The organism is Plantactinospora sp. B6F1 (genome assembly GCF_040120695.1).
Lineage (GTDB): Bacteria > Actinomycetota > Actinomycetes > Mycobacteriales > Micromonosporaceae > Plantactinospora.
On sequence record NZ_JBEEAC010000005.1, the window covers coordinates 111,098 to 225,303 of the forward strand.

Sequence of the window (114,206 nt, forward strand, 5' to 3'; positions counted from 1 at the left end):
AGGGCCGGACCTGGCAAGCGCTCACCGTCTACAAGGCCGCAGACGGGTGGCGGGTCACGCCGCCCTCGGGAGGGCGGTCAGGTGACTACGTGTCGCTGAGGGTCAGCGCCACCGATACGGACGGCAACGCGGTGGACCAGACCACCATCCGCGCCTACCGGCTCAGATAGCACGAACGGATACCATCGAAAAGCCGTTTCTGCACGGCAACCTCGACTCCGCCGGGACTCGGGCAGGGCTGACCTGCCCGAGCGAGGAGATCACTCGGCATTTGAGGCTGAGCGGGCAGCGGCTCCAGCTACCGGGCTTCGGTGTGCAGCTCCAGGTGCGCGGCGAGGGCGCGAAGGAAGTCCGGGGCGTCGAAGACCGCGCCCGCGGAGGCGACGCCGGTGGTCCTGGTCCGGCCGGTGAGAATGCGGTCGACGGCCTCCACCGCGAGCGGTGCGCTGATCGCGTAGATGTCCTGGCCGGCGGCGACCATCCGGCGTTCCGTGCCGGCGGAGCGGACGAGGACGTCGACGACGAAGGTCTGCGCGGAGCGGCCGCGCTCGTCGACGGCGGTCGGTGTCGGGGCGTCCGGGGCGGACAGGTCGGCGGCCGCCTTGGCGGTCAGGTAGCTGCGCACCTCCGGGATGGCCAGGTGGCTGGGCACGGTGACGATATCGGCCATCGAGAACTCTCCGATGACCTCCTGGGCACCGAGCGGAGCCGGGAAGGGCCACTCCAGCGTCGGCAGCGCGTCGTCGTGGTACTCCAGCCGCCCGCCGGTGTAGCGGACGCGCCGGCCGCCCCGGCGCTGCCCGGAGACCGTGCCCGAGGCGAGCGTTCCGGCGGTGGGGTGCCAACCGCTCAGGCCGTACGCGACGTGCGCCTCGTCCGCCGCCGTCCAGTCGCCCATCGCGGTGGTGACCAGCAGGTCGCCGAGGCCGCCGTAGAAGGCCATCGCCGGGACCACCACGATGTTCGCGGCACGGGCCCGCTCGGCGAAGTGCGCGAACGTGTCGACGTTCGCCTCGATCTCGGCCGCGACGTCGACGTACGGGATGCCGGCGCGCAGCGCCGCCTCGACCAGCGGGGCGGCGGTGGTGGCGAAGGGTCCGGCGCAGTTGATCACGGCGGCCGCGCCGTCCAGCGCGCGGTCGAGCGAGATCGGATCGTCGACCGACGCCTGCCGCCCGTCCAGCCCCGGTCGGGTCTGCGCCAGTGCCAGCAGCCGGTCCCGGTCGCGCCCGAGGAGCAGCGGGGCGTACCCGCGCTCGCGCAACTCGGCGACCACGAACCGCCCGGTGTGCCCGTACGCGCCGAACACCGCCACCTGCCGACCCGATCCCATTACCGCTCCCACCAGCTCGTAGTGATCCGCTACGAAGATCCTGTCCCCGTCAGCTCACCGGTGCCAGCGTCCGGAACGACGCGACCCGTACAATTTCCGACATGAGTTCTCGCCCGCGCTCCGTCGTGATCGCCGCCACCGACGGGATGCTGCACTTCGAGCTGGCCCTCGCCTACGAGGTGTTCGGTTCCGCCCCGGACGCCCTGCCCGGCCCCTGGTACGACGTCCGGGTATGCGGCACGCACGCCGTCCGGGTCGGCCGGTTCCTGCTGGAGCCGGACTGCGGGCTGGACCGGATGCCGCAGGCCGACACCGTGATCGTCCCGGCCCTGGCGGACGTCGACGAGGAGCCGCCGGCCGACCTGGTCGAGGCGGTACGGGCGGCACACGAGTCGGGCGCCCGGGTGGTCTCGCTCTGCACCGGCGCCTTCGTGCTCGCCGCAGCCGGCCTGCTGGACGGGCTGCGCGCGACCACGCACTGGGCGCACACCGCGCAACTGGCCGCGCGCCACCCCCGGGTCGAGGTCGACCCGGACGTGCTCTACGTCGACAACGGCAGCGTGCTCACCTCCGCCGGCAAGGCCGCCGCGATGGACCTCTGCCTGCACCTGGTCCGCCGCGACCACGGCTCGGCGGTCGCCAACGTGGTCGCCCGGCGCCTGGTCGTGCCGCCGCACCGGGCCGGTGGCCAGGCGCAGTTCGTCACCACCCCGGTGCCCGCCCAGGACGACCATCCGCTGGCCGAACTGCTGCCCTGGGCGATGCGGCGGCTGGATCAGCCACTCACCGTGGAGGACCTGGCCCGCCAGGCGAAGATGAGTTCACGCCACCTGGCCCGGCACTTCCACGCGGTGACCGGCACCACCCCGCTGCGATGGCTGCTGACCCAGCGGATCCGCCGCGCGCAGGAGCTGCTGGAGACCACCGACGACAGCGTCGACACGATCGCCTCGGCGGCGGGCATGGGCACGGCGACGACCCTGCGCCGCCACTTCCAGCGCACCATCGGCGTACCGCCGGACACCTACCGGCGTACCTTCCGGACCTGAGGAGCGGCACGCCGCAGAACCGTCGACCCCGGCCGGCGGCGATCAGCGGTCGCGGGGGTCCTCGGAGTACCGCTCACCGCTGGACGGCATCCCCACCGCGTCGCGGGGCGGCGTCCGGCGCGGGTCGTCCAGCGACCTCGCCTTGGCCGCCTCGTCCGCCCATTCGCTCCGGTCGGGATTCTGCTGCTGCCCCGCCTCGTCGGCGCGGGCCGAGCCGGACTTCGCCTTGCCGGATTTCTGGCGGGCCATGACGTTCCTCACGTTCCTCTGCCGGTCGGCGCGAACGCCGTTCCGGTACCTGGTCGGACGATCCGGCCTTCCCCGACTGGGTACCGGCAAACCCGACCACCGCAGCGGCTACCGGCGCGCGGTTGAGCCCGACGCCGCCGGGTAAGGCGACAAGGGCCGCCCGGTAAGGCGACAAGGGGCGGCGTGGCGGAGAGGGCGGCGTGGCGGCACGACCGACCCGGACCGGAAGGTCGCGCCGGGAAGAGGCATGGGAGGCAGCCGGATGGAGCTCCGGGCCAGCGATACCACGATTCCGGCCGGAGACGTACGACTCAGCGGCGATCTGGTCGTCCCGGCCGAGGCGCGCGGGGTCATCCTGTTCGCACACGGCAGCGGCAGTTCCCGGCACAGCCCGCGCAACCGGATGGTGGCCGAGGCGCTCAACCGGTACGGCCTGGCGACCGTGCTGGTCGACCTGCTGACCCGGGACGAGGAGTCGGTCGACGACCGTACCGCGGCGCTGCGCTTCGACATCGGCCTGCTCACCGGCCGGCTCGTCAGCATCGTCGACTGGCTGTCCACCGGCGAGCCGGCGGGGCGGCTTCCGATCGGGCTCTTCGGGGCGAGTACCGGAGCCGCGGCCGCGCTCTCCACCGCCGCACAACGCCCGGAGCAGGTGTACGCGGTCGTCTCCCGGGGCGGCCGCCCGGACCTGGCCGGCGCCGACCTGCCCCGGGTACGTGCCGACACGTTGCTGCTGGTCGGCGGCCTCGACGACGAGGTGTTGCGGCTCAACGAGCAGGCGTTGGCCGAGCTCGACGCCAGCGCGGAACTGCGGGTGGTGCCCGGCGCCAGCCACCTCTTCTCGGAGCCCGGCACCCTCGACCAGGTGGCCCGGCAGGCGGCGGAGTGGTTCGTCGGCCACCTGCCGGCGTGACAGTACCGTCTAGCGCGCCCCGACCGGGCGGCCGGGACAGTACCGGTCCAGCCGCGCCCCGACCGGGCGGCCCGAGACAGACGTGCATGCGTTCTCCATACTCGAAGGATGACGGCGGCGCCCGGCGACCTGAGCACGACGGACCTCGGCTATCTCAATGGCGGTTCCTGGGGCGCCGTCCGGGCCGCACTGGTGATGCTGCACGGCCGGGGCAGTGTGTCAGCCGCCCGGCCCGGCGCGCTCAGCCGGACCGGCAGCATGCCGGCGTACGCGGAGCCGCTGGAACGGGCCCTCTTCGCCGCGCTGTACGGCTCGATGTCACCGTGCGAGGTGGCCAGCCAGCGCCGGGTCCGGCAGGCCCTGGCCGAGCAGCGGGAGGGGCTGATCGGGCTGGGGCTGCTCCGCCCGGCCTGGCGTCGGCTGCTGGTGCCGGCCACGCTGGTGCTCGTCCTGCCGCTGGTGGTTGCCCGGCTGGTCACGGCCGACCTGCTCGGCGTCGGAGCCGGCCTGCTGGTGGTGCTGGCGTTGGTCGGGATGGCCGGCTGGTTCCTGCCCCGCCTTACCCTTTCCGGCGGGCGTACGCTCCGGGACGCCCGCCGGGAGCATCCGCTGCCGGTCGGCCCGGACGGCGTTGCGGCCGGACGGCACGGCGGACTCGATCCCGGGCTGGCGGTGGCGCTGTACGGTACCGCCGGGCTGCCGCCGGAGATGCGGCAGTTCGCCCGGGACGTCGGACTGCTCGACGGCGGGACGTGGTCCCGGTTCGTCGGCGACTCCACACTGAACCTTTTTCAACCTGAACCGCGCGGCGCTCATGCACCGCCTCCGACCTTGCAGTCCGTCGGACCGCAAGGGGAGGTTGAAAAAGGTTCACTGGACACCTCGTCGATAGCGGCTGGTGGAACCGAGCACGCCTGAGGGTGGGCGGTCAGCCGAGCCGGCCGGTCAGCCCAGCCGGGGCGCCGGTTGGCCGGGCAGGTCGGAGCGGATGGTGCTGGGCCGCCGTGCCGGCTCGGTGGGGAGCACCGGAAAGCCGTCCGTGCGGTAGCACAGCTCGTCGGAGGTGACGATGCCGACCTCGTGGTCCGGCAGGTCGGCCAGCCAGCGCAGCCCGGCCTGACCCATCGCCACCCCCGCCGTCGCGTACGCGTCGGTGCGGCCGAGGTCCGTACCGACCACGGTGACCGAGGTCAGTTCGGTGGCCGGGGCGCCCCGGTACGGGTCGATCACGTGGAAGCCCCGCTCGTACGTCCCCGAGGTGGCGACCGCGAAGTCGTTGCCGCCGAGCACCCAGCAGATCTTGTCCGCCTGCCAGGGGTGCCGGATGCCGATCCGCCACGGCTCGCCGGGCCGGGGACCGCCCCGGGCCCGGATGTCTCCGCCCGCGTTGATCCAGTGTGCGCGGCAGCCGGCGGCCAGCAGCCGATCCGAGGCCACCTGCACCGACCACCCCTTGACGTAACCGGACGGGTCGAACCGGCCGGTCGCGTACGCGTCGAAGTAGCCGTCGGTCTCCCGCCACAGGTCGGCGCAGGCCTCCACCACCAGCCGCAGGTCGGCGGAGCAGTCCTGGAGGGACAGCTCGCCCCGGTCGAACCGGTTGACCTCGCTGTGCTCCTTGTAGGTGCTGAACCGCTCATCCACCTCGCGGAACCAGTCGAACGTCTGCTCGGCCAGCACCTCCAGGCGCCGGGCCGGCAGCGGATCGGTGAGCTGCACGCTGATCGGCGTACCCATGATCTGTTCGACCCGGCGCAGCCCCGCGGTACCCATCGGACTCAGGCCTTCGCCTTGTCGAGCGCCGACTGGAGCGACGCCTTGTACGCCGCACTGGTCAGGCTCGCCCCGGAGACCGTGTTCACCTTGTTGGCGCTGGTGACGGCGAGCGTCTGCTTGCGTAGCTTCGGGATCGCGCCCTCGTTGATGGTGGCGCTGGTCGGGTCCTCTTCGGGATAGGTCGCGTTGGCGGCGGTGACCTTGCCACCGGCAACCGTGATGGTCACCTTGACGGCGCCGTAGTCGTAGTTCGCCGCCGCCCCGACGAAGGTGCCGTCCTTCAGACCGCCCGCCGGTGCCTTGGCGGCCGGCTTCTTGGCCGGCGGCGCGGTGGTCTTCTTCCCGGCCGGAGCCTTGCCGCTCGGCGCCGGGCTGGCGGTGGCGTCGCCGGTCTCCTCCTCCAGCGCCACCTGGGTGCCGGGGTCGTCGGTCGGGGTGCCGAGCTTGGCTCCGATCAGCAGACTGGCGCCGATGGCGGTGCCGAGGACGGCGAAGGCGGCGCGACGCACGGGATGTACCTCCGTTGGGGTGGTGTGCGGGGGATCAGAATTCGAACGGATCGAGGTGGATCTGCCGGCGCGGCACCCTTAGCTTGCGCATCGTCCGCATCGAGACGTCGACCAGCCCGGGCGGTCCGCACAGGTAGATGTCCCGGCGGCGTACGTCCGGCACCAGCTCGCGCATGCCCTTGGCGGTGAAGAGGTGCCGGGGCGCCGGGTCGTCGCGCGAACCGATGACGTACCAGACCTGGGCGTTGCGGGACCGGGCCAGGAAGTCCAGCTCGTCGCGGAAGAGTAGCTCCTCCTCGCTGCGGGAGCGATAGATCACCACCGTCTGCTCGGGCAGGTCCTCCAGCAGCGCCCGGATCGGCGCGATGCCGCTGCCGCCGGCGATGAGCAGCGCGCGGGGCCGGATAGCCCGGTCGGCGGTGAAGACCCCGGACGGCCCCTCGGCGAAGATCCGGGTACCCGGCTCCAGGTACTGCAACGACTCGGTGTGGTCGCCGACCACCTTGACGGTCAGCCGCAGCCACTGCTCGTTCGGCGCGGCCGAGAGCGAGAACGGGTGTGCCTGCCACCAGCAGCCCTTGGTCAGGAACCGCCACCGGAAGTACTGGCCGGCCCGGGCGTCCAGCTCGTCGAGGCGGTTGCCGGAAATGTAGATCGAGACCATCTCGAACGCCTCCGGCACCACGTCCTCGACCCGCAGCCGGTGTCGAAGGTTGAACGCGATCGGGGAGATGATCCGTCCCCAGAGGACACAGGCGATGACGAAGAGGTAGAGCCCGGCCCAGAAGTACTGCCCGAAGCCGGGTTTGGAGAGCTCCTGCCCGGCGGCGAACTGGTGGCCGTAGCTGAACAGCAGCACCAGGTAGGTGCTCAGGTGCAGGTAGTACCAGAGTTCGTAGTTCATCATCCGGCGGATCGCCCGGATGGCCAGCAGCGCGATGCCGACCAGGATGCCGGTGGCGACCGTCGCGCTGATCATGTCCTCGTACGTGCTCAGCAGCGACCAGGTGCCCTCGACGATCGGGGTGTTGGTGAGCTTGCTGTAGCCGACCGCGATCAGCCCGGCGTGCGCCAGGATGGCGAGCAGCAGGAAGGCGCCGAGCTCCCGGTGCCAGATCAGCAGTGAGCGCGCCCCGATCCAGCGCTCCAGCCAGCGCACCCGGCTCATCAGCAGCACCTGGGCGAGCAGCAGGAACCCGCCGACCATGCCGGTGAGCCGACCAGCGGCGATCAGGATGTCGGCGGTGGTCCGGATCGACCCGGCCGGGGTGTTCAGCCACCACAGCTCGACGCTGGTGGCCAGCGCCGACCAGAAGACGATGTGGAAGAAGAGCCGGCCACTGCGGTCGTAGGGCTCGACCTCGGCGGTCTCCCGGTGCCGGGCCGCCTCCGCAGCCCCGCTGATCGGGTTGGGCCGGTGCGCCGGCGCCTCCTCGGCGTACGACCAGGGCTCGCGGTCACGTGTCCGGGTCGACCAGCCACCCTGTGACCGTGCCGGCTCGGCCGTGGCGTAGCGCTCGAACTCGTCGTACGGTTCGCGCTCCCGCCCCCGGGGTGGCCGGTCGTAGGGGTCCTCGGACGGCACCCGGGGAAGCAGGCCGGTCACCCATTCGGTGAGCGGCTCGGCCGTTTCGACATCCCGACGACGAGTCACGAAGAATATGTACCGGTCGGCCTACCAGAAGCCAAGCCCGAGCGGCCCGCTTAGTTCAGTCTTAAGAATCGCTTGGTTGGCGGCTAAGGAAGCGACCGTGCGGGGGGCCCGGCCCCCCCCCCCCCCCGCCCCCCCCCCCCCCCCCCCCCCCCCCCACCCCCCGATGTCGGGGCGACGCACAGGATGAATCAGCTCGCCGGGGCGACGCACAGGATGAAGTCGTTGAGCGTGCCGATCGTGCCGTCCTGGTAGAGGTACTGCGTGTAGTCGGTGGACTCGCACGCGGCCTCCTTGATGGTGCCGTTCTTGCGCAGCAGCACCTTGAGCGCGCCCTTGTCGCCGCAGCTCGCCTCCTCGACCTCGGAGGTCACCTTGTCGATGGTGAGGCAGTCGCCCTTCTTGAACTGGTCGAGGTTGCCCTCGATCGAGTCCTCGTCCGGGGACGGCGAGGGCTTGCCCTTCGGCGGGGTCGTCTTGCCGCTCGTCTTCGGGCCCGGGGTCTCGTCGCTGGCGGCCACGTTCGACGGATCGTCGTCACCGGCCCAGAGGTACGCGGCGGTGCTCCCGCCGCAGCAGAGCAGCAGTACGCCGAGGACGACGCCGACGATCAGCGGTGCCTTGCTCTTCTTCGGCGGAACCGGCGTGCCGAACTGTGCCTGCGGTCCGGCCGGCGACGAGGGCGCCGACGGGTACGCGCCCGATGCCGGGTAGTCGGGTGACTGCGGGTAGCCCGCACCACCGCCCGCCGGACTGCCGTACCCGCCGGGCTGGCCGGAGTGGCGAGGGTCGTGGGACGGCTCACCGGGGCCGTAGCCCGGTGGTGGATATGTGGACATCATTGCCTTTCACGGTAGAACTGCATCATGGGGGAGCCGTCCGGACCTGGATGGCCGGGATCGGTTACCGGGGTCGGTGAGTCGGGGTCGGCTACGGTCGGGGCGTCGTCGGTGCACCGGTCGGCGCAACGGCAGGAGGGGCCCGATCCGCCCGCCGGACCTGGCCAGTCTGCCCGACCCGGCCGGAATTCCAGCCGGAATTTCGGCCGGACGGCACGGTACACACCGGATGCAAGGGGTGCCCGGCGCTCGGGCAGGGGTCGGGGACACCTCCCCCGGTACCCGAGCCCCCGACCGCCGGCCCCCGTGACCGACCCGCCCCCCGCGGGCCTCTAGCAGCTTGGGGATGCCCGCCACACAACCGCCACACGATTGCCACACGCCATGCGACGGCGGCGCCGGTACACCGCCACATCCTGGGCAGACACCGTAGTACGGTTTGATGTCCGTGATTTGCCGGCGGTACTCAGGAGACGGCGCGTGAAGTTCGGGGTGCTCGGGCCGCTGCGGGTCTGCACCGATTCCGGCACCGAGGTGGTGCTGCGCAGCCGGCACCAGCGCACCGTGCTGAGCGCGCTGCTGGTCGGTGCCGGCCAGCTCGTCACCGTCGACCGGCTGGTGGAGACGCTCTGGGGTGACCGTCCACCGGCCTCGTACGCCTCCAACCTGCAGACCTACGTCTCCCGGCTCCGCGAGCGCCTGCCCGGGCTGAGCATCGAGCACCGCAGCGACGGCTACCTGCTGCGGGTGCGGACCGACGACGTCGACGTGCTGGTCTTCCGCCGTGAGGTCGCCGACGGCCGGGCGGCGCTGGCGGTCGGCGACCCGGCGCTGGCCGCCGACCGGTTCCGGCGCGGGCTGCGGCAGTGGCGGGGGCGCCCGCTGGCCGACCTGACGGTGCCGACGCTGGAGCCCGAACTCGCGCAGTGGGAACTCGAACGGGTCGGCGCGCAGGAGGACTGCGTCGACGCCGACCTCAGCGCCGACGGCGACCTCGCCACCGTCCTCGCCGAACTGCATCAACTGGTGACCGAGCACCCGATGCGGGAGCGGCCGTACGGCCAGCTGATGGTGGCGCTGAACCGCGCCGGTCGCCGGGCCGACGCGCTGGCCGCGTACCAGCGGGCCCGGGAGATCCTCGTCACCGAGCTGGGTGTCGAGCCGGGGCCCGAACTGCGCCGGTTGCACCAGGCGATCCTGCGCGGCGAGGAGCCGTCGATCGCCCGATCCGGCAACCGGCCGGAGACCGCGCCCCGGTCGCCGTTCCCGGTCTGCCAGTTGCCGCCGGCCCTGGCGGGCTTCGTCGGCCGGGGCGGCAGCATCGAGCGGATCGAGCGGATGCTGACCTCGGCGGCCGGCGGGGTGCCGGTGGTGGCCGTCTCCGGCCAGCCGGGCGTGGGCAAGAGCGCGCTGGCGGTGACGGTGGCGCACCGGATCCGGGAGCGGTTCCCGGACGGGCAGCTCTTCGTACACCTGGCCGGCGCCTCGGCCGCGCCCCGGGACCCGGCCGCGGTCCTGGCCGACCTGCTCCGGATGCTCGGTGTGTCCGGCTCGGCGTTGCCGCAGAACCTCTCCGCGCTGGCCGCCGCCTACCGGGCCCGGCTCGCCGACCGGCGGGTCCTGGTCGTCCTCGACGACGCCGCCACCGCCGCCCAGGTCCGGCCACTGCTTCCGGGTACCCCCGGCAGCGCCGTGCTGACCACCAGCCGGCGTCGGCTCAGCGGTCTGATCGACGCCCGGCACCTGCCGGTGGGCCCGCTCAGCGACGACGAGGCCCGGGAACTGCTGGCCGACGTGGTGGGCCCGGAACGGGTGACGGAGGAGCCCGGCCAGGCGGCCAGGATCGCCGCCGCCTGCGGCAACCTGCCGCTCGCGGTCCGGATCGCGGGTACCCGGCTCGCCACCCGATCGTGGCCGCTGGCGATCCTCGCCGACCGGCTCGACGACGAGCGGCAGCGCCTCGACGAACTGGCCGCCGGAGACCTCCAGGTCCGGGCCAGCCTGGCGCTGAGCGTGCAGGCGCTCTCCGCGCCGACCCGGGAGGCGTTCGGCCTGCTCGGCTCGCTCGGTCCGGTCAGCTTCGCGGTCTGGGCGGTCGCCGCACTGCTGGAGCGCGCCGACGCCGACCAGGTGCTGGACGAACTGGTCGAGGCGAGCCTGCTGGAGGTGGCCCGGCCGGCCGGCGGTGGCGAACCCCGCTACCGCCTGCACGACCTGCTTCGGGTCTACGCCGAGGAACTCGCCGTGACCGACGACCCTCCACCCGCGACAGCGGGGTGCGCCGCCGGGGTGGTGGAAGCCCCGGCCAGTCCCGTCGCCGTGGCGGCCGGGCAGCCGGGGCGGCGGGCCGAGGCGCTGCGCCGGCTGGTGGCCACGGCCGCCGCGCTCGCCGGCAGCGCCGCCCGCCGGCTGCCCCGGACCCTGACCTGGGCCCGTCTGGCAGAGCCGGCCGAGCGGGTACCCCCGCCGCGCGCCGCCGAGCGGGTCGCCGCCGACCCGCTCGGCTGGTTCACCGCCGAACTCGACTTCCTCACCGGCCTGCTCCGGCTCGCCGTGCGGTGCGGTGCCGAGCGGGCCGGGATCGACCTCGCCGAGCGGCTCGCCCCGTACTGCTGGGTGCACGGGCACTGGACGGAGCTCCAGGCCGTGCAGCGGCTGGCCCGGGAGGCAGCCGAGCGGATCGGCGACGACCGGACCATCGCCCGGGCCGACTTCGTCATCGGGCTGCTCCAACTGGCCCGGGGCGACCTGGCGGGCGCGGCGCAGCGGCTGCGCGACGGCCGGGACCGGTACGAGCGACTCGCCGACCGGCACGGCCTGGCCTGCCTGCTCAGCGACGAGGCGGTGCTCTACGACTACCAGAACCGCGCCGAGGACGCCGCGTCGACCGCCGAGCGGGCGGTGGCGCTGTTTCGGGCCGAGGGGGACCCGCTGGGCGCCCTGCTCGCCGCGCCGGTGCTCTCCGCCGCGTACCGAGGGCTGGGGCGGCTGGACGAGGCGCTGGCGGTGGACGAGGCGGCGGTGGACGAGGCCGGCGAGCTGGGCGCCGCCGAGATCGTCACCGCCCGCTGCCTGAACGCGCTCGCGGTCACCCGGCTGCTCCGCGACGAGCCGGCGCTGGCGTACGCCGCCGCGGAGCGGGCCGTGGCGCTGCTGCGTACGGTCAACGACCGGTACGTGCTGCTGGCCGCCCTGCGCCACCTCGCCTCGGCGGCGATCTGCCTGGGCCGGCGGGCCGAGGCGGTGCACCGGCTCCAGCAGAGTCACGACCTGGCGGTGCAGTTGGGGGACCGCCCCTGGGCCACCGGCCTGGCCCGGGATCTGGCGGTGAGCTGGATCGGCGAGGGGCGGGCCGCGGCGGCGGTCGGCGTGCTGCGTCGCTGCGTACGGACGTTCGAGGAGATGAGCATGCCGTCGGCCCAGGCGGCCACGCTGAACATGCTGGCTCGGGCGTACGACGAGATCGGTGACCGGGACGCGGCCCGGGACGCCCGGTTCTGGGCCGGGATCCTCAGCGATCCCCGAGACACCCGGACCCCGGTGCTGGCCGGCATCGTGCTGCGGCTGGCCGACGCGCCGGGGTTGGTGTCCAGCGGCTCCTGACCCCCCGGCCCCGGGCGCACCCTTCCTACACCTGGAAACGTCGTACCCGATCGGTAGTTTTGGCAGGTGAACCGTACCGATCGGCTTTATGCCCTGGTGGAGGAGTTGCGCGCGGTCGCACCCCGGCCGCGCAGTGCACGCTGGCTCGCCGACCGATTCGAGGTCGACGCGCGCACGATCAGGCGGGACATCGGCGCCCTACAGGAGTCCGGCGTGCCCATCTATCCCGAGCTGGGCCGGGGCGGCGGCTATGCCCTGGACCGGGCCTACACGCTCCCGCCGGTGAACATCACCCCGCGCGAGGCGATCGCCGTCGCCGTCGCGCTGGGCACGATGGCCGACACCCCGTTCCTCGACGCGGCGCGGTCGGTGCTGCACAAGATCCTCGCGGTGATGCCACCGTCCGGTGTGGAGACGGCAGCCGAGCTCGCCGGCCGGGTCCGGCTGGCGGCGCTGGAACCGGAGCCGGCGGCGCTGCCCGCCCGGCAGGTGCTCCGGACCGCCGGCGACGCGCTGCTCAGCCGCACCGTGCTGGCGATCGAGTACGTCGACCGTAACGGTGCCGCCTCACAGCGGCTGATCGAGCCGGTGGAGCTGCTCGGCGCCGGCCGGCTGTGGTATCTGGTCGGTTGGTGCCGGCTCCGCCAGGAGGTACGCGGCTTCCGGCTGGACCGGATGCGCCGGGCGGCGCCGACCAACGAGACCGCGCCGCCCCGGTCGATCGAGCCCGCCTGGCGGGGTGGGCTCGACGTGCCGGCGACCCCGCTGCGCCTGCCCGGGCGGGCGGATCCGGTGGGAAAAGCGGACAGGATGCTGTCCTGACCAGGGTCGAGAATGGTGGGTGACGAGGCCGGCCCGGCACGCCGACGCGCTCGGCAACCGGGCCGGATCACCGCCCACGGGAGGACTCTCGCGATGACCATCAACACCAACCACAGCTCGGTCCTGGTCCCCGTCGACTCCCGACCGATGCTCTGGCAGAACTGGATGGCGCTGCGTAACGGCGACCGGTCGCTCGTCGAGGAGATCCTCGCACCCACGGTTCTCGCCCACCTGCCGGTGCCCGGCGGGTCGCCGGAGCAGGTCCAGGGCCGTCAGGCGCTGGTCGCCTGGGTCTCCGGCCGGCACGCCGGCTGCCCGGACGCGCGGCTGGCCGTCGAGGTCGGCCCGATCATCGGACCCGACCTGATCGCCGGTCGGTGGAAGCTCACCCGGGACGGCGACGACCCGGACAGCCTCTGTCCACACCGGATCGTCGTGGCCTGCTCCGGGGTCGACATCCTGCGGGTCGACGGCGACCGGATCGTCGAGTACTGGAGCCACGACGACAGCGTCCGGTTGGACCGCTGCCTGACCTACAGCGCCGCGTAGCAACGGCCCGGGAGCGGGGTGGGACGGTTCACCGGTCCTGCACCGCTCCCGGCCCTCCCCACCGGGTCAGGAGGGGTGACAGCTGTTGGCATATCGGTCGTCAGTAGCGTTCAACAGCGAAGCTATGGTCGGGATCGTGAACCTGAAGGAATGGGCAGCCGCCACCGGCGTCTCGTACGCGACCGCGCGTCGGCGATACGAGTCCGGGACGTTGCCTGTTTCCACGTACCGGCTCGGCCGTCTGATCAGTGCCGGCGCGGGACGCCGCCCGACCAACTCCGACCTCGGCTCGGTCCGCACCCTGTCACCTCCCTTCCGGGACGTGGCCAGCCTATGCCCGCGCTTCGCCGCCCCGCCCGTCAGCGTGCGGCGGCAGGTCGGGGCGGTGGTGTCGGCGGGCGGAGGACGTCATGCGGAGGCAGGACGGGGCGGGGGCCCGGGGCGTAGAGGCGGGCGTTTGCCGGCCGACCCGCCGGGTAGCCCCGGCCAAGGCGGTGGAAAGGGGAGGACCGTGCGGATCGGCATCGTCGGCACCGGGCACGTCGGTGAGACCCTGGCCCGATTGTTCAACAAGGCGGGCCACGAGCTTGCGGTGTCCAACTCCCGGGGCCCGGACACGCTCAGTGAACTCGCGGACGAACTGGGCGAGCGGGTGCATCCGGCAACCGTGGCGGAAGCGGCCCGGTTCGGTGACCTGGTGGTGGTCTCGGTACCCGTCGGCCGGTACGCCGACCTGCCCGCCGAGCCGATGGCGGGCAAGACGGTGATCGACACCGGGAACTACTACCCGGAGCGCGACGGCCACAATCCGCAGCTCGACCAGAACCGGACCACCTCCAGCGAGCTGCTCCAGCGGTACCTGTCGAAGGCGCACGTGGTGAAGGCGTTCAACACGATGCGCTGGGACCACCTGCGCGAGTACGGCCGGCAGTCCTCGGCGCAGCGCCGTTACGGCATTCCGGTCTCCGGGGACGACGTCGGCGCGAAACGGCAGGTCGCCGACCTGATCGAGCAGATCGGGTACGAGCCGGTGGACGCCGGCCGGCTGGCCGAGGGGCGCCGGCACCAGCCCGGTACCCCGATCTATCTCGCCGACCTGGACGGCGCCGAACTGCACAGCCGGCTCGGCGCACCGTAGCCGCCGGCTCAGCTCTCCGGGCTGCTCCGGCCGGTGTCGCCGGGCGCCGGGCTCGCCTCACCCGCTGGCTCGCCCGCCGGTCCGGCTGCCCCCGCGCCGTCCTTGCCAGCCCGGTCGCCGTCGTCGTTGTCGGTCCGGTCGTCGTTGTCGGTCCGGTCGTCGTTGTCGGTCCGGTCGTCGTTGTCGGTCCGGTTGTCGTCGTTGGTCCGGGCGTGCCGGTCCGCCGCCACCGAGTTGACCACGCTGTAGAGCACCGCGGCGATCGGCACCGCGACGAAGGCGCCCACGATGCCGCCGAGCAGCGTACCGGCCGCGACCACCAGCAGCACCACCACCGGGTGCAGCCGGACCTGCCGCTTCATGATCAGCGGTTCGAGCAGGTTCCCCTCGGTCTGCTGCACGGCGATCACCGCCGCCAGCACCAGCAGCGCGGTGGTCGGTCCCTTCGCGGCCAGCGCGACGAGTACCGCGACCCCGCCGGCCACGGTCGCGCCGATGATCGGCACGAAGCCGCCGAGGAACGTGATCACCGCCAGCGGCAGCGCCAGCGGAACGCGGAGGACGACCAGCGCGATCCCGATGCCGATCGCGTCGATCGCGGCGATCATCATCGTGCCCCGGGTGTACGCGCCCAGCGTGTGCCAGCCGGCCCGACCGGCCGCCGCCGTCCGGGCCCGGGACCCCAGCGCGACCCGGTCCAGCACCCACCGCCACATCGAGCGGCCGTCCTTCAACAGGAAGAACAACAGCACCAGGACCAACAGCAGGCCGCCGATCGCCTCCGCCACGGTGGCCACACCGCTGACCGGGTCCGGTGCCGACCTCTGCACCCCGGAGACCGCCTGCTGGGTCCACTTGTCGACCTGCTGCTCGCTGATCGGCAACGCGCCGGTGAGGAAGTCCCGGGTCCGCTCCAGCCCCTGGTCGAGCTGCTTGATCAGATCGGAGAACTGGTCGGCGGTCAACCGCCAGATCAGCAGTACGGCGCCGCCGAGCAGCCCCAACAACAGCAGTACCGAGGTCAGCGCGGCGAGCGCGGACGGGAAGCGGTGCCGACGCAGTCGGCTGGCCACCGGATCGAGCAGCGCGGCCAGGAACAGGGTGGCCGCGAGTGCGATGCTCAGCGGTGCCAGCCGGGTGGCGATCCGTGCCAGGACGTACGCCCCGGCGGTGATGACGAGCAGGCAGGCGCTGGCCAGCACCGTCCAGCGCACCAACCAGGGGAGACGGTCCAGGAGTTGGCCGGGGCGCCCACCGTACCCGTTCGACCGACCGGCCGCGTTGCCCATGTCCGCCTCCCAGTCGACCCTCGGCGTCCCGGATACCCGCCGGATGCCCGGGCGACACCTACCGCTGTGGGGCGAACTGTTCGGTTCCGACAGCGCTGGACACCCGCCTCGCCTCCCCTGGAGAGACGGCCGGGCCGGGTCGAGGCGGCGGGTGCCGGGGGTCGAGGCGGCTCGGGTGCCGAGGCGAGGCGGCCTGGGCGGTGAGCGGCGCCGCCCGGCCTGCCGAAGCGGCGCGGTTCGGCGGTCGGAGTAGTCGGAGGCGGCGCGGTCAGGAGGCGGAGCCCGGCTGCCGCTCCGGCCAGCGGCCAGGTGAGACAACCGGCATCCGGCCCGACGGGTTCCGGGCCGACGGCGGCAGGTTCCGGCCGGGTGTCGGCGAGCCCGCGCCCGGGGTCGACGAGTTGCCGGTCGGCGCGGCGGAACTCCGACTGGCGGTCGGCGCGTTGCGGCGGCGCAGCGAGCGACGGTAGTAGTCGTCCCGGTGCGCGAACTCGACCGGGAGCGATCCGGGCAGGTCGACGCCGCGCCGGGGATCGGCCAGGGCGTCGGCGTGCAGTGCCAGCCCGGCGCGGGTGAGCAGCGCGTCCCACTCCGGCGGGGCCAGCTCCACCATGGCCGGATTGGCGAGCCGGAACCCGGCCACCGCTCGCCGGATCACGGTGGCCAGCCGGCGTACGCTCTGCGGCGAGTCGAGCGGGCCGCCGGAGAGGGCGAGCGCCGGCCGCCCGGTGGCGCGTACCGCGTCGCAGACCACGAGCAGGCGCTCCTCGGTGGCCGCCGATCCGGCGGTGGCCGAACCCGACGTACCCGGACCGATGTCCGGGCCGGTGCCGGGGGAGAGGATGCGCAACCCGGCCGGCCACTGCCAGCGGATCTGCCCGGTCACCACCCGGCTGCCGACCGGCCCGATCCGGCGCCGGTGCCGTGGATCCGCCGGAATCCCCGGCGCCGGTCCGATGTGGCAGTCCACGCAGACGTACGCGAGCCGCCGGTCGGTGACCAGGACCTCGGCGGGCCGGGGCAGCGACCAGGCCAGCTCGTCCGGGCCGGCGCTGGGCGCGAGCAGGTATCCGGCGACGTCGACCCGGTCACGCCACAACACCCGCTCGTCGGTGTCCAGCACCAGCCGACGGTGCCAGTCGAGCCGGGGGAAGTAGGTGTCGTCCTGGTTCGGATCGTCGAAACGATGTGGCCGGATGAAGAACGGGGACGCGTTCTCGGTCATTGGGGAGGGCCTCCCGGGTACGGGACGTCGTACCTCTAAGGCTGGCGGACTTCCGATCCGCTGTCACGACGGTTGTTGGGGGGTCGGACGCTCGGCTGACCCGGGCACGGCCGTTGGGTGACGCACGCTGGATCTACGGCCGTGCGGCGCCGGCAAGTCATGGGACAGGGGCCGGCGGGGCGACCGTGCGGGAGCGGGCGCGCGGCGAGGGGTGACCCGGTCGACTAGTTGCCGATCTCGTCGGCCCGGACGAGGCCGTCCTCGATGGCCCGGGCCAGCAGTGCGGCCTTGGTCGCGGCGGGCCGGCCAGCCCGGGCGTACTTGATCCGGGCCCGGTCCACGTACTGCTTGACCGTGTGCTCGCTGATCTTCATCCGACGCGCCACCGATGCCTTCGACATCGACTGGAACCAGAGCAGCACCGCCTCGCGTTCCTTGTCCGACAGCACGGGCCGCCCGGTGCGCCGGTCGCCGACGATCGCACCGGCCAGCGCCGGTGGCACGTACGGGCGGTCACTCGCCGCCGCCAGGACGGTCTCGACGCAGTGCTCGCGTCCCTCCTGTTTGGCCAGGAAGGCGACGGCCCCGGCGTCCAGGACGGCCAGGATGGTGTCGGGGTCGCTGTGTTCGGAGTAGACCACCACCCGCCGGCCGGCGCCGCTCAGCTCGGCCACCTTGTCGATCACCATCCGGCCGCGCAGCCGCAGGTCGAGCAGGATCACGTCGGCCGGCGGCTGCTCCGGGGCGAGTACCCGGTCCGGGTCCTCGCCGGTCGCCACCACCACCAGCCGTGGCTCGGTGGCCAGCCACGAGCGGATCCCCTCGATGACCACCGGGTGGTCGTCGACGATCGCGACCGGGATCCGCGATCCCTTCGGGGTCACGCCGCCCGCCACCGGGTCTGCACCCATACCAGTTCCTCGTTCTCCTCGTGGATGTACTCGACCTTGCCGTCCGCGCCGGAGAGGTCGTCGCCGGAACCTCCGATGGTGTCACCGGCGCCGACCGGCTCGGACGTGATCACCGACGTGCCGGGTGTGGTCAGGCTCACCACGACCTCGTCGGGCTGGCCGACCACGGTCAGCCGGGCCCACCGGGTCGCGGCGGCCAACGTCGTGGTCAGCGGTTCGGCGAGCCGCCGGCGGATCTCCACCGGCAGCGGTGGCAACGCGCCGACGGCCACGAAGTCGACCGGCAGGCCGTTGCGCTCCACCACGTCGACGCAGGCGCGCAGTTCGTGCAGCAGCGGATCCGGCACGTCGTCCGACTCGGCGATCAGCCGGCGCAGCCGGGACGCCTCCAGGGCGCAGCGGCGCTGTACCGCCGGATCGGCCGGATCGGCCCGTCCCTGCGCGAGTTCGGTCAGGATGGCCCCGGCGGTCCGGTCCAGCGCGGCGAGCCGGTCCCGGCGGGTCTGGTGCGTCCGGCCGGCGGTGGCCCGCTCGGTCTCGATCGCCGTCCGGGCCGCCGCCGCCTGGGCGGTGGTCCCGGCGAGCGTGCCGAGCAGGTTGATCGCGATCATCATCGCGATGGGCAGTGTCGCGTTGCCGTAGACAGCCATCGCGTACCGGCTCAGGTCCGCCGCTTCGGTACCGCGCAGTGTGAGTACCCCGACCAGGGCTATCGCCGCGCCGACCGCCAGCACCGCGACCAGGGCCGGAATCCGACGTCCCCAGAGCAGGAGCACGACGAACCAGCCGAGGGTCGACCAGCCGAAGTTGACGGCGCCGAAGACCAGCGAGGGTGGTACGCAGGCGAAGACCACCACGTCGACCAGGAGCAGCACCCCGACCAGTGGCCAGGTCGGCGAGGGCGCGCCGCGCAGCAGGTTGACCGCGGCGACCGCGCCGACCGCCCCGAAGACCAGCCAGCCGGCACCGACGACCCAGGGCAGCCGCAGCTGCTGCCAGGCGCCGAGTATCGCCGGCAGGTTGATGGCGAGGTGCCAGCCGAAGGCGATCAGCACGGCCGCGATCCGGGGACCTCGTTCGACGGTGGCGGTGACCGCGCCTGCGGCGCCGCCGGCCAGGTCAGTGGGCATCCGACCACTCCAGCCGGATCCGGGTGCCCCGACCGGGCGCGGACGAGACCTCGGCCCGGCCGCCGACCGTCGCCATCCGGCCGTGCACGGATTCCCGCAGGCCGTACCGGTGTCGGGGGACCGCCTCCGGGTCGAAGCCGGGCCCGTCGTCGACCACCTCGACCGCGACGGTGCCGCCGCTGTGGCACAGCCGCACCGAGGCGCTGGCCCCGGGGGCGTGTCGGAGCACATTGGACAGTGCTTCGCCGGTGCTGTGGGTGACCGCCTCGGCGACCGGAGCCGGCACCTCGCACGGCTCCAGCGCAGCGCTGGCCCGTAGCTCGGGCAGCCGGCCGAGCAGCGCACGCAGCCGCTCGTCGAGGGCGATCAGTCGGACTTCCGCCGCCGGCTCGGGGGCGACCACCGGCTGGTTGCCGGCCAGGCCGGCCAGGGTGCGCAGGTCGGCGGCGGCCCGCTCGCGCAACATCGGCGACCGTGCGGGAACCGCGCCGAGGCCGACCACGGTGAGGGTGGAGAGCACGGTGTCGTGCAGGTCGCGGTTCTGCTGCCGCTCGGCGGCGCGGGCGGCCCGCGCGGTCAGGGCGGCCAGGGCGGTCTGCTGGTACGCGGCGAAGGCGGCGTCGGCGAGCCGGCTGCTGCGCCGGGCCACCCCGGCCAGGGCGGCCGCGCAGCCGGTCTGCACGGTAAGGGTGATCGCGTGCCCGACCGCCTCGGTGTCGTTGCCGGCCAGGTGCACGCCGATCCCGTACGCGACGGCCACCAGCAGCCCGGCCGGGACGGAGCGGGCGGTCGGCAGGATGAACTGGGCGACGATCACCGAGGTGCTGGACTGGATCGCCACCCAGCTCACCTCGCCGGGCAGTACCTCGGCGGCGACCACGTCCCGGACCAGCAGGCAGGTGCCGACGGTGAGCAGGATGTCGACGGCCATCGCGGGCGCCGGCCGGCGCCACCGGACCACCATTGCCGCGAAGAGCACCGACCAGGCGGTCAGCAGACCCACCACGCCGACGAGCAGCGGGGTGGAGACCGGCGGGGTGCGCACCGCGAGCGCTGGCACCGCGCAGGCGATCCCGCAGGTGAGCCGGAGCAGGGCCGGAAAGATCGTGTAGACCCAGCCGAGCGCACTGGCGGCCGGCATCTCGGCGCCGGTCGGTGCCGGATCGACCGGTCCGGGGGAGCCGACCGGGACGGAGGCGCTCGCGGCGGAGACAGACATGGGTGCCCGGCCCTCCCGTCGCTCCGCCGCCGCGCGGCAGCACGTCCACACCGGACCGCGCCCCTACGCATCGAAGCCGAAGAATAGCAGAGGCATAACCGCTAGTTTGTCCCAGATTGCTCTTGGTGACCGGCCGTCTCCCACCTGCGGGCAGCCGGACCGGCCGTCACGTGACCTGACCATCGAACGGAGGCCACGTGACGGCCGGTCGGGGGTCAGTGTGACAGCCGTACGGGGGTCAGCGCGACCCGTTCCGGGGGTCAACACACGCCCGGCCGGGAGTCTGCGCGCCCCCTTCCGGGGCCACCTCCAGCCCGACCGGGGATCAGGGCTGGCCCGCCCTACCGGCCAGTCAGGGCCCGTCGTATCGCCGCCCACCCGGGCCGGGCCCGCCGTGTCTCGGGGTCGGTGTCAGGCGTGATCGTTGGCGGGTGGCACCGCGTTGACCGGCATCCGGTAGATCCACACCGGGTAGTCGACGTCGGAGGCGCCGCCGGCCAGCCCAGGAGTGCGGTTGAGCTGGGCCGCCGGGATCCAGAGCTGGCCGGTGCCGTCGAGCCAGAGCGCGTCACCCCAGACCAGCCGGGGGTCCGCGACCAGGGTCTCGATCCGGCGGTCGAGCCCGATGGCCAGGATGCGCCGCCGATCCACGTCACTCAGGTAGATCACGCCGGCCGCGTCGATCGCGGTACCGCCGGTGGTCGGGGTGTCCACCCACGGCTCGACCTGCCGGGCGACGATCTCCGGTGGAATCTCCGGATCGTCGAGGCAGCGTGTCTCGATCCGGTGCAGGGGCCCGGAGGCCGGCTGGTAGTAGAGGTACCGGCCATCCGGCGAGACCTCCAACTGGTCGGCGTGGATCCGCAGCTCCCGGCCGTGTACGTCGCGCAGCATCGCCCCGTCGGCCCGCAGCGGCCGGTGGGCGACGGTGCTGGCATGCCCGTCGAGCACCCGGCGGCACCCTCCGGTCGCCAGGTCCAGCACGATCAGCCCGGGCGCGCCGGCGTCGGTCAGGTAACCCATCCGACCGTTGAACCGGACGTCGTCGACGTAGCTGTTCGGCCGCAGCGCCGGGCCGAGGTCGTAGCTGCGGACCACCGTGCCGGAGTCCGGCTCCACGACGATCAGCCGGGGACCTCCGGGTACGACCGGCAGGCCAATCCCGGGGCTGCCCGAGTCGACGATCCAGAGGTTGCCGTCCGGCCCGATCCGCACCCCGTTCACGTGCACGAAGGTGCCCTCCGGATCGAGGACGTCGCGCACCTCGTTCCAGGCCGCGTCGGGATAGGGCACGACCCGGCCGTCCGAGACCACCTCCCCGACCTGGATCCCGGGGCCGTCCGCCGACGGGAAGCTGACGAAGACCCGTCCGTCGCCGGTGGTGGTCACGCCGGTCCAGACCCGGTCGGCGGCGGCCACCGGCCGCAGCCGGGGATCCTCCTGGATGGTGGGGCGCACGCCGCCGAGCCTATCGCCGGGAAAGCCCCGGAAAGTCCGTTTCGTCGCAGGTCCGCGCTCCCGGTCGCCGTCAGGCCGTCCAACCCGGGCAATGGGGGCGGCTGACACGCCGCTCCGCCTACCGTGGCGTACATGCCGATCCCGCCGCACGTCGCCCGGCTGCGTGCCGCCGTCGGGCCCGCCGAACTGCTACTCCTGCCCAGCGCCTCGGTGCTGCCCGTCGACCCGGTCGGCCGCCTGTTGCTGGTACGCCACCGGGGGCACACCGACGGGTGGGGCCTGGTGGGCGGTGCCGTCGAGCCCGGCGAGTCCCCGGCCGAGGCCGCCGTACGGGAGGCCCGGGAGGAGATCGGTGTCGAGGTGCGGCTGACCCGGCTGCTCGACGTACTGGGCGGGCCGGAGTTCGAGGTGACCTATCCGCACGGTGACCGGGCCGCGTACGTCACCGCGGTCTACCGGGCCGAGATCGTCGCCGGCATCCCGCGTCCAGACGGCGACGAGGTCGGCGAGGTCGGCTGGTTCGACCCCGCGGAACTCGCCGCACTACAGGTCAGCCGGTTCGCCCGCGCGGTGCTCCGGGCCACCGGACACCGGGACGGGGCGGCCGGCCAGTCCCGGCACCAGTAACGGCATTTCTGGCGTTTCGGTTCATCCGCTCGGGCACGATGGCCGGGTGGGGTTCGCCTCGGCCGGAACGCCCGCTCGCCGGCCCGGTGGTGCGGTGCGGTGCGGCGTCCTCGGCTGTCTGCCGGGCAGCCACCCGGGTGGCTCCGCCGCCCGGTCGGCTGCCGGTGCCGGTTGACAGGCGGCCCGGGTGGACCGCGTCATCGACATCCTCACCGCACTCTCCGGCTGGGCTGCGCTGCTGGTGGTCGGCGCGCTCGCCTTCGGCGAGTCCGCCGCCTTCGTCGGGCTGTTCCTGCCCGGGGAAACCGCGCTGCTGCTGGGTGGAGCGCTCGCCGCCACCGGCCGGGTGAGCCTGTCGGCGATGGTCGTGGTCTCCACCGTCGCCGCCATCGCCGGGGACAGCGTCGGATACGAGATCGGTCGCTGGAGCGGACCGCCGCTGCGGCGCAGCCGTCCCGGACGCTGGGTCGGCGAGGAACGCTGGAACCGGGCCGAGGGGTTCGTCGCCCGGCACGGACCGTTGGCGGTGCTGCTGGGGCGGTGGGTCGGGGTACTCCGTACCCTGGTGCCGGCGCTGGCCGGGATGAACCGGATGCCGTACCGCCGGTTCCTGCTCTACAACGCCCTCGGTGGCGCGGCCTGGGCGACCACCGTGGTGATGGTCGGCTATCTGGCCGGCGCCTCCTGGCGGCGGCTCGAGAACCACCTGGGCGAGGCCGGCGCCGGCCTCGCCGCGCTGGTGGTGCTCTGCCTGGCGGCCGGGTGGCTGGTCCGGCGGCGCCGCCGCGCGCGGCGCGGCGCGCGGAGTTGAATCGGGGGCGGGGTGGATCCCCGTCAGTCGGCGTGCGGCCAGGGTGAGACGGCCACCACGACGCCGTACAGCAGGTGGTCGGCGAGGAGCGCCACCCGTTCCCGGGCATCGTGCTGCGGGCGCTCGGCGATGCCGAGCAGCGGCGCGATGCCCGCCTCGAAGACCGCCCAGAAGGCGAAGCCGTACGCCGGGCCGGTCCAGCCCCGCCGGCGCAGCGACCGGGGCAGCAGACCGAAGAGCATCCCGCCGCCGGCACCGTACGCCCAGTGGACCAGCTCGATCACGGCCTGCCTGCGGTCCATCGGTACCCGGCGGAACAGGCCGGGTGCGGTCTGCCGCAGCACATCCTCCGGCGGGGTACGCCGGACCAGCCCGAGGCCGTTGGTCACCTGTCGGAAGCCGGACATCGCCATCGCGGCGAGCACGCCCCGGGTGGCGCCCCGGGTCGCCGCCGCCGAGGTTCCGTGCCGCCGGTGTGGATGGATCACCCTGGCTCCCTTCCCTGCCGGCGAGACGCCGCCGAGGTGTACGCAGCATCGCTGCTACCCCGGGGGAGAGCCGGGAAACCCGAAGCCACCGGAGCAGATGCTGGAGAATCATCTTCACCCGGTGGTCAGCCCGCTGTAGGCCGGTGCTCCCGTCCGGCAGCCGAGCTTCACCACTCGACGCCGAGGTTCACCGCTCGACAGCGAGGCGCACCCCGAGGCCGATGAAGATGCCACCGGTCGCCGCGTCGATCCGGCGCCGTGCGGCGGCCCGTCGGCGTAGCCAGCCGCCGATCCGCCCGGCGAACACTCCGACGGCACCGTCGACCAGGAACTCCAGCCCGATCAGGATGGCGCCGAGGATGGCGAACTGAAGCCAGACCTGCCCGAGCCCCGGGTTGATGAACTGTGGCAGGAACGCGATCGTGAAGGTGACCATCTTCGGGTTGAGCAGGTTCGTCAGCAGCCCGCTCAGGTACGCCTTCCGGCCCGACATCCCACCGGCCTCGGTCGACAGCTCGGCCCGGTTGTCCCGGCGGCGCCGGATCAGCTGCACACCGAGATAGACCAGGTAGACGGCGCCGACGATCCGGACCACCGCGAACGCGGTCGGCGCCGCCGCGAAGAGGGCGGCCAGTCCCGCCGCCGCCACGGCCACGTGGACGGCTTCGCTCGTCGCCACCCCGGCCGTGGCGAGCAGGCCGGCGCGGGAGCCGCCGCGCATCCCGCAGCCGAGCACGAACAGCATGTCCGGCCCGGGCGTGACCATGGCGACGATCGTGGTGAGGGTGAACGCCAGCAGAAGGTGTTGGTCGATCGGCATCCTGCGATCATTTCACCCGGTCCCCGGCTCGGCGGGTCACGGTCGTCCGGATGCCGGCCGGCGGAGCCCCGGACGCACCTCGTCGGCACCTCGGAGCAGACCGTGCCTCCCGCGGAGCCGGAAAGAGCTGGGCCGGTCATCCGGCGGCGCCTATCCTGCGAGTGGCGACGGCCACCGTCAGTCGTCGCCGGTGCCGAAGGAGATCCGATTGTCCACAGTCGAGTCCTGGCCCGGCCACGTGCGCACCGACGAGGCTCTCGTCCGACGCCTGCTCGCGGCCCAGTTTCCGCGGTGGGCGGAACTGCCCATCCGTCGGACCCGGATCTGGGGGACCGACAACGCGATGTACCGGCTCGGCGACGACAAGGTGGTCCGCCTGCCCCGCTTCGCCAGGTGGGCTCCGCAGGTCGACCGGGAGCAGCGCTGGCTGCCCCGACTGGCCCCGCATCTGCCGTTGACCGTCCCCGTTCCGCTCGCGCTTGGGCAGCCGGCCGAGGGCTATCCGTTCCGCTGGTCGGTCTATCCCTGGCTGGACGGCGAGAACCCGCCCCGCGGGGGCGGCGCCGATCCGGACCGGTTGGCACGGGACGTGGCGGAGTTCATCATCGCGCTACGTCGGATCGACCCGACCGACGGTCCGGCGCCGGAGGCCAGCAACGCGTATCGGGGCGTACCCCTCGGGGACAGCCGGCCGTCGGTAGCGGCGGACGACGTGGTCCGGTCCCGGGTCGCGGCCCTGACCGGTCTGGTCGACACCGACGCCCTGACAGCGGTCTGGGAGGCGGCCCTGGCGGCGGTACCGGCCTGGGACGGTCGGGGCGTCTGGATCCACGGAGATCTCGCGTCCGGAAACCTGCTGGCCGTCGACGGCCGGCTCCGTGCCGTCATCGACTTCGGTTGCCTGGGTGTGGGTGATCCGGCCTGTGACCTGATGGTCGCCTGGACGCTGCTGCCGGAGCGCAGCCGTGCCGTGTTCCGGGCCGCGCTATCGGTCGACGACGCCACCTGGGCGCGAGGCCGGGGCTGGGGGATGGCCATGCGGGTGCCCGCACCGAAGGACTTCTCGGCCGCCGACCCGGACCGGTCGGCCTACGCCCAGCGGATCGTGGCCGAGTTCGTCGCCGACCACCGTCGGGAGGTGGCGGCGACCCCACCGCGTCGACTCTGACCGGTGGTGGGGCTGGGCTCGGCGGTGGGCTGGCGGAGACGACGGTGCGGAGGACCACAGTGGTGGTCCTCCGCACCGGTGGTGTGCTGGTGGGTGGGTCAGCTGGCGCTACAGGTGGGTGCCATCCCCGCGCCGCTGCCGGTCCCCTGGAAGCCGAATTCGGTCGACTGGCCGGCGGCTATCCGGCCGTTGTAACTCACGTTGGTGAATGTGACCGCGCCGCTGTTGCCACTGCGGTTCGCATTCCAGGCGTTGGTGACGGTGGCGCCGGATGGCAGGGTCATCCCCACTGACCAGCCGTTGGTACCCGAGGAGCCGGCGGTCACCCGTACCGTTGCCACGAAGCCACCGTTCCAGGAGTTCAGCGACACCGTCGCGGAACAGCCGCCCGGCCCCTGCGTCGGCGGGGTCGTGGGCGGGGTCGTGGGCGGGTTCGTCGGGTTGCTGGTCGGCGGGGTCGTCGGCGGGTTGGTCGGGGTAACGCCGTTGTTCAGCGCGCTGAGCGTCGCGTCGTACGCCGGCTTCTTGTTGCCGTTGCAGTCGAACAGCAGCGGGGTGCCACCGCTACGCCACGAGTCGCAGTCCCGTACGCCCCAGACGGTGATGCCGTTGCAGCGGGAGACGGCGAGGCAGTCGTTGACCACGTTGCGGTAGGTGTTGGCCTGGGTGGTGCCGGAGCCCTCGATGTCCAGCTCGGTGATCTGGACGTCGACGCCGAGCGCGGCGAAGCTGGAGAGCGTGGTGCGGTAGTTGCTGTTGTACGGCGAGCCGCTGTTGAAGTGCGACTGGAAGCCGACGCAGTCGATCGGTACGCCGCGCTGCTTGAAGTCCTGCACCATCCGGTACACCGCCTGGGTCTTGGCCCAGGTCCAGTTGTCGGTGTTGTAGTCGTTGTAGCAGAGCTTCGCGTTCGGGTCCGCCGCGTCGGCGGCCCGGAACGCGGCCTCGATCCAGTCGTTGCCGGTGCGCTGCAGGTTCGAGTCGCGGCGGGCACCGCTGTTACCGTCGTCGAACGCCTCGTTCACCACGTCCCAGGAGTCGATCTTGCCGGCGTAGTAGCTGGCCACCCGGGTGACGTGGTTGAGCATGGCCTGCCGCAGGGAGCTGCCGGACATGTTCCGCATCCACTCCGGCTGCTGTGAGTGCCAGGCCAGGGTGTGGCCCCGGACCTTCCAGCCCCGGCTCAGGGCGTGGTTGACGATCCGGTCGGCGTTGCCGAAGGTGAAGTTGTTCTGCTGCGGCTCGGTCGCGTCGATCTTCATCTCGTTCTCGGCGGTGACGCTGTTGAACTCGCGGTTCAGCACCGTTGTGTAGGTGCTGTCGCTGAGCTTGTTCGCCGCCACGGCCGCGCCGAAGTAGCGGCCGCCCCGCTCTGCCGCCGACGCGCCGAGCGTCGTCGCGGCGCTGGCGGAGCCGGCGAAGGTGAGGGCCGCACCGGCGGCGAGGACGCCGACGGCGAGCGAGACCAGGGCGGCGCGCGGGCCGGGTCTCGCCATCAGACGTCTGGGGTCGGGGACGGTCTTGTCGCTCATGGTCTGTTGCCTCTCGGGTCCGCGAAGGGATGGTGTGGGTGTGTCGTCGATGCGTCCGTCCGCTGCGGTGCCGGCTCGACGGACGGTGTCGCGCGGGATGGGTGGCCGGTGGCCCGGGCCCGGACGACCTCGGCGAGCCCGGCGCGGAGGTCGGCGTGCTGACTCGTGCCGTGGTCCGAGCGATGGCCACGGCACTCGGCGCCAGCAGGGCGGTTGCCCGTCTCGTGGGCGTGGGACTCCGTTCAGGGCGCACTCAACCTTACGCTGTATCGACAGAACTCGATCTTAGGAGACTAACGAAAAGATTCCGAAACTTCAATCGCCCCATGCGTTATCGTATCGATGGGGGTAAGGATATGGATAGTTTGCGGCCATCTCCCGAGATCCGCCCGATCCCGGTCTAACTACTGGTCAAGAGCATCCGCCCGAACAGGGTCGTGCGGAGTCGACCGAAGTGCCGAGCGCCGAAACTTATCGGGACCGCCCCGGCTGCCGGTTCTGCTCCCGGCGAAGCGCCCCGGCGCATCGCCGCCGGGATGCCTCCGGTCATCCTCCGAGGTCGCCGGCGGCCTCCGGACCGCGGTCCCCGGGAGCCTCGGCGGCGACCTCCGCGAGCCGCCGGACCAGGCTGGCGAGCAGCCGGCCGTGCTCCTCCCGGAACACCCGTTCCACGGTGTCAACGGTCGGCTGCCCGCCGCCGGTCATGGCTATGCTCCCCTGCTCACGGCTGTTGCTCCCCGCTCACGGCTGCTCGAACTCCATGATCGGTCGGATCTCGACCTTGCCACGCAGCGCGGCGGGGCAGCGGGCGGCCCAGCCGATCGCGGCGTCCAGGTCCGGCAGGTCGACCAGGTAGTAGCCGCCGAGGATCTCGCGGGTCTCCGCGAACGGCCCGTCGGTGACGGTGTGCCCGTCGTCCCCGCCGGCCTGCACCGTCGTGGCGGTCTCGGTGCCCTGCAACGCCTGCCCGTCGAGCAGGGCTCCCGCGTCGGCGAGCAGCTTGTCGTACGCCCAGTACGCGTCGATCTCCGCCTGGATCGCCTCCGGGTCGGTCGGGTCCCGGGTCGGGTCGCCGTAGAGCAGGAACAGGTACTTCACGCCAATCTCCTCCGTGTTCGTTCGCCCGGGGGTGCGGGTCTCGCCGGCTCCCTCCGGAGCGTCGCACAGCGGGCTGCTGCACAGCATGACGACGAACGGGGGCGGCCCGGAACGACAGCCCGCTGCCAAGATTCTCCGGACCGGCTCCTCCGCCCGCCTACCGACAGCTCAGCTTTCCTTGACAAGAAGACTTGTCGGTGACAGGCTTGTCCCATGTTCGACATCGCAGTGATCGAGGATCCGGCGGCGGCCGAGGCCTCGCTCGATCCGATCCGGGCCCGGCTGCTGGCCGAGCTGGCTGAGCCGGCGTCCGCCACCATGCTCGCCGGCCGGGTCGGCCTGGCCCGGCAGAAGGTCAACTACCATCTCCGGGCACTCGAACAGCACGGGTTGATCGAGCTGGTCGAGGAGCGCCGCAAGGGCAACGTCACCGAGCGGGTGATGCGGGCCACCGCGGCGTCGTACGTGATCTCCCCGGTGGCGCTCTCCGCCGTGCGACCCAACCCCGGCCAGTCCCCGGACCGGCTCTCGGCCCGGTGGCTGCTGGCGGTCGCGGCCCGGCTCGTCCAGGACGTGGGTGCGCTGATCACCGGCGCGGACCGGGCCAACAAGCGGGTCGCGACGTTCGCGATCGACGCGCAGGTGCGGTTCGCCTCGGCGACCGACCGGGCCGCGTTCGCCGAGGAGCTGGCGGGGACGGTCAGCGCCCTGGTCGGCCGGTACCACGACGAGTCCACGTCCGGCGGCCGTCCGCATCGCGTCGTGGTCGCGCTGCACCCGCACGTCCCGGAGCAGGAGAGCACGGGCGCGACCGGCTAGCCGCGGCGCTCGCCGCACAGACACCCCGCACCGCCGCAACACCATGCACAGGGCCGGCGGGACCGGCCTGTTCCGTACGTCAGCGAAATGGAGAGTTCTACCGTGGGACACGCATTCGAACTGCGCAAGGAAATCGAGCTGGTGGGAACGCCGGAGCAGGTCTGGGCGGCGATCGCCACCGGCCCCGGCATCGACTCCTGGTTCATGGGGCACACCGAGGTGGACCCGCGCGAGGGCGGACGGAACACGTTCACCATGGGCGGGCAGACCGAGGAGTCGACGGTGACCGCCTGGGAGCCCGGAAAGCGATTCGCGTACGGCACCGCACCCGGGCCGGACGGCACATTCATGGCGCTCGAATACCTGATCGAGGGGCGTGACCAGGGCAGCACCGTACTGCACCTGGTGCAGAGCGGCGTGCTCGGCGACAACTGGGAGGCGGAGTACGAGGCGATGCAGGTCGGCTGGGACATGTACCTGGGCACCCTGGCCGCGTACGTGCGGCACTTCCCCGGCCGGCACGGCACCCCCGTCGCCGCGTTCCGACCCGGCGCCGGCGAGCCGGACCAGGTCTGGGCGGGCGTGGCCCGGGCGTTCGGCATCTCCGGCCCGATCACCGAGGGCGCGCCGGCCCGGCTCGCCCTCGACGGCCTGCCGCCGGTCGAGGGCGTCGTCGACCTCGCAGGCCTGCCCACCTACCTCGGGGTACGCACCGACGACGCGCTCTACCGGTTCCTGCACTCCGGCACCGACCGGGGCAGCGTGCTGGTCCTCGGCCACCACCTCTTCGACGCGGACGTGGACCAGGCTCCGGCGGAGCGGGCCTGGCAGACCTGGGTCGACCAGCTTCCCACCGGCTGACCCGGTGCGGCAGGGCCCCCAGCACCCGGGGGCCCTGCCGCACCCCGGCCCCCGGGTGCTGGGTCGGGGTCGTACACCCGGTGGAGTACGGGATTCGACTCCGATCGGCAGACGTGCGAGAGCAGCTCCGCTACCTAGCGTCAGGGGCATGGCTGAACGTCGTCTGCGCTGGGTCGGGCTGGTCGTGGCACTGGTCGGGCTCGCCTTCAACCTCGGCTGGTTCTTCGTCCCGCCGCACGTCTGGCTCGACGATCCCGGTCTGGTACCGATGCCCGAGGCGCTGCTCGGTTGGTGGGTGATCGTCATCGGCGTCGCACTCGTCGCCTGGAGCCTGCGGCCGCGGCGCCGGCGGTGAGCACCCGGCGCAAGGTGCTCGGCTGGCTCGGCGCGGGCACCGGCCTGCTCGTCGTCCCGGCCGCCGGATTCGGCGGCTACCTCTGGGCGCAGTCCGGACGGAGCAATGTCGGCACGCTGTCGTTCCGCAACCGGCTGCCGATCCCGCCGCTGCTGCCGCCGACCGTCGACGCCGACGGACGCAAACGGTTCCGGCTCACCCTCGCCGAGGGCCACACCGAACTGCTCCCCGGCACCAGCACCGCCACCTGGGGTGCCAACGGACCGATCCTCGGGCCGACGCTACGGGCCCGGCGCGGTGACCGGGTGGCGGTCGACGTCACCAACAACCTGCCCGAGACCACCTCGGTGCACTGGCACGGCATGCAGCTGCCGGCGGTGATGGACGGCGGTCCGCACCAGCCGATCGGTCCCGGCCGGACCTGGCAGCCGTACTGGACCATCGAGCAGCGGGCCGCGACCCTCTGGTACCACCCGCACCTGCACCAGCGCACCGCGGCGCACGTCTACCGGGGTGTCGCCGGCCTGTTCCTGGTCGACGACGACGAAACCGACGCGCTGCCGCTGCCCCGCCGGTACGGCGTCGACGACATCCCGCTGATCCTTCAGGACCGGAAACTGCACGACGACGGCACGCTCGACGAGTCCGGCCTGAAGTTCGGCGGGTTCTCCATCACCGGCCTGCTCGGCGACCGGATCCTGGTCAACGGCGGCTACGACCCGTACCTGGAGGTCGACGCCGAGCTGGTCCGGTTCCGGCTGGTCAACGGCGCCAACGCCCGGATCTTCGCCGTCGGGTTCGCCGACGACCGGGAATTTTCGCTGGTGGCCACCGACACGGGAATGCGGGATGCGCCGCTGCCGCTGCGCCGGCTGATGCTCTCGCCGGGCGAACGCGCCGAGATCGTCGTCCGGTTCCGGCCCGGTGAGCAGGTGCTGCTGCGCGGATTCCCGGCGCCGATGGGCGGGAATTGGCTGATCCGGCGAATGGTCGGCGGTGCCGACACCTTCGACCTGCTGAAGATCGTCGCGGTGCCGGCGCTGCGGCCGTCGCCCGCGCTGCCGCCCCGGCTGACCGCCGCGCCGCCGTCGCCCGCGCCGACCCGGGCCGAGCCGTACCGGATGACGATGGGGGACTTCCGGTTCGACGGGCGGGTGATGGACCTGACCCGGATCGACCGGGTCGTCCGGGCCGGCTCGGTGGAAACCTGGGAGATCGCCAACACCGGTGGGATCCCGCACAACTTCCACGTGCACGGCGCGGCGTTCCACCTGCTCGATGTCGACGGCCGGCCGCCGGCACCGTACCTGGTGGGGGAGAAGGACACCGTGTACGTACCGCCGGGCGGCCGGGTCCGGCTCGCCGTACGGTTCCTGGCGCACTCGGACGTACGGGCGCCGTACATGTTCCACTGCCACCTGCTCGCCCACGAGGACGCCGGCATGATGGGACAATTCCTTACCGTCTCGGCCCGGGACGAACCCCGGGTGCCGGCCGACCTCGCCGGCGCACATCCGGGGCACGGGAAGTGAGGTCCGATGCGCCGGCTCGACGTGCTGCTCGCGTTGGCCAGCGCCACCGCCATGACGGTGGCGACCGAGGTGGCCGCCGAGCCGTCGGGGCGGCACTCCACGATCGCCGCGGCCGTGCTCGGGGTCGTGACCGGGGCCCTGCTGCTGTTCCGGCGCCGCTACCCGGTACTGATACTGGTGCTGTCGCTGGTCGCCATCATGGGCTACAACCTGACCGGCTTTCCCGGCATCTCGCCGATCTGGCCGTTGCTGGTCCCGCTCTACACGGTCGCCCGGGCGGGCCAGTCGCTGATCGGGGCGGCGGTCGGCGTCTCCACCCTGCTGGTCTCCACCGGTTGGGTATTGAACGCCGGGATCGAACCGCTCCGGATCCTCGACGGGGCGCTCCGAGAGGCCGCGATGCTGGCCCTGGCCCTGGTGGCCGGCACCGCGTTCCGCACCGCCGAGCTGTACGCCCGGGAGGCCGACGCCCGGCTCGCCGCCGAGCAGGCGGAGCAGGCCCGGGAGGGGGCCCGGCTGGTCCTCGCCGAACGGATCAGGATCGCCCGCGAGCTGCACGACGTCACCGCGCACACCGTCGCGGTGGTCGGAATCCAGCTCAACCTGGCGCGGGAACTCGTCGCGCGGGACCCCGACGCCGCACAGGAACTGCTGGACAGCGCCCGAGGAGTCAACCTGGAGGCAATCGACGAGCTGCGTCGAGCGATACACCTGCTGCGCGAGCCAGATGCCGCAACCACGCCGGAACCACGGTCCCCGCCGGACGAGACGCACCTCGGCACGCTGCTCGACCGGGCGGCCGAGGCCGGCCTGACGACGGCGTTCGACCGCGAGGGCGAGCCCCGGCCGCTGCCGCCCACCGTCGGCTTGACCCTGTACCGGATCGCCCAGGAGTCGATCACCAATGTGATTCGGCACGCCAACGCCCGATCGGTCACGCTGATGCTCCGGTACGCCGCCGACGGCGTCGTCCTCGACGTTCGCGACGACGGCGCGGGTGGTGGTTCCGGGGCAGGTGGTGGTTCCGGGGCGGCCGCCGACGGGCACGGGCTGACCGGGATGCGGGAACGGGCGACCGGGCTGGGCGGGACGTTGCACGCCGGCCCGCTGCCCGGGGGCGGGTACGCCGTCCGAGCCTGGCTACCTCGGGCGATCACTGCCGTGGGCGGGACCGTGCGATGACGATCCGGGTGCTGCTCGCCGACGACCAGCCGCTCGTCCGGGCCGGGCTACGTGGCCTGCTCGGGCTGGACGGCGACATCGAGGTGGTGGCGGAGGCGGCCGACGGCACGGACGCGCTGCGACAGGTCCGGCGGGTCCGACCCGACGTCGCACTGCTGGACATCCGCATGCCAGGGCTGGACGGCCTGGCGACCACCGAGCGGATCACCACGGATCCGGCCACCGCCGGGGTACGGGTCATCGTGCTCACGACGTACGAGATCGACGAGTACATCTTCACGGCCTTGCGGGCCGGGGCGTCCGGTTTCCTGGCCAAGACCGCCAGCCGGGAGGACCTGTGTCACGCGGTCCGGGTCGTCGCGGCCGGCGATGCCCTGCTCAGCCCGGGCGTGACCCGGCGGGTGATCGAGGAGTTCGGCCGGCGACCGGTGCCGCCGCGGGGCTCGACGGAACGGCTGGCCGGGCTGACCGACCGGGAGCGCGAGGTGCTGGCACTGGTGGCCGGCGGGCGCAGCAATGCCGACATCGGCCGCCTGCTGCGAATGAGCCCGCTGACCGCGAAGACCCACGTCAGCCGGATCATCACCAAACTCGGCGTCCGGGACCGCGCCCAGTTGGTGATGCTGGCGTACGAGACGGGGCTGGTCACCCCCGGCGGAGCCGCCGGCTGAGTCCCGTTGCCGGAGTCGGCCGGTCGCGCCGGGTCGGCCCGGTCATCGACGTCCACCGGTGCCGGGTCCGGTCGACGGGGTGCCCCAGAGCCGGTCGGCGGTGCCCTGCCGGACCGCCGCCTCGTACGCCGTGACCTTGTTGTCGATCAGGTCGAGGCAGTCCTGGAGCTCGGCGATCCGGTCCTGTACCCGCTGCCGGTGTGCCCGGAGTAGTTCGAGGCGTTCGGCTTCGTTGCCCCGACCCTCGCCGACAAGTTCGGCGAGCCGGCGGATCGTGGCCAGCGGCATTCCGGAGGCCCGGAACTTCGTACAGTTGTGGAGCCACTGCACGTCCCACTCGGTGTAGACGCGTCGCCCGGCGCTGTCGCGGCGTAGCCGGCCGGTCAGCAGCCCTTCCCGCTCGTACAGCCGGAGGGTGTGCACGCTCAGGCCGGTGCGTTCGGCCACCTGCCCGATGCTGAAATCCACTGGAGTGTCGAGCATGGCCGGAGCATACGCGTGTTGACCTAGAGCACGGTCTAGCACATAGCTTCGCCCGTATGGCACTGACAGCAGACAGTTCTGATACCGGATCCGACGCCCGGGGAACCGACCGGATCGGGGTCGGGGCCGGGGAGACGGTCGAGTTCGGCGCGCGGAGCACCGCCGACGAGGTGTTGCGGGGGATCGACCTCGCCGGCAGGCTCGCGCTCGTCACCGGCGGCTCCTCCGGACTCGGCCGGGAGGCGACGGCGGCGCTCGCCCGGGCCGGTGCCCGGGTGGTGGTACCCGCCCGGCGGCCGGCGGCGGCCCGCGCCGCGCTGACCGGGATCGACGGGGTGGAGGTGGACGAACTCGACCTGGCCGACCTGGACAGCGTACGGGCCTTCGCCGACCGGTTCCTGGCCTCGGGCAGGAACATCGACATCATGATGACCAACGCCGGCATCATGGCCTGCCCGCAGACCCGGGTCGGCCCGGGCTGGGAGGCGCAGTTCGGCGTCAACCACCTCGGGCACTACGCGCTGGTCAATCTGCTGTGGCCGGCGATCGGGCAGAGCGGGGGAGCCCGGGTCGTGGTGCTCACCTCCCGCGCCCAGCACCCGTCGGCAATTCGTTGGTCCGATCCGCACTTCACCTCCGGGTACGACAAGTGGCAGGCGTACGCCCAGTCGAAGCGGGCGAACGTGCTGTTCGCCGACCGGCTCGACACCCTCGGCCGGGAGGTGGGGGTACGGGCGTTCTCGGTGCACCCCGGTCACATCCTCACCCCGCTACAGCGGCACCTCAGCCGGGCGGAGATGGTCGACGCCGGATGGGTGGACGCGGACGGCAACTTGATCGACAGCGAGTTCAAGACGCCGGAGCAGGGGGCGGCGACCCAGGTGTGGGCGGCCACCTCTCCCGGGCTCGCCGGCACCGGCGGCCGGTACTGCGAGGACTGTGCGGTGGTCGACCACGAGACGGACCCGGACGGGGCAGCGCGGCTCTGGGCGCTGTCGGCCGAGCTGACCGGCGTCGACGCGTTCAGGACGGAGGACTGATCGTGGCGCTTGCGGGGCTTGCCCCCCGCGGCACCGCACCCTCACCTGGCCGCGGCCGTACGCAGGTCGGCGATGAGCCGGTCGAGCAGGCGTTCCTCCATCACCGCCCGGCCGGTCCGCCGCATGGATTCGCCCAGCGACTCGTCCCACGGGGTCGCTACCGGCGTCCCGAGCAGGGCCGTGCCGGTGCCGGCCGCCGGCAGGTAGTCGGCGGCGGTCATCCGCCACGGGACCGCGTTCGGATACCGCTGGAGAGCCGCCGCCGTCAGTCGTACGCCGGTCCAGTCGAAGTCGTTGCGCCACCGGATCACCGCCCCCCGGGCGGCGCGCAGCAGTGTGTGGAGGGCGACCGACGGCACCCCTTCGGTGCAGATCAGCGGTGGTGCCTGTGCCCCGAGCGCGGCGGTGGCCGCGCGGAGCACCGCGGGGTTCTCACAGACGTGGATCTCGTCGCAGGCCACCCTCAGCGGTGCCAGACGCAGTTGGTGCAGGGTGACCCGGATCGGCACACCCGCCCGGGCGGCCTCGGTCAGCCAGCGCCCGACCGGGCCGCCGGTGGCCGGCACGTTGAGCACCAGCACCTGGCTGGCGAGGTCGTCCGGGACCAGCCCGACCGACTCCCACAATGCCCGCTCCCGTTCGCCGTCGACCGGTAGCGTCGTCTGCTGCCAGGCGGCGAGGGCACGGAGAACGAGCCCACGCAGAGGTCCTTCGGCGAGGGCCTTCGTGTCGTCCAGCATCCGATCGGCGAAGACGGGCATCGGTTCGTCGGCAGCGGGCAGCGCGTCCAGTACCCGGATGACGTTCTCGAACGGCAGTCCGGTTCGGACGACGCGGGTGAGGGTGCCGTCGCGGCGCAGGCCGTCGAGCCATTCCGCGTACCAGGCGGTGCCGGCGTGTCGGCCGTCCTGGGCGATCGCGAGGACGGCGTCCCGGCCCACGGCCTCGCGTTTCAGTTCGGCTGGCCGGTTGCGCATCGGGGCCGCCGCGGTGAGTACGTCGGCCAGGCCGACGCCGTGTGCCGCCCGCAGGTGCCCGTCCACCTCGGCCAGTCGGACGCTGAGGCGGGCCGCCGCGGCGGAGCGGTGGGTGCCGGTGATGCCGATGACCACGAAACGCTCGTCGTCGGTGGGGGCGGTCAGCGTCACGGCGCCGTCGAGCCGGCCGCCGGTGCGTTCCAGGCTGCGCCGGGCGGCCCTCAGCAACCGCCGCCAGCCGGGATGCTCGATCAGGTCCGTCGATCTACGGAGATCGCCCGGCTGGTCCGGCCGCGCGGGCGACATCTCGCGGCCGGGCCGGTCCGGCGCTTGCCCGCCGGTCATTCGTCCACGAGGTCGAGCAGGACGCCGGCCCGGTCGGGTGCACCGCGACTGCCCGGGGCGCGGCGGGTCTCCGGCGAGCCGAGCGCGCGGGCCAGCGTTCCGTCGAAGTCGGCGACGTTGGTCGAGCCGTCCCAGACCAGCAGCACGGTGGAGACCGCGTGGTCCACGGCGGAGTGGGACAGGTCGTAGTGTGCGGCGCCGCTGACCGCCGGGTGGGTGGCCCAGAGGTCGTAGCCGGTCATGAACAGGTCCAGGTCGAACTGCTTCGCCAGCGCCATCAACTCACCTCGGCCGGTGTCGTCCACGCCGGCGAACGCCTCGTCGAGGCCGAGCAGTCGGGGCGCGTCCGGCCGGGCCGAGCCGAACAGCGCGTTGGCGGCGGCGAAGAGCGGCAGGTGTAGGGAGACCGACTGCTCACCGCCGGAGAGTTGGCTGTGCCGGGCCCGGGTCAACGCCTCGGTGCCGCCACCGGGCCGGTGCAGGGTGAACGCGAACGTTCGCCATTGCCGGTAGTCGAGCACGTCGCCGAGCAACTCCCGGTACGGCCGCTCGGGCGCAGCCGCCCGCGCCGTCTTGATCCGGGCGGCGAAGTGCCGGCGCATGGTGGTGAGCTGGGCTGGCCCGAGCCGGGCCGGATCGCGTTCGAGCAGTTTGCAGACGTCGCGTTGGTCGGCGTCGAGGTCGTCGGCGAGCCGCCAGCCGACGCCGACGGTGAGCCCGGAGGACATCCGGCGGGCCCGCATCTGGCTGTCCATCGCCGCCACCAGGTCGCGGGCCTCGATGGTGCGGTGGTGGATCTGCCGGGCGAGCTGACCGAGCAGGGCGTCCTCCAACACCCGCTGCTCGGAATCGGTGAGCAGTTGCTCCTGGTCGCGGCGTTCCCGAGCGATCCGGTCCGCGAAGTGGGCGACCGGGGTCAGCCCCTGTTCGTCGGCCACCCGGACCACGATCACCCCGTCGTCGGTGTCCCACTCCGGTCGGTGGTCGAGACCGGCGGCCGGCAGCTGCGCCTGCAACTCGGTCAACGCGGTGGTCAGCCGGGTGGCGCTCTGCTTGAGCGACGTCTCGGTGGGGCTCAACTCCCGGGTGGCGGCGAGGATCGCCTCGTGCAGCGCGGCCACCTGCGGATCCAGCTCGTCGTCCGGGGCCCGCGCCGGCCAGCGCAGGTCGGTGGGGCAGCGCAGCAGGCCCAGCAGGTCCGGCTGGGCGTACGGGCGTAGTCGCTGGGCGTCGTGCTGCGCCTCGGTGACGGCTGCGGTCACGGCCTGCTCGCCCAGCTCCACCCGGGTCAGCGCGGCGACCCGGCGCTCCCGTGCGGCAGCGAGCTGGGCGCGGGCCCGCTCGACGGACTGCTCCGCCTCGGTGATCGCGTCGGCGGTCCGGGCCACGTCGGCCAGCACGCGTTCCGCGTCGGCACCGACGCTGTCGCGCAGCGTCCGGTACGCCTCCGCCTTCTCCCGGTGCCGGGAACGGGCGGCGCGGGCGGCGGCCTGTGCGGCGGTGAACCGGTCGACCGCCTCGTCGTGTCGCTGCCCCGCCTGGTCCTCCTGCTCGGCGGCGCGCGCGGCGGCCGGCCGGGCGCTCTCCAGGCGTACGCCGCGCTTCTCGAAGCGGTCCACCGCCTCGGCGGTGTCGTCGACGCGGTCGACCGGCAGCGACCGTTCCGCCGCCGTCCCTCGGAGGGCGGTCGCCGCGGCGGCCAGCTCGGCGAGGGTCTGGTCGAGCCGGGCGGCGGCGGCCGCGCTGGTCTCCTGCCGGGCGCGCAGCGTCGCGGCCGCCCGGTCCAGCTCGCGCAGCGCAGTGTGCACCGGCGCGGGCGCGGGCAGTTGCGTGGCGGCCGTGTCCACGGCCGCCAGCAGCGCCTCGACGGACTCACGTTCGCGGTCCACCGTGCCGAGGTCGGCGTCGATGCTGGCCAGTTGCCGGTCGCACTCGGCGACCCGGGCGGCGCGGCGGGCTGCCCGCGCGGTCGCGCCGATGTACTCGCAGGAGGCCTTGGCGAACCGGCCGACGTTGACGCCCTGGGCATACCGGCCGTCGACCCCGATGGTCACCATCTCGGCGTTCGACGCGGCGGCCACCTCCACCAGCGCCACCGAGGCGAGCACCTCGGTGATCCGCCCGGCGGGCACGTCGTCCTGTTCCTCGGCGATCAGCATGTCGGCGAGGGTGACGCCGGTCGGCCGCCGGTGCGGCGGGAGCGGCAGCAGGTAGCCGTCCAGGTCGTCGCCGGCCAGCGCGGTCGCCGCGGTCTCGGGGTCCGGGTGCAGCCAGGCGTCCAGCAGCCCGGCGGCGTGCAGCGCCGCCTCGATGGCCGCCGCGTCCGCGCCGGTCACCCCGTCGGTGAAGCGGACCAGCCGCCACAGTGGCGCGCCGGGTCGGCCGGTGCGCGGTGCCGGTCGAGTCATCGGGACCGGTGGCGCGTCGTCGCGTTCGGCGGCGATCCGGTCCCGTTCGGCGGTCACCTCGGCCCGTCGGTCGGCCAGCGCGGAGCGGTTCGCCGCGAGCGCCGCGAGCCGGTCCCGTCGCTGGGTCACGGCGGCGGCGGTCGCTTCCGCGTACACCTCCCGGGGGGTCTGCGCGCCCGGCTCGCCGGCCGCGTCGACGGCGGCGGCCAGCGGGGTCGCCAGGTCGGGACGCCCGACGTCGGTCAGCAGACCGGCGTTGGCCCGCGCCCACTGCCCGATCTGCTCCCGCAGCCGCGTGCGGGCCTGCGCCACGGCGTCCTCGGCGTGCCGCTCGGCCTGCTCGGCGTCCGCGGCGGCGTCCGCCGCGGCGGTGGCCTCGGTGGCGGCCCGGGAGTGGTCCCGCTCGGCCTGGCCGTGCCGCGCCACCTGCGCGCGGAGGGCGCGCACGTCGTCGCGGCGCCCGGCGGCGCGGGCGGTGATCCGGGCCGCCAGGTCGTCCGGCGCGGCGTCGTCGGCGCTCCAGGTGATCCCGGCTGCCTCGGCGTCGAGCGCAAGTTCGGCGGCGAGCCGGTCGGCCGCGGCCCGTGCGTCCCGGGCCGCGACCGTCGCCCGTTCCCATTCGGTACGCCGGCGGGCCACCGTGGTCTCCTCGGCGGCGACGGCGTCGTCGGCCCGCTCGGCCGTCTCGGCCAGGTCGTGCACGTGCCGTTCCAGGTCGGCGAGCTGCTCGTGGGACTGGTATGCCGCCGAGGCTTTCAAACTGTCCAGGTGGGCGCGGAGCCGGCCGGGTTCACCCTCGACGGCCCGCAGCCGGGTGTCCGCCTCGAACTCCGACTCGGCCGCCGCGTCGGCCGTGCGGCGCGCGTCGCCCAGCGCCGCGGACCGGCCGGCGACCGCGTCGCGGCGGGCGGTCAGGGCGTCGGCGGCCGCCCGGGCGTGGGTGCGCAGGTAGGTCGAGTAGACCGCCAGGAATGCGACCGTCGCGGCGTCCGCCGCCACCAGCCCTTCGAGGGTACGTGCGACCGCCTCCATGTCGTCGAACGAGCGGGCGGCCTCCACCAGCAGGTGGTCCTCGACCGGCCGCAGCCCGCGCTGCAGGGTGCGGGACAGCTCGACCGGGTTGAGATCCTTGGCCAACTGCGGCTTGCGCAGGGTCAGCACCAGGTCCAGCAGCTGTTCGTAGCGGGCCGGACCGAGGCCGAACAGCCGGGCATCGACGAGGTGCCGGTACTCCTCCGCCGAGTCGCGCACCGCGTCGGCACCCAACCGGTCGATCAGGTCACGGCGGTTCAGCGGCCGGTCGTCGGCGTCCAGCAGGGAGAAGTCCACCCCGATCCGGCCGTCGACCACGAAGTGCCAGCGGGTCACCCGGTCGACGTGGCGGTGCGCCCGCAACCCGATGCCGACGGTCACGTAGGACTCGCCGTCGCCGAACTCCATCCACACGTACGCATGCGTCACCTCCTGCCCCCGGTAGAGCAGGTTCGACTTCATCGTCCGGTCCTCGCTGGCGAACGGGTTCAGCCGGCGAGGCTCGATCCGCCCGTCGAGCACGAACGGGAACAGCACCTCCAGCGCCTTGGTCTTGCCGGAGCCGTTCGGGCCGCGCAGCACCAACCATCCGTCAACGAACAGGAACTCCTCGTCCCGGTAGTCCCACAGGTTGATGATCCCGGCCCGGGTGGGGGCGAACCGGCGGGCGGCAGTTTGCTCGATCACGAATCAATGTCCTCAGAACAGGGTCTCGGTCGTCGCGCGGGGCTTGACCGCGGCGACGGTGTGGCGGTAGCGGCCCACCAGCGGCCGGACGAGCACCCCGCCCGGCACGGTGGTAACCGCGCCGAACCGTTCCAACAGCGCCACCGCCTCGGCACGTAGTCGATCCGGGTCGGCGTGCCACTGGGCCCCGAACGCGGTCCCGTACCGCGCAAGGATCTCGCCGACGGCGGTACGCAGGAAACTGTCGGTGACGAACGGCAACCGGCCGGCGGCATCTCTCTCGTCACGATCGCCCCCGTCCTCGATGGTGCACGGCTCGGCCGGGCCGGTGTCGTCGAGGCGTACCAGGGTGGCGCTGGGCACGCCGGCGTCGATCTGACCCACCAGTGCCTGCTGCCGGTCGTTTCCGTCCGGCGGGTCGAGCCGCTTGACCCGGCGACCGTCCGGGTCCACCACACGGTCGGCCATCTCCACCGCGAGCAGCACCGCGGCCTGGGCCACCGAGCCGGTGCCCGGGAACCGTTCCCCGGTGAACCCGGCGGTGTCCACCAGCAGCACCCCTTCGGCCTGCCGCTCCACCCGCAGACCGGTCAACCGGGCCACGTCGGTGGCGAGCGCCGAGCCGCGCAGATGGTTGGCGACCACCGGGTCCACGTCGGCGTGGTAGACGACCGGCAACTCCACCACCGCCCGTCGGGCCGCCTGGGCCGCCTGCCGGCGTTCGGCGTTGCCGCTGCTGGTCATCGCCCGGCCGAGCAGCGCCGACACCGACTCGACGTGCTGCACCACCCGGGGCGGCCGGAACAGTGCGAACACCACGTCCCGGGCGACGTCGTACAACGCCTCACCGGCCCCGGGGTCACTGGCCCAGGCGGCGCTGGAGCCGTCGGCCAGTCGGAGCACGCCCCGCTCCTCCAGCCAGCCGACGGCGTCCACGAACGCCCGCCGGTCCGGGCCGTGGTCCGGGTCCAGCCCCAGGCCGGTGATCCGGTTCGCGTCGCCGGCCACGGAGTCGGCCAGCTCGCTGAGGGTGATCTGGATGCCGGCGCGACCCAGCACCGCCAGACACAACGCCAGGTACGCGTACCGCTGCCGGTCGAATGGCCGCCCGGTCCGGGACACCGCCGGCTGGGTGCCGTCAAGCTGGTCCTTCACCCGCACCAGCCGGGCCGTCCCACCGTGCAGCTCCAGCCGGTACCCGAACGCCTCGGCGAGATCCCGGCGCAGGTTGGCCGCGAACCGCCGTACCCGGGGCAGCGCCCGCTCGTCGGGCCAGGTCGCCGTGATCAGCGGGTGGCGCAGCACCAGCCGGACCGCCCGCTGGTAGTCCGCCAACTCCAGGTCCGGGACATCGACGGCGAACCGGTGCGCCGCCGGCCGCAGGGTGCCCGATTCCGCGGTCACGCCGGCACCAACTCGGGACGGCGGACCGCGGTGTGCTGGGCGGCGGTGACCGTCAGCGCGTACCCGTCCAGATGCAGCCGGCCCTCGGCGGTGCGCACCGTGGTGAACCGTCCCGGTGTCGGGGTCAGGGTCAGCCGCACGCCGTGCGCGGCGGCCGCCAGCGGTGCCCTGGTCGCGCCACCGACCCGGGCGGCCAGCGCGATGTCGAGCAGGCGCAGCAGGACCTGGGTCTGCGCCCCGCTCAACCGGTGATCGTCGACCCCGTCGGCGGCCAGCGTGGTCGCCGCGTCGGCCAACCGGCGCTCCCGGGCGAGCTGGTCGCCGCGCAGCCGGTGCCGGCGGTCGTCGACCCGGTCCAGCCGGGCCGGCCGCCCCCGACCCTGCCCGGGTGCCCGACCGGTGGCTACCAGGGTGCGGGACAGCTCCACCGCGGGCGCCTCCCACCATGACAGCCGGCTCGCGATCGCCTCCGGATCCGCGTGCGCCACCCCGACGTGGCGGGGAGAGCCGAGGCCGAACACGACGTCGAAGAGGGCGTGCGCGGCCTCCTGGGTGCCGGTGCGGGTGAACCATGCGGCCAGGTGTCGCAGTTGCGACTCCCGGCTCACCCCGCCACGGCGGGCCTCGGTGACCCGGCGCAACAGGGCGAGGACATCACCGATCGCGGCGATGGTGGCGTCCGACAACCGGTCCGCCTCGCTGAGCTGCTCCGGACCCGGCGGCGCCAGCCAGGACCGTAGCCCCGTCCAGCGTCGCCGCCAGTCGTCCAGCCGCTGCACCGGGGTGTGGAACAGCCGCTCGTCGGCCTCGGCGGCCGCCTCGATCAGCCGCTCCAGACCGGTCGCCTCCACCTCGTGCACCGCCGCGCGCAGCCGCGGCGTGTAGCGCTGCAACTCGTCGTGGAAGTCCCGCAGGTGAGCCAGGAGCGCGTCCTTGTGGGCGAGGAATGCCTCCGGCCGTACGTCGTTGGTCCGGCCCAGGTCACCCAGCATGTGGTAGAAGCGGGCGGCGCGTTCGGCGATGTCGGCCAACGCCCGGTCCAGCCGGTTGAACTTGCGGTACACCTCCTCCGCGTCCCCGGCCTCGTTGGCCGACGCGAGTGCGTTCAGGTCCGCCAGGAGGTCGGCGAAGACCAGCCGGGACAGCGTCGAGTCGTCCATGCTCGCGGACAACACCGACTCCACCGCCCGGTGAGCCCGGTACCCGGCCTCGGTGAACTGGTACACCGAGTGCCGGTTGCGGTACTCCGCCAACGTCGTGGCCCGCGAACCGTCCTGCCCCCGGTCGAGCACCCCCCAGTCCACCAGGGCATCGAGCAGCCGCGGCAGCTCCAACCGGGCCGGATCGGGGCAGTCGGCGTTCGCCTCGTGCAGCGCCGCCAGCGCCGCGGCCACGTCGGAGGTGTGCAGCAGGACGTGGTAGCTGGACCGCGCCGAATCGAAGGCCCGCAGCACCCACAGGTAGGCGAACCGGTTCTCCGCCGTGACGTAACCGAACAGTCGCATCCGGTCGTCCAGCCCGAAGTCGTCCAGGCCGAACGTGGGCCGGGATGGCTGCGCGGTCATCGTCTTTCCTTCCGCCGGACGCGAACAGCCACCCACCCTACTCAGCCGGTATCGAAGGGCGGCGAGGCGCGCGCGGGGCGCGCACAGGCCCAGTACGGGCCGGACAGCCTCACCCGTGGTCTCCGCACGGTAATCGCATTGCACGTGATCTTCCACTGGGACAGACTCGGCCTGCTCGCCAACCACCCAGGCCGCCCTCGCCCAAGCGGCCCAGCACGCCGTCTTCGGGCTGTTCGCACCGGCCAGGTCGAGGTCAGACGCACCAGGGACGAGTGGAGGAAGGCACCATGCCCGAGAAGGTGGTGACGACCAAGGTTCTCTGCTATGTGGTGCGGGAGGGACAGGTACTCGTTTTCCGACACACCGACTTCAGCTGGGAGGAGGTGGGCATCCAGGTGCCGGGTGGCAGCGTCCGCCCGGGTGAGGATCCGGCGGACGCGGCGCTACGTGAGGCCCGCGAGGAGACCGGACTGACAGGGTTCACCGTCGTGCGCAAGCTGGGGGAGATCGAGTACGACATCAGCCCGCTGCGTTTCGAGATCCAGCGTCGTCACGTCTTCGAGTTGGCGCTGCAGGGGACGACGCCCGAGCGGTGGGCGAGCCGGGAAGACCACGACGGCGAGCGGGAGCCCACCCGGTTCGAGTGCTTCTGGATACCGTTACGGGCCGCGCACGTCCTGCAGTCCGGCCAGGGTGCCCTCGTGGGTCGGTTGTTCGACTGACCAGGAATCCCAACAGCGGCAACCAGGGGAACCGATGCGGGAAGACGAACTGGGGGACCTGGTCCGGCGCAGCCGGTGGCTGGTCCGGGCGCTGGGCGTCGTTCGGGACTCCGGCCTGCCGGACGCCTGGATCGGCGCGGGCGCCATCCGCGACGTGGTCTGGAGCGAGCGGTACGGCGACCGCTTCGACCCGTCATCGGTGCGGGACGTCGACGTCGTCTTCCTCGACCCGGCGGACCTGAGCCGCGACAACGACGACCGGGCCACCGAGCGGCTGGTGGCGGCCTGGCCGGAACCGCCGTGGGAGGCGAAGAACCAGGCCGCCGTGCACACCTGGTACCCGGCGAAGTTCGGCGGCGGCCCGATGCCCCCGTTGCGGACCATCGCCGATGCCGTTGCCACCTGGCCGGAGTACGCCACCGCCGTGGCCATCCGCCTCGACGCGGACGGCCAGATCGAGGTGTGTGCGCCGTACGGTCTCGACGATCTGCTCGACGGGGTGTGGCGGCGCAACCCGAGCAGGGTCAGCCCGGAGATCTCCCGGCAGCGACTCGCCCGCCACCGCCCGACCGAACGCTGGCCCGGCGTCCGCGTCGTGACCTGAGCCGGCGTGCGAAGCCCGTGGAGGGTTGCCGCCCTGACCTGCGACCTTGGGTCTGGAGAGTTATGCCGCGTTGCCGCGGGTTGCGGCGAGTTCGGGGAAGGCTTCCTCCCAGCGCTGACGAAGTTTGGGTGGCAGCCAGAGGGTGGGCCAGAGCCGCCGGAGCAGGTCGGCATCGAGCCAGGAGTGCAGATCCTCGACCGTGGCGGCTTCGGTGAGGACCACCTTGTACATGCTGGCCAGGCGTGCGGCCCGGTTCAGGTCGTACTCGGCGTGCCCGGACCAGTCGAGATGACGCGGAAGCGTCACCGTGCCTCCGGTCGGGCCGTGCAGTGCGGCAAGGGTATCGGCGATCAGTAGGGCTTCCGGTCACCGTAGGGCCGGTAGTCCGCCGGCGGCTGGGGCGATGTCCGGCGCCGTCTGAGGTTGGTCGCCCGCCGGACTTCCGGTCGTAGCGCCTGACGGATCGTCTCCCGGCTGTATCCGGTGACCCGTTGCAGATCCACCGGCCGCCAGCCTGCCGCGTGAAACGCCCGCAGCTGCTCGTCCCGCTCGGTCAACGCGGCCGCGCGCGTCGCCTCGTACCTCGAGACAATCGCGTGCAGCTCATCCTCGGAGAACCGGCTCATGGCCGCTAGCCTACCATGCTAGGCCCAGCACGCTTGGCTTTTGTCATTATCTGTTAACCAGGTCGGCCATGCTGTGATCACGTGCGGTCGGTGTGCGATCCGCTGGTGGCGGTGCCAGCGCTGATCACCCCCGTGGCTCCCTGCGGTACGCTGACAGCCGCCGCCAGCTAGCCTGGATCATGACGCCCTCGTAGCTCAGGGGATAGAGCAACGGTTTCCTAAACCGTGTGTCGCAGGTTCGAATCCTGCCGGGGGCACCAGAGTGATCTTGTGCAAAGCAAGCCGTACGGCACCGCCGTACGGCTTGTCCGTTCCTGATGGACATGCGAAAGCTTCTTGTGAATACAGCGGAGGCCCGACAGCGGCCCTCGGCTGTTTCATGCCCGGCCGGAGCAGCCGTAACCACCTGTTGGTTGTTGGTACGCTCCTCCGGCCAAATCGGTAAGCGGGTTGCGATCCAGCACCATGGCAAAGGGTTCCGTCATCTCGAACCGCTCCACCCAACAGTCGTCCCCTATACGAGTAGTTCCGATGTCAGGGGGTCGATGTCTGGGCATGAAGGGAGGGCGTCCAAGATCGTGTTGTGACGCAAGACCTGGACACCCTCTTGACCGCACTGTACGTAAGATCGACGACAGCTCCGGGCGCCCCCCCGGCGGCGAGGCAGACCACCGGTGCGCTGATCCCCGGCTTCCTCACCCAGACCGGACTCAGGCTGAGTTGCGGAAGCCTGGCAGCGAAAGTCACCGATGACCGCGTTCCGCCGACCGTCGCGAGACTGCTGCCCAGACATGCCCCGGGCGACCCGCCCAGGCCCCTTATGCCCGAGCCCAGCGGGACCGCAGCTCGCAGCGCCAGCAGTACGCCAGCACGCTGCCCGCTATATATTTGCCGATATGGCAACAACCATCGACTCCGTGACTACCGAGGTCACTGATACCGCACCGGCGGAGGCCTTCCATACCAGGGCCTTCGATGTGGCTGACCGGGTGTTGGTGGGCGCGTCGCAGGCGCCGTCGACCGACTTCCGGGGGTTCACTTCGTCGCTGGTGGTGTCCCCCGCTCGTCAGGACCGCCGGCGTCCCGGCAGACAGTACCGGATCGCACCGACTCCTGATCCGCGGAAACGTTGAAGCGTTCACCGACCCGGACGGATTCGTCTGGAAGCACCGGAGGACTGAGCCATGACAGACCGTAAGAAGAAGGCCGACGTCGAGCCCAAGCTGCTCTCGGGCGGCAACCCGCAAATCCCCAAGGGCGAGGGGAACGGCCCGGTGCGCGACTACATCGCCGCCATGCCCGACTGGAAACAGGACATCGGGCAGCGCCTGGATGACCTGATCGTCGGCACCGTGCCCGACGTCCACAAGGCCGTGAAGTGGAACCAGCCCTACTACGGCCACAAAGACAAGGGCTGGTTCCTGTCGTTTCGCTGCTACACGCAGTACGTGCAGGTGGCGTTCCTCAAAGGGACCTCGCTCGACCCGATGCCCCCGAAGCCGTCCAAGCACGCCGAGGTGCGTTACGTCGATATCCGCCATGGCGACGTTCTGGACGAGGACCAGTTCCGGTCCTGGATCGAGCAGGCCAGCAACCTTCCCGGCGAGAAAATGTGAGGTAGCGGCCGGGTTATGCCGATGTTGGCTCGCCGCCATGGCCGGCAGCGTCCACCACGGCGAGCAGCGCGGCAGACTGTTCGGTGCGTTGGTACAACACGCGATGCCCGGACCGTCGTCCGGTGACCAGCCCGGCTCGGCGGAGCCGGGCGAGGTGGTAGGAGACGGTTGCCGCGCTGAGGTGGTGACGGGCAGCCAGTTCGCTCGTTGAGCGAGGTGTGTCCAGGTCGTCGAGCAGGGCGGCCCGGCGGATTCCGAGCAGTGCCGATTCAACCGCCGGTGCGTCCGGGGCGGCCCAGACCCGACCTCGCCCCCGCGCCGGATAGCCGAACATTGCCTGGCCGGCTGTTCCGAGCCACAGCGCCGGTCCGGGGAGGAACACCGACGGGACCAGGACCACGGCGGTCGCCGCATCGAGGTTGATGTTGAGCGGACGTCGCATGGTGAACCGCGTACCGTCCCAGTCCAGGAGAGCATGAAGATCGTTGAAGACCGCGCCGAACCCTACCCGACTGGCCACCTCCGCTCGGTGCCGAACGTCCACGTCGAGGATCTGGTGAAGCCCAGGCCAGGAACCGGCCATGATCCGCCGCCAACAGCGCGCCAGCTGCTCGGCGACGCACTCGGCCAGCGTGGATTCTCCGGCCGCGAGCACGTCGGCGACCGCAGGCGACAGCGGAGCGCGGGGGTCATGGCCGGGCCGAGCACCGGTACGGCGCAACACCTCCGGGGAGGGTGCGCCGATCCGAAACGCCATCTGCAGCTGCTGCCGCACCAATTCCGGCGACGTGGTGGAAACCGCCTCGAGTTCCTGCGCCAGCGTGGGGGCGTACTCAGGTGAGACCGGCACCAGGAAATCGGGCACGTACCACGACGAGTGGTTTATCAGTCCGACCAGCACCGCGAGATCGGCGACGTCGGTCAGCGGCCGGGTCGCCGTTACCCACCACTGGGCGTACGGCGTTCGCTCAGGATGGCTCAGCACCTCCAGCCCGTTCGTCAGCTCGGCAAGCCGGGACAGCACGAATCTTGACCTGCCGAGGCCAGCGGCGTCCACCCTCACGCTGATCACAGGCCCAAACACCCCCCGTACTTTCGAAAATCCTCGAATCGTTGGCGCTGTACCATCGCGGGCTGCTCGACTTGCCCGCACCCGATCGACTACCGCTGGTCGGAGCCGAACCCGCCGGCCGAACCGGAACCGTTCGGCGGTCAATTACCCGAGGGAGAGCAGTGAGCAACAGCCGTCACCCGATCGCACGCCGAACATTCCTGCTGGCAGCCACCGCCCTTGGCGTCGGCGCGTCCCAGTTTGGCAGCCAGACCGCCGCGTCGGCGACCAGCACCGTCGCTGGCCTCGGCCACACCACAGCTGGTACCAGGCACGGCCACACCGCGACCGCCATCCGGTCGGTCGGTGGCTTCGACGTCATGGCACTGTACGACGCGGCCGGCTCGTTCTTTACGACCCGGCAGACCGCTTTCCCCACCGCGACACCTGCCGACTGGAAGGCAGCCGCGGACCTGGATCCCGCCGCGTTCGGCCCGAACGACGAGTGGAACCTGGATTTCCGGTGCTACGCGATCCGGCGGCCGGGCGGTCGGGTGATCCTGGTCGACACCGGTGTGGGCCCGGTCGGCAGCCCGGCGTCGAGCTGGGCGCCGGTACCGGGCCACCTGCCAGAGCGGCTTGCTGAGGCAGGTATCGAAGTCAACGACGTCGACATGGTGGTGCTGACGCACGTACATAGCGATCATATCGGTTGGTCGGTTTTGCCGGATGGTACGCCAGTCTTTCCCAATGCCCGGTATGTGCTCCAGCGCAACGAGGTGATGGCTCTGGAAGCCGGCGACCCGGCGCTGCTGAGCTACGTTGTCGAGCCGCTTCGCCGGACCGGGCAACTATGGGAGGTGCGGGGAGCGGCCTCGCTGGTCGGGCGCTCGAACGGACCCGCCGGCCGCGCTGGTACCAGGGTTCGCGTGGTGCCGACCCCGGGACACACACCGGGGCACCAGTCCGTGCTCGTCGAGCACAGCCGACGACAGATTGCGATCACCGGTGACGTTCTGGTGCACGCCGTGCAGTTGGTCAACCCCGACGTCGGCTACCTGTACGAAGACGACCAGGATTCTGCCCGCCGAAGCCGAAAGGCGCTGCTGGCCGAGGCCGGCTCCCGCCGTGCCCTGCTCGCCACCGCGCACCTCAAGCAGCCGTTCGTGCGGGCTGCGCCCCACCGCCACCGGTCGGACAGTGTGGCCCGAGGCACTCGCCGGACCGGCGGCGGCCCGGACTGAGTCATTCCCCGCCGGGGTGCGGCGCATCCTCGGATCGGTGCTGCGGGTCGTCCCGGCCCCACGAGCCGAGCAGCCTGTCGGCCCGCTTCTCAAGGATCCGGAACCCGGTCCGGCGGGCCTCGGTGAGCGCGCGCTGCCCGTACTCGCGGGCCTCGGCCGCCCGGCCGAGGCCGTGCCACGCGGCGGAAAGGCCGAGGAACGCCTCGATCCGCGGAAAGGGGTCGTGGCTGGCGCGGGTCTGTTCGAGAGCCAGCTCGTGGTGCTGCACGGCGTCCCGCTCCTGGCCGAGGTGGTGGTAGACGGTGCCGAGCGTGTTCAAGGCGTCAGCCTCGATCCGGACGTCACCGAGCAGACGGGCCTGAGCAACCGCGGTACGTGCCAGATCCAGCGCCTGCCGGGACTGTCCGTGGTCGCGGTACACCTCGGCGAGGTCGCGCAGGGTGTACGCCTCCGCGCCGCGGTCGCCGGCCTGCCGGTTCAGCGTCAGGGCAAGGCTGAGGTGGTCCAGGGCCTCGTCGAGCCGGCCGGTGGCGTGACAGATCTCGCCGAGGGTGCTGAGAGCCGCGGCCTCGGCCTGGCGTGATTCGGTCTGGCGTGAGCCTGCCTGCTCGGTCTGGCGTGATCCGGCCTGCTCGGCCTGGCGTGATCCGGCCTGCTCGGCCTGTGATCCGGCCTGCTCGGCCTGTGATCCGGCCTGCTCGGCCTGGCGTGATCCGGCCTGCCGCCGCAGTGCCAGTGCTCGGGTGGCCGACTCGAGAGCCTCGGGAAACCGGGCCAGATACCAGTACGTTCGGGCGAGGTGGTTGAGGGTGAGTGCCTCGCCGTCGAGTGAACCCACCCGGCGGTACAGCGTCAACGCGCGACCGTAGACCTCGGCGGCCTGCTCCAGCTTGCCGGCGTCCCGGTGCACGGTCGCGAGTACGCCGAGGGCGGTGGCCTGCCCCTGCTCCCACCCGCTGCGTTCGGCGAGGGCGAGGGCGGCGGTGCAGTGCGCGATCGCCTCGACGTACCGCCGCTGACGGTGCTCGATGTTGCTCAGGCTGAGCAGCGTGCTGGCCCGGGCCCGCGGGTCGCCGTCGGCCTCGGCGGCGCGCAGCGCGTCCCGGGTGGCGCGGGTCAGGTCGACGGTGTGCATGCGCAGCCAGAAGTAACTGCGCAGCGTGTCGGCCAGCAACCATGCGGTCGACCGGGGTCCGTGTGCGGCGGCGTACGCGATGGCGGCGACCAGGTTGCCCCGCTCGGCGTCGAGCCAGGCCATCGCGGTCGCGGCGTCGTCGAAGGCGGGTGCCGGAACCGCCGCCACCGGTACCGGAAGGCGTAGCCGGTCCGGGTAGAGCAGCCTCGCCGCCGCGTCGGCCCGCTGTAGGTACCGGTCGAACAACCGGCGCAGCGCAGCCTGTCGTACGTCTGCGGTGTCCTCCGTTCGTGAACTCTCCGCGGCGTACTGGAGCAGCAGGTCATGGCTGGTGTATCGGCCCGTCGAATGTTCCGTGAGCAGGTGCGCCGCCGCCAACCGCTCCAGCAGCCGGCCGGCGACGGTCGTCGTCGTCTCGACCAGCGCGGCGGCGGACTCGGGGGTGAGGTCGGGGCCGGGTACCAGTCCGGAGAGCCGGAACAGTCGCCGCAGGTCAGGGGCCAGTGCCCGGTACGACAGATCGAAGGTGGCCCGCACCCCGGACTGCTCGTCGTCGATCTCCAGTCCCGCCAGGGTGTCGCGGCGCAACTCGGCGACGTGGTCGGCGATCCGGCGCCCTGGCCGGTCGATCACCGCGGCCGCGGCGAGGCGCAGCGCCAGCGGCAGGAACGAACATGCCCGGGCCAACTCGCCGGTGGCGTCGGGCTCGGCGGCCACCCGGTCGGCGCCCAGGATCCGGGCCAGCAACAGGTGTGCCTCGTCGGCACCGAGCACGTCCAGGCTCAACCGGCGGGCACCCTCGCGCGCCACCAGGCCGGAGAGCCGGTCCCGGCTGGTGACCAGCACCAGCGAACCCGCGCCGGCCGGAAGCAGCGGCCGGACCTGCGCGGCGTCCGCCGCGTTGTCCAGCACCACCAGTACCCGGCGGTCGGCCAGCAGCGAACGGTACCGCGCGGCCGCCGACTCCTGCTCCGTCGGTATCTCGTCGGCCGGCACGCCGAGGCTGCGGAGGAACTGGGCGAGAGCCTCGACCGGCAGTACCGGATCGCTTCGCGCGTATCCGCGCAGGTTCGCATACAGTTGGCCGTCCGGGAACCGCTCGGAGACCTGGTGCGCCCAGTGCACGGCGAGGGCCGTCTTGCCCACTCCCGCCGTACCGGCGATCACCGCGACCACCACCGGCGTCCCGTCGCCAGCCACCAGCTCAGCCAGCCATTTGAGCTGGTCCCGACGGCCCGTGAAGCCGAATGCCTCCGCGGGCAGCTCCCTCGGCACGGCGGCGGGGGGCGGGGGTGCGCCGGGAGCGACCACCGCCAGGTCCGCCTCGCGGGCCTGCACCTCCCGGGCATGCCGCCACAGCCGGCCGAACTCGTCGACGTCACCCCCGAGCCGGGTCACGATCTCCTCCACCACCGCCCACCTGGCGAGGCGGGGCAGGCTGAACGCGTCGTGGATGGTGGTCGGGTTGATCCCCCGGGGCCGGCGCTCGCTGCGGCTGGCCCGCTGCAACTCGCGCATGCTCGGCCAGCCTGCCGACGCGTGCAGGTCATGCAGCCGCTGGTAGTAGAGCCGGATCGGCCCGTCCGGCACCAGGGGCATCCTAAGCCGTCCTATCGGTGCCACCCCCACGCACAACCGGAAAGGCGTCCATCGATGTGAGTATCGCAGCTGCCCGACGGGGTGTCAGTCGCGTGGGGACGCGGTCGGCTGACTGTCAGCGACAGTCCTGACGGCCGCGAGCCCTGCCGCCGGCGCCGCAACGCCGCCATCCTCGGAGCACAGCCATCGGGATTCACCGATGGGCGCTAGGAGGAGACAGCGAATGGAACCCAGAACCCCTCTGACCGGTGGTCGCCCGCGTGGGTTGATGATCGCCGGCGCGGCCATGCTCCTCGCCGCACTGCTGGCGGGACCCGCGAGCGCGGCCGCTGCCCCGGACGCGGTGTCGGACGCGGCGTTGACCGGACCCGCCGTCGACCAGGGCCTGCCCGGCGGAGCCGTGGAGACCATCGCCCGGGCCTATCGTGCGGCGCACCCCGAGATGTCGCCGGCGGCGGCACGCAGCGCCGCCGCGCAGCAGACCAGGCGCAGGCAACTGCACAGCAAGGTCATCCAGGACCCGGCGACGTTCGGCGGTGCCTGGTTCGACCCGCCGTCCGGCGTACTGCACGTCGCGACGACGACCAAGGCTGCCGAGGCGGCCACGGCGGCACTCGGCCGTGACCTCGGTGTCCGCGTACAGACCCACCTCGTGAGCCGCAGCTTCGCCGAACTCGAGCGCTCGGCGGAGGCGCTGCGCGCCGGTACCGACGCCCTCGGTCTTGCCGCCGAGGACAACGTGGGCATCGACGTCAAGGCCAACCAGGTGGTGGTCGCCGTACCGGCGCGACAGCTGTCCGCGCTGGGTTCCCTGGCAGCGGGGGACGGAGTGGCACTGGTGGCGCGAAGCACCGTGCGGGACGTGCCGGACGTCTGCACCTCGCGCAGCAACTGCAACGACAGCCTCCGGGCCGGCCTCATTGTCGCGCCGTCGGGGTGCTCGCTGGGCTGGATGGCGCACGACACCCGCACCCCCAACGTGCGGTGGCTGATGAGCGCCGGCCACTGCTCCACCGGCGTCGGGGTCACCTGGTCGACCGGCGGCACGAACATCGGCCCGCTGCGCGGCGCCACGAACAGCGGGCGGGTCGACGTGTCCTTCATCGAGGTGACCAACTCCACCTACGCCAACGACAGCATCGGCCGGATCTACTCCCACAACTCGGCCAACCGTTTCATTCGGATCAACGGCGCCGCGACCTCGATGGCACAGTTCGTGGTGGGCGAGACGGCGTGCCTGGCCGCGAACGCCACCGACCTGACCGGGACGAACCGCTGCGGCGTGATCGGCTCGGTCAGCGACCCCGACCGGCGGGGCATGGTGCGCGTCGACAACGAGGATGCCTGCGGCGGTGACAGCGGTGGCGGATGGTACGAGCTCAACGCCGACGGCACCCGGATCGCGCTCGGCATGCACAGCAGCAGTTCCCAGTCCTGTCACGACGAGTCCGGGCACTCCAACTTCACCCCGCTGCCCGCGATCGGCAGCATCTCGGTGGACGTCTGAACGAGGGCTCGGTCGTAGGGGGTCCGCCGGGGCAGCCCGGCGGACCCCGCCGTCCGTCCGCCGGCCCGGCGGTTACGGCGTACCGGGCTGCGGCCGTACGAGGGCGGCGTGCAACCGGTCGTAGGTGGGGGCGAGTTCGCGGAGTGCGGCTGCCGCCGCCGGGAAGTCCCGGACCACCATCGGATGCTGCATCGAGCCCACCAGCCGGGCCTGGGCCGCGGCGATCTCCGCCGCCTCGACGTATCCGGCCAGCAGCAGGCAGTCCGCGGTGTCGCTGAGCCGTCGCGCGCCGACCCGGATCGCGAAGTAGATCAGGTGTTCCCGCAGCCCGTCGCCGGCACCTGCCTCCACCATCTGGGCGACCCGTTCCGCCGCCTCGCCGTTGCCGAGGCTGCCCGGTGGCATCGTCGACTCGGCCCGCATGCTGAGCCGCCGGATCGCGGTCGGCACGATCGACCGGATCGCGTCGGCGTCGGCGACCTCCGCGACCATCCGAAAGTCGGTACGCATCGTGTACGGGTCGCCGTAGTCGACGGTCTCCGCCCGCCAGGCGGCCAGAAAGTCGTCGACCGGTACCTGAACGTAGGGGTATCCGTGCGGATCGTGCACGAGTACCCGCTGCTCGGTGACGTCGAGGACCACCACGAAGTGGTCGGCGCCGATCGGTCCGGTCAGCTCGGGATGGTGGCGCAGGTGGCCCATCTCCAGCGGACCGACCCAGACCGGGCCCTGCGCGGCCGCGTCGGCGAGCCGGGCGAGGGCCTGGGCCGCGTCGCCGCCCGCACTGACCGTCGAGGTCCAGCCGATCGCCGCCAGTGCCTGGTCGAATCCCAGTTCGGGATTCCAGCCGTACGCGTCGAAGAACACCGTCTTACCGCCGACGAGTTGCATGCCGAACGGTCCACCGGTGGCGACCTCGATGACCGCCGTCGACGGGGCGTGCTCGCCGAGCAACATCGCGAAGGAGTTGGCGTAGCAGTACGGGCCGCTGCCGACATAGGGGGTATGACGCATGGCAGGACCTTCCGTTGGACCGCGACCGGGTATCCGACGTCGAAGAGCACGCCCGTGCCGGGGCGGACCTCGTACGGGTGGCCGACGCGGGTGACACCCGGCCGCCGTCGGTCCACGCCTCCACCCCGTCGTAGCGCAGAACCCGGCGCGGTGCCGGTATACCGTACCGGAATTGCGGCGGACCAGCCGACCGGTGCGGGGCGGGGCGGGCTGGTCCAGGGCCGCTCCGTCGACGGAGGGATCTGTGATGCGGCTGGCCGTGGGGTGTGCGATGTGGACGCACAAGTCCTGGCAGGGGCGGTTCCTGGCGCATCCGCTGCCGGCCGCCGAGCGGCTGCGCTGCTATGCCGGTTGGTGTGACGCGGTGGAGGGGAACACCACGTTCTACGCGACTCCGACCCGGGAGACCGTGGCGTCTTGGGCACGGCAGACCGACCCCGACTTCCGTTTCGTGATCAAGGTTCCGAAGGCCATCACCCACGAACACCGGCTCACCGGCGTCGACGAGCCGCTGCGGGTCTTCCTGGACGCGGTCGAGCCGCTCGGTCCCCGGGCGCACGCGCTCTGGATCCAGTTGCCGGGATCGTTCGCCCCCGACGACGTCGCCGTGCTCGCTCGCTTCCTGCGCCGGTTGCCGGGCGCGCACCGCTACGCGGTGGAGGTCCGCGACCCTGCCTTCTTCGTCGACCCGCGCGCGACGCGGCTGCTCGAAGGGGTACTCGCCGACGCGGCCGCCGAGTGGATCCCCTTCGACACCACCGCGTTCTTCCAGAATCCTCCGACCAGCGACGCGGAACGGGACGCCTGGACCAAGAAACCCCGGATGCCGCTCCGGACGGTGGCGCTGACCGACCGGCCGATCGTCCGGTACCTCGGTCGCGACGACCCCGCCCGGACCGTCGAGGGCTGGCGGCACTGGGTCGACGTCACCGTCGGCTGGCTGCGCGAGGGTCGCTCGCCGACCGTCTTCGTGCACACTCCGGACAACGCCGACGCGCCGATGCTCGCCCGCCGGTTCCACGACGAGGTGCGGGCCCGGGTACCCGAACTCGACGCGTTGCCGGAGCCGATCCCGGCCGAGCCGCTGACCCTCTTCTGACCCCGGACCCCTGACCCCTGACCCGGGCCCCGGCGCCGCGGCCTGCCGGCCGAGGTGGCGCGGTCAGCGGACCCGGGCCCATTCGCTGGGACCGGCACCGAAAAGTCGCATCGTGTCGCCGGTGCAGACGTACTCGGTCGGCGTCAGCAGCAGCGACAGCGGCACGCTGGCGTTACGGCTGCTGCCCCGGTAGAGCACGATGGTTCCCTTGGCCCGTACGCCGCTGACGTACTCGATGCCGTTGCGGTGGTAGACGTTGGCCGAGGCGGTGCCCCGGGTCCGCTCCCGCCACCGGACTCCTCGGTAGGTCGCGATCTCGTCGGTGGACTTGTTGAAGTTCAGTGTGACCTTGCCGTCCGCCGTGTAGGTCTGGATGATTCCGGCACCACCGCTGAACGGCACGGACTGGTTGTCGATCTTCTTCTCCGACTGCATGCCGAGGCTCCGCCAGGTGCCGATCATGCAGCTGTCCACCCCGGCGGCGGACACCGTCGGCGTGCCGGACGGGTGGGGCGACGCGCTGGCGCTGGGCGTCACCGACCCGCCGGCGCTGACCGGGGCGGCACCGGCCGACTCCGTACCCCTGTTCTGGTCGTGGGTCCCGGCGACGGCGACGGCGACCGCCCCCAGGATGCCGGCGACCGCCAGGGCCGCACCCGCGACCTGGACCCGCCGGGACCGGGACAGCGCCACCCACCGGCCGAACCGCCCGCCCGCCCCGCCACCCGCCCCGGCGGTCGCGGGGTCGGCACCCGTCCCGGCCGTCGCGGGCTCGGCCGGCGGCAGCGGTGCCGTCGCCCCGACCGTGGCGGGACCGCCGGAGTCGACCGGAACCCGCAGGCTGCCCTCGGCGACCACCAGTTCCGGCTGTTCCACGACGCTGGGGGCGATGTCCAGCGCCTGGTGCAGCGCGGTCGCGACCGCCGGCATCCGGCTGGACCCGCCGGAGAGGAAGACCGCCGCGACCGCCGACGCGCCGTCGTCGAGGCGGCCGAGCAGGGCGCGGGTGGTAGCGACGGTACGCGCGACGACCGGGGCGGCCAGTTCCGCCAACTCCTCCCGGCCCAGCGGCATGTCCACGTCGAAGAGCGGCACGTGCACCAGGGTCGTGGTGCTGCGGGTGAGCATCTCCTTGCCGGCCCGCGCGTTGGTCCAGAGCTGCTGGCTGGCCCGGCGGTCGGAGGTGGTTTCCGGACTGGTCAGCCGGGCCCACAGCGCCTCGTCCCGGCGACCGATCACGGCACCGATCCGCTCCACGATCGCGGCGTCGACGTCGAGCCCGCCGCAGTCGGCGAGCCCCTCGGTCGCCAGCACCTCGAAGCCGTCGGCGTTGCGGCGCGCCACGGTCACGTCGAAGGTGCCGGCGCCGAAGTCGTAGACCACGGCGTACCGCCCGACCGGCAGGTCCCGGCCGGCGACATCGACGAAGAAGTTGGCGGCGGCGACCGGCTCGGCGACCAGCCGTACCGTCGGCAACACCTGGTTGGCGGCGGCCAGCAGGGTCGCCCGGCGGTGCGTACCCCAGGCGGCCGGGTAGGTCAGCACCGCCTCGGTGACCGGTTCGCTGGTGATCAGGCGTACCTCGCTGGCCACCCGGCGCAGTGGTGCGGCGAACAGCTCCTCGACCGACATCTCCCGACCGCCGAGCAGGACGGTGCCCTCGTCGACGCAGCGCTTCGGATAGGGCTCGTAGGACTGTGGCAGCGAGAGCGCGGTGTGCAGCGCGTCCCGGCCGACCAGCAGCCGCTCACCGGTGTCGGCGCAGACCGCCGAGCGCAGCAGCGGCGAACCGTCGAAGAGCAGGGGCCTGGGTTCCCGCCCCGGCAGGGCCAGCACCGCGACGGTGTTGTAGGTGCCGAAGTCGATGCCGAGTCTCGCGCCCACGCCACGCACAGCCATCACGGTACGGGAGCGACGTCCTACTGTGGGCACCCGTCCGGCGCTTCCCGATCGGGACATGGGGCGGGCCCGACCGGGAGTCGGCCGGGCCCGCGAGTGCGAGGGTTGGAAACGGTGGTGCGGGTGTCGGGAACGGTCAGGTCAGGTGGTCGGCTGCCCGTCGCCCGAGCCGAGGGCCGGGGTGGTCGGGCTGCCGGAGGTGACGGCGATCCGCCGGGCTCCGCCGGTGTCGTCGGCGTACGCGCCGGTGACCCGGATCTGGAGTACGCCCGCCTCGTACGAGGCGGTGACCGCGTCCGCGGTCAGGTGCGCGGGGAGCCGGAACGCGCGCCGGAACGAGCCGTACCGGACCTCGCGCAGGGTCCGTCCGTCCCGCTCCTCGGCCCGCTCGTCGCGCCGCTCGCCCCGGACGACCAGCCGGCCGGACTCGACCTCCACGGTCACGTCCCGCTCGACGTCGAGCCCGGGCAGTTCGACCCGGACCACCGCGTCGTCACCGTCCCGGACGATCTCGGCCGACGGGGTGAAGGTCGACGGGGTGGAGCCGGTCGACCGGTCGGCCGGCCAGCCGGTGGTGGTGCCGAAGGAGTGGCGGACCAGGGCGTCGAACTCCGCGAACGGGTCCCGCCGGGTCCACAGCGACAGGGTGCTCATGGCTGCTCTCCTCAGGTGCAATCTGGCCGGTCGTCCCGACCGGCACCTAGGACAACTTGAGTCGACCCGACTCAATTCCCGTTCGGGATCATGGTGCTCCCGCCGAGGGGCCACGTCGTGTCGTTCCGACGGCTCACAGCCAGCCGTTGTCGACGGCGATCCGGTACGCCTCCGCCCGGCTGCCGGCCCCGAGTTTGCCGACCACGGCGGCGAGGTGGTTGCGTACCGTGCCCTGCGACAGGGAGGCACGCCGGGCGACCGCCGAGACCGGCGCGTCGGTACCGGCCAGCCGGAGCACCTCCAGTTCGCGCGGTGTCAGCGGGCACTCGGGTGCGGTCAGCGCCTCCGCCGCCAACGTCGGATCGACGTACCGCGCCCCGCCGTGCACCCGCCGGACGACGTCGGCCAGCGCCCCGCCCGGGGCGCCCTTGGCCAGGAAGCCCCGGGCGCCGGTGGCGAGGGCCCGGCGCAGGTGCGCGGGGCGGCCACGACCGGTCAGGATGACCACCGCGCAGGACGGCAGCGCCCTGGCCAGTTCGGCGGCGACGCCCAGCCCGTCCAGCGCCGGCATCTCCAGGTCCACCACCGCGACGTCCGGGCGGTGCGCCAGCGCGGCCTGCACCGCGGCCCGGCCGTCACCGGCCTGCGCCACCACCTCGACGTCGGGCTCCAGGTCGAGCAGGGCGGCGACGGCGACCCGGATCAACTCCTCGTCGTCGGCGAGCAGTACCCGGATCATGCTCGGCCGGCCCGCGCCGGTGCGCCCCCGCTCACCCGTCCCGCCCACCGCCGTCGTCTCCACCGCCGCCTCCCCTCCGTGATCTCGGAACCCGCGGCCCCGACTCGCCCGCCCGACCTGCCGTCTCCTCGGCTGTCCGTCCCGCGGTCCTCTCGGCCGCCCGTCCCGCGGTCGCCTCGTCCGCCCCGCCGGTGGCCGGCACGACGGCCTCGACCGTGAAGACGCCGTCGCGGTGCTCGGTCCGGAGCGTCCCGTCGGCGTCGGCCAGCCGGTCGGCGAGGCCGCGCAGTCCCGAGCTGTGCCGGTCCGGCGCGGCCGGCCCCGCCCCGTCGTTGGCGACGGTCAGCCGGAACCGGTCGGCGTCCCGACCGACCTCGATGGTGCACCAGGTGGCCCGGCTGTGCCGCAGCAGGTTGGTACTCGCCTCGCGCAGTACCGGGGCCAGTTGGGCGGCGACCCCGGCCGGTACGTCGCCGGCCGGCTGCTCGACCGTGCACCGTACGCCGGACGAGCGCAGTACCTCGGCGGTTGCCGTCAGCTGTTCCCGCAGGTCGATCGTGCGGTAGCCGTGTACCGCCTCCCGCACCTCGGCCAGGGCGGAGACGGCCAGCCGCTGCACCTCGGCGGCCTCCCGGCCGGCCCGGTCCGGGTCGATCGGCGTGAGCCGGGCCACGAGTTCGGCCTTGAGCGCGATCACCGAGAGATGGTGTCCGAGCAGGTCGTGCACGTCCCGGGCGAACCGGAGCCGCTCCTGGGTGGCGGCCAGCCGGGCCTGGGCCGCCCGGCCCTGCTCTGCGGCCACCAGCAGATCCCAGAACCAGACCTGGAACCAGCCGATCGCCGCCACGGAGAGTCCGATGCCGCCGGTGATCAGGAGGTGGTCCGACACCTCGCCACCGGTCGACCTGGCCACCGCGACCGTGACCGTGACGGTCGCCGCCACCACCAGGGCCGCGGTCCGGCGGCCGAGCAGCAGCGGCGCGGTACCGACGATGGAGGCACCCAGCCAGGCCCAGGTCGGCCAGCCGCCGCCGGCGACCGGACCGACCAGCGGTACGGAGGCGACGGCCGTACCGGCGTACCCGACCAGCGCCCGGCGCCGGGCCGACGTGGTCAGCCAGGGCGTGAGCAGGACGTACAGCGCCACGATCTGGGCGGTGGCGACGGCGATGATGCCGACCGCGCCGAGCACGGTCCACACCGGGTCCGCCTCGCGGGCCAGTCCGATCCCCGGCATCATCAGCGCGGTCAGCAGCGTGCCGACCAGCGCGACCAGGGTGGCGATCCGGGGGCGGCGCAGCCGCGGATCACGTCTGGGCGGGTCGGGAGCGCTCGTCATCCGCCGATGCTATGCGCCGGCCGCCCAGGCTCGGTGCCCGTGGCTCCGCGACCGCGGCGGACGATTCCCGTTTCCTCGGGGTTCACTTGTAGAGAAACGGGTCACGAGGGTTGCGCCGCCGACGGCGCCGCATCAGGCGTCGTACGACGGATAGGACCGAGCCCAAGGCTCGCGGCCAAACCATTTTCCCCCCAGGGTGTGCGGCGGGACCGGGCGCGGGATAGCTAACATCCCCGCGCAAAATATCGCCTCGGATCGTGCCCGGCAACAACCTGGACCGGTTGGCCTCCGGCCGGCTACCCCGACGCGGGCCGCAACGCTCCGGGCTCGGAAGGTACGCCGTGGGAGCGCGTCCATTTGATCATGCTGGACCTCTTGACGATTGTCGCGCCATCGTATTGAGTCAATATCGATCCGAACGGGCAATGCACCCGACGACGGGAAAGGCAGGGGGTGGCATGTCCGTGTCCCGGTTCGCTTTGGCGTGCCCCGGAGGATTTCTCCGGACCAATGGCGATCAAATAGTTGACGGCGACGGACAGTCGGTTATCTGGCGGGGGATTGGCCTCGCCGGTTGGCTCAACTTCGAGAACTGGATGACCGGTTTCCCGGCGTACGAGCAGGGCATGCGGGGCGCCGTGCGGGACGTACTCGGGCCGGAGCGGTCGGCGTTCTTCTTCGACCGCTTCCTGGAGCACTTCTTCACCGCCGACGACGCCCGGTTCATCGCCGGGCTCGGCTGCAACGTGGTCCGGATCCCGGTCAACTACCGACACCTGGAGGACGACCGCCGACCGTTCGAGATCGTGGAGTCCGGATTCCGTCACCTGGACCGGGCGATCGAGCTGCTCGCCGCGTGCGGCGTACGCACCATCATCGACCTGCACGCGCTGCCCGGCTGGCAGAACCAGGACTGGCACAGCGACAACCCCAGCCACGTGGCCCAGTTCTGGCAGCACCCGCACTTCCAGGACCGGGTCGTACACCTCTGGCGGGCGATCGCCGGCCGCTACCGGGACGAGCCGTGGGTGGCCGCGTACAACCCGGTCAACGAACCGGCCGACCCGACCGGGGAGGTGATCGGGCCGTACTCGCGGCGGCTGGTCGAGGCGATCCGCGAGGTCGACCCGGAGCACATCGTGATCCTGGAGGGCAACCGCTACTCCAACGACTTCGACGTGTACGGCGAACCGCTGCCCAACGTGATCTACTCGCACCACGACTACGCGCCGCCCGGTTACGTCCCGGACGGTCGCTACCCGGGTGTGGCGCACCTGACGCACGTCTGGGAGTCGCCGGACGGCATCGGCTACGAACACGGCATCCTGCTGCCGGACCAGTCCCGCGACCAGTACTTCGACGCGAGCGTGCTGGAGCGGACCTACCTCAAGCGCAGCGAGTACATGCTCCGCACCGGCACCCCGGTCTACGTCGGCGAGTTCAACGTCGTCTTCACCGGCGAACCCGAGCGCGACCGGATGCGGCTCGACCTGCTCGCCGACCAGTTCGAGATCTACACCCGGCACCGGGCCAACTGGGCGTTCTGGCCCTACAAGGACATCGGGGTGGCGGCACCGCTGACCGTCGACCCGGAGAGCCCGTGGATGCGCCGGATTCGGCCGGTACTGGAGAAGAAGGCCCGGCTCGGCGTCGACCTGTGGGGCGGCCGGCACGACCAGATCCAGCAGGTGATGCGCCCGCTCAAGGAGCTCTTCGCCCGGGAGTTCCCGGACTACCGGCCGTTTCCGTTCGGCAGCGAGTTCCTGATCGGCCGGCTGGTGCCGCAGATCCTCTTCGCCGAGGCCCTGCTGCCGGAGTTCGGTGAGCTGTTCCGGGGCATGGACGAGGTGGCGATCGACGAGATGATGTCCTCGTTCCGGTTCGACCGGTGCCGGCCGCGCGGGCCGTTGGTCGAGCTGCTGCGCCGGGCCTGCGCCCAGCAAGCGCCGGTGTGAGGCGATGTCGTCGACCACCCCGGTTCCGGCCCTGGCCCGACCCCGCGACCTGTCCGGGCCGACGGCGACTCCGCCGGGTCCCAAGGACGCGCTGCGGGCCGAGCTGATCGACACCTTCGAGCTGCGGATGCGGCGGGGACTGTGGCGGCCCGGCGACACCACGCTGCTGCGGGCACTCGGCGGCGCGCGCCGGATCCTCGCCGTCTGCGACCGGCCCGAGCGGGGCCGCCGGCTGGACGCCTATCTCGGATACTGGCGGGAGCGCGGTGCGCTGGACCGGTACCGGACGGTCGACGCCGGTGACCTCGCCACGCCGGAGAACCCCGATCCGGTACGCGCGGTGGTGCGGGCCGCCCTCGCGGCCGGGCTCGGCCGGCGGGACGCCTTCGTCTCCCTCGCCGGGCCGCCGGCAACCGCCGCCACCGTGCTGGCCGCCGCGATGTACCGCCGGTACGCCCACGCGGTCCGGGTGCACGACGGGCTGTCCTCGTTGCTGGCCTCCCTGCACTGGAGCGCCCGGGTGGTGGCCGGCGAACCGGCGCTCGCCGCCGAAGCGCGGGATCCGGTGTTGCTGGTCGACGTGGACACCCTGCTGGCCGATCCCACTCCGGTGCGTCCCGACGAGGAGTCGGCGATCCGCCACCTCGCCGGCCACGACGACGTACTCGCCGACCAGCTGGACCGGGCGCGCGAGCCGGCCCTGGTCCGGCAGGCGGCGCTGGCCGCGGTGGCCCGGCTGCTGCACCGGCACGGCCCCGGCGACCGCCGGATCTGGCCGGCACCCCCACCGGCACCCCCACCGGCAGCCGACGCGCCGCCGATGCCCCCGCCGTCCACCGCCGGGCTGGCCTCCACCGCCGGGCTGGCCTGCATCGCCGGGCTGCCGTCCACCGCCGGGCCGGCGTCCCCGGTGTGGGTGGCACCCATGACGGACGGTGCGCGGACGTCGGGCGGAGCGGGGTGGCCGGGGTCGGTGCCGGCGCCGGTACGGGCACACCGGATCCGGAAGCTCGGCTACCGGGTCACCTTCACCGCCCGGGTTCTCGCCCCGGACAATCCGGTGCTCTCCGGATACCTGCCGGCCCATTCCCGGGTGCTGGCGGTGGTCGACGACTACTCGCCGGCGGTCACCGCCGCAGTCCGGGACATGCTCGCCCGGCGCCGCCGGCAGGGGCGGCTCGCCGGCTGCACGGTACTGCCGCTGCGCAGCTCCTCCCGGGGCAAGACCTTCGATGCGGCCGGGCGGCTGCTGCGCCGGGTACGCCGGCTCGGCCTCGGGCCCGCCGACCGGATCCTGGCGGTCGGCGGCGGGACCGTGCTCGATCTGGTCGGCTACGTCGCCGCCTGCCACTCCGGCGGTACGCCGTACCTGCGCGTGCCGACCACCCTGGTCGGGCTGGTCGACGCGGGGATCGGGCTGAAGGTCGGCGTCGACCTGGACGGCCGGAAGAACCTGCTCGGCGCGTACCATCCGCCGCTGGCCTGCCTCTGCGACGCCGGTTTCCTGCAGACCCTGCCGGAGGTCGAGTTCCGCTGCGGACTGGCCGAGATCGTCAAGATCGCACTGGTCCGGGACGCCCGTCTCTACCACCTGGTCGAGGAGCACCACGCCGTGCTGCGCGACCCCGGTGCCGCGGCGGTGCTCGACGAGGTGCTCCGGCGCGCGGTCGCCGCGATGCTGGTCGAGCTGGAGGAGAACCCCTGGGAGCGGCGGCTGCGCCGGCTCGCCGACTTCGGCCACGAGTTCGGGCACGTGTTGGAGGAGCGGTCCGGCTACCGGCTGCGGCACGGCGAGGCGGTGGCGGTCGGGATGGCGCTCTCCTGCCGGCTGGGCGTTGCCGCGGGGCGGCTGCCGTACGCCGTCGCCGACCGCGCCGAGAGGCTGCTGCGCCGGATCGGGCTGCCGACGTACGACGACTGCTGCGACGCCGACGAGCTGTGGCGGGCACTGCGCACCCACGTACTGCCGCACAAGGGTGGCGAACTGCACCTGGCGGTACCGGTCGGGATCGGGGCCGGCGGGTTCGTCGACTCGATCGACGACATCGGTCCGGCGGACCTGCACCGGGCCTGGTCGGCGCTGCGCCGCCGGAGGACCCTCGGCGACCCTCCTGCCGCTGGCGCGCCGGTCCCGCCCGGCGGCGCGCCGGTCCCGCCCGCTGGCGCGCCGGTCACGTCCGGCGGCGCGCCGATCCCATCCGCTGGCGCGCCGATCCCGCCCGGCGGAGATGGGCCGGTGGTGTCGGCCCCGGCGTGGAGCGGGCCGTGACCGGACGGACGGAACCGGAGGGGTGGACCCGGGTGCCGGCGCCGCAGGGCGTGGTGGTCGATGTCGGCGGCACCTGGACCCGGCTGGCGCTGGCCGAGGCGGGTCGGCCGGTCGGCGAGGTGGTCCGGTTCGCCACCCCGAACCGGCGGGACCGTCCGGGCGTTCCGCTGGCCGCCGTCCGCGACCTCCTGATGGACCGGATCGCCGAGGAGGCCGACCGGCTGCACCGGACCGCCGGACCCGCCGGACGGCGGGAGGTAGGGGTCGCGTTCGGTGCGGTGATCACCGTCGAGGGCGTGGTGCGGGACGCGAGCGTGCTCTGGCAGGCGCGGTCGGCCGGCTACGACGTACGGGCGGCGCTGGGCGCGCGGCTGCCGTGGGCCAGGGTCACGGTGGTCAACGACGTCGCCGCGGCCGCCTGGCACTACCGGCGGCTCGGCCGGTTCGCCCTGGTCACCGTCAGCACCGGGGTGGCGGTCAAGGTCTTCGACGACCGACTGCCCGGCACCGCCAAGGTGCTCGCCGACCCGGCCGGGCTCGGCGGGGAGATCGGGCACGTGCCGGTCGAGCCGAGCCGGCTCGACGCGGTGCCCGGCGGGCCGGCCGGAGCCGCCCGGCTCGGTCGGGCCGCCGCAGCCGGGGACCGGTCCGCCCGTGAGCGACTGGCCACACTGGACCTTCCGTGGTGCGACTGCGGTGCGGTGGCCGACCTCTGCGCGTACAGCTCCGGGCCGGCCGTGCTGCGGGCGGCGATCCGGCGGGCCCGGCGGCACCCGGCCGACTTCGCCGCGTCGCTACTGCACCGGCTCGTCGACGGCGACCCGGACCGGATCGACGGGCCGGCGCTCGCCACCGCGGCCCGGACCGGCGACGCGTTCGTCACCGAGCTGCTGCGCGCGGCGACCCGGCACCTCGCGGTGGCGCTCCTGCAGGTCTGCGCCCAGCTCGGGCTCTGCCGCGCGGTGGTGGTCGGCGGCTTCGCGCACGGCGTCGGCGCGCCCTGGTTCGCCGCGCTACGCGAGTGGCTGGCGAAGCTCTGCGTCGACGCCGGCTGGTTCTCCGGCTGGACGGCCGCCGAGCGGGACGGGCTGCTGCACGTCCCCGACGACGCGGACCGGGCCACCCTGGCCGGGATGGCCGGCTACCTCGCCGCGCGCCAGGCCGAGATCCGCGAGGTGGTCAAGCCGGTCGGCGAGTCGCGGCTGGTCCTGACCACCGGCACCCGACCGCGCTGCGGCCGCGAGCAGTTGCTGCTCCGCCCCAGGTACGCCGGCCTCTGCGGCACCGACCTGCAGATCCTGCGCGGCGAGCGGGGTCTGGAGCCGGGGGTGCTCGGGCACGAGTGCGTGGCCGAGGTGGTCGAGGTGGGTACGTCGGTCTCCGGGCTCCGCCCCGGTGACCTGGTGACGCTCAACCCGAACCACCCCACCGACGACTACCTCAAGCTCGGCCACAACCTGCCCGGGGTGTTCCGGGACGTCCTCGTCACCGATCTGGGTGCGCTGGCCCAGGGGCAGCTCGTCGGGCTTCCGCCCGGCTGCGGCCCGGAGTGGGTCCTGCTGGAGCCGCTGGCGGCGGTACTGCGGGCGCACCGGGGACTCGCCGGCGACTGGGCCGGCCGGGACGTCCTCGTCGTCGGTGCCGGCGTACTCGGCCTGCTGCACGTGGCGGTCGCCCGCGCCCGTGGCGCCCGTACCGTGACCGTGGCCGCCCGGACCGACCGGCGGCTACGGGCGGCGGTCCAGCGTGGACTGCCGGCCCCGGACGCGGTGCTGCCGCTCGGTCCCGGGCTCGCCGCCGGGGTCCGGTCGGTGACCGCCGGTCGCGGTGCCGAGCTGGCCGTGCTGGCGGTGGCCGGTGACGGCGGGCCGGCGGCGGCCGAACTCACCTGGCCGGCGCTGGCCGACGGGGCCGGCCTGCACCTGTTCGGGGGTTTCCGGCCCGGCCGGCTGCTCCGGGCCGGCGGCGGCACGGCGCTGGACCCGGCGGCGGTACGGGCCGGCGGCGGGCGTCGGGTGGTGGAGAACCCGGCCGGTGGCCGGTGCACCGTGGTCGGCTCCCGGGGCGGTCGGGCCGGCGACTTCACCGCCGCCCGGGACCTGCTCGCCGGAGCGTCACCCGCCGATCCCGCCGATCCCGCCGGGACCGGCGGCGACACCTCCTCGGCCACCCTCGCGGTCGACCTGGCGCCGCTGGTCAGCCACCTCGTCTCGCTGCCCGCGCTGCCGGGTGTGGCAACCGAACTGCTCGACCACGGAACGGTCGCCGGCGGCTGCGCACTGCGGGTCGTGGTCGACCTGCGGCTCGACGGCACCGTGGTGGCTCCGGCGCCGCCGATACCGGCCCGACGGGGTACGCCGTGACCGGGCCGCACCGGGGGGCCGAGCCGAGCGGAGCCGAACTCTGGGCGTACGTGCGGGCCGCTGCCGCCGGCGAGCGGTACGGGCCGGCCGGTACGGTCGCCGCGCTCGCCAGCCTCGCCGGAGTGCCCCGACTCGGCTGGGTACGCCCACCGGCCTGGCCGCGGGTCTCCCGGCTCACCGCCGACCGGGGCGGCGGACGGCTGCTGCGCGGCTGCCGCCGGGCCGTCTTCGCCGGCACCGGCGGCTGGGCCTTCGGGCTGCGGGCGATCTGCGAGGCGGTGCCGGGACAGAGCGCGGTCCGGGTGCTGGACTCCCTGGACCCGGCGACGGTGCAGCGGACCCTGGGCGAGTGGGACGGGCCGGGGGCCGCCGCCGGGTTCGCGGTCAGCGCCTCCGGGCGTACCCGGGAGACCCGGCTGCTGGCCGCCACCCTGGCGCTGGTCCGGCAGCGTACCGGCGGAGCGGCCCCGGCCTGGCTCCGCGAGCGCGACGGGACGCTCTCGGTGAGCGGCGGCCGCGACCAGGTGGCCCTCTACCACGCCCCGCTCTCGGTGCCGGCGCTGCTCACCGCCCGGATGCTGAGCGGGCCGCACTTCGACGCCGCCTACCGGGCGTTCGCCGGGGCGGCACGGACGATCGGCGAGTGGGCCGGCGAGGAGTCGGGCCGGTTCCCGGCGACCGGCCGGCCCCGGGTGCTGTTCCGGCTGCCGCCCGGCGCCGGTCCGGGGCTGCGGCTCTGGACCCTCCAGGCGGCCCGGCAGGGGTGGGGCGGCAAGTCCGAGCGGTTCCGGCCGTGGCCGGACGTGACGGCCGAGCCGTCCTCGGGTGCGCTGGTCGTCGACGTGGCGGCGGGCATCTCCGCGCTGTGCCGGCCCGGCGGACCGGCCGGCGCGGTCGCCGCCGCGATGGCCGCCTGCTACGCGGTCGCCGCCCTGGTGGTGTGTGTCGCGGTACGGCACGGGCTGCGCTTCGCCACCCACGACGCGGTGCAGCGGTACAAGCGGCTGTTGCCGGTGACACCGACCGCGGCCGACCGGCCCGTCGGGAGCCGGGCGGTGGCCGGCGGCGACGAACTCGCCACCGTACTCGCCGGATGGCTGGCCCGGCGGCCCGAACTCACCGCCGTGCACGTCGTCGGCTACGGCGCCGGCCCGGCCGGTGCGGTCCGGGCGGAACGGCTGGCGCAGCGGCTCGGCCGCACCGTCGAGGTGCACGAGGGCAGCGGCTGGAACCACCACTCGTACCAACTGGTCTGGCACACCCGCTCGGTCGGGGTGGCGGTACTGCTCGACCCGGAGCTGCCGGTCGGCACCGGCGATCCGGCCCTGGACGGTGCGCTGGCGGCCCAACGGCACACCCTGGACGCGATCGCCGTGGCCACCCACCGTTCGCTCGCCCCACGCAGCCTGCTGCTGCACTGGTCCGGCCCGCCGGGGCGGATCCGATGACGTTCCGGATCGGCATCGTGGGCGCCGGGTTCCTGACCCGCCGGGCGCTGCTGCCGGCGATCGCCGCCGCCGACGACCTGCGGCTGGTCGCCGTACTCGACCCCGACGAGGCGGCGCTGCGGGCGGTGGCCGCCGAGGTGCCGGAGATCTGGGCCGGGACGGACGTCCGGGACTTCCTGCGTACGCCGCTGGACGGGGTGCACGTGGCGACGCCGAACCGACGGCACGCCGAGTACGCCTGCCGGGCGCTGGCCCGGGGCATCCCGACGCTGGTGGAGAAGCCGCTCGCCGACACCGTGGCGGGCGGGCAGTGGATCCTGCGCGCCGCGACCGCCTCCGGCGCACCGGCGATGGTCGGCTACATGTCCCGGTACAACGCGTTCAACCGGGCGGTGGTCGAACTGGTCCGCTCCGGGCGGCTCGGCGCGCCCCGGTCGATCGCCGCCTGCCACCTCGGGCACCGGCTGGGGGACTGGCGTAACCGGCGGGCCGACAGTGGCCTCGGCTGCCTCGGCGACCTGGCGATCTATCCGTTGCTGACCGCGGCCGACGTCTTCGACGCGGCGCCGACCGCCTGCCGGGCCACCGGCTACCCGGCCGGTGACCGGGAGCAGACCGAGATCTTCGTCGAGGCCACGGTGTGGTTCGGCGAGGAGCGGCGGCTCCAGGTCGAGTCGTCCTTCACCGAACCACCGGAGACCGGCGTCTCGCGCTACACCGTCGTCTGCGAGCGGGGCCTGCTGGTGGTCCGGAACTCGTGGGCGATGGACTCCGGCGGCTCGGTGCTGGTCTGCGACGAGCGGGGACGGCGCTGGCTGTGCCCCGAGCCGGTGGATCCGTACCTCGCCCAGTACCGGGCGTTCGCCGCCAGCGCGGCCGGACAGCCGGTACCGGTCGAGGTGGGGGTCGCCCGCGCGCTGCGGGACCTGCGGGTGCTGCACGCACTCGAACGAAGCGTCGCCAACGGCGGAGTGCGGTTGGCATTGACCGGAGGGCAGAACCCATGAAGCTCGTCCTGCACAGCTACACCTTCCGCCGCTACCCCCTGCGGCACGTCTTCGCGGTCGCCGCGCGGTACGGCTGGGACGGCATCGAGCTGGTCCACTTCCACTTCGACCCGGCCCGGGTCGAGACCGAGGTCGCGGACGCGGTGGCGCTCGGCCGGCACTACGGGGTGGGTGTGCACTGTGTCGGCTACACCGGAGATTTCGTCGGCGACGACCCGGCGACCCGGGCCGCCTCGCTGGCCCTGGCCGAGCGCGCCGTCGCCGCCGCCGCCCGGCAGGGGATCGAACTGGTCAACGGCTGGTCCGGGACCCTGGAACGGGATCCGGACGACTGGCGGGTCAACGGCAGTGCCCTGGCCCGGGAGGTGCACTACGAGCGGGCCGCCGAGGGTTACCGCCGGCTCGGCGACTACGCGGCCCGGCACGGCGTACGGGTGGGGGTGGAGGTCTATCCCGGCTCGGTGCACGACACGGTGGCCGGTACCGCGAAGCTGCTGGCGATGGTGGACCATCCGGCCGTGGTCGCCACGGCCGACCCCGGCAACGCCTACGTGGTCAGCCTGGCCGACCGGGATCCCGCCGTGCTCGACCAGCTCGCCGGCCGGCTCGGCTACTTCCACCTGAAGAACCTGCACCCGCGTGGCGGGCGGGCGGACTTCAACGTGGACACCGCCGACGGCGTGCTGGACAACTACGCCTGGATCACCAAGGCGGACTCGCTCGGCGTACCGGCGATCTGTGTCGAGTACTGCGGGGACGGTGATCCGCATCCGCCGATCGCCCGGGCCGGCGACTACGTACGCGACTGCCTGGCGCTCCGCGACGACCTCGCCTGCCGGCACGCGGCGGCGGAGGCGGCCGGGGAACTCGTGACCGGCGCGGCGCTGGCCGGTGCGGCGGGGTCCGGTCGGTGAGCGCCGGCTCGCCGACGACCGCCGCCTGGAACGCCCCGGAGGCGACCGCCCGGCCGGTCCGGTGGGGTGTGCTCGGCACCGGCTGGATGGCCGGCCGGTTCGTCGAGGACCTGCGGCGGCTGCCGGACGCCGAGGTGGTCGCGGTCGGTTCGCGTACCGGGGAGGCGGCCGAGCGGTTCGCCACCCGGTACGCGGTCCCGCGCGGGTACGGCAGTTGGGCCGGGCTCGCCGCCGACGACCGGGTCGACGTCGTCTACGTGGCGACGCCGCACGCCAGCCACCACGCGGCCAGCGCGCTCTGCCTGGACGCGGGCCGGGCGGTGCTCTGCGAGAAGCCGTTCACGCTCAACGCCGGGCAGGCCGTCGACCTGGTCACCCGGGCCCGATCCGCCGGCCTCTTCCTGATGGAGGCGATGTGGATGCGCTGCGTACCGGCGATCCGCCGGCTGGTCACCCTGGTCCGGGACGGTGCGGTCGGGGTACCCCGGCTGGTCCAGGCGGACTTCGGCCTGGTGGGGCCGGTCGACCCCGGGCACCGGCTGCGGGACCCGACGCTCGGCGGTGGCGCCCTGCTGGACCTCGGCGTCTATCCGGTGACCCTGGCCCACCTGCTGCTCGGGGCGCCGGACTCGGTCACCGGGCTCGCCACGCTGAGCCGACACGGCGTCGACGAGACCACCGCGCTGGTGCTGGGCTACCCGGACGGGGCGCTGGCCAGCCTCTCCTGTTCGATCGTCGCCGACACGCCGTGGACGGCCACGGTCTGCGGCAGCGGCGGCCGGATCGAGGTGGACCGGGGCTTCTTCCGGCCCGCCCGGCTGACCCTGCGGCAGGGGGACGGCGAGCCGCGGGCCGTCGAGGTGCCGTACCAGGGGGAGGGGTTCGTGCACGAGGCGGTCGAGGTGATGCGCTGCCTGCGGGCCGGGTTGACCGAGAGCCCGCTCGCCACCCTGGCCGACACCGTGGCGGTGCTGCGGATCCTGGACGCCGTACGGGCCCGGACCGGGGTGCGCTATCCGGCCGACGACGACTGGCCGGCGGTGTCGGACGGCCGGTCGACCGGTGCGGACGGCGGTCCGGCCCGGGACGACGCCGGGCCGGCCGGGCTAAGGGAAGACGACCCGGTGGCGCAGGCTGCCGACGATCCGGCCGCAGCGCATCGCGCACCGGGTCACCCAGACGGCCCGGGCCCGCCGGGACCGGAGCAGGTCGGGCAGGTGGCGCAGCAGCCAGCGCCACTCCCGGGCGGCCGGCCGGACCGAGCGGGGTAGCCCGGCGGCGGCGAAGTCCCGGTACAGCCGGGGGTGGCTGAGGCCGTACGAGTAGTACTGCCGGGCCATCTCCCGGAGCCGGCGACGCAGCCGGTAGTGCACCACCGCTTCCGGCAGCGCCCCGACCGGGTACCCGGCGAGCTGCGCCCGCCAGAAGAAGCTCACCTCGTCCGAGCCGTACCGGTAGGCGGGGTCGAAGCCGCCGAGTTCCTCGAAGACGGTCCGGCGCACCCCGCAGTTGGCGCCGAGCGCGTAGGGGAGGAAGTCGAATCCCTCCTGGAGCGAGCCGGCCGGCTTCTCGGGCCGGGCGGCGAGGGACACCTCGTCGTTGAGCAGCCGGCGTTCGACGTGTCCGCCGACGGCGGGAAACTCGGCGAGTCCGCGTACCATCTCGGCCACCCAGCCGGGCGCGACCACGTCGTCCTGGTCGCAGAAGAGCAGCAGTTCTCCCCGGCTCACCCGGCAGCCCTCGTTGCGGGCGTAGCTGGTGCCGGCCCGGTCGACCGCCTTGTGCAGCCGGAGCCCGGGCAGCCGGCTGGCGAAGGCGGCGACCAGTTCCGGCGTACCGTCGGTGGAGCCGTTGTCGACCACGACGAGTTCCCAGCGTCCGGGGTAGGTCTGCCGGGCCAGCGCCGCCAGTTGCGCGCCGATCGTCGCGGCGCCGTTGCGGGTCGGCATGATCACCGACACCAGCCCGGGTACGGTCATCGCCCGGCCCGTCCGGTCGCCGGGAAGCGCAACCGTTCGTCCCCGCCGAGCCAGCGCGACATCGCGGCGGCGAACCGCTGGTGTCCCTCCCGGAGCGGATGGTCCCAGTCGCCGAACGGCACCCGGCCGAAGACCATCTCCCGGAAGGTCTGCTCGGGGCGGGGTGGCAGTGTTCCGAAGACCAGGTCGGCGCGGAGGGCGCGCATCACCGGTACCGCCTCGGCCGGGATCGGGTCGGGCAGGATCTCCCAGGCGAACGCGTACCGGCTCGGCACGCCGAGACCGGTGAGGTGGTGCTCCAGCAGCAGCCAGTCGACGAAGAAGTTGACGGTCTCGCCGGTGGTGTTGAACAGGTGCCGGAGGTACGCCTTCGACGGCCGGTCCCCCTCGGCGGCCTTCCAGTCGGCCACCCGCTGCCAGTGCAGTTCGCCGGGGAGCGCCGGTCGTACCCCGAGGTCGGGTCGGACCGGACCGTCCTCGATCCCGCTGTCGTAGTACTCGTTGCGGCTCAGCGCGGTCCACATGTTGACGAAGAGGATCTGGTCGTACCCGACGCCGTGCGCCGCCCGGATCGACTCCAGGTGCTGCACGGTGGTGCGGACGGCTCGCCGGTTGGAGCCGCCGTCGCAGGCCAGGTTGACCACGCCGATGCCGAGTTCCCGGCCGAGCAGGGCAGGCCAGGCCTCCCGCTCCGGCTCGGCCAGTTCGGCGCCCCGGGCGAAGCTGCAGCCGTTGGCCACGAGCAGCCGGATCGTGCTCATGTGCGCCGACCTCACCCCGTCTGTGCTCCGGGTACAGGGCAGTGTGGGAACGCTCCCATGTGATGACGAAGGTAAATATATCCAGTACCGGCTAGGTGGGCAACGGCGTGCCTGCGACCCGGCAGGGGTTTCGGTCGACCCCTGCGCGCCCCTACCGGGCGGTCCGGGCCCGGACGAACGCCTCGATCCCGTCCAGCACCCGTTGCAGCCCGAACTCGAACGAACGGGCCGGGTCGGCCGGGGCGTTGTGCTCGGCGCCGGCCGCCGCGCCGACCCGGGCCGCCATCGGGTAGCGCTCGGGATCGAAGACCTGCTCCAGCAGGGGTGCGAAGCGCTCCCACCACTCCTGGACGGTCATTCCGGTGCGCTGCCGCACCTGGGCGGCCTCCACGGCGCCGCGTACCGCGCCGTGCACGTAGTCGGCGAGCATGCCGACCAGGAGGTCCATCTCGATGTCGGTCAGGCCGAGTCCGGCGACGGCGCTGAGTTCGCGGTCGTACTTGGCCACCGAGTTGGGGCCGAGCACCGGAAGGCTGGTCGCGACCTGGAGCAGCCAGGGGTGCCGGCGGTAGCGGTCCCAGTTCTCCCGGGCCAGCCGTTCGAGCCGGCTCCGCCAGTCGCCCCGGTCGTCGTCCGGGTCGGCGGCCCGGGCATGGACGGTGTCGAGCATCACGTCGAGCAGCTCGGCCTTGCCCGGCACGTAGGTGTAGAGGGACATCGCGGTGACCCCGAGTTCGTCGGCGACCCGCCGCATGGAGAGGCCGGCCAGGCCCTCGCGGTCGGCGATCCCGATGGCCGCCCGGACTATCCGGTCCACCGTGAGCTTGGGTTTCGGTCCCCGCCGGGGTCGGTCCGGTACGCCCCAGAGCAGCTCCATGCTTCGCTTCGGGTCGCCGCTGCCGCTGTACTCCGTCGTCACCTCGTCATTCTCCCGGACTTGAATTCTTTACGGCGTACGCTATAGTTGCCGCCTGACTCTGTACGGTGTACATGATTTGGGGTGGTCATGCACGACAACACACCGGCGATCCGGGCCGAGGGGCTGCGCAAGCGGTACGGCGAGCGGTTCGCCCTGGACGGGCTCGACCTGCACGTCCCGGCCGGCACCGTGCACGGCCTGCTCGGGCCGAACGGCGCCGGCAAGACCACGCTGGTACGCATCCTGACCACCCTGCTCCGGTTCGACGCCGGTCGGGCCGAGGTGGCCGGCCAGGACGTGGCCCGCCGGCCCGACCTGGTCCGCTACCGGATCGGGCTGGTCGGGCAGCACGCGGCCGTGGACGAGGTGCTCTCCGGCCGGCAGAACCTGGCGATGTTCGGGCGGCTCTACCACCTACCCGGTGCGGTCGCCGACCGCCGGGCGGACGAACTGCTGGACCGGTTCGGCCTGGCCGACAGCGGGGACAGGCCCGTCGGCCGGTACTCGGGCGGGATGCGACGCCGGCTCGACCTGGCCGCCGGGCTGATCCTGGCCCCGGAGGTGCTCTTCCTCGACGAACCGACCACCGGGCTCGACCCGCGCGGGCGCAACGAGATGTGGGCGGCGGTACGCGACCTGGCCGGCGCCGGCACGACGGTGCTGCTCACCACCCAGTACCTCGACGAGGCCGACCAACTCGCCGACCGGATCTCGGTGGTCGACGCCGGCCGGATCGTCGCCGACGGTACGCCGGACGAACTGAAGAGCCGGCTCGGCGGCGACCGGATCGACATCGTGCTGCACCGCCTCGCCGACCTGCCGGAGGCGGCGGAACTGCTCGGCCGGATCGCCGACGGGCCGGTCAACCGGGACGACGACGACCGGCGGATCAGCGCCCCGGTGCGGGACCGGATCGGCGCACTCGGCGCGCTGGTGCGCGGGCTCGACGAGCGGGACATCGCGGCCGAGGACATCGCGCTGCGCCGACCGACCCTGGACGAGGTGTTCCTGCACCTCACCGGTGGCACCGGCGGCGAAGCCCGCGCCGGTGGTCGGGGCGGGCCGGCCGGCCCGACCGGCGACCTGGCCGACGAGGAGAACCGGGAGGTGGCACGGTGACCACGACGACGACCATGACATTTCCGTCCCCGCCGCGACACGCCGCGCAGCGGCTGCGCTGGGTACTCGCGGACAGTTGGACGATCACCCGCCGGGACCTGGCGCACTGGGTCCGTCAACCGGTGCAGGTCGTCCTCGGGCTGCTGTTTCCGATCATGGTGGTACTGATGTTCGGCTACCTGTTCGGCGGCGGGATGGCGGTGCCCGGCGGTGGCGGCTACCGGGAGTTCCTGATGCCCGGGATGTACGCGATGACCATGCTCTTCGGCATCGAGGCCACCTACGCCGCGGTCGCCACCGACGCCGCCCGGGGAATCACCGACCGGTTTCGGGCGATGCCGATGGCCGGCTCGGCGGTGGTGGTCGGCCGCAGCGTCGCCGACCTGCTGCACGCCGCGCTCGGCCTGGCGGTGATGGTCGGCTGCGGACTGGCGGTCGGCTGGCGGTGGCACGGCGGCGTCGGTGCCGCGCTGGCCGCGTTCGGGCTGCTCCTGCTGCTGCGGTTCGCGGTGCTCTGGGTGGGTATCTACCTCGGCCTGCTGCTGCGTAACCCGGAGGCGCTGGTCGCGTTGCAGGTGCTGGTCTGGCCGGTACTCTTCCTCTCCAACGCTCTGGTCGCCCCCGACACCATGCCGGGCTGGCTGGGCGTCGTGGCCGAGTTGAACCCGCTCTCCGCGACGGTCTCCGCCACCCGGGAGCTCTTCGAGAACCCCGGCTGGGGGGAGAGCTCCCGGCTCGACCGCTACGCCGTGCCACTGGCGCTGGGCTGGCCGATCCTGCTGACCGCGATCTTCCTACCGCTCTCGGTGCGGCTGTACCGGCGACTCGACCGGTAGCCGGCGGCCCGACGGCCGTACGCCCCGCTCGGCCGGGGCGTACGGCCGGGGTTGCGGCGGCCGGTGAGGGGTATCCCAGGACGCCAGCGCGGCGAGAGCGAGCCTGGAAGAGGACATCATGCCCCTGCTACCCGATGAACCCAGCCGACCCGACGCCATCGTGTTGATCCACGGCCTCTGGATGACCTCCCGGAGTTGGGAGCACTGGGCCGACCGGTACCGGGATGCCGGGTTCCAGGTGCTGACGCCAGCCTGGCCCGGCATGGACTCCGACGTCGAGGCATTGCGCCGCGACCCGGCCGCGATCGCCGGGCTGACCTCGGACCAGATCGTCGACCACCACGAGCGGATCATCCGTGAACTGCCCAGCCCGCCGATCATCATGGGACACTCGTTCGGCGGCGCGTTCGCCCAGATGCTGCTGGACCGCGGGCTGGGCGCGGCCGGAGTCGCGATCGACTCGGCGGCGGTCAAGGGAGTCGTCCGGATGCCGCTCTCCTCGCTCAAGGCCAGCCTGCCGGTACTGCGGAACCCGGCGAACCGGCACCGGGCCGTACCGCTGAGTCTGGACGAGTTCCACTACGCCTTCGCCAACACCATGTCCCGGGACGAGGCGGAGCAGGCGTACCAGCGCCACCACGTACCGGCCGCCGGGCACGTGCTCTTCGAGTCGGCGCTGGCGAACCTGAACCCCCGGACCGCGCTGCGGGTGGACTTCGGCAACGAGCGGCGGGCGCCACTGCTGCTGATCGCCGGCGGCGCCGACCACGTGGCGCCACCCTCGGTGACGAAGGCGACCGCCGGACAGTACCGGAAGTCGACCGCGGTCACCGGCTACAAGGAGTTCCCGGGTCGATCGCACTACATCCTGGGGCAGCCCGGCTGGGAGGAGGTCGCCGACTACGCGCTCAACTGGGCCGTGCAGGCGGCGCTGTCCCGCCGACCGCAACCCCACCGGTAGCGGACCCGCGCTCCGGTTCCGCTCGGGCCACCGACCTCGGCGTCGGACGGCGCGGTCGGGTCACGGCGCCAGGTCGCCGACCGCCGGTGCCCAGTGCCGCAACGTGACCACCTCGACCCCGGGCGTCCGGTAGTAGGGGTCGGCGTCGAGAGTCTGCCGCACCGCCGCTTCGTCCGCGTCGAAGAGCAGCAGCGCGCCCGAGTCGTCCGCCCAGGGCCCGGCCGCCACGAGGTCGCCGTCGGCGTGCAGCCGGGCCAGCAGTTCCCGGTGGGCCGGCCGGGCGGCCAGCCGGGCGGCGGGGTCGCCGGTGAAGTGCAGTTCCACAACGATCATGTGCAGGACCCTACGTACCCCCGCCGAGCCGTCGCTGTAACCGGGTATACAGCCGATCGGGCCGTTTCGGCGGGCCGCAGTCCCGGTTGGTCGGGAACAATTCGTCAGATGGAACCGACGGACCTGCGCGGGCTGGCCGCCGTACCCGTCTTCGCCGCCCTCGGGCCGGTGCGGCTGCGCCGGCTACTCGACCGCTCGGTGCTCCGGGCCGCCCGCCCCGGCGCGGTGCTGGCGGTACGCGGTCAGCCCGCCGAGCACGTGATCGTGGTGCAGGCGGGCATCCTGACCGGGGTGCACGACACCGCCGACGGAAAGCGGCTGCGGCTCGGTGACTTCGCCGGCCCGTGCGCGGTCGACAAGAGCGCAGTACTGGACGGCGGCGGTTACACCGCTACCTGGCTGGCCGCCACGGTACTGCGCTACCGGCTGGTACCGGCCGGCGAACTGCTCCGGCTGATCGACGACGTACCGGCGGTGCGGCGGCACGTACTCAGGCACCTGGCCCAACGGCTGCGCCACCGGCAGGCGGAGCTGGTACGCACCTCGTACGCCGATGCCGGGACCCGGGTGGCGGCCTGGCTGGTCGCCGCGGCCGGCCGGAGCGGGCGCCGGGTGCCGCTGCCCGGGGCGCAGCAGGGGCTGGCGGAGTCGATCGGGATGACCAGGGTGTCGGTCAACCGGGCGCTGCGGACCCTCGCCGAGGCCGGGCTGCTCCGGGTCGAGCCGGGCGCGGTGGTGGTCCTGGCACCCGAACTCCTGGCCGCCCGCGCCGTGCACGGTGACGGCTGACCACCGGCGCCGACGCGGCGGTGACGTGATGCTCGACGGGCCACACACGGGATCTCGACGGCAGCGGCTGCCACGCCGCACCGGTGTTACCCGGCCGAACCGATCGCCACGGCGAGCTTGCCGACGATACCGCTGTTGGTGAAATCGGCGAACGCCTGCGGTACCTCGTCCAGCAGGTAGGTGCGGGCGATCGACGGGCGCAGCCGGTCGGCGGCGGCCTCGGTGGCGATGTGGTCGAGCACGATCCGGTCCGGGATCGCCTCGACCGCCGTGACGTTCAGCGCACGGTCGCCGAGCTGCTCGGAGTCCACCCCCAGGGTGGAGGAGAACCGGCCGCCGGGAGTGACCAGGTCGGCGATCAGCTCCGGATCGCCGGCGAGGTGCACGGCGCTGTCCACCCCGTCCGGGGCGAGCTGCCGGACCTGTGCGGCCAGGTCGCCCCGGTAGTCGACGGTGTGCGCGGCGCCGAGTTCGTGCAGCAGGTCGGCGGCAGGCCCGGACTCGGCGGTGGCGATCACGGTCGCGCCGCGCGCGGCGGCGAGCTGGACGGCGTAGTGCCCGACCCCACCGGTGGCTCCGGAGATCAGCAGCGTCTCGCCGTGTGCCGGGGCGACCGCGTCGACGCTGGCCAGCGCGGCGACGCCGGCCAGACCGAGTACGCCCGCGGAGCGGTAGTCGAGCCCGGCCGGCAGCGGCGCGAGGCCGATGTCCTCCGGTACGACGACGTACTCGCCGAACGACCCGTCGCCGAGCCCGGGCTTGGTCACCACGCCGAAGACCTTCTCGCCGGGCATGAACCCGCTGACCCCCGGCCCGACCTCCGTGACGATGCCGGCGAAGTCCCGGCCGAGCACCACCGGGAACTGGTGCTCGACCTCGCCGTCCAGGAACCCACCGGCGAGTTTCGCGTCGAAGCCGTTCAGGGACGAGCTCTGTACCTCGATCTTCACCTCGCCGTCGCCGGGCGTCGGCTCCGGCATTTCCCGGACCTGCGGCATCGCCCCAAACGACTCAGACATGACGGCACGCATCTACCGGCCCTCCCCGACTACTCCGCCCGATTCGACCCGGCTGCATTCCCGCCGGACTCCGCCGCATGCCTTCCCACCGGGGCGGATAACCGGATTCCGGGTCGGCGAGTCGTGCGGTCTCAGTCGAAGAACCGGGCCAGGTGGCTGGGTTCCGGGCCGGGGTCGTCCGGGCCCAGCGGGGTGAGGTCGGCGAAGATCGACGCACCGTCGCAGCCGGCGTGCAGCGGGTACCACCGGGGCGCACCGGGATGGCGATGGCAGATGTGCTTGATCGTCTGTACGTCCAGCAGGCGTACATGAGTCGGGTCGGCGACCGCGTTGACATGCCCCCACCAGGGGCTCATCACGTGCAGTACGCCGCCGGGCCGGAGCACCCGGTGACACTCGTCGACCAGGGTCAGGAAGTCGATCAGGTGCTCCAGGATGTGCACCGTGAAGATCACGTCGACCGAGTCGCCGGCCAGCGGCAGCGGGCCGGAGAGGTCCGCTTGGGCGTCCACTCCCGGGGCCACCCGCAGGTCGAGGCCGAGGTTGCCCGGGTACTGCTTGGCGGCGCCGCAGCCGAGATCCATCATCACCGGGTCCCGCCCGGCCACCCGTACCCGGGACCAGACGGCCAGTACGCCGTCGAGCCGGCCGACGAGTCGCCGGACCAGCGCCAGTTCGTCCCGGTGGGCCGCCTCGCCGGTCAGGTGGGCGACACCGCGGTCGAACCGTACCTCCACCGCCGTGCCGCGCAGCCGGTCGTCGTGCGTGACGAGGTCGGCGTACGCCGTGCCGAGGAACTCGTCGATCGCCCGCAACCGTTCCCCGGATGGCGCCCTGTGCAGTTGCGCGACCATCACCACCTCCCGGCCGGGGCTACCCGGAATGCTCCGGTCTACGCCTCGCCCCGGCGGGTCGGTGGAGTTGGTCGCTTTCCGCCGATTGGCGACTCGCCGCACCGCCCACTCCGACCCCCCGCACCACCCCGGCCCGCCGCCGTCAGCCGGTGCCGGCGCGCCGGCCGGCCCGCCCCAGGCTGCGCAGCCTCGGCCGGGGCGTCGCCGTCCGGAGTACTCGTTTCAGGTGGTACCGGTGCAGTTCCGCACTCCCCTTCATGTTGCCGTCCTCGGTCACCGAGACCAGTTCCCAGCCCTGGGCTCCGGCCCGGTTGAGGTGGGCGAGCGCGGTGTCCCCGTACGGAGAGACGTCGAGCACGGCACCATCCGGGCCATACCAGGTGTAGGCGAGTTCCCAGCCGGTGTCGTCCAACCGGGGCTGGCGCCGCCGCACCAACAGTGCGTACTCCCATCTGAGCATGGCGTAGTTCTTGCCCAGCCGTACGGCGGCAGAAACCGGGCTCGACGGGTCGGCTCATGAGACCTCAGATGCTATCCGCCCGCCCGGCCGCGACCCGGCGCCGGAGTAGCAGACTGATTCCTGTGATGACCACGTTGGCGATCGACTGCGGCGGTGGCGGGATCAAGGCGTCCGTGCTCGACGACGCCGGCACGATGCGTACCCGGCCGCTGCGGGTGCCGACCCCGTACCCGTTGCCGACCGCGCTCTTCGTCAAGACGCTGCTGGATCTCGGCGGCCGGCTGCCGACGGCCGACCGGGTCACCGTCGGGATGCCCGGGATGCTGCGGCACGGCGTCGTGGTGGCCACCCCGCACTACGTCACCCGGGCCGGGCCGCGCACCAGACCGGACCCGGAGTTGGTCGCCGAGTGGTCCGGCTTCGACGTCCGCAGCGCGCTCACCGACGCGTTCGGGCTGCCGACACTGGTGCTCAACGACGCCGAGGTGCACGGCGCCGGGGTGGTCGCCGGGACCGGCCTGGAGCTGGTACTCACCCTCGGCACCGGGCTGGGCTGCGCGCTCTTCGACGGCGGACGGCTCGCCCCGCACCTGGAACTGTCGCAGGCGCCGGTCCGGTGGAGGATGAGCTACGACACCTACATCGGCGAGCACGAGCGGCGCCGGCTCGGCGACGCGTTCTGGTCGCGCCGGGTCCGGGGGGTGGTGGACGGGCTCCGCCCGGTCTTCCTCTGGGACCGGCTCTACCTGGGTGGCGGCAACTCCCGGCTGGTCCGGCCGGAGCAGGTCGCCCGGATGGGTGACGACGTGGTGGTGGTGCCGAACAGCGCCGGCATCCTCGGCGGCGTACGCGCCTGGGAAATGGGCTCCCGGCGGCCCTGACTCCAGCGGCGGTTTCCGTCGTGATCTCGTCGCCCGGAACAGTCGCGGTACTGGCGGTGTTGTGCCAGCGTCGAGGGAAGTAGTCGCGATACGAGGAGGTGGGTCTAGTGGATCTTCTCGCCGAGTACCGGCGGGCGACCCTGTACTTCGAGACCGGGGACCCGTCCGGAGCTGTCAGGTTGCTGGAGCCCATCGTCGAGGCCGAGCCCGACAACGCCTCCGTACGGCAGTTGCTCGCCCGCGCGTACTTCCAGACGGCTCAGCTGGGTCGAGCCGAGGAGCAGCTGCGCACACTGGTGCAGCGCGACCCGAGCGACCACTACGCGCACCATGTGCTGGGCCGCACCCTGGAGCGGGACGGCCGACCGGAGGAGGCTCTCCGCCACCTCCGGATCGCCGCCGCGATGTACGCGGAGAACGACGACTACCGGATCGCACTGGAGCGCGTCGAGAACCGGGTCGGCGGTCGACGGTGACCGCTCCCCGGCGGCTCCGCCTACGATCGGATGTCATGGACGCTGCGCGGCCGGTGACCCACCGATGAAGCTCAAGCTGGACCTGCACGACATCTTCAACCGTGGCCACGACATCGACCGGGCGCTGCGTGGGATCATAGACGAGGCGGTGGCCAAGAAGGCGACCATGGTCGAGATCATTCCGGGCAAGGGGTCGGGGCAGCTGAAGAAGCGGGTGCTGCGGTTCCTCGACCAGAAGGAGATCAAGCAGCTATACCACCGGGTCGAGAAGGATTCCAAGAACTTCGGCCGCCTTTTCGTGCATTTTCGCTGGAAATAGGCCACGCCCGGGCGGAACAGGGAGGTCCCCGGCGGGGAAACCGGGGACCATGGCCAGCTCCCATTGCCTTCCGGAACCAAATTCTCCACTGTGCACACAGTTGACGGGTAGCCGACACATCATCGCCGCGACCGGCCATAGCGACCACTGATCGCGTGGACTACGCTTCCAATCCACGATCAGATCTGTGCTACGTCAAGGCGCCCCCACCGGATCATTTTCATTCGATCATGGATGTCGGGCGGTCCGCGAGAGGCGGTGCACCAATCGACATGAAATCGATCTTCCGCGTTCGTACCGTTCTCGGGTTTCTCACCGTTGCCCTACTGGTCGTCCAGGCCGTGTTGTTACGGACGGCCGGACAGGTCGCCGATGCCGATCGAATCACCATGATATCGCTGGTCGCGGTGCTGCTCCTGACGACGGGGGTGCTCGTCGTCGCGGTGCTTCGTCCGCAGGCCCTGCTCGCGACCAAGGCGGCGCTTCCGAGCGAGGCGGCACCGGCCGGCCCCGCCCCGGCCACGGCCACGGATCCGGGCATCGAGTACGAGTTCGACGTCTTCCTCTCCTCTCCGATGTCGTCGTTGGACGAGGCCAACTACACCGCGCACCGCGACGGCCTGCTCAAACTCGTCCGCAAGATAGAGGAACGGTGCAACTACCGGTGTTACTACGCCGGGCGGAACCGGCCGACCGCGAGCGAGTTCGAGGCCGAGGACGTGGCGTTGCGCAACGACCTCCGGGCGCTGCGGCGCAGCCGATTCTTCCTGATGGTGGTGCCGGAGCAGAGAGTGTCGAGCGTATGGGTGGAGGCCGGGATCGCGCTGGCCATGAGTAAGTCATCCGTCTATCTGGGGCGTACGGACGTCGAGCTGCCGTTCGTACTGAGAGGCGCGGCACGGTCGACCCATCCGGAGATCCCCCGGATCAGGATGTACTCCTATCGGGACATCGACGAGGCGATCAAGCTCATCGAGGTCAACGGCCGAAGCCTGTTCGATCACACCACGTGACCGCCGAGGAATCGAAGCGGGGAGAAGGGAGGACAATTGCGTCACGAGGAAGAGATCGGCCCACTCCTGTCGGGGCGGGGCTTGTCGCTGGCCACCGCCGAATCACTTACCGGTGGCCTGGTCGGCAATCTGGTCACCTCCGTTTCCGGGGCGTCCGGCTACTACCGGGGCGGAATCATCTCCTACGCCACCGAGGCGAAGGAGAAGGTGCTGCACGTGCGTGCCGCGACGTTGGCCGCGCACGGCCCGGTGAGTTGGCAGACCGCGATCGAGATGGCGGTGGGGGTGCGGGACATCTTCGCCGCCTCGATCGGCATCTCCACCACCGGCGTCGCGGGGCCGACCGAGCAGGACGGCCATCCGGTCGGCACCCTGCACATCGGGATCGCGGACCGGGCCGGCGCCGATCACCTGACCCTGCGCGGCCCGGCGGGTAGCCGAGCCGAGGTTCGTGCCTGGGCGGCTCGGGAGGCCCTGGCGTTCCTGGTCGCCCGCCTGAACCGGTGAGCTCCCCCGGCGAGGCGGCTCGGCCGGGGGAGCCGGACGTGCGGTTTCGCCGGGCGGCGGGCCCGCCCGGTCCAGGACGGGCCGCGCCCGGCGGCGAGGTCGTGCGGTCAGGCCGGCTGGCTGGTGGTGCTGGTGGGCTGGCGGGGTGCCGCGTTGCTGGTTCCGTTGCTGGAGACCGCCGGTGCGGCGCCGACGCCGAGCACGGTCAACGCGGCCAGCAGCAGCGCGATCCACTCGTTCGAGTCGAGTCCACCGAGGATCACCGTGGCCAGCACCTGGAGCACGCTCAACAGCACGGCGACGGCGGTCTTGGCCCACCGGTACTGCGGAGTCAGTGGCACCAGGTAGACGCCGACGGCGGTGGCGGCGGCGATGGCGATCTGCACCGCCTCGTCCGGCTCGATGCGCTGGTCTCCGGAGACGGCGCCGTAGGCGACCGTGAGTGCCGCCCCGGCGACGGCGGCGAGGGCCTTGCCGTACTTGTGGATCATGTTCATTTTTCTTGCCTTTCCGTGGCCGGCCTACCGGAGACGGATACCGCCGGTTTGTCCTGTCGGGATGATGCGACAGCGGGCGGCGCCTGTCAGTCGGACATCTGCCGTTCTGCGGTCGGATCTCCGGCCGGTGGTGTCGCGGTGCGCTCTCCGGCCGGTACCGGCGGGAAGCGGGTCGCCTTGGGGCGGGCCCGCCTGATCAGGTCAGCTCGCTCAGTGACAGCACCTCGTCGGCGCAACCCCAGGAAAGGGCGAGCCCGGATCCACCGTGGCCGTAGTTGTGGATGAGAACGTTCCCGTCGACGAGGTCACGTTCTATCCGTACGCTCGGCCGGCTCGGCCGTAGCCCGACCAGGATCTGCCGGATCCGGGCGTGCCGGAGGGACGGTTCGACAGCCGAGCAGCGTTCGACGATTGCCGCCGCCCTGACCGGGTCGGGTGTGAGACTGTCCGAGCCGGGGGTCGCGCTGCCGCCGAGTACGACGTGACTGCCGTGCGGCAGGATGTAGGTCATGTCCTCGTGTTCGGCCCAGTCCTGGAAGAACGTCTCTATTCCCGGATTGTCCACGACCACCAGTTGTCCCCTGGTGGGATAGACCTGATCGTCGGGGACCAGATGGCGGGCGCCGAGGCCGGTGCAATTCACGAGCACGGCGGCTCTGCCGGTGAGTTCCTTGAATGAGTTGACCGCGGCGATTTCCATTTCGACGCCGTAGCCGACCAGGCGTCGGGTGAGATGTTCGAGGTACCGGGGCATGTCCACCAGTGGACTGGTGTAACGCCAGCCGCTGACGTAGCCGGGCGGCAGTTGGTCGGCGGGGCAGAGTTCGAAGTCGTTCAGGTTGCGCACGCAGGCCGGCGGCTCAAGCGGAAAGGGTGCCACCTCCAGACCACGGACGAGCCGTACCCCGGACGACGGGTCCTCGGCGATCTTCTCCAGAGTCAGTCGGGTCTGTTCGCTCCAGTGCACGACGCGCTCGTCGGTCAGCTCGTAGGGCCCCCAACTCGCCCCGGCGGACGCGGAGGTGGTCTCCCGCGGGGGCCGGGCGGCCAGGATCTGGACCGAGAGTCCCGCCTCGGCGAGCCGGACCGCGGTGGACAGTCCGATGACGCCCGCGCCGATAACCAGAACGTCGGGCCGTCGGGATATCGCCATTAGGCCATATTAACGGAGGTCTTACCCGTCGAGCGGGGGCGCGGTGCCGGATATCCGGTTGCGGGGCCGTCGTTGGGCACCTCGGCATGTCAATGTGGAATCGCCGGCGGCGGCGCCGGGTGGAAATTGCGGTGTCGAATTACGGTCGGTGGCGGAAGTCTCCGACGCCGGGCTGGCCGAATTCGCCAAGACCAGGAGTTTCACTCGCCTCGGATCTCCCGTGACTACGGAAAGTTATGGTAAGGATTCGTGGGGTTGCGGCGGGGCATCGATGCTGGTCCGGTCGCCGCCAGGGCCAGGGGCGCGCCCCGCCTGGCCGGGACGGCGCCTGGCCGGGATGGCGCCGTGTCGGGCGGGTGTCGGGTCGAGCGGGTGTCGGTCGGGCGGGGCACCCGGTCGGCCGATCGGTCGGTCGTGCGGGGTGGACGAGGTCGGGCTGTCCCGCTTCGGCGGGATTTATCGCCGTCATCCGGCACCGGGCTCTCCGGCGGCCTGTTGACATGCCGGAAAGTCGATGTCAATCTCCCGGTATTCCCGGACTGGGAGCGCTTCCATAGATCTCGGTTCACGTCGTACCACCCCTGCCCGGCGGTGCCGGCCAACCGGTCACCGCGCCCACCGGAAGGAATGACGTGCTCAGACCCCGCTCGCCGCACACCGTTCCACTCGCCGTCGCCACCGTCGCGGCCCTGGCCGCCACCGTGCTGACCACGCCCGTCGCCGCCTCCGCTGCCGAGGATGCGCCGGAGCAGATCGTCAACGGCACCTTCGACAACGGTCACGCCCCCTGGTGGGGCACTGCCAACCTCACCCTCGACTCCAGCACCGGTCAGCTCTGCGCCGACGTCCCCGGCGACACGGTCAACCCCTGGGACGTGATCATCGGCCAGGACAACGTCGCGCTGGTCGCCGGTGAGTCGTACGAGTTCCGCTTCTTCGGCCAGGCCAACCCGAACAGGGTCGGCCGGGCGCTGGTCCAGATGCCCGTTGACCCGTACACCCAGTACCTGTCGGCCAGCCCCGAGCTGAGCGTCTCCGGCAACGAGTACAGCTACACCTTCACCTCCCCGGTCGACCTGCCGAACGCACAGGTCGTCTTCCAACTCGGCGGCAGCGCCGAGCCGTGGACGGTCTGCCTGGACAACGTCTCGCTGACCGGCGGCGCCGAGCCGGACGTATACGTCCCCGACACCGGACCGAGAGTCCGGGTCAACCAGGTCGGCTACCTGCCGAAGGGGCCGAAGAACGCCACGGTGGTCACCGAGGCGACCAGGCCGCTGCCCTACCAGCTCCGCGACGGTGCCGGCCGGCTCGTGAAGCAGGGCCGGACGACGCCGCGCGGCCTGGACCGCTCCTCCGGGCAGAACGTGCACACCGTCGACTTCGGGCACTTCACCCGGCCCGGCACCGGCTACACGCTGACCGCCGACGGCGAGACCAGCCGGCCGTTCGACATCGGCGCCGGCTTCTACGAGCGGCTCCGCACCGACGCGTTGAAGTTCTACTACACCCAGCGCAGCGGCATCGAGATCTCCGACGCGCTCCGCCCCGGCTACGGCCGGCCGGCCGGACACGTCGGGGTCGCGCCGAACCAGGGTGACACGGCGGTACCCTGCCAGCCAGGTGTCTGCGACTACACCCTGGACGTCTCCGGCGGCTGGTACGACGCCGGGGACCACGGCAAGTACGTGGTCAACGGCGGCATCTCGGTGCACCAGCTGATGAGCGAGTACGAGCGCTCGATCCGGGCCGGTACCGGTCAGCCGTGGCGGCTCGGCGACCGGACCCTGCACCTGCCGGAGAGCGGCAACCGGGTGCCGGACATCCTCGACGAGGCACGGTGGGAGCAGGAGTTCCTGCTCAGCATGCAGGTACCGGCCGGTAAGCCGCTGGCCGGGATGGCCCACCACAAGATCCACGACGACTCGTGGACCGGGCTGCCGCTGCTGCCGCACCTCGACGACAAGCGGCGGGAGCTGCACCCGCCGTCCACCGCCGCCACGCTCAACCTGGCGGCCACCGCCGCGCAGGCCGCGCGGGTCTTCCGGCCGTACGACCGGAGGTTCGCCGCCCGGAACCTGGCCGCCGCGAAGACCGCCTGGGCCGCCGCCCTGGCCAACCCCGAGCGGTACGCCGACCCGGCCGACGCCAACGGCGGCGGTGCGTACAACGATGCCGACGTCACCGACGAGTTCTACTGGGCCGCCGCCGAGCTGTACCTGACCACCGGGGCGAAGGAGTACCGCGACTTCGTGCTCCGCTCCCCGCACCACACCGGCGACGTCTGGCGGGAGCGGGGGATGGACTGGGGCAACACCGCCGCGCTCGGCCGGTTGCAACTGGCAACGGTGCCGAACAGGCTGCCGGACCGGGCCCGGGTACGCGCCTCGGTCGCCCAGGGCGCCGACCGGTACCTGGCCACGCTGCGGGCACACCCGTACGGCATCCCGTACAACCCGTCGGACAACCTCTTCGACTGGGGCTCCAACAACCTGATCGTCAACAACGCCATCGTGCTGGCCACCGCGTTCGACCTGACCGGCAGGGACCGCTACCGGGACGGGGTGCTGGAGACGATGGACTACATCTTCGGCCGCAACGCCCTGAACCAGTCGTACGTGACCGGCTACGGCGAGGTGGCCTCCCGCAACCAGCACAGCCGCTGGTACGCCCGCCAACTCAACCCCGACCTGCCCAACCCGCCCCGGGGCACCCTCTCCGGCGGCCCGAACTCGGCCATCCAGGACCCGGTCGCCCAGCAGAAGCTGCGCGGCTGCGCGCCGCAGTTCTGCTACATCGACGACATCGAGTCCTGGGCGACGAACGAGCTGACCATCAACTGGAACTCGCCGCTGTCCTGGATCGCCGCCTTCATCGCCGACCAGGACAACGGGGACGCCCGCAACCACCGGCACTGACCGCCCGTCGAGAGCTGGCGGGGGCGCCCGGAGCACCCGGGCCCCCGCCACCTCGGGCGAAGCCCCCGGCCTGCGGGCATCCGCCGGCCGGGGGCCGCCCCACCGCACCTGGCCCGTTGTGGGTGGGTGGGTTCTCAACCCGGCGAGGCCGGCGCGCGCCGGCCCGACCGGTAGCCGTTCGGGTTCCCCGGCCAGGCCGGTGTGCGGTCGGCGGTGCCGGGACCGACCAGTGCCGCCGCCTCGCCGGTCCGGACCATCCGGTGCCAGCGCAGCCGGCTGCCGAGCAGCGCGGTGACCGTCGACTGGACGACCACCAGGTACATCAACTGCCGGTAGACGAGCTGCTGCAACGGCAGACTCCAGAGCGGACCGAGCCGCTCACCGTCCAGTCGCAGCGCGTACGCCGCGGTCCCCGCCTGGAGCAGCAACAGGCCGAGCCAGGCCAGCACGAGATGGCTCCACGGCAGGAAGAAGAGCCCGTAGAGCGCGAACGCGTCGACGGCCGAACCGGTCAGCGGCAGCAGCACCTGGAACACCGCGAGGTACGGGAGGGCACGTCGCCCCAGCCGCCCGCCCGGACCGCGCTCCACCAGGGCGTGCCGGTGCTTCCACATCGCCTGCATGGTCCCGTAGCACCAGCGGTAGCGCTGCCGCCACAGCTGGCGCAGCGAACCGGGCGCCTCGGTCCAGGCGATGGCCCGCCCCTCGTACGGGACCCGCCAGCCGGCGCGTAGCACGGCCATGGTCAGGTCGGTGTCCTCGGCCAGCGTGTCCCCGGGTACGCCGCCCGCGTCCAGCAGTGCCGCCCGACGGAAGGCGCCGATCGCGCCCGGGATGGTGGGCATGCAGCGCAGCACGTCGTACATCCGGCGGTCGAGGTTGAACCCGATGACGTACTCGAGGTGCTGCCAGCGGCCGAGCAACCGGCGCCGGTTGGCCACCCGGGTGTTGCCGGAGATCGCCCCGACGGAGGGGTCGGCGAAGCCCTGGACGAGCCGGTACACCGTGTCCGACTGGAACACCGTGTCCCCGTCCACCAGCACCAGCAACTCGGTCCGGGCGTGCCGGATGCCGGTGTTCAGCGCGGCCGGCTTGCCGGCGTTGGCCTGCCGGACGACCCGTACCCCGGGCAGGCGCATCCGCTCCACGACCTCGGCCGTGCCGTCGGTGGAGCCGTCGTCGACCACGATCACCTCGATCGCCGGGTAGTCGCTGTTGACCAGGGACCACACCGTCGCGCCGATGTTGGCGGCCTCGTTGTAGGCGGGCACGATCACCGTCACCGGGGCGAAGAACCGGCCAGCCGGCCTGGCCCGGGACCGGGCACGGGTCCGCCGCCGGTGCACCTCCGCGCAGGCCACCTGGACCACCAGCCGGGCCAGGCCGAGCAGCAGCGCCACGGCGAGCAGCCAGCCCATCACGGTGGCCAACCAGCCGGCGCCGGCCTGGGCGTACCGGAGGGCGGTGCCGCGCAGTCGGTCGCCGGTCGAGGCGACGAGCTCCGAACGGGGCGTGCCGAGCCCTTCCGACACGGTACTGAACCGGTAGCCCAGGTCCGTCATCTCCGGTAGCAGCCGGTCGAGCGCGGCAACGGTCTGGGACCGGTCCCCGCCCCCGTCGTGCAGCAGCACGACCGCGCCCGGCTCGTCCGGCACCGGCTTCCGGCCCCGACCTGGCTGCCCGGCCGACCTGCCCTCAGCGGCGGCGACGATGCGGTCGACACCCGGGCGACGCCAGTCGACGGTGTCCCGGTCGGCGAGTACGGCGATGTGGCCGGCCCGGGCCGCCGCCCGCAGCGCGTCGGCGTCGTCCGCGGTCAGGCTGCCCGCCCCGGACGAGTACGGCGGCCGGAAGAGGATCGGGGAGCGCCCGGTGGCCCCGGCGACGGCGCTCCGGGTGAGCTGGAGTTCCAGTTGGCGCCGCCAGTCCGGCAGGGCCGCCAGGTCCGCGTGGGTGAACGTGTGCGATCCCAGCTCGTGGCCCTCGGCGAGGATCCGCCGGACCAGTTCCGGGTGCTCGTTGACCCGGGCGCCGACGACGAAGAACGTGGCGTGCGCCCGGTGCCGTCGTAGCACGTCGAGGATCTCGGGGGTCCACCTCGGGTCCGGGCCGTCGTCGAAGGTCAGTGCGATCGTGCCGGCCGGCATCGAGCGGCTGACCGGGGTGGGACCGTCGAGCCGGAGGATCGGGCCGGCCCGGGTCAGCGCGTCGGGGGCCGGTGCCGGATGAGCCGCGGCCCGTCCGGAGCCGCCTCCGGCGATCGAGACGTAACCGTTGAACGACAGCGCGGCGAGCAGCACCGCGAGGCCGAGCACCAGCAGCAGCCAGTGCGCCCGGGGGTCCCGTCGCGCCACGTGTAGGGCCATCGGTCAGCCGGCCGCTGGCGATCGGCGGGATTTGCCCGGCTTGTCGGTGCCGGCGGCCGGATTGCCCGGCGACGGGTTGCGGCGCAGGTCGCCCTGTCCGGGGCGATCGGTGGTCGCGGGTGTCCCGGACGGCGGTGCCGGGCGGGTGGTCGGGTTCGCCGGGCGGGCCGTCCCGGGCGCTGCCGGTGCGGTCCGGGCCGCCCCACCGGTCGGGGGCGTGGTGGCCGGAGCGTCGGTCCCGGACCGTCCCGTCCCGGCCTCGTCCCGGAGGTGTCCGCCGCCCGCATCCGGCCACCCCGGCACCGAGGCCGACCCGCCGGTCAGCAGCCCGAGCGCGAGCAGTCCGAGGCTGACCAGCAGGCCGGCCCCGAGGCCGAGACCGGCGAGCACGACGACCCGTCGCCGTCGGCCGGTGCGATCCACGAAGACCGGCCGGACCCGGGCCGCCGACCGGTTCGCGATGGTCGGCCGGTCCTGTGGCGCCGACCGGTTCGCGATGGTCGGCCGGTCCTGTGGCGCCGGCCGGCTCGCGATGACGGGCTGGCCGTGGGCGGTCGGCCGGTCACTCGTGGCGCCCGGCTCGCCGGGGTGCCGGATGGTCGGCGGTGAGGGCTCGGCGCGGTGCGGGGCCGCCCGGTTCCCCCGGTGATCGGGGACCTGGGCGGCGTTCCCGCCGCGTGTCGTGCCGAGCCGGCCGCCCAGCGGATCCGGATTCGACGGCGGCGGAACCCGCCCGCTGCGGGGCAGGCGTTCGGCGGCGGGCGGGTCGAGCCGGTAGGCGTTTCGTTTTCTCATCTCGGCTACTACAGCGATGGACCCGCCCTCGGCGTCACAACCCGCGCCGGCCCGGAGATCGGCTCAGAACGGGTACGTCCGGGCCACCGCGACCAGTTCCGAACTGTGCGATCCGACGATCCCGACGCCCGGCGGGCGCGGGCGGAAGCCGGGCAGCCCGGCCAGGCCGTCACTGGCGTCCATCGCCCGCAGCCGTACCGGAGCGTCCCCGGCCGGGCGGAGCCGCAGCTCGATCTCGAACCCCTCGGCCGGCGGTGCGTGGAACACCACCCCGAACGGCTCCCGGTCGGCGGCCGGGCCGTCGTCGCCCCGGACCTCCGGACCGTCGACCCTGACCTGCCGGCCGGCGACCCGGGCCGAGACGACGGTGGCGGTCGCCGGGTCGACGTGCAGCGCGGCGAACCGTACCGGGCGCTGCGGGACGAGCCGGACGCGCAGCGTACGCACCCCGGAGTCGGTGACGTCGGCGATCGGGTCGAGCCGGGGCGGAGGCAGGGCGGCCGGTTCGGCGGGGCCGGCGCGCAGCACCTCGTCGCCGAAGACCGGGAAGGTGTCGCCGACCCGGGTCGGGCCGTCGACATACCGGGCGGTCCAGGGCTGTGGGTCGGTCTCCTCGCTGAGCCAGCGGGCCGTACCGGTGTCGGTGTCCAGTGCGTACATCAGGTGGGTCGGCACCGGGTGCGCGGCGTCGAACCGGTCCACCACCAGGCCGGTCCCGGTGCACGCCACGGCGCCGAGCAGCGCGGCCAGTGCGGGCAGCGCACCGCGCCGCCGGGCCCGGAGCGCGGCGATGCCGCGCTGACCGCCGGCCGCCGGGTGCAGCAGGTCGAGTACGGGCAGCGCGGCCAGCCCGAGCAGCACCGCGAAGAGTGCCCCGACACCGCCCATCGCCATGCCGAGCGCCGGGAAGAGCAGCACGACGGTGGGGAGCAGCACGAGTACCCCGACCGCCGCACCGGCGGTCACCGCGACCACCGGCCACGGGCCGTTCCGGGGTACGGCCAGGGCCGCCAGTCCGGCCAGCACGCCGGCCAGCGCGGGCAGGGTGGTCAGGTACGCGCCGCCGGGGGCCACCGCCGCGAGCAGCACCCCGAGTACGGCCAGCCAGCCCAGCCCGCCGACGGCGAGGGCCGCCGGACCGGTACGCCGACGGGTCAGCGCGTACCAGCCGAACAGCACTGCCGCGGCGAGCGCCACCACGGCCAGCCGATACCAGAATGGACGGTACGGGTCCAGCAGCGTCGCGTAGCCCGGCCGGATCGCGGTGACCCCGGCCCAGAGCAGTTGCGCCCCGAGCGGCGCCAGCACGATCGGCAGCAGCGCCAGTCCGAACCCGGCGGCGAGCCGGGGCCACGAGGCGCGCCCCCGCCGCCGGACGGCCCAGCCGAGTACCCCGACGCCGGCCAGCGCCAGCAGTGCGAGCGGCAGGGTGAGCCAGCCGGGATACCGGGCCAGCCCGCCGGGCAGCGGGAAGTAGGTGGCGTCCCCGGCGGCGTCCAGCCGGGTCAGGTCGATCGCGCCGAACTCCCGGGCCAGCCCGAGCGTGTTCGCCCCGTGCTGTTGCAGGCTGCCCCGGTCGACGTTGGCCGGGGTGTCCAGCGGGGTGTGGTAGAGCGCTGCACCGTCGATGTAGGCGGCGTTCAGCCCGGTGAAGCCGTGGTCGAGGAAGGCGGTGAAGTCGGTGTCGTTGGGCAGCAGTCGGTAGACCTCGACCGCGAACGAGGTACCCGTCGGGTACGGCGCGGCCCGGCCGAAGACCTCCACCAGGCCGGCGTTGCGCAGCGAGGTCTCGAACATGATCACCGGGCCGGTGCTGCCCCGCGCCTCCAGGTTGAGCACCACGCCACCGTCGGCGGCCAGCGGGTGGTCGGCGGCGAACGCCGATGCGCCGCAGAGGCAGGCCTCCTCGGCGTCGGTGAAGACCAGCACGACGTCGTTGCGGGGGCGCTCGCCCACGGTCAGCGCGCGGGCCACCTCCAGCAGTGCCGAGGTGCCGGCCCCGTCGTCGTTGCCGCCCGGCCCGACCTGCACCGAGTCGTAGTGGGCGACCAGAAAGACCCGACCGGTGGGATCGGTGCCGGGGATCCGGGCGACCACGTTGCGGACCCGGGCCAGTGTCGCCCCGCCCGCCCCGCCGCGCAGCTGCCCCGCCTCCTCGGCGACGGTGTCCTGCAGCTCCGGAGTGAGGCCGAGGCCACGCAGCGTGCTCTCCAGGTAGCTCCGTACCCGATCCGCGGCGGGGCTGCCGGCGGCGTGCGGCTCCGCCGCGATCGTCCGGAGATGCCGGTATGCCCGGTCCGCGCTGAACTCGTCGGCCTGTGCGTCGAGACCGGCCGGGCTCGGCGTACCCAGGCCGAGCCCGGTGACCAGGCCGACCGCCGCAAGCGCGGCCAGGGCCGCCAGCGCGGCGGGGAACCGGCGTCGGGGCCGGGCCAGCGCCCGCTCGGAAGCGGGCAGCCGGATCGCGGGGGGCTGGTCGGCGGGGGAGCGGTGGTCAGCGGCGGGCACGGGTGCCTCCAGGGGTCGGCAGTGGCTGCCATCATCGCGGGTGGGCGGCTCGCCGGCCGGCCGGGTCAGCTCGCTGGCGACCGGTCGCATAGCGTGATACGCATGTCCACGTACCGAATGACCGATCCCGTCGCCGTACTGCGCGATTTCGTCGCCCGGGTGGCGCCGTACGACCCGGGACCGGATGCCGCGCCCGTCGGCGTCGTCGAGGTCCGTGGCGCCGGGGCGACCGGGACGGTGTCGCTCACCCCGCACCTGGCCCGGGCCCTGGCCGAGGCGCTGGCGGGTTACCGGGACCCGGCCGACCGGGGCAGCTGCGCGGGCTGCGGGAGTCGCCGGCTGGACGAGAACCTGCACTGCCTGGACTGCGACCGGTTGCACGGGGTGCTCGGCCAGGTGATCGCCCACCAGGCCGAACAGGTACGCCTGCGGGACCCGGCCGGTTCGGCGCAAGCCCCGGGGTGAGGTGTGGCACCCCCGGTGACGCCGCGACACCGTGTCGGCGCCACCTGTGTTGTGTGGCAGCGTTGGGTGGTACAGGATCGGCGCGGATCGTCGTGGTGGGTACGGGTCGGAGACGATCGGACGGGGCACCGGGGGCCGGGTGACGGGGTGGCTCGATGGTGGCGGTAGGAACGGAGCGAGGAGGCGTCGTGACCGGATGGGGGGCGGACCGGTGACCGGATCGTCCGTCGTACCCGCACCCGCGTACCCGCACGGCGGGCTCGGGCGGCACGCCAAACTGCCGCCCCGGGAGCGGCTGCGGGTGTTGCTGATCGAGGATGACGACGCCGACGCCTTCCTCGTGGGCGAGCTGCTCGCCGAGACCGGTGACCGCATCGACCTGCTCGTCGCGACCAGTCTGAACGCCGCCCGGGCGCAGATCCGCGGCGTCGACTGCGTACTGCTCGACCTCGGCCTGCCGGACGCGCAGGGGCTGGACGGGCTCCGGCAGGTGCTCGGAATGTCCAGCAACGCCGCCGTCTGTGTGCTGACCGGCCGTTCGGACGAGCACCTCGGCATCGGCGCGGTCGCCGAGGGCGCCCAGGACTACCTGGTCAAGGGGCAGGTCGACGGGGTCCTGCTGGCGCGGTCGCTGCGCTACGCGGTGGAGCGGAAGCGGGCCGACGAGAACACCCGGCGGCTGCGCGAGGTGGAGCTGCGCCAGGCCGAGTCCGCCCGGTTGGAACGCGGCCTGCTGCCCCAGCCGCTGATCGACACCGACCTGGTGCAGGTGCACCCCTTCTATCGGCCGGGTCGGCACGAGGCGCTGATCGGCGGCGACTTCTACGACGTGGTGCAGACCACCCCGGACCGGATCGACGTGATCGTCGGCGACGTCTGCGGGCACGGGGTGGACGAGGCCGCGCTCGGCGTCGAACTCCGGGTCGCCTGGCGGGCCCTGGTACTCGCAGGGGTCCCCGACGAGCAGGTGTTGCCGGCGCTCGAACAGGTACTGATGAGCGAGCGGTCGAAACGGGAGATCTTCGCCACCGTCGCCGCCGTCCGGCTGGACCTGGCCGGCAACCGGGCCACCGTCCGGCTGGCCGGGCATCCGCCTCCGCTGCTGCTCGCCGGGGGGCGGGTGGCCCCGGTGCCGGCGCCGCACGGGCTGCTGCTGGGGGTACGCCCACGGCCGCCGGTGCCGTACGAGCTGAGCTTCGACACCGAGGACTGGTCACTGTTGATGTACACGGACGGGCTCATCGAGGGGCGGACCGGCGATGGCGACGAGCGGCTGGACGTACCGGGGCTGAACCGGCTGGTGGCCACCCCGGATGCCCGTGGGGTGGGCCTGCCGGAGCTGCCCGGCTGGCTGGTGGAGCAGGCCGAGGAGTACAACGGCGGCCCGCTCGCAGACGACGTGGCGATGCTGCTGGTCAGCCGGGGGGAGGGACGGTGAGGCCACCGGTACGTTGGACCCTGCGCCGTCGGGTCGCCGCGCTGTGCGTGATCGTCGGGGCGGTGCTCGGCATGCTGGCGGTCAGCGCCGCGCTCGTCGCCCACAGCAACCGGCAACATCTGGACACCCTGCTCACCAAGACCGGCCCGCTGCGCACCGACGGCCAGGCGCTGCTCAGCGCGCTGGTCGACCAGCAGACCGGGATACGCGGCTACGCCGTCACCGGCGACGACGACGATCTCGCGCCGTACCGGGATGGCCTGCGGCGGGAGACGGCGCTGATCGCCTCGATGGACGCACTCCTGCACGACCAGCCGGAGATCCGTCGTGAGCTGTACACCGTGCGGGACCACGCCCGGCAGTGGCGGGAGGCGGTGGCCGAGCCGGCGATCGAACTGACGATGCGGAGCGGGCCGGATGCGGCGCAGGCGTATCTGACCGGCCAGCCCGGCGACCGCTTCACCGAGCTGCGCGGCGAGGTGGAGGCGTTGCAGCGGTCGATCCTGGATCTGCGCAACAGCGTCGCCGCGAACGCCCGGGGGACCGGCAACACGCTGGTACTGCTGCTGATCCTGGCCGCGATCGTGGTGGTGCTGGCCGGGCTGGCCCTGCTGACCTCGCTGAACCGCCTGGTGATCGGTCCGGTCACCGCGCTCGCCGGCCAGGTGCGGGAGGTTGCCGGCGGGGCCTACCGGCGGGAGATCGAGCAGGTCGGGCCGCCGGAGCTGGCCGCGCTGGCCGGCGACATCGACGGGATGCGTCGCCGGATCGCCGCCGACCTGGACGAGGTGCGGCAGGCCCGGGAGCGGATCGAGTGGGTCAACAGCCAGCTGGAGAAGCAGGCCGAGGAACTGGTCCGGTCCAACCGGGACCTGGAGCAGTTCGCCTACGTCGCCTCGCACGACCTCCAGGAGCCGCTGCGCAAGGTGGCCAGCTTCTGCCAGCTCCTGCAACGCCGGTACGCGGGCAAGCTCGACGAGCGCGCCGACCAGTACATCGCGTTCGCGGTCGACGGGGCGCAACGGATGCAGCGGTTGATCAACGACCTGCTGGCCTTCTCCCGGATCGGCCGGCTCACCAGCGGTTTCACCGACGTGGACCTGAACGCGGTGATGGACGAGGTCGCCGGCCAGACCGAGGCCACCCGGCGGTACGTCGGCGGCGAGCTGACCTGGTCGGACCTCCCGGTCATCCGCGGCGAGGAGACCCTGCTGACCAACCTGCTGGCCAACCTGGTGGGCAACTCGCTCAAGTTCCGCCGGCCGGACGTCGCGCCGAAGGTGCAGATCTCGGCCCGGCGGGTGGACGACGAGTGGGAGATCAGTTGCCAGGACAACGGGATCGGGATAGAGCCCGAGTTCGCCGACAAGATTTTCGTGATCTTCCAGCGGCTGCACGCCAAGGACGCCTACCCGGGTACCGGCATCGGGCTGGCCATCGTCAAGAAGATCGTCGAGTACCACGGCGGTCGGGTCTGGGTGGACCCCGACGCGGTGGCCGAGGGCACGATGATCCGGTTCACCCTGCCGGTACCGCCGGAGTTGCGGGAGTCGATCGAGCCGTCCGGGGCGCCCGGGGCGGAGGGGGCCGAGCCGGCCCTGCCCGCGCCGGCATCCGGCACGCCGGCCGTGGACGAGGCCGACGCCACACCGTCGGGTGAGTCGGCTCAACCGGCCGGTGACATGAAGCAGACTGTCTGACTGATGAGTGGATCGACGAGGAGGGGCCGATGACGGCACCGGCGGACGGCAAGAGCCCGATCGAGGTGCTGCTGGTCGAGGACGACCCGGGTGACGTGCTGATGACGCAGGAAGCGTTCGAGGAGCACAAGCTGCGCAATCGGCTCACCGTGGTCTCCGACGGCGCGGCGGCCCTGGCCTACCTGCGGCAGGAGGGCGAGTATGCCGACGCGGTACCGCCGGACCTGATCCTGCTCGACCTCAACCTGCCCCGCCGGGATGGCCGGGAGGTGCTGGCCGAGATCAAACGGGACGAGCAGCTCTGCCGGATTCCGGTGGTGATACTGACCACCTCGCAGGCCGACGAGGACATTCTGCGCAGCTACCAGCTGCACGCGAACGCGTACGTGACGAAGCCGGTCGACTTCGACCGGTTCATCTCGGTGGTGCGGCAGATCGACGAGTTCTTCGTCAGCGTCGTGAAGCTTCCGCCGCGTGGCTGACCCCGAGTCGCGGCTGGTCGAGCAGGTCGGTGCGCTGCTGCGCCGGGCCGCCGCCGAGGCCATCCTGCCGATGTTCCGGCACCTGGCCGAATCCGACGTCTCGGAGAAGGCCCCGGGCGAGGTGGTGACGGTCGCCGACCACCGGGCCGAGGAGATCATCGCCGCCGGGCTGCGCCGGCTGCGGCCGGAGTCCGAGGTGGTCGGCGAGGAGGGGGTGGCCGCCGATCCGGCGGTCCTGGACCTGCTCGCCGGGCCGGCCGAGGCGTGGCTGGTCGACCCGTTGGACGGTACGGCGAACTTCGCGGCCGGGCGGCAGCCCTTCGCGGTGATGGCGGCGCTGCGGCGGGGCGGGCGTACCGAGGCGGCCTGGATCCTCGACCCGATGGCGGACCGTCTGCTGGTGGCGCGCGCCGGGGAGGGGGCGTACCTGGACGGGAACGCGGTGCGGACGACCGGCGAGTCGATTCCCGCCAGGTCGCTGCGCGGCGTGGTGGCGAGCCGGTTCCTCCCGGTGGAGCTGCGGGAACGGGTGACCGAGGGTGCCGGCCGGATCGGCACGGTGCTACCCGGGCAGCACTGCGCTGGTCAGGAATATGCGGATATTGTGGACAATCGGCAGCAGTTCGCGATCTTCTGGCGGACCCTGCCCTGGGACCACGCGCCCGGAGCGTTGCTGGTCGAGGCGGCCGGCGGGGTGGTCCGGCGGCTCGACGGCAGCCCGTACGACCCGGTCGACGGGCGGGCCGGGCTGCTGGTCGCCGCCAACGAATCGGTCTGGGACACCGTGCACGCGGCCCTGCTCGCCACGCACTGACCAGACTTGCCACGCACTGACTGGACCAGCCGAGGGCAATCAACCGTCCGATTTGGTTGTCATGTGATGCTTTCATGTGATATTGCGGTGGCCGTGACCGGGCCGACAGCGCGGCCGGCTTCCGGTAGGCTGACCGGCGGTCTCCGCCAGGTGGCGCCGTAAACGGTGCCGGCGGTGGCCGCCGCGAGTAGACCCTCATCGACCTGGACCGCGCGGCGCTCACGCACCGCGTCCGACGGTGCGGTCCGGCTGACCGCCCGGGGCAGGTCGAAGAGGGTCCAATGGTCAAGTGTGGACCCTCCCGGGTCGGCGACCGACGGAAGGAACGGCTTTCGTGCGCACAACGGCCATCGCCCGGCTCTCCCGGCCACGCCGGTTCACGGCGCTGCTCGCCGCCGCCGCGATCCTCGCCGGAGCCCCGGCGGCCCTGGTCGGTACGGCCACCGCTCCGGCGACCGCCGCGCCCAGTTCGCCCGGCGACGAGGGCGGCACCAAGAAGCTCCGGGACGCCCTGGAGTCCGCCTCCAAGGGGCACATCGAGGCGACCGCCAAGCTCAACGCCTCCAAGAAGCGGCAGAGCCAGCTCGGCGCGCAGCTCAAGCAGGTCGAGACCCGGATCGCCACCCTCACCCAGGAGGTGGCGGTGATCGCCGCCGAGTCGTACCGCCGGGGCCGGCTCACCCCGATCTCGGCCCTGCTGAACAGCGCCTCTCCGCAGTCGTTCGTGGAGCGGGCCGCCGGGCTCGAAGTGATCGCCCAGCGCGACGACCGGAAGCTCCGCGAACTCGCCGAGTCGCTGGACCAGGCGACCCGGGCGAAGAACGCGATCGACGCCGAGGTCCGCGAGCAGCAGCGGCAGGTCGAGGTCATCGCCCGGAAGAAGAAGGACGCCGAACGTGCCCTGGCCGCCGTCGGCGGCAACCCCACCGGAGGGCTGATCAGCGCCAACTCGCCGCTGGCCAAGCCCGCGCCGCGCAACTCCGACGGCTCCTGGCCGAAGGAGTCCTGCACCATCGACGACCCGACCACCAACGGGTGCATCACGCCGCGTACCCTGCACGCGCTCAACCAGGCCAAGGCGAACGGTTTCCGGCGACACACCTCCTGCCACCGCAGCGGCGGCGGCGGTGAGCACCCCAAGGGGCGCGCCTGCGACTTCTCGGCCGCGGCCGGCGGGTTCAAGAACGTCGACGCCAGCGGCGGTGACCGGACCTACGGCAACAACGTCGCCGCGTTCTACGTCAAGAACGCCAGCCGGCTCGGGGTGCTCTACGTCATCTGGTACCGGCAGATCTGGATGCCCGGTAACGGGTGGCGGGCGTACAACGGCAACGGCGACCCGGCTTCCGACCACACGAACCACGTTCATCTGTCGATGTTGTAGCCCGGAGCCGGCGGTGGAATGCGTACCATCGCTGCGATGGACTCTTCACCACCTGGGGCGGCGGGCAGCGCCACCGTCGCGGACGAGCAGCCCGGGGCACCGGCCCGGGCCCTGCCGGCCGGCCTGGCCGCCACCCTGGTCTTCGTCGCCAGCGGTGCCGTGCTCGTCCTGGAGACGGCGTCGCTGCGGCTCGTCGGCCCGTACGTCGGGGTCACCCTCCAGGTCACCAGCTCGGTGATCGGGGTGGCGCTGGCCGCGATCGCCTACGGCGCCTGGATCGGCGGGTGGCTCGCCGACCGCCGGGACCCGCGTCGGCTCCTCGCCCCGGCACTGGTGCTCGCCGGCATCTGCACCGCGCTGACCCTGCCGATCGTCCGGTACGCCGGCGAGGTGCTGCGCGGTGGTGCCGCCGTCGGCATCCTGCTGCTCACCGCACTGGCGATCTTCCTGCCGGCGGCCCTGCTCGCCGCGATCACTCCGCTGGTGGTGAAGCTGCAACTCGGTGACCTGCGGCAGACCGGGCAGGTGGTCGGGCGGCTCTCCAGCATCGGCACGCTCGGTGCGATCACCGCGACCCTCGGCACCGGATTCGTCCTGGTCGCCGCCCTGCCGAGCACCGCCATCATTCTCGGCCTGGCGTTCCTGCTCGGGGTGACCGGCCTGGCGCTCGCCGGCTACCTGCGCCGGCAGTCCCCGGCCGGGCTGCCGAAGGCGTCCCGGGTCACCGCGGCCGCGGCCGTGCTCGGCCTGGCCGGCGCCTCGCTCTCCGCCGTCGCGCCGAACCCGTGCGACGTGGAGACGGCATACCACTGCGCCTCCGTCGAACCGGACCCGGACAACTCCACCGGCCGGCTGCTGGTGCTCAACTCGGCCTGGCACTCCTATGTGGACCTGGCCGACCCGGGGCACCTGGAGTTCGAGTACACGAAGTGGATCGGGGCGGTCGCGGACGTGATGGCGCCGGTCGGGGCACCGCTTGCGGCCGTACACCTCGGCGGTGGCGGCTTCACCATGCCGCGCTACCTGACCGAAACCCGACCCGGGACCCACAACGAGGTCTACGAGATCGACGGTGAGCTGGTCGAGCTGGGCCGCCGCGAGCTGGACGTGCGGACCGGCCCGCAGCTGCGCGCCCGGGTCGGCGACGCCCGGATGCTGATCGGCGAACGGGCCGCGCGCAGCGCCGACCTGGTGGTCGGGGACGCGTTCGGGCACCTGGTGGTGCCCTGGCACCTGGCCACCCGGGAGATGGCCGCCGAGGTCCGCCGGGTGATCCGTCCCGGCGGCATCTACGCGCAGAACGTCATCGACCATCCGCCGCTGCGCTTCATCCGGTCCGAGGTGGCCACCGTGGCGGCCGAGTTTCCGCACATCGCCCTGGTCGCGCCGCCGGCCGCGCTGGCCGGCTCGCATGGCGCGAACTTCGTGATCCTCGCCTCGGATCGGCCGTTGCCGGTGGAGCGGGTGCGGGAACGCCTGATCACCTCGGCGGACGAGCCGGTCACCGTGCTCTCCGGTGCCGCGCTCGACGAGTTCGTCGACGACGCGATGGTGCTGACCGACGAGTACGCCCCGGTCGACCAGCTCCTCGCCACCGCCTGAGTCGCGCGCCTGAGCCATTCCCGCCTGAGTCGCGCGCGCCTGAGTCATTCCGCTTGAGCCACCCCGCTTGAGCCACCCCGTCTGAGCCACCCCCGCCTTGAGCCGCCGCGCCTCAGGCACCCGTCCGGGCCCTACCCGCCGCGCGTCCCGGAGCGTTCCCGCGGGCGGCCGGAGACCGGACATCCGCCGGCCACCGGGCACGAATCGGCTCCGGCAGGTGTAGTCGGGTGCCGTGCGGGCAAGAGAGATCCTCATGACCGGGTGGGGCAGGTGGAACGGAACACAGCGGCACGGCACGGAGCTGATCGGCGACCGCTACCGGCTGATCGAGGAACTCGGCGAGGGCGGCATGTCGGTGGTCTGGCGTGGCCACGACGAGGTGTTGGGCCGGCCGGTGGCGGTCAAGATGCTCGCCCCGCGGCTGCGCACCGACCGGGTGTTCCGGAACCGGCTCCGGACCGAGGCCCGGGCCGCGGCCCGGCTCTGCCACCCGCACATCACCGCCGTCTACGACTACGGCGAGTCGGTCCGGTACGGCCGGACCGTGCCGTACGTGGTGATGGAGCTGGTCGACGGCGAGTCGCTGGCGGACCGGCTCGACGGCGAGGGGACGCTGCCCTGGTGGGACGGGGTGGTGCTGGGCGCCCAGGTCGCCGCCGCGCTGACCGCCGCGCACGCCCGGGGAGTGGTGCACCGGGACATCACTCCGGGCAACGTCATGCTCACCGAGATGGGTGCGAAGGTCGTCGACTTCGGGATCTCGGCGCTGGTCGGCGAGCGGGAGGGTGACGCCGACAACGGCCTCTACGGCACGCCGGCGTACGTCGCCCCGGAGCGGCTCAACCTCGGCGAGGTCTGTCCGGCCACCGACGTGTACGCCCTCGGCCTGCTGCTCTACCGGGCGTTGACCGGCCGGATGCCGTGGCGGGCGTCGACGCGTACCCAGGCGCTCCGTGCGCACCTGCACGCCGAGCCGGCGCCGATGCCACCGGTACCGGGGCTGCCGGCCGAGGTGGCCGCGGTGATCGCCCGCTGCCTGGCGAAGAAGCCGGAGGAGCGGCCGGAGAGCGCCGAGCTGGCCCGTACCCTGGCCCGGGCGGCCGGGGTGGTGCTACCGGTCGCGGCCGGCTCGGCGCCCGCCGTGCCGCTGCACCGGGCCGACCGGGCCGACCGGGCATCGGGGACGGGGTCACCGAACATCGTCCCGGCAGCCGACCGGGCCGAGCCGGCACCGGCCATACCCCGGCTGGCCGCCCGAGTGCGCTCGGAGACGGCGATGCTGCCCCGGCCGGCGACCGACCCGCTGCCCCCGCCGGCCCGCCCCCGCCGACCGTCGGTGCGGCTCGGCAACCGGGCCCGGGTCGCGGCGGTCGGGGTCGGCCTGCTCGCGCTGGGCGGCGCCGTCTGGGCGGGCAACTCCGGCGGATCGGCGCCGGACGGCGAGGCGACGAACCTGGCGATGGGCGACACCGCCCGGTGCGAGGTCGACTACGTGCTGCGCGCCGACACCGGCCGGTCGTTCGAAGCCGAGATCACGGTCACCAACCTCGGCGCCGTGGCGGTGCGGGACTGGACGCTGCACTTCGCGTTCCCCGGCGAGCAGGTGCTGACCCGGAACCCGTCACCGGCCTCCCGCCAGCAGGGCCGGGACGTGCTGCTCCGGCCGGCCAGCGGCCCGGAGGCTATTCTGCCGGCCGGCGGGGCCGTGCGGTTCGGGCTGGCCGGCAACCATTCCGGCAGCAATCCGCTGCCGGTCGAGTTCCGGCTCGGCGAGACCACCTGTGCGGCTCGGGTCTCCGGTGTGCCGGGCGAGACCGGTGGCACCGCGGCCGGTGACGCGGTCGGGGCGGTGCCACCGGCGCCCGCGCCAGACCGGTCCGCGGGTCGGCCCGACCCCGCTGCCGGCGCGAAGGGCGGCGGCCCGAAGGGTGCGGAGCCGAAGGGCGGCGGTCCGAAGGACGCCGGTTCGAAGGGCAAGCGCCCGGGCAAGCAGTCGAAGGGCAAGGGCCCGAAGCCCGACCGCTACTCCTCCGGCGGCTCCGCCACGGGTTCCGGCGATTCTGCCCCGGGTTCCGGCGGCTCCGTCCCGGGTTCTGACGGCTCCGTCCCTGGTTCCGGCGGCGACCCGGGCGCGGGCCCCGGCGGGGCCTGAGCCCGTCCGCACCCGGGTTCGGTTCGCCGGCTGCCTGGCTGCGCCGGCCATCCCCTGGCCGCCACTTGTGGGTTTCCGCCACATAGCACGTGCGTGACGTCACTTCTACCGTGGGCCGACAATGCTTCTCCCACCTTCACCCTCACGTGGAGCGATGATGACGGTCCGGACGACGCGGCGGGTAGCGGTCACCGCCGCCACGCTGCTGGCAGGGGTGCTGGCCGCGACTGCCTGTGGCAGCCCACAGGAGACCGCGAACGGCGGCGGCGACAGCGCCGCCCCGGTCAAGGTCGGCCTGGTCTACTCCCAGTCGGGGGCGCTGGCCAGCTACGGCAAGCAGTACATCGAGGGGTTCCGGGCCGGGCTGGCGTACGCCACGGACGGCACCAACAAGATCGGTGACCGTACGGTCGAGGTGACCGAGGTCGACGACGCGGGTGACCCGGCGAAGGCGGTCTCGGCGGCGAAGGACCTGATCGGCAAGGGCTACAGGATCCTCGCCGGCTCGACCGCCTCCGGCGTCGCCCTCCAGGTCGCGCCGATCGCCGCGCAGAACAGGGTGCTCTTCATCTCCGGTCCGGCCGCCACCGACGGCGCCACCGGGGTCAACAAATACACCTTCCGCTCCGGGCGGCAGTCGTACCAGGACGTGCTGACCGCGAAGTCGTTCATCGGCGACGCGACCGGCAAGAAGGTGGTGGTCTTCGCCCAGGACAGCGCGTTCGGCAAGAGCAACGAGGCGGCCGTCAAGGCGGTCATCGGCGGTGCCGGCGCCACCGTGAGCAGCGTGCTCGCCCCGGCCAGCGCCACCGACTTCACCCCGTTCGCCAGCCAGTTGACGGCGGCCAAGCCGGACCTGCTCTTCGTGGCCTGGGCCGGCACCACCGCCCCGGCGATGTGGCAGACCCTGGACCAGCAGGGCGTACTCGGCTCCACCACCGTGGTGACCGGGCTCGACATCCGAGCATCCTGGCCCACCTTCGGGACGGCCGGCACCAAGATCTCCTTCCTGTCGCACTTCTTCGACGGCGCCGCCGACAACCCGGCCGCGCAGGCGGCCAAGGCCGCCGTACCCGGCGGGGTGCTGGACCTCTTCCACCCGGACGGCTTCGCCGCGGCGCAGATGATCGTGCGGGCGGTCCAGGAGGGCGGCGACGACGTCGACAAGATGGTCACCGCGCTGGAGGGCTGGAGCTTCGACGGGGTCAAGGGCAAGATGACGGTCCGGGCCGGGGACCACGCGCTGCTCCAGCCGATGTTCCAGGCCAGGCTGAGCGGCACCGGAGACGCGATGACGGCGGAGTCGCAGAAGGTGCTCACCCCGGACGAGACGGCGCCGCCGGCCGTGACGATGAAGGGCTGAGGTGTGCTCGCCACCCGCGACCTGAGCTGGCGGATCGGCGAGGTCGCCATCGTGGACGGCGTCGACCTGGAACTGGCCCCCGGGGAGTTCCTCGGGCTGATCGGCCCCAACGGCGCCGGCAAGACCTCGCTGTTCAACCTGGTCTCCGGGCTGCGCCGGCCGACCGGCGGCCAGGTGCTGCTGGACGGCACCGACGTCGGCGCACTGCCGCCGTACCGGCGGGCCCGGCTCGGGCTGGGGCGGACGTTCCAGGCGTCCTCGGTCTTCGGCTCGCTGAGCGTGCGGGAGAACGTCCGGCTGGCCGTGCAGGCGCACCGGGGCGGCTCGATGCGACTGTGGCGGCGGGCGGCGGCCGATCGGGAGGTGGTCGCCGCCGCCGACGCGGCACTGGACCGGGTCGGCCTGGCACACCGGGCCGACGCGCTGGCCGGCACGCTCGCGCACGGCGAGAAGCGGAAACTGGAGATCGCACTGCTGCTGGCCGGCGAGCCGAGGGTGATGCTGCTCGACGAGCCGATGGCCGGGGTGAGCGCCGAGGACGTACCTGAGCTGGTCGCGGTGATCCGGTCGTTGACCGGCGACAGTGGTCGGGCCGTACTCATGGTGGAACACCACATGGACGTCATCCTCGGGCTCGCCGACCGGATCGCCGTGATGCACCACGGCGCGCTGCTCGCCTGCGACGCTCCGGCGACCGTGATGGCCAACCCGGTGGTGCAGGAGGCGTACCTGGGTGAGGCGCTGTGAGTGAGAATCCCGTCCTCACCGTCGCCGACCTGTCGGTACGGATCGCCGGGCTGCACATCCTGCAGGGCGTCTCGTTCACCGTCGCCCCGCGCGGGGTGACGGTGCTGCTCGGCCGCAACGGGGTCGGCAAGACCACCACACTGCGGGCGATCCTCGGGCTCACCCCGCGCGGCGGCGAGGTACGCGGCACCGTGCGCCTCGGTGACCGATCGCTGGCCGGCGAGCCGACCCACCGGCTGGTCCGGGACGGTCTCGGCTACGTCCCCGAGGACCGGTGCGTCTTCGCCGGCCTCACCGTCACCGAGAACCTGCGGCTCGCCGAGCGGCGCGGCGGCGGCACCCCGGCGTACGACCGGGTGTTCGCGCTCTTCCCGGAGTTGAAGCGGCGCGGCCGGCAGCGGGCCGGCTCGCTCTCCGGCGGCCAGCAGCAGATGCTGGCGATCGGCCGGGTGCTGCTGAACGACAACCGGCTGCTGCTGGTCGACGAGCCGACCAAGGGGCTGGCGCCGAAGGTGGTCACCGAGGTGGCCGAGGTGCTGGAGCGGGTCGCGGTCGCCGTGCCGGTGCTGCTGGTCGAGCAGAACCTCGCGGTGGTACGCCGGCTGGCCAGCGATGCGGTGGTGCTCGCCGCCGGCCGGGTCGCCTGGTCCGGTGCCGCCGACGAACTACTGCGGGAGGCGGAGTTGACCAGATCCCTGCTCGGGGTCGGCGTGGCCGGCGAGCCGGCCGGGGTCGAGGTCGCCGGGGAGGTGCCGGCGGGATGAGTACCATCGTGCTGCTGACGCTGACCGGGCTCGGCCTGGCCGCGCTCTACTTCCTGGTCGCCTCCGGACTCTCCCTGGTCTTCGGGCTGGCCGACGTGCTCAACTTCGCGCACGGGCTCTTCCTCTCCGTCGGGGCGTACGCCACCTGGTGGGCGGCGGGGAGCCTGCCCGGCGCCGGCCCGTCCGGGTTCGGGTTCGTCCTCGCGGTCGCGTTCGGGGTCGTCGCCGGTGCGGTGGTGGGGATCGCCGTCGAACTGGTGATGATCCGTCCGCTCTACTCCCGCACCATCGAACAGGTGCTGGTCACCGTCGGGCTCTCGCTGGCCGGGGTGGCGCTGCTCCAGGCCACCTGGGGCGCGGACCCACGCCCGTTCCCGCGCCCGGACTGGACCCAGCGGGTCACCTCGGTCCTCGGCGCCAAGGTGCCGAACTCCGGCATCCTGCTGATCCTCGCCGCCGCGCTGGTGCTGGCCGCGCTGCTCGGATTCCTCCGCTACACCAGGTACGGGCTGGTGATCCGGGCCGGGGTGGAGAACCGGGAGATGGTCACCGCGCTCGGCATCGACGTCCGGAAGGCGTTCACCCTGGTATTCGCGATCGGTGGCGCCGCCGCCGCGCTGGCCGGGGCGCTCGGCGGTGTCTACTTCGGCTCGGTCTCGCCGAGCCAGGGCGGCGCACTGCTGATCTTCGCCTTCATCGTGGTGGTGATCGGCGGGATGGGCTCGGTCGTCGGGTCCGCGTACGCCGCCGTCGCGGTGGGCCTGCTCCAGCAGTTCGTCAACTACTACGGCACCTCCGGGGCCGGGGACATCTGCGTGGTCGCGCTGCTGGCGATCGTGCTGCTGCTCCGTCCGCAGGGCATCGCCGGAAGGGCGGCGACCACATGACCGGGCGGTCCGAGCAGGCCGGCGTGACCGGGTGTTCCGAGCAGGCCGGCGTGACCCGGTTGAAGACGGCGGCGGACAGCCCGCCGGAGGCACCGCCGACCGCCGGATCGGCGGTAGGTCCGGCGGCACCCCGCTGGCGATCGGCCCTGCGGACCTGGTCACCGCTGCTGGTGCTGCTGGTCTTCGCGGTGCTGCCGTACTCGACGCTCTCCGTGCCGGGGGTCTTCGACGGGCCGCTGAACGGACCGGGGACCCTGCAACTGCTCGCCATCTGCCTGGTTTTCGGCGGTCTGGCCGCCGGCTACGACCTGCTCTTCGGCCGGACCGGCATGCTCTCCTTCGGGCACGCGCTCTATTTCGCGGCCGGGGTCTACGGCACCGACATCCTGGTCACCAGGGCCGGGCTGCCGCTGTGGCAGGCGGCGCTGTTGACCCTGGTCGGCGGCACCACCCTGGCCGCGCTGCTCGGTGCGATCGCGCTGCGTACCGCCGGGATCGCGTTCGCCATGGTGACGCTGGCGTTCGCGCAGGTCGGCGCGATCCTGGTGGCCCGGGACTTCGGCGGGCTCACCGGCGGCGAGGAGGGACTGTCGCTGGACGTGTCGGGGCTGCCGGCGATGCTGGTCGGGGTCGGCAACACCGTCAACCTGTACTGGCTGGCGCTGGCGTACCTGGCCGTGGTCGTCTTCGTGGTGCACCGGGTGGCCGGTTCGCCGACCGGCCGGGTACTCGCCGGGCTGCGTGACGACGAGCGGCGGGTCGGGGTCCTCGGGCTCGACCCGTACCGGTTCAAGCTGCTCGCCTTCACCCTGGCCGGTGGGCTCGCCACCGCCGGTGGGGCGATCTACTGCCTACTGGTCGGTGGCGCCTCGCCGCACGTGACCTCCTCCGAGCTGACGCTGTCGCTGCTGGTCATGGTGGTGCTGGGTGGCCCGGGGACCCGCTGGGGCCCGGTGCTCGGCGGCGTGCTCTACATGTACCTGGACCACCGGCTGACCGCGTTCGGCACCTCGTCGGCGGTGGACTCGCTGCCCGGGGTGCTGAGCGTGCCGCTGTCCCAGCCGCTCTTCGTGCTCGGCACGGTCTTCATCCTGGCGGTCTACTTCTTCCCCGGCGGTCTCGCCAGCCTCTCCACCCGGCTCGCCCCCTTCCGCACCCTCCTCCGCATCCGCCGCGACGGTTAGCCCGAGTGGACCGTGTTCTCCTGCTGCCCCCGGGCGGGCAGCAGGAGAACACGAACCGCTCGGTCACCTAGGGCGGGGGAGGCGGAGGGCGATGAGGGCGCCGGTGGCGACCACGGCCGCGCCGACCAGGACGGCCGGGCCGAGACCGTCCACGAAGGACGTACGGCTGGTGTAGTCGCCGTTGGCGGCGAAGACCGAGGCCAGCGCGGCCACCCCGACGGCCACGCCGAGTTCCCGGATGGTGTTGTTGGTGCCGGAGGCGACGCCACGGGACTCCGCGGGCACGCTGGCCATGGTGACGGTGGTGACCGGCGCGAAGGTCAGGCCCATGCCGACCCCGGCCAGCGTCAGTGGGGCGGCCAGCACCCCGTAGCCGACGTCGGCGGTGCTGACCAGGGCGAGCCAGCCGAGCGCGACGGCCAGCAGCGTCTGCCCGGTGACGATCAGGGTGCGCGCGCCTACCCGGCCGACCAGCAGCCCGGCCAGCGGGGCGACCACCATCGGCGCCATGGTCCACGGCATCGTCCGGATGCCGGCGTCGAGCGGACTGTGCCCCTGCGCCACCTGGAAGAACTGGGCGAGCAGGAAGACGGAGCCGAAGACGCCGACCGAGAAGGTGAACGCCACCACGTTCACCACGCTGAAGCTCCGGGACCGGAAGAGGCGCAGCGGAAGCATCGGTTCCGGGGTCCGGGTCTCCCAGCCGAGGAAGGCGCCGACCAGTACGCCGCCGCCGATCAGGGCGGCCAGCACCCGGCCGGAGGTCCAGCCGTGCTCCTGCCCGTGCACGACCCCCCACACCAGGGCGAGTACGCCGGCCGTGGAGAGGACCAGTCCGACCGGGTCCAGCCGGGACGCCGGACCGTGTGACTCCCGCAGCACGGTCGCGGCGAGCAGCAGGGCGAGCAGCCCGATCGGCACGTTCAGCCAGAAGATCCAGCTCCAGTCGAGGCCCTCGACCACCGCGCCGCCGACCAGCGGGCCGACCGCGACGCCGAGGCCGCTGATCCCGCCCCAGATCCCGATGGCGGCGTCCCGGAGCCGCTCGGGGACGGCGGCGGCGAGCAGGGTGAGCGACAGCGGCATCACGGCCGCACCGGCCGTGCCCTGGACCGCCCGGGCGGCGGTGAGCATCCAGGGTTCGGTGGCGAGGGCGCAGGCGGCCGAGGCGACGGTGAACAGCGCGATGCCGGCGAGGAAGAGTCGCCGCCGGCCGACCCGGTCGCCGAGCGCGGCGGCGGTGAGCAGCAGCGCGGCGAAGGGCAGCGTGTAGGCGTTGACGAACCATTGCAGGTCGGTCAGGGAGGCGCCGAGTTCGGTCCGGATCACCGGGAGCGCCGTGGTCACCACCAGGTTGTCGAGGGTGACCATGAACATCGGTACGCCGACCGCCGCGAGTACGGCGCCGAGCGGGCGAGCCGCGGGTCCGCCGCGGCGTCCCGGGGCCGGTGGCGCGGCACCGTCGAGGACGGGTGCGCTGGTCATGATCGCTCCTTAGTTGTTATTCACTGATAACTAGGTTTTCCCAAAGTAGCTATCCGCTGATAACATGTCAACATCCGACGTCGAGGAGCGTCCGACCCAGCGGACGGCAGTTAGGGGCGAGAATGGCCAGGACCCGGCTGACCGCTGCCGAACGCGGCGAGCAACTCGCCGCCGCGGCCGTGCAGGCGTTCGCCGTCTCCGGTTACGCCGGCACCTCCACCGACGACGTGGCCCGGCTGGCCGGTGTCTCCCAGCCGTACGTCATTCGGCTCTTCGGCTCCAAGCAACGGCTCTTCATCGCCGCGGTCGAGCACGCCGCCGCCCGGATCGAGCAGGTGTTCCGGGACGCCGCCGAGCGCTCGCCCGACCTGGAGAGCCTCGGCGAGGCGTACGACGAACTGCTGGCCGAACGGGACCTGCTCGCCGTACTCCTGCACGGCTTCGCGGCCAGCGCCGACCCGGCGATCGGCAGTGCCGTGCGCGACTGCTTCGGCCGGATCTACCGGCTCGTCCGGGAGCTCACCGGGGCGGACACCGTCGAGACCCGGGACTTCCTGGGCATCGGGATGCTGCTCACCGTGCTGGCCGCGATGCAAGTGGTCGGGCCCGGCGCGGTGCCACCCGAACCGTGGATGTCGGAGATCGCCGAGTCGTTCCAGGACGCCTGTGCGGAGCCGGAAACCGGCGGACAGCGCGGCGCCGCCAACCGGTCGTGACCGCCGAGCGGACGGGACGAGCACCTCGGGCGACCGGGGATCACGCCGGTCGGGTCGGGGCGGACGGTGCGGGCCGGCAGCCCTGGTCGGCGGGGTCGTCGGCCGAGCCGCAGCGGAACACCTCGACGGGTTCGGTGTCGACGTCGGTCACCCGGTCCACCCGGACCAGGGAGATCCGCTTCGCCACCGGTTCGCCTGAGTCGGCCGGGAACCTGATCAGGCCGCTCACCCCCGGGTAGCCGTTCTCGGCGTTCTGCCGCAGCACCTCGGTGTGCACCCCGGCCGGGTTGACGGCCCGCGGATTCCACTCCTCGCGCGGGCTGCCGTGCCGCAACCGGGCGGCGAGGCTCTCCACCGCCCGGACCACCATGGTCGCGGCGTCGTAGGCGAGGCTGACCCGTTCACCGACCGGGGCGCTCGGGCCGTCCTCCCGGCAGCGGGGCTGGTCGAGCAGGTCGTCGGCCTGGATCCAGGCGAGGAAACTGCCGCGTACGTCGTCGCGCCGGTCCCGGGCGGTACGCAGCGCGGCGCAGGTGGCCAGGGCCGCCTTCGAGACGTACGTGACCGGAAGGTTGCCCGGCGCGCTGGCCCGCAACCCTGGATTGGCCATGTACCGGTTGACCGAGTCGTCGCCGACCAGGTGCCGGGGCGGGTTCGGGCCGCACTCCTTCAGCGCCCGGAGGAAGCCGTCGAACTCCGACCACCGGCCGGCGAAGACGAGTACGCCGGAATAACCGCACTCCTGGGTCATCCGCTGGCCGGTACGCCGCTCCTCGACCCGGTCCAGCCGGTCGCCGAACCGCTGGCGCAGGTCGTCGACCAGGGTGGCGACGTACAGGTCCTCGGTCAGGGAACTGTACTCCCCGGTGGTGTAGTAGACGTGCGCGCCGTCGACCCGGAGCACCTGGCGGGCGTACTCGTCGATCAGCGCGGCCTGGTCCCGGTTCGGCGCGGAGATCTGCAGGTAGAGCTTGGAGTTCTGGTACATCCCGTCCGCGGAGAGGGTCGGGGCCAGCGCCGGCAGGCCGATCCGGTTGAGTTCCCGCAAGGCCGCCGCGGTGCTGGTCCGGCTCTCCACCAGCCCGACCACGCCGAGTACCGTCGGGTCCTCCCGGATCAGCCCTTCGAGCATCGCCACCGCCCGGCCGGCATGCCGCATCTGCGCTCCGGCGTTCGCCACCACCACCCGGAGCAGCGCCGCGCCGTCGGCACCGGCCGACTCGCGCAGCAGCGCGTACTGGGCGGTCGCCATGCCCTCCAGTTCCTCCCGCTCGGAGACGTACGACTCCTCGTCGGCCCGGGTCCGGTTCCCGGTCAGGGTGCCGAGGTAGATCAGGGTGACCAGCGGGCGCCGTCGCGCGCTGCGCTGCCAGACCTGCTCGGCGGCGGCGTTCTGCGCGAAGATCCGGCGCTGCACGGCCCGGAGCCGGTCCTGCCCGGGGTCGCGATTGAAGACGTGCCCGACCGTGTCGCTGTAGCCGACGCACTCGCCGCCGACCAGCTCCACCGAGACCGACCCGTCGAACGGCCGAGGGTGGCAGTCCAGGCTCCAGCGGGAGTTCACCCACACCCCGGCGACGGCGACCAGCAGCAGGACGAGTGCGGTGGGCAGGAACCGGCGACTCCACCACGGCGGGCCCGGTGGGGCGAAGTTGAGCAGTCCGCCCCTCGGCTCCGAGCCCGCGCTCGGGTCGCCGAGCAGCAGGACGATGAGCCAGGCCGCCGGGCGGCGCAGCCGCCGGGTCTCCGGCAGCACGTCCACCCATTCGTCGTACGCCTCCTCGGCGTCGACCAGGGCGTACGGCTCGGGCAGCTCCGGCGGTGGCTCGGCGCCGGCCGCCACCACCAGCAGCGGGTCGTTGCGGCCGGTTTCGTTGCGGACGTCGTTGATCAGCCGGATCAGGGTGTGCCCCGGATCGCCGACGGCCACGTCGGGCAGCAGCAGCACCGGGTACGCCGTCCGTCGCCAGCTCGACGGCCGCCAGAGCCGCCGCCGGTACGCCTGCCGGAGGTCCTCCAGGAACGCGTGCACGAGCAGCTTGTCCACCTGCTCCGGCTGTTCCCCGTCCCGCCACCCGGCGGTGAGTCGTTCGGCGAACCCGAGGAACGTCACCGACTGCCGGGGCGCCAGGTACTGCTGCCGCATGAACCACCGGTAGTGCGGCCCCAGCAGCGGCACCCGGCCGGAGACCGCCACCCGGAACACGGCGCTCGGGATCGCCCGCCGGACCAGCCAGAATGCGAGCTGGTACGCGGTGTGGAAGAGGTCGCCGTCGCCGTCGCCGCCGCCGGCCGGGTCACTGCCCGGCCGGCTGCCGCGCCGGTCCCGGAGCTGCCGGGCCAGGGCCGGCCGGCGGTCCTCGCCCGCCTCGGCGGCAGACTCCGGTACGGGCTGGTGCAGCAGCCAGTCGGCCAGCGGGTAGTGCCGGAAACGCAGCCGCTCGCCGCCGAACGCCTCCAGCGCGAGCTGCCGGTGCGCCTCCCGCAGCGCGCCGGTGATGTCGGTGGCGGTCGGTTCGCCACCGGGTTCGGACCGGTCGCCCCGGCCGGTCAGGTCGAGGGTGGCGTGCGGGATCCGCCGCCGCTGACCCCGGCCGAGCACCCGGCGCAGCAGGGCGATCAGGTCCGGCGAGGCCGGCGAGCGGACCAGCCAGATCAGCGGCAACCGCCGGTCTCCCCGGCGTGGCCGGCGCAGCAGCCGGGCCAGCAGGGCGAGGAACTCCGAACCGCCGGACGGCAACCGTTCCCGTTCCGTGGTCGGCTGCCCCTGGGTCGCCACTGGACGCATGTCCGCCTCCGGCCGTTGCTCGGTGTGTTGCACAGATCACCACAGTGTCGCTGGTTCGGACAAGGCCGGACGGGGCCCCGCTCGGTGCCGGCGCGGCCGGTCCGGGCCGGACCCTGGTAGAAAGGCCGGATGGACGGGAACCGGACGCCGGACGAGCCCGGGCCGGGCGGCGCCGAGCACGCGGCGGTACGCGACCGGGCCGGACCCGGCGGCGCCGAACAGGCGGCGGTGCGCGACCGGGCCGGACCCGGCGACGCCGAGCAGGCGGCGGTGCGCGACCGGGCCGAGGCCGTACTGCGCCGGTTGGCCGGCGAGCACGCCCGGCTCCGGGACGACCAGTGGCGGGCCATCGAGGCGCTGGTGGTGCGGCGCCGCCGGGTGCTCTGCGTGCAGCGGA

General features: G+C 73.0%; 98 protein-coding genes, 1 tRNA gene and 2 pseudogenes (2 of these 101 running past the window's edge). 57 read left to right on the top strand and 44 right to left on the bottom strand.

Annotated features, from left to right (window positions below):
- Nucleotides 1-170, top strand: partial view of a S8 family serine peptidase gene (locus ABNF97_RS09785; protein ID WP_349338323.1) — the end only. Its footprint begins 3,550 nt before the window's first position; only the last 170 of its 3,720 coding nucleotides appear in the window; its start codon lies beyond the left edge, outside the window; the stop codon is at nt 168-170.
- A gap of 128 nt (nt 171-298) precedes the next feature.
- Here ABNF97_RS09785 and ABNF97_RS09790 read toward each other — a convergent pair whose 3' ends face one another.
- Entirely contained in the window at nt 299-1,333 is a 1,035-nt protein-coding gene (locus ABNF97_RS09790) for a saccharopine dehydrogenase NADP-binding domain-containing protein (protein WP_130461770.1), read from the bottom strand.
- Nucleotides 1,334-1,434: 101 nt separating this feature from the next.
- Between ABNF97_RS09790 and ABNF97_RS09795 the strand changes: the two genes are divergently transcribed.
- The gene (locus tag ABNF97_RS09795) at nt 1,435-2,382 is read left to right on the top strand and encodes a helix-turn-helix domain-containing protein (protein ID WP_349338324.1); all 948 of its coding nucleotides are present in this window, start codon (nt 1,435-1,437) and stop codon (nt 2,380-2,382) included.
- Between the two features lie 42 nt (nt 2,383-2,424).
- Here ABNF97_RS09795 and ABNF97_RS09800 read toward each other — a convergent pair whose 3' ends face one another.
- Nucleotides 2,425-2,631: a hypothetical protein gene (locus ABNF97_RS09800; protein WP_130461772.1), complete on the bottom strand. Its 207-nt coding sequence runs from the start codon at nt 2,629-2,631 to the stop codon at nt 2,425-2,427.
- 247 nt (nt 2,632-2,878) lie between these two features.
- Between ABNF97_RS09800 and ABNF97_RS09805 the strand changes: the two genes are divergently transcribed.
- Together ABNF97_RS09805 and ABNF97_RS09810 are read left to right on the top strand one after the other, a co-directional pair.
- Nucleotides 2,879-3,547 carry a dienelactone hydrolase family protein gene (locus ABNF97_RS09805; protein WP_486484552.1) on the top strand — a complete coding sequence of 223 codons (669 nt, stop codon included), beginning with the start codon at nt 2,879-2,881 and terminating at the stop codon, nt 3,545-3,547.
- Nucleotides 3,548-3,655: 108 nt separating this feature from the next.
- Nucleotides 3,656-4,465, top strand: coding sequence for a TIGR04222 domain-containing membrane protein (locus tag ABNF97_RS09810; protein WP_130461773.1), 810 nt, complete (start codon nt 3,656-3,658; stop codon nt 4,463-4,465).
- A gap of 27 nt (nt 4,466-4,492) precedes the next feature.
- Here the strand turns inward: ABNF97_RS09810 and ABNF97_RS09815 are convergent, their stop codons facing one another.
- The 4 genes from ABNF97_RS09815 to ABNF97_RS09830 all read right to left on the bottom strand — a co-directional run bounded on the left by ABNF97_RS09815 (nt 4,493) and on the right by ABNF97_RS09830 (nt 8,325).
- Nucleotides 4,493-5,284 carry an FAD:protein FMN transferase gene (locus tag ABNF97_RS09815; RefSeq protein ID WP_130465783.1) on the bottom strand — a complete coding sequence of 264 codons (792 nt, stop codon included), beginning with the start codon at nt 5,282-5,284 and terminating at the stop codon, nt 4,493-4,495.
- Between the two features lie 41 nt (nt 5,285-5,325).
- The gene (locus ABNF97_RS09820) at nt 5,326-5,832 is read right to left on the bottom strand and encodes an FMN-binding protein (protein WP_130461774.1); all 507 of its coding nucleotides are present in this window, start codon (nt 5,830-5,832) and stop codon (nt 5,326-5,328) included.
- Nucleotides 5,833-5,866: 34 nt separating this feature from the next.
- A complete protein-coding gene (locus ABNF97_RS09825; protein WP_130461775.1) occupies nt 5,867-7,486 on the bottom strand; it encodes a ferric reductase-like transmembrane domain-containing protein in 1,620 nt (539 codons plus the stop codon).
- 188 nt (nt 7,487-7,674) lie between these two features.
- Nucleotides 7,675-8,325, bottom strand: coding sequence for an LppU/SCO3897 family protein (locus ABNF97_RS09830; protein WP_130461776.1), 651 nt, complete (start codon nt 8,323-8,325; stop codon nt 7,675-7,677).
- Between the two features lie 477 nt (nt 8,326-8,802).
- Between ABNF97_RS09830 and ABNF97_RS09835 the strand changes: the two genes are divergently transcribed.
- The 4 genes from ABNF97_RS09835 to ABNF97_RS09850 all read left to right on the top strand — a co-directional run bounded on the left by ABNF97_RS09835 (nt 8,803) and on the right by ABNF97_RS09850 (nt 14,434).
- Nucleotides 8,803-11,925 (top strand): AfsR/SARP family transcriptional regulator, encoded by a 3,123-nt coding sequence (locus ABNF97_RS09835; protein WP_349338325.1) that lies wholly within the window; start codon nt 8,803-8,805, stop codon nt 11,923-11,925.
- A 66-nt stretch (nt 11,926-11,991) separates the two neighbouring features.
- Nucleotides 11,992-12,747: a WYL domain-containing protein gene (locus ABNF97_RS09840; RefSeq protein WP_130461778.1), complete on the top strand. Its 756-nt coding sequence runs from the start codon at nt 11,992-11,994 to the stop codon at nt 12,745-12,747.
- Nucleotides 12,748-12,840: 93 nt separating this feature from the next.
- Nucleotides 12,841-13,296, top strand: a complete 456-nt coding sequence (locus ABNF97_RS09845) for a nuclear transport factor 2 family protein (protein WP_165436648.1) — start codon at nt 12,841-12,843, stop codon at nt 13,294-13,296.
- A 511-nt stretch (nt 13,297-13,807) separates the two neighbouring features.
- Nucleotides 13,808-14,434: an NADPH-dependent F420 reductase gene (locus ABNF97_RS09850; RefSeq protein WP_349338326.1), complete on the top strand. Its 627-nt coding sequence runs from the start codon at nt 13,808-13,810 to the stop codon at nt 14,432-14,434.
- A gap of 8 nt (nt 14,435-14,442) precedes the next feature.
- Here the strand turns inward: ABNF97_RS09850 and ABNF97_RS09855 are convergent, their stop codons facing one another.
- The 6 genes from ABNF97_RS09855 to ABNF97_RS09880 form a co-directional block, all read right to left on the bottom strand.
- Nucleotides 14,443-15,723, bottom strand: a complete 1,281-nt coding sequence (locus ABNF97_RS09855; RefSeq protein WP_349338327.1) for an AI-2E family transporter — start codon at nt 15,721-15,723, stop codon at nt 14,443-14,445.
- Between the two features lie 268 nt (nt 15,724-15,991).
- Nucleotides 15,992-16,948 carry a hypothetical protein gene (locus ABNF97_RS09860; RefSeq protein WP_349338328.1) on the bottom strand — a complete coding sequence of 319 codons (957 nt, stop codon included), beginning with the start codon at nt 16,946-16,948 and terminating at the stop codon, nt 15,992-15,994.
- Nucleotides 16,949-17,172: 224 nt separating this feature from the next.
- Nucleotides 17,173-17,859 (bottom strand): response regulator transcription factor, encoded by a 687-nt coding sequence (locus ABNF97_RS09865; protein WP_349338329.1) that lies wholly within the window; start codon nt 17,857-17,859, stop codon nt 17,173-17,175.
- The gene (locus ABNF97_RS09870; RefSeq protein WP_130461782.1) at nt 17,829-18,989 is read right to left on the bottom strand and encodes a hypothetical protein; all 1,161 of its coding nucleotides are present in this window, start codon (nt 18,987-18,989) and stop codon (nt 17,829-17,831) included. Before ABNF97_RS09870 ends, ABNF97_RS09865 begins: the two co-directional genes overlap by 31 nt.
- A complete protein-coding gene (locus ABNF97_RS09875) occupies nt 18,979-20,208 on the bottom strand; it encodes a sensor histidine kinase (protein WP_349338330.1) in 1,230 nt (409 codons plus the stop codon). The genes ABNF97_RS09870 and ABNF97_RS09875 overlap by 11 nt, the downstream gene beginning before the upstream one ends.
- Nucleotides 20,209-20,619: 411 nt before the next feature.
- Nucleotides 20,620-21,666: an L-dopachrome tautomerase-related protein gene (locus ABNF97_RS09880; RefSeq protein ID WP_130461784.1), complete on the bottom strand. Its 1,047-nt coding sequence runs from the start codon at nt 21,664-21,666 to the stop codon at nt 20,620-20,622.
- A 132-nt stretch (nt 21,667-21,798) separates the two neighbouring features.
- Here ABNF97_RS09880 and ABNF97_RS09885 point away from each other — a divergent pair, with 132 nt between their 5' ends.
- On the top strand, nt 21,799-22,293 hold the full coding sequence (locus ABNF97_RS09885; protein WP_130461785.1) for an NUDIX domain-containing protein: 495 nt from the start codon (nt 21,799-21,801) through the stop codon (nt 22,291-22,293).
- A 187-nt stretch (nt 22,294-22,480) separates the two neighbouring features.
- Complete coding sequence (locus ABNF97_RS09890; RefSeq protein ID WP_130461786.1) at nt 22,481-23,104, top strand: VTT domain-containing protein; 624 nt, start codon at nt 22,481-22,483, stop codon at nt 23,102-23,104.
- Nucleotides 23,105-23,127: 23 nt separating this feature from the next.
- Here the strand turns inward: ABNF97_RS09890 and ABNF97_RS09895 are convergent, their stop codons facing one another.
- Together ABNF97_RS09895 and ABNF97_RS09900 are read right to left on the bottom strand one after the other, a co-directional pair.
- On the bottom strand, nt 23,128-23,592 hold the full coding sequence (locus tag ABNF97_RS09895) for a hypothetical protein (RefSeq protein ID WP_130461787.1): 465 nt from the start codon (nt 23,590-23,592) through the stop codon (nt 23,128-23,130).
- A 187-nt stretch (nt 23,593-23,779) separates the two neighbouring features.
- Complete coding sequence (locus tag ABNF97_RS09900; RefSeq protein ID WP_130461788.1) at nt 23,780-24,412, bottom strand: LysE family transporter; 633 nt, start codon at nt 24,410-24,412, stop codon at nt 23,780-23,782.
- A 208-nt stretch (nt 24,413-24,620) separates the two neighbouring features.
- On the opposite strand from ABNF97_RS09900, the gene ABNF97_RS09905 reads away from it, so the two are divergent.
- Nucleotides 24,621-25,580: an aminoglycoside phosphotransferase family protein gene (locus tag ABNF97_RS09905; RefSeq protein ID WP_349338331.1), complete on the top strand. Its 960-nt coding sequence runs from the start codon at nt 24,621-24,623 to the stop codon at nt 25,578-25,580.
- A 98-nt stretch (nt 25,581-25,678) separates the two neighbouring features.
- On the opposite strand, the gene ABNF97_RS09910 is transcribed toward ABNF97_RS09905, so the two are convergent.
- The 3 genes from ABNF97_RS09910 to ABNF97_RS09920 form a co-directional block, all read right to left on the bottom strand.
- The gene (locus tag ABNF97_RS09910) at nt 25,679-27,112 is read right to left on the bottom strand and encodes a glycoside hydrolase family 10 protein (RefSeq protein ID WP_486484553.1); all 1,434 of its coding nucleotides are present in this window, start codon (nt 27,110-27,112) and stop codon (nt 25,679-25,681) included.
- Nucleotides 27,113-27,658: 546 nt separating this feature from the next.
- Nucleotides 27,659-27,817 (bottom strand): hypothetical protein, encoded by a 159-nt coding sequence (locus ABNF97_RS09915; protein ID WP_349338332.1) that lies wholly within the window; start codon nt 27,815-27,817, stop codon nt 27,659-27,661.
- A 36-nt stretch (nt 27,818-27,853) separates the two neighbouring features.
- Complete coding sequence (locus ABNF97_RS09920; protein ID WP_349338333.1) at nt 27,854-28,210, bottom strand: YciI family protein; 357 nt, start codon at nt 28,208-28,210, stop codon at nt 27,854-27,856.
- A 213-nt stretch (nt 28,211-28,423) separates the two neighbouring features.
- Here ABNF97_RS09920 and ABNF97_RS09925 point away from each other — a divergent pair, with 213 nt between their 5' ends.
- The 6 genes from ABNF97_RS09925 to ABNF97_RS09950 all read left to right on the top strand — a co-directional run bounded on the left by ABNF97_RS09925 (nt 28,424) and on the right by ABNF97_RS09950 (nt 33,630).
- Nucleotides 28,424-29,029, top strand: coding sequence for an ArsR/SmtB family transcription factor (locus tag ABNF97_RS09925; protein WP_349338334.1), 606 nt, complete (start codon nt 28,424-28,426; stop codon nt 29,027-29,029).
- 102 nt (nt 29,030-29,131) lie between these two features.
- A complete protein-coding gene (locus tag ABNF97_RS09930) occupies nt 29,132-29,890 on the top strand; it encodes an SRPBCC family protein (protein ID WP_349338335.1) in 759 nt (252 codons plus the stop codon).
- A 148-nt stretch (nt 29,891-30,038) separates the two neighbouring features.
- A complete protein-coding gene (locus tag ABNF97_RS09935; RefSeq protein ID WP_349338336.1) occupies nt 30,039-30,245 on the top strand; it encodes a hypothetical protein in 207 nt (68 codons plus the stop codon).
- The gene (locus ABNF97_RS09940; protein ID WP_349338337.1) at nt 30,242-31,777 is read left to right on the top strand and encodes a multicopper oxidase family protein; all 1,536 of its coding nucleotides are present in this window, start codon (nt 30,242-30,244) and stop codon (nt 31,775-31,777) included. Before ABNF97_RS09935 ends, ABNF97_RS09940 begins: the two co-directional genes overlap by 4 nt.
- A 6-nt stretch (nt 31,778-31,783) precedes the next feature.
- Nucleotides 31,784-32,959, top strand: a complete 1,176-nt coding sequence (locus tag ABNF97_RS09945; protein ID WP_349338338.1) for a sensor histidine kinase — start codon at nt 31,784-31,786, stop codon at nt 32,957-32,959.
- A complete protein-coding gene (locus ABNF97_RS09950; protein WP_349338339.1) occupies nt 32,956-33,630 on the top strand; it encodes a response regulator in 675 nt (224 codons plus the stop codon). The genes ABNF97_RS09945 and ABNF97_RS09950 overlap by 4 nt, the downstream gene beginning before the upstream one ends.
- Before the next feature lie 42 nt (nt 33,631-33,672).
- Here ABNF97_RS09950 and ABNF97_RS09955 read toward each other — a convergent pair whose 3' ends face one another.
- A complete protein-coding gene (locus ABNF97_RS09955) occupies nt 33,673-34,113 on the bottom strand; it encodes a MerR family transcriptional regulator (protein ID WP_349338340.1) in 441 nt (146 codons plus the stop codon).
- Nucleotides 34,114-34,169: 56 nt separating this feature from the next.
- Here ABNF97_RS09955 and ABNF97_RS09960 point away from each other — a divergent pair, with 56 nt between their 5' ends.
- Nucleotides 34,170-35,153 carry an oxidoreductase gene (locus ABNF97_RS09960; RefSeq protein ID WP_349338341.1) on the top strand — a complete coding sequence of 328 codons (984 nt, stop codon included), beginning with the start codon at nt 34,170-34,172 and terminating at the stop codon, nt 35,151-35,153.
- Nucleotides 35,154-35,194: 41 nt separating this feature from the next.
- Here the strand turns inward: ABNF97_RS09960 and ABNF97_RS09965 are convergent, their stop codons facing one another.
- The 4 genes from ABNF97_RS09965 to ABNF97_RS09980 are packed head-to-tail and all read right to left on the bottom strand — an operon-like array spanning nt 35,195 to nt 43,571.
- The gene (locus ABNF97_RS09965) at nt 35,195-36,475 is read right to left on the bottom strand and encodes a TIGR02679 family protein (protein WP_349338342.1); all 1,281 of its coding nucleotides are present in this window, start codon (nt 36,473-36,475) and stop codon (nt 35,195-35,197) included.
- The gene (locus ABNF97_RS09970; protein WP_349338343.1) at nt 36,472-40,602 is read right to left on the bottom strand and encodes a TIGR02680 family protein; all 4,131 of its coding nucleotides are present in this window, start codon (nt 40,600-40,602) and stop codon (nt 36,472-36,474) included. The genes ABNF97_RS09965 and ABNF97_RS09970 overlap by 4 nt, the downstream gene beginning before the upstream one ends.
- Nucleotides 40,603-40,614: 12 nt before the next feature.
- Nucleotides 40,615-42,006 carry a TIGR02678 family protein gene (locus ABNF97_RS09975; protein WP_349338344.1) on the bottom strand — a complete coding sequence of 464 codons (1,392 nt, stop codon included), beginning with the start codon at nt 42,004-42,006 and terminating at the stop codon, nt 40,615-40,617.
- Nucleotides 42,003-43,571 (bottom strand): TIGR02677 family protein, encoded by a 1,569-nt coding sequence (locus ABNF97_RS09980; RefSeq protein WP_349338345.1) that lies wholly within the window; start codon nt 43,569-43,571, stop codon nt 42,003-42,005. The genes ABNF97_RS09975 and ABNF97_RS09980 overlap by 4 nt, the downstream gene beginning before the upstream one ends.
- Before the next feature lie 287 nt (nt 43,572-43,858).
- Between ABNF97_RS09980 and ABNF97_RS09990 the strand changes: the two genes are divergently transcribed.
- Nucleotides 43,859-44,293, top strand: a complete 435-nt coding sequence (locus ABNF97_RS09990; RefSeq protein ID WP_502930471.1) for an NUDIX hydrolase — start codon at nt 43,859-43,861, stop codon at nt 44,291-44,293.
- Between the two features lie 34 nt (nt 44,294-44,327).
- On the top strand, nt 44,328-44,897 hold the full coding sequence (locus tag ABNF97_RS09995; RefSeq protein ID WP_349338346.1) for a nucleotidyltransferase family protein: 570 nt from the start codon (nt 44,328-44,330) through the stop codon (nt 44,895-44,897).
- A 60-nt stretch (nt 44,898-44,957) separates the two neighbouring features.
- On the opposite strand, the pseudogene ABNF97_RS10000 reads toward ABNF97_RS09995, so the two are convergent.
- Nucleotides 44,958-45,523 (bottom strand): annotated as a pseudogene (locus ABNF97_RS10000) (hypothetical protein).
- Between the two features lie 184 nt (nt 45,524-45,707).
- Here ABNF97_RS10000 and ABNF97_RS10005 point away from each other — a divergent pair.
- Both ABNF97_RS10005 and ABNF97_RS10010 read left to right on the top strand, forming a co-directional pair.
- Nucleotides 45,708-45,783 (top strand) — tRNA-Arg (locus ABNF97_RS10005).
- Nucleotides 45,784-46,707: 924 nt separating this feature from the next.
- Nucleotides 46,708-47,139: a DUF1801 domain-containing protein gene (locus ABNF97_RS10010; protein ID WP_349338347.1), complete on the top strand. Its 432-nt coding sequence runs from the start codon at nt 46,708-46,710 to the stop codon at nt 47,137-47,139.
- 13 nt (nt 47,140-47,152) lie between these two features.
- Here the strand turns inward: ABNF97_RS10010 and ABNF97_RS10015 are convergent, their stop codons facing one another.
- On the bottom strand, nt 47,153-48,355 hold the full coding sequence (locus tag ABNF97_RS10015) for a DUF5937 family protein (RefSeq protein ID WP_207230450.1): 1,203 nt from the start codon (nt 48,353-48,355) through the stop codon (nt 47,153-47,155).
- A gap of 17 nt (nt 48,356-48,372) precedes the next feature.
- Between ABNF97_RS10015 and ABNF97_RS10020 the strand changes: the two genes are divergently transcribed.
- Nucleotides 48,373-49,434 (top strand): MBL fold metallo-hydrolase, encoded by a 1,062-nt coding sequence (locus ABNF97_RS10020; RefSeq protein ID WP_349338348.1) that lies wholly within the window; start codon nt 48,373-48,375, stop codon nt 49,432-49,434.
- Between the two features lies 1 nt (nt 49,435).
- Here ABNF97_RS10020 and ABNF97_RS10025 read toward each other — a convergent pair whose 3' ends face one another.
- Nucleotides 49,436-52,159, bottom strand: a complete 2,724-nt coding sequence (locus ABNF97_RS10025) for an ATP-binding protein (protein WP_349338349.1) — start codon at nt 52,157-52,159, stop codon at nt 49,436-49,438.
- A gap of 232 nt (nt 52,160-52,391) precedes the next feature.
- Between ABNF97_RS10025 and ABNF97_RS10030 the strand changes: the two genes are divergently transcribed.
- Nucleotides 52,392-53,675, top strand: coding sequence for a chymotrypsin family serine protease (locus ABNF97_RS10030; RefSeq protein ID WP_130461826.1), 1,284 nt, complete (start codon nt 52,392-52,394; stop codon nt 53,673-53,675).
- 72 nt (nt 53,676-53,747) lie between these two features.
- Here the strand turns inward: ABNF97_RS10030 and ABNF97_RS10035 are convergent, their stop codons facing one another.
- The gene (locus tag ABNF97_RS10035) at nt 53,748-54,689 is read right to left on the bottom strand and encodes a YobF C-terminal domain-containing protein (protein WP_349338350.1); all 942 of its coding nucleotides are present in this window, start codon (nt 54,687-54,689) and stop codon (nt 53,748-53,750) included.
- Nucleotides 54,690-54,960: 271 nt separating this feature from the next.
- On the opposite strand from ABNF97_RS10035, the gene ABNF97_RS10040 reads away from it, so the two are divergent.
- Nucleotides 54,961-55,788 carry a DUF72 domain-containing protein gene (locus tag ABNF97_RS10040; protein WP_207230727.1) on the top strand — a complete coding sequence of 276 codons (828 nt, stop codon included), beginning with the start codon at nt 54,961-54,963 and terminating at the stop codon, nt 55,786-55,788.
- 63 nt (nt 55,789-55,851) lie between these two features.
- Here ABNF97_RS10040 and ABNF97_RS10045 read toward each other — a convergent pair whose 3' ends face one another.
- The 4 genes from ABNF97_RS10045 to ABNF97_RS10060 all read right to left on the bottom strand — a co-directional run bounded on the left by ABNF97_RS10045 (nt 55,852) and on the right by ABNF97_RS10060 (nt 60,419).
- On the bottom strand, nt 55,852-57,681 hold the full coding sequence (locus tag ABNF97_RS10045) for an Hsp70 family protein (protein ID WP_349338351.1): 1,830 nt from the start codon (nt 57,679-57,681) through the stop codon (nt 55,852-55,854).
- 147 nt (nt 57,682-57,828) lie between these two features.
- Nucleotides 57,829-58,341, bottom strand: coding sequence for an Hsp20/alpha crystallin family protein (locus tag ABNF97_RS10050; RefSeq protein ID WP_349338352.1), 513 nt, complete (start codon nt 58,339-58,341; stop codon nt 57,829-57,831).
- 133 nt (nt 58,342-58,474) lie between these two features.
- A complete protein-coding gene (locus ABNF97_RS10055) occupies nt 58,475-59,080 on the bottom strand; it encodes a response regulator (RefSeq protein ID WP_130465798.1) in 606 nt (201 codons plus the stop codon).
- A gap of 31 nt (nt 59,081-59,111) precedes the next feature.
- Complete coding sequence (locus ABNF97_RS10060; RefSeq protein WP_349338353.1) at nt 59,112-60,419, bottom strand: sensor histidine kinase; 1,308 nt, start codon at nt 60,417-60,419, stop codon at nt 59,112-59,114.
- Nucleotides 60,420-61,015: 596 nt separating this feature from the next.
- Here ABNF97_RS10060 and ABNF97_RS10065 point away from each other — a divergent pair.
- The 7 genes and pseudogenes from ABNF97_RS10065 to ABNF97_RS10095 form a co-directional block, all read left to right on the top strand.
- Nucleotides 61,016-62,374 carry a cellulase family glycosylhydrolase gene (locus tag ABNF97_RS10065; protein WP_207230451.1) on the top strand — a complete coding sequence of 453 codons (1,359 nt, stop codon included), beginning with the start codon at nt 61,016-61,018 and terminating at the stop codon, nt 62,372-62,374.
- Between the two features lie 4 nt (nt 62,375-62,378).
- Entirely contained in the window at nt 62,379-64,643 is a 2,265-nt protein-coding gene (locus ABNF97_RS10070) for a 3-dehydroquinate synthase family protein (protein WP_349338354.1), read from the top strand.
- Nucleotides 64,640-67,006 (top strand): ROK family protein, encoded by a 2,367-nt coding sequence (locus ABNF97_RS10075; protein WP_349338355.1) that lies wholly within the window; start codon nt 64,640-64,642, stop codon nt 67,004-67,006. Before ABNF97_RS10070 ends, ABNF97_RS10075 begins: the two co-directional genes overlap by 4 nt.
- A complete protein-coding gene (locus tag ABNF97_RS10080; protein ID WP_349338356.1) occupies nt 67,003-68,454 on the top strand; it encodes a hypothetical protein in 1,452 nt (483 codons plus the stop codon). The genes ABNF97_RS10075 and ABNF97_RS10080 overlap by 4 nt, the downstream gene beginning before the upstream one ends.
- Nucleotides 68,451-69,461 carry a Gfo/Idh/MocA family protein gene (locus ABNF97_RS10085; RefSeq protein WP_349338357.1) on the top strand — a complete coding sequence of 337 codons (1,011 nt, stop codon included), beginning with the start codon at nt 68,451-68,453 and terminating at the stop codon, nt 69,459-69,461. The genes ABNF97_RS10080 and ABNF97_RS10085 overlap by 4 nt, the downstream gene beginning before the upstream one ends.
- The gene (locus ABNF97_RS10090; protein WP_349338358.1) at nt 69,458-70,375 is read left to right on the top strand and encodes a sugar phosphate isomerase/epimerase family protein; all 918 of its coding nucleotides are present in this window, start codon (nt 69,458-69,460) and stop codon (nt 70,373-70,375) included. Before ABNF97_RS10085 ends, ABNF97_RS10090 begins: the two co-directional genes overlap by 4 nt.
- Before the next feature lie 68 nt (nt 70,376-70,443).
- Nucleotides 70,444-71,391 (top strand): annotated as a pseudogene (locus ABNF97_RS10095) (Gfo/Idh/MocA family protein); the annotation flags it as partial.
- A gap of 90 nt (nt 71,392-71,481) precedes the next feature.
- Here ABNF97_RS10095 and ABNF97_RS10100 read toward each other — a convergent pair.
- From ABNF97_RS10100 to ABNF97_RS10110, 3 genes are all read right to left on the bottom strand, one after another.
- Nucleotides 71,482-72,354 (bottom strand): glycosyltransferase family 2 protein, encoded by an 873-nt coding sequence (locus ABNF97_RS10100; protein WP_349338359.1) that lies wholly within the window; start codon nt 72,352-72,354, stop codon nt 71,482-71,484.
- Entirely contained in the window at nt 72,351-73,115 is a 765-nt protein-coding gene (locus ABNF97_RS10105) for a DUF6071 family protein (RefSeq protein WP_130461838.1), read from the bottom strand. Before ABNF97_RS10105 ends, ABNF97_RS10100 begins: the two co-directional genes overlap by 4 nt.
- Nucleotides 73,116-73,266: 151 nt before the next feature.
- Entirely contained in the window at nt 73,267-74,034 is a 768-nt protein-coding gene (locus tag ABNF97_RS10110; RefSeq protein ID WP_349338360.1) for a TetR/AcrR family transcriptional regulator, read from the bottom strand.
- Between the two features lie 87 nt (nt 74,035-74,121).
- Between ABNF97_RS10110 and ABNF97_RS10115 the strand changes: the two genes are divergently transcribed.
- The 3 genes from ABNF97_RS10115 to ABNF97_RS10125 all read left to right on the top strand — a co-directional run bounded on the left by ABNF97_RS10115 (nt 74,122) and on the right by ABNF97_RS10125 (nt 76,950).
- On the top strand, nt 74,122-75,153 hold the full coding sequence (locus tag ABNF97_RS10115; protein ID WP_349338361.1) for an ATP-binding cassette domain-containing protein: 1,032 nt from the start codon (nt 74,122-74,124) through the stop codon (nt 75,151-75,153).
- Nucleotides 75,154-75,167: 14 nt separating this feature from the next.
- Nucleotides 75,168-75,989, top strand: a complete 822-nt coding sequence (locus tag ABNF97_RS10120; protein ID WP_130465801.1) for an ABC transporter permease — start codon at nt 75,168-75,170, stop codon at nt 75,987-75,989.
- A gap of 118 nt (nt 75,990-76,107) precedes the next feature.
- Complete coding sequence (locus ABNF97_RS10125; RefSeq protein ID WP_130461840.1) at nt 76,108-76,950, top strand: alpha/beta fold hydrolase; 843 nt, start codon at nt 76,108-76,110, stop codon at nt 76,948-76,950.
- 60 nt (nt 76,951-77,010) lie between these two features.
- Here the strand turns inward: ABNF97_RS10125 and ABNF97_RS10130 are convergent, their stop codons facing one another.
- Entirely contained in the window at nt 77,011-77,283 is a 273-nt protein-coding gene (locus tag ABNF97_RS10130) for a YciI family protein (RefSeq protein WP_349338363.1), read from the bottom strand.
- A 108-nt stretch (nt 77,284-77,391) separates the two neighbouring features.
- On the opposite strand from ABNF97_RS10130, the gene ABNF97_RS10135 reads away from it, so the two are divergent.
- Nucleotides 77,392-78,072, top strand: coding sequence for a helix-turn-helix domain-containing protein (locus ABNF97_RS10135; RefSeq protein ID WP_130461842.1), 681 nt, complete (start codon nt 77,392-77,394; stop codon nt 78,070-78,072).
- A gap of 86 nt (nt 78,073-78,158) precedes the next feature.
- On the opposite strand, the gene ABNF97_RS10140 is transcribed toward ABNF97_RS10135, so the two are convergent.
- From ABNF97_RS10140 to ABNF97_RS10150, 3 genes are all read right to left on the bottom strand, one after another.
- Nucleotides 78,159-79,091 (bottom strand): alcohol dehydrogenase catalytic domain-containing protein, encoded by a 933-nt coding sequence (locus ABNF97_RS10140; protein ID WP_207230452.1) that lies wholly within the window; start codon nt 79,089-79,091, stop codon nt 78,159-78,161.
- A gap of 131 nt (nt 79,092-79,222) precedes the next feature.
- Nucleotides 79,223-79,945, bottom strand: a complete 723-nt coding sequence (locus tag ABNF97_RS10145; protein WP_349338364.1) for a methyltransferase domain-containing protein — start codon at nt 79,943-79,945, stop codon at nt 79,223-79,225.
- A gap of 142 nt (nt 79,946-80,087) precedes the next feature.
- Nucleotides 80,088-80,405 carry a hypothetical protein gene (locus ABNF97_RS10150; protein WP_130461845.1) on the bottom strand — a complete coding sequence of 106 codons (318 nt, stop codon included), beginning with the start codon at nt 80,403-80,405 and terminating at the stop codon, nt 80,088-80,090.
- A 122-nt stretch (nt 80,406-80,527) separates the two neighbouring features.
- Between ABNF97_RS10150 and ABNF97_RS10155 the strand changes: the two genes are divergently transcribed.
- The 5 genes from ABNF97_RS10155 to ABNF97_RS10175 all read left to right on the top strand — a co-directional run bounded on the left by ABNF97_RS10155 (nt 80,528) and on the right by ABNF97_RS10175 (nt 83,601).
- A complete protein-coding gene (locus tag ABNF97_RS10155; RefSeq protein ID WP_130461846.1) occupies nt 80,528-81,286 on the top strand; it encodes an ROK family protein in 759 nt (252 codons plus the stop codon).
- A 107-nt stretch (nt 81,287-81,393) separates the two neighbouring features.
- Nucleotides 81,394-81,762, top strand: coding sequence for a tetratricopeptide repeat protein (locus tag ABNF97_RS10160; RefSeq protein WP_130461847.1), 369 nt, complete (start codon nt 81,394-81,396; stop codon nt 81,760-81,762).
- A 64-nt stretch (nt 81,763-81,826) separates the two neighbouring features.
- Entirely contained in the window at nt 81,827-82,081 is a 255-nt protein-coding gene (locus ABNF97_RS10165) for a Smr/MutS family protein (RefSeq protein WP_349338365.1), read from the top strand.
- Nucleotides 82,082-82,470: 389 nt separating this feature from the next.
- Nucleotides 82,471-83,094, top strand: coding sequence for a hypothetical protein (locus ABNF97_RS10170; RefSeq protein WP_349338366.1), 624 nt, complete (start codon nt 82,471-82,473; stop codon nt 83,092-83,094).
- Nucleotides 83,095-83,130: 36 nt separating this feature from the next.
- Entirely contained in the window at nt 83,131-83,601 is a 471-nt protein-coding gene (locus ABNF97_RS10175; protein ID WP_349338367.1) for a CinA family protein, read from the top strand.
- Nucleotides 83,602-83,708: 107 nt separating this feature from the next.
- On the opposite strand, the gene ABNF97_RS10180 is transcribed toward ABNF97_RS10175, so the two are convergent.
- Both ABNF97_RS10180 and ABNF97_RS10185 read right to left on the bottom strand, forming a co-directional pair.
- Entirely contained in the window at nt 83,709-84,098 is a 390-nt protein-coding gene (locus ABNF97_RS10180) for a hypothetical protein (protein WP_130461850.1), read from the bottom strand.
- A 196-nt stretch (nt 84,099-84,294) separates the two neighbouring features.
- The gene (locus tag ABNF97_RS10185) at nt 84,295-85,251 is read right to left on the bottom strand and encodes an FAD-dependent oxidoreductase (RefSeq protein WP_130461851.1); all 957 of its coding nucleotides are present in this window, start codon (nt 85,249-85,251) and stop codon (nt 84,295-84,297) included.
- Between the two features lie 632 nt (nt 85,252-85,883).
- On the opposite strand from ABNF97_RS10185, the gene ABNF97_RS10190 reads away from it, so the two are divergent.
- On the top strand, nt 85,884-88,169 hold the full coding sequence (locus ABNF97_RS10190) for a glycoside hydrolase family 9 protein (RefSeq protein WP_502930472.1): 2,286 nt from the start codon (nt 85,884-85,886) through the stop codon (nt 88,167-88,169).
- Nucleotides 88,170-88,303: 134 nt separating this feature from the next.
- On the opposite strand, the gene ABNF97_RS10195 is transcribed toward ABNF97_RS10190, so the two are convergent.
- The 3 genes from ABNF97_RS10195 to ABNF97_RS10205 all read right to left on the bottom strand — a co-directional run bounded on the left by ABNF97_RS10195 (nt 88,304) and on the right by ABNF97_RS10205 (nt 93,928).
- Entirely contained in the window at nt 88,304-90,523 is a 2,220-nt protein-coding gene (locus ABNF97_RS10195; RefSeq protein ID WP_349338368.1) for a glycosyltransferase, read from the bottom strand.
- Between the two features lie 15 nt (nt 90,524-90,538).
- Nucleotides 90,539-91,330, bottom strand: coding sequence for a hypothetical protein (locus ABNF97_RS10200; protein WP_349338369.1), 792 nt, complete (start codon nt 91,328-91,330; stop codon nt 90,539-90,541).
- 63 nt (nt 91,331-91,393) lie between these two features.
- Nucleotides 91,394-93,928, bottom strand: coding sequence for a M28 family peptidase (locus ABNF97_RS10205; protein ID WP_502930473.1), 2,535 nt, complete (start codon nt 93,926-93,928; stop codon nt 91,394-91,396).
- 12 nt (nt 93,929-93,940) lie between these two features.
- Here ABNF97_RS10205 and ABNF97_RS10210 point away from each other — a divergent pair, with 12 nt between their 5' ends.
- The 13 genes from ABNF97_RS10210 (at nt 93,941) to ABNF97_RS10270 (ending at nt 108,820) form a co-directional block, all read left to right on the top strand.
- Nucleotides 93,941-94,303 (top strand): hypothetical protein, encoded by a 363-nt coding sequence (locus tag ABNF97_RS10210; protein ID WP_349338371.1) that lies wholly within the window; start codon nt 93,941-93,943, stop codon nt 94,301-94,303.
- A gap of 196 nt (nt 94,304-94,499) precedes the next feature.
- Nucleotides 94,500-95,741, top strand: a complete 1,242-nt coding sequence (locus ABNF97_RS10215; RefSeq protein WP_502930474.1) for a PP2C family protein-serine/threonine phosphatase — start codon at nt 94,500-94,502, stop codon at nt 95,739-95,741.
- A complete protein-coding gene (locus ABNF97_RS10220; protein WP_349338373.1) occupies nt 95,738-97,441 on the top strand; it encodes a sensor histidine kinase in 1,704 nt (567 codons plus the stop codon). The genes ABNF97_RS10215 and ABNF97_RS10220 overlap by 4 nt, the downstream gene beginning before the upstream one ends.
- A 29-nt stretch (nt 97,442-97,470) precedes the next feature.
- A complete protein-coding gene (locus ABNF97_RS10225) occupies nt 97,471-97,923 on the top strand; it encodes a response regulator (RefSeq protein WP_130461857.1) in 453 nt (150 codons plus the stop codon).
- Nucleotides 97,916-98,737, top strand: a complete 822-nt coding sequence (locus ABNF97_RS10230; RefSeq protein WP_130461858.1) for an inositol monophosphatase family protein — start codon at nt 97,916-97,918, stop codon at nt 98,735-98,737. Before ABNF97_RS10225 ends, ABNF97_RS10230 begins: the two co-directional genes overlap by 8 nt.
- 334 nt (nt 98,738-99,071) lie before the next feature.
- Nucleotides 99,072-100,121: a coiled-coil domain-containing protein gene (locus tag ABNF97_RS10235; RefSeq protein WP_486484568.1), complete on the top strand. Its 1,050-nt coding sequence runs from the start codon at nt 99,072-99,074 to the stop codon at nt 100,119-100,121.
- Between the two features lie 36 nt (nt 100,122-100,157).
- Nucleotides 100,158-101,723 carry a fused MFS/spermidine synthase gene (locus ABNF97_RS10240; protein WP_349338374.1) on the top strand — a complete coding sequence of 522 codons (1,566 nt, stop codon included), beginning with the start codon at nt 100,158-100,160 and terminating at the stop codon, nt 101,721-101,723.
- Between the two features lie 253 nt (nt 101,724-101,976).
- On the top strand, nt 101,977-103,875 hold the full coding sequence (locus ABNF97_RS10245; protein WP_349338375.1) for a protein kinase domain-containing protein: 1,899 nt from the start codon (nt 101,977-101,979) through the stop codon (nt 103,873-103,875).
- A 157-nt stretch (nt 103,876-104,032) separates the two neighbouring features.
- Nucleotides 104,033-105,238: a substrate-binding domain-containing protein gene (locus tag ABNF97_RS10250; RefSeq protein WP_349338429.1), complete on the top strand. Its 1,206-nt coding sequence runs from the start codon at nt 104,033-104,035 to the stop codon at nt 105,236-105,238.
- Between the two features lie 3 nt (nt 105,239-105,241).
- A complete protein-coding gene (locus tag ABNF97_RS10255) occupies nt 105,242-105,985 on the top strand; it encodes an ATP-binding cassette domain-containing protein (RefSeq protein WP_130461859.1) in 744 nt (247 codons plus the stop codon).
- Nucleotides 105,982-106,749 carry an ABC transporter ATP-binding protein gene (locus ABNF97_RS10260; protein WP_349338376.1) on the top strand — a complete coding sequence of 256 codons (768 nt, stop codon included), beginning with the start codon at nt 105,982-105,984 and terminating at the stop codon, nt 106,747-106,749. Before ABNF97_RS10255 ends, ABNF97_RS10260 begins: the two co-directional genes overlap by 4 nt.
- Nucleotides 106,746-107,636, top strand: coding sequence for an ABC transporter permease subunit (locus ABNF97_RS10265; RefSeq protein ID WP_130461861.1), 891 nt, complete (start codon nt 106,746-106,748; stop codon nt 107,634-107,636). Before ABNF97_RS10260 ends, ABNF97_RS10265 begins: the two co-directional genes overlap by 4 nt.
- Complete coding sequence (locus ABNF97_RS10270; RefSeq protein WP_349338377.1) at nt 107,633-108,820, top strand: branched-chain amino acid ABC transporter permease; 1,188 nt, start codon at nt 107,633-107,635, stop codon at nt 108,818-108,820. Before ABNF97_RS10265 ends, ABNF97_RS10270 begins: the two co-directional genes overlap by 4 nt.
- Nucleotides 108,821-108,883: 63 nt before the next feature.
- Here ABNF97_RS10270 and ABNF97_RS10275 read toward each other — a convergent pair whose 3' ends face one another.
- Nucleotides 108,884-110,305 carry a DHA2 family efflux MFS transporter permease subunit gene (locus tag ABNF97_RS10275; protein ID WP_349338378.1) on the bottom strand — a complete coding sequence of 474 codons (1,422 nt, stop codon included), beginning with the start codon at nt 110,303-110,305 and terminating at the stop codon, nt 108,884-108,886.
- 122 nt (nt 110,306-110,427) lie between these two features.
- Between ABNF97_RS10275 and ABNF97_RS10280 the strand changes: the two genes are divergently transcribed.
- Nucleotides 110,428-111,021, top strand: a complete 594-nt coding sequence (locus ABNF97_RS10280) for a TetR/AcrR family transcriptional regulator (protein WP_349338379.1) — start codon at nt 110,428-110,430, stop codon at nt 111,019-111,021.
- Nucleotides 111,022-111,061: 40 nt separating this feature from the next.
- Here the strand turns inward: ABNF97_RS10280 and ABNF97_RS10285 are convergent, their stop codons facing one another.
- Entirely contained in the window at nt 111,062-113,809 is a 2,748-nt protein-coding gene (locus ABNF97_RS10285; RefSeq protein WP_349338380.1) for a type 1 periplasmic-binding domain-containing protein, read from the bottom strand.
- Nucleotides 113,810-113,938: 129 nt separating this feature from the next.
- Between ABNF97_RS10285 and ABNF97_RS10290 the strand changes: the two genes are divergently transcribed.
- Nucleotides 113,939-114,206, top strand: partial view of a DEAD/DEAH box helicase gene (locus ABNF97_RS10290; protein ID WP_349338381.1) — the 5' portion only. It continues 2,063 nt past the right edge of the window; 268 of the gene's 2,331 nt are visible here — the first part of the coding sequence; it begins with the start codon at nt 113,939-113,941; the stop codon falls past the right edge of the window.

Bases quoted from the DNA above. Each gene is read 5' to 3' on its own strand.
- ABNF97_RS09790 (WP_130461770.1), bottom strand. From the start codon at position 1,333: ATGGGATCGGGTCGGCAGGTGGCGGTGTTCGGCGCGTACGGGCACACC.
- ABNF97_RS09795 (WP_349338324.1), top strand. From the start codon at position 1,435: ATGAGTTCTCGCCCGCGCTCCGTCGTGATCGCCGCCACCGACGGGATG.
- ABNF97_RS09800 (WP_130461772.1), bottom strand. From the start codon at position 2,631: ATGGCCCGCCAGAAATCCGGCAAGGCGAAGTCCGGCTCGGCCCGCGCC.
- ABNF97_RS09805 (WP_486484552.1), top strand. From the start codon at position 2,879: ATGGGAGGCAGCCGGATGGAGCTCCGGGCCAGCGATACCACGATTCCG.
- ABNF97_RS09810 (WP_130461773.1), top strand. From the start codon at position 3,656: ATGACGGCGGCGCCCGGCGACCTGAGCACGACGGACCTCGGCTATCTC.
- ABNF97_RS09815 (WP_130465783.1), bottom strand. From the start codon at position 5,284: ATGGGTACGCCGATCAGCGTGCAGCTCACCGATCCGCTGCCGGCCCGG.
- ABNF97_RS09830 (WP_130461776.1), bottom strand. From the start codon at position 8,325: ATGATGTCCACATATCCACCACCGGGCTACGGCCCCGGTGAGCCGTCC.
- ABNF97_RS09845 (WP_165436648.1), top strand. From the start codon at position 12,841: ATGACCATCAACACCAACCACAGCTCGGTCCTGGTCCCCGTCGACTCC.
- ABNF97_RS09855 (WP_349338327.1), bottom strand. From the start codon at position 15,723: ATGGGCAACGCGGCCGGTCGGTCGAACGGGTACGGTGGGCGCCCCGGC.
- ABNF97_RS09860 (WP_349338328.1), bottom strand. From the start codon at position 16,948: ATGACCGAGAACGCGTCCCCGTTCTTCATCCGGCCACATCGTTTCGAC.
- ABNF97_RS09865 (WP_349338329.1), bottom strand. From the start codon at position 17,859: ATGGGTGCAGACCCGGTGGCGGGCGGCGTGACCCCGAAGGGATCGCGG.
- ABNF97_RS09870 (WP_130461782.1), bottom strand. From the start codon at position 18,989: ATGCCCACTGACCTGGCCGGCGGCGCCGCAGGCGCGGTCACCGCCACC.
- ABNF97_RS09875 (WP_349338330.1), bottom strand. From the start codon at position 20,208: ATGTCTGTCTCCGCCGCGAGCGCCTCCGTCCCGGTCGGCTCCCCCGGA.
- ABNF97_RS09885 (WP_130461785.1), top strand. From the start codon at position 21,799: ATGCCGATCCCGCCGCACGTCGCCCGGCTGCGTGCCGCCGTCGGGCCC.
- ABNF97_RS09900 (WP_130461788.1), bottom strand. From the start codon at position 24,412: ATGCCGATCGACCAACACCTTCTGCTGGCGTTCACCCTCACCACGATC.
- ABNF97_RS09910 (WP_486484553.1), bottom strand. From the start codon at position 27,112: ATGAGCGACAAGACCGTCCCCGACCCCAGACGTCTGATGGCGAGACCC.
- ABNF97_RS09915 (WP_349338332.1), bottom strand. From the start codon at position 27,817: ATGACCGGCGGCGGGCAGCCGACCGTTGACACCGTGGAACGGGTGTTC.
- ABNF97_RS09925 (WP_349338334.1), top strand. From the start codon at position 28,424: ATGTTCGACATCGCAGTGATCGAGGATCCGGCGGCGGCCGAGGCCTCG.
- ABNF97_RS09935 (WP_349338336.1), top strand. From the start codon at position 30,039: ATGGCTGAACGTCGTCTGCGCTGGGTCGGGCTGGTCGTGGCACTGGTC.
- ABNF97_RS09945 (WP_349338338.1), top strand. From the start codon at position 31,784: ATGCGCCGGCTCGACGTGCTGCTCGCGTTGGCCAGCGCCACCGCCATG.
- ABNF97_RS09950 (WP_349338339.1), top strand. From the start codon at position 32,956: ATGACGATCCGGGTGCTGCTCGCCGACGACCAGCCGCTCGTCCGGGCC.
- ABNF97_RS09955 (WP_349338340.1), bottom strand. From the start codon at position 34,113: ATGCTCGACACTCCAGTGGATTTCAGCATCGGGCAGGTGGCCGAACGC.
- ABNF97_RS09960 (WP_349338341.1), top strand. From the start codon at position 34,170: ATGGCACTGACAGCAGACAGTTCTGATACCGGATCCGACGCCCGGGGA.
- ABNF97_RS09965 (WP_349338342.1), bottom strand. From the start codon at position 36,475: ATGACCGGCGGGCAAGCGCCGGACCGGCCCGGCCGCGAGATGTCGCCC.
- ABNF97_RS09980 (WP_349338345.1), bottom strand. From the start codon at position 43,571: ATGACCGCGCAGCCATCCCGGCCCACGTTCGGCCTGGACGACTTCGGG.
- ABNF97_RS09990 (WP_502930471.1), top strand. From the start codon at position 43,859: ATGCCCGAGAAGGTGGTGACGACCAAGGTTCTCTGCTATGTGGTGCGG.
- ABNF97_RS09995 (WP_349338346.1), top strand. From the start codon at position 44,328: ATGCGGGAAGACGAACTGGGGGACCTGGTCCGGCGCAGCCGGTGGCTG.
- ABNF97_RS10010 (WP_349338347.1), top strand. From the start codon at position 46,708: ATGACAGACCGTAAGAAGAAGGCCGACGTCGAGCCCAAGCTGCTCTCG.
- ABNF97_RS10030 (WP_130461826.1), top strand. From the start codon at position 52,392: ATGGAACCCAGAACCCCTCTGACCGGTGGTCGCCCGCGTGGGTTGATG.
- ABNF97_RS10035 (WP_349338350.1), bottom strand. From the start codon at position 54,689: ATGCGTCATACCCCCTATGTCGGCAGCGGCCCGTACTGCTACGCCAAC.
- ABNF97_RS10040 (WP_207230727.1), top strand. From the start codon at position 54,961: ATGTGGACGCACAAGTCCTGGCAGGGGCGGTTCCTGGCGCATCCGCTG.
- ABNF97_RS10050 (WP_349338352.1), bottom strand. From the start codon at position 58,341: ATGAGCACCCTGTCGCTGTGGACCCGGCGGGACCCGTTCGCGGAGTTC.
- ABNF97_RS10055 (WP_130465798.1), bottom strand. From the start codon at position 59,080: ATGATCCGGGTACTGCTCGCCGACGACGAGGAGTTGATCCGGGTCGCC.
- ABNF97_RS10060 (WP_349338353.1), bottom strand. From the start codon at position 60,419: ATGACGAGCGCTCCCGACCCGCCCAGACGTGATCCGCGGCTGCGCCGC.
- ABNF97_RS10065 (WP_207230451.1), top strand. From the start codon at position 61,016: ATGACCGGTTTCCCGGCGTACGAGCAGGGCATGCGGGGCGCCGTGCGG.
- ABNF97_RS10070 (WP_349338354.1), top strand. From the start codon at position 62,379: ATGTCGTCGACCACCCCGGTTCCGGCCCTGGCCCGACCCCGCGACCTG.
- ABNF97_RS10085 (WP_349338357.1), top strand. From the start codon at position 68,451: ATGACGTTCCGGATCGGCATCGTGGGCGCCGGGTTCCTGACCCGCCGG.
- ABNF97_RS10090 (WP_349338358.1), top strand. From the start codon at position 69,458: ATGAAGCTCGTCCTGCACAGCTACACCTTCCGCCGCTACCCCCTGCGG.
- ABNF97_RS10100 (WP_349338359.1), bottom strand. From the start codon at position 72,354: ATGACCGTACCCGGGCTGGTGTCGGTGATCATGCCGACCCGCAACGGC.
- ABNF97_RS10105 (WP_130461838.1), bottom strand. From the start codon at position 73,115: ATGAGCACGATCCGGCTGCTCGTGGCCAACGGCTGCAGCTTCGCCCGG.
- ABNF97_RS10115 (WP_349338361.1), top strand. From the start codon at position 74,122: ATGCACGACAACACACCGGCGATCCGGGCCGAGGGGCTGCGCAAGCGG.
- ABNF97_RS10120 (WP_130465801.1), top strand. From the start codon at position 75,168: ATGACATTTCCGTCCCCGCCGCGACACGCCGCGCAGCGGCTGCGCTGG.
- ABNF97_RS10125 (WP_130461840.1), top strand. From the start codon at position 76,108: ATGCCCCTGCTACCCGATGAACCCAGCCGACCCGACGCCATCGTGTTG.
- ABNF97_RS10130 (WP_349338363.1), bottom strand. From the start codon at position 77,283: ATGATCGTTGTGGAACTGCACTTCACCGGCGACCCCGCCGCCCGGCTG.
- ABNF97_RS10135 (WP_130461842.1), top strand. From the start codon at position 77,392: ATGGAACCGACGGACCTGCGCGGGCTGGCCGCCGTACCCGTCTTCGCC.
- ABNF97_RS10140 (WP_207230452.1), bottom strand. From the start codon at position 79,091: ATGTCTGAGTCGTTTGGGGCGATGCCGCAGGTCCGGGAAATGCCGGAG.
- ABNF97_RS10145 (WP_349338364.1), bottom strand. From the start codon at position 79,945: ATGGTCGCGCAACTGCACAGGGCGCCATCCGGGGAACGGTTGCGGGCG.
- ABNF97_RS10150 (WP_130461845.1), bottom strand. From the start codon at position 80,405: ATGCTCAGATGGGAGTACGCACTGTTGGTGCGGCGGCGCCAGCCCCGG.
- ABNF97_RS10165 (WP_349338365.1), top strand. From the start codon at position 81,827: ATGAAGCTCAAGCTGGACCTGCACGACATCTTCAACCGTGGCCACGAC.
- ABNF97_RS10170 (WP_349338366.1), top strand. From the start codon at position 82,471: ATGATATCGCTGGTCGCGGTGCTGCTCCTGACGACGGGGGTGCTCGTC.
- ABNF97_RS10180 (WP_130461850.1), bottom strand. From the start codon at position 84,098: ATGAACATGATCCACAAGTACGGCAAGGCCCTCGCCGCCGTCGCCGGG.
- ABNF97_RS10185 (WP_130461851.1), bottom strand. From the start codon at position 85,251: ATGGCGATATCCCGACGGCCCGACGTTCTGGTTATCGGCGCGGGCGTC.
- ABNF97_RS10200 (WP_349338369.1), bottom strand. From the start codon at position 91,330: ATGAGAAAACGAAACGCCTACCGGCTCGACCCGCCCGCCGCCGAACGC.
- ABNF97_RS10205 (WP_502930473.1), bottom strand. From the start codon at position 93,928: ATGCGACCGGTCGCCAGCGAGCTGACCCGGCCGGCCGGCGAGCCGCCC.
- ABNF97_RS10210 (WP_349338371.1), top strand. From the start codon at position 93,941: ATGTCCACGTACCGAATGACCGATCCCGTCGCCGTACTGCGCGATTTC.
- ABNF97_RS10215 (WP_502930474.1), top strand. From the start codon at position 94,500: ATGGGGGGCGGACCGGTGACCGGATCGTCCGTCGTACCCGCACCCGCG.
- ABNF97_RS10225 (WP_130461857.1), top strand. From the start codon at position 97,471: ATGACGGCACCGGCGGACGGCAAGAGCCCGATCGAGGTGCTGCTGGTC.
- ABNF97_RS10240 (WP_349338374.1), top strand. From the start codon at position 100,158: ATGGACTCTTCACCACCTGGGGCGGCGGGCAGCGCCACCGTCGCGGAC.
- ABNF97_RS10245 (WP_349338375.1), top strand. From the start codon at position 101,977: ATGACCGGGTGGGGCAGGTGGAACGGAACACAGCGGCACGGCACGGAG.
- ABNF97_RS10250 (WP_349338429.1), top strand. From the start codon at position 104,033: ATGACGGTCCGGACGACGCGGCGGGTAGCGGTCACCGCCGCCACGCTG.
- ABNF97_RS10265 (WP_130461861.1), top strand. From the start codon at position 106,746: ATGAGTACCATCGTGCTGCTGACGCTGACCGGGCTCGGCCTGGCCGCG.
- ABNF97_RS10270 (WP_349338377.1), top strand. From the start codon at position 107,633: ATGACCGGGCGGTCCGAGCAGGCCGGCGTGACCGGGTGTTCCGAGCAG.
- ABNF97_RS10275 (WP_349338378.1), bottom strand. From the start codon at position 110,305: ATGACCAGCGCACCCGTCCTCGACGGTGCCGCGCCACCGGCCCCGGGA.
- ABNF97_RS10280 (WP_349338379.1), top strand. From the start codon at position 110,428: ATGGCCAGGACCCGGCTGACCGCTGCCGAACGCGGCGAGCAACTCGCC.
- ABNF97_RS10285 (WP_349338380.1), bottom strand. From the start codon at position 113,809: ATGCGTCCAGTGGCGACCCAGGGGCAGCCGACCACGGAACGGGAACGG.